Below are 91696 nucleotides of genomic sequence, written 5' to 3'. Positions count from 1 at the left end.
GCGGCCGCTCGACGGCCCCGCGCCGGGGCAGGCGCCCGGGGCCGTGCCGGCCGCGGGCGTCGCCCCCGACGAGGGGGCGCTCCGGGACGCGCTCGACGCGGCCCGCGCCGCCGTGGACGCGCTGCCCGCCGCCTCCGAGCGGGCACCGGGGACGACGCTCACGGCCGTCCTGCTCGTCGAGGGGCCGGCGCTGCTCGTCGCGCACGTGGGCGACTCGCGCGCCTACCGGCTGGCCGGCGGGTCGGACGCCGGGCCGGGCACCGGGCTCGAGCGCCTCACCACGGACCACACGCTCGTCGCCGAGCTCGTCCGGGCCGGGCTGCTCACGCCCGAGGAGGCGCGCCACGACCCCCGGCGGCACGTCGTGACCCGGGCCCTCGGGGCGGGGGAGCCGGCGGTGCGGCACGGGGACGACGTGCGGCGGGTGCCGGCGGCCGCCGGGGACCGGCTGCTCCTGTGCTCCGACGGCCTCACCGACGAGCTCGACGACGCGGCGCTCGCCGCCGTCCTGCGTGAGGAGGCCGACCCCCGGCGGGCCGCCGAGCGCCTCGTGGCCCTCGCGCTCGACGCGGGCGGGCGGGACAACGCGACGGCGCTGGTGGCGGACCTCGTCGCGAGCTCCAGGACCGCCCCCGCCGCCCCCGCCGCCGCCGCCGACCCGGCCCCCGGGTCCGGCGCCGGCCCGCTCGCCTAGGCCGCGGGACCCGACGCCGCCGCGGCGGCGGCCGCCCGCGAGCGCACCCGCCCCTGGCGCAGGCCGTCGACGACGAGGACGGCCAGCGCCGCCCACACGAGGCCGAAGCCCCACCAGCGCGCGGGTGGCATCGCCTCGTGCTGGACGAGCACGCCGACGAGGAGCTGCAGCACGGGGGCGAGGTACTGCAGGAGGCCCACCGCGGACAGCGGGAGCCGCCGGGCGGCACCGTTGAAGAGCAGCAGCGGCAGGGCCGTCACCACGCCCGCCGCGGCGAGCGCCAGGGCGTGCCCGGCCCCGTGGGCGGCGAACGTGCCCGTGCCCTGCACCCCGATCACGACGAGCCACGCCCCGGCCGCGGGGGCGAGCACGGCCGTCTCGACCGTGAGGCCGGCGACGGCCCCGACCCGTCCGCCCAGCCGCGACTTCAGCAGCCCGTACACCCCGAAGCTGCCCGCCAGCGCCAGCGCGACCCAGGGGACGGAGCCGAGCCCGACGCCGATGACGAGGACCGCGGCCGCGCCGAGGCCGAGGGCGGCCCACTGCACGGGACGCAGCCGCTCCCGCAGCACGACGACCGCCAGCCCCACGGTGACGAGCGGGTTGATGAAGTACCCGAGCGCGGCGTCCACGGTGTGCCCGGAGAGCACGCCGAACACGAAGACGAGCCAGTTCACGGCCAGCAGCACCGCCGCGAGGGCGAGGGTGGCCAGCGCGCGCCGGTCGCGGAGCAGGGCCAGGACCTCCCGGTGCGTGCGCGTGAGCAGCACGAGGAGGACGCAGAACAGCAGGGACCACACGATCCGGTGGGCGATGATCTCGACCGCCCCGGCGGGGCGCAGCAGCGGGAAGTAGAGCGGCATGGCGCCCCACAGCGCGTACGCGCCGAGGCCGGCGGCCAGGCCCGTGCGGTCGAGCGGGCCGGGGTCGACAGACCCGCGCGGAGCCCGGGGAGCGGCGTCCGCGCCGGCGGCCCCCGGCTGTCCGGATGCTGGAGGGGCGGGGAGGGCCGGGGGCGTCGCGGTGGGGCGGTCGGGCACGCCCGCGAGGCTACGCCCGCCGTGCCGACGGCGGGCGGCGGGGCGTCCCGCGCCGGCACCGCGCTGAGAGCGCGGTGCGCGTCGCCGCAGGTCGGGGTGCCGACCGTCCACGGACAGGGACGGTCCGCGACCGGCCGGGTGAGGCTTGCCTATACTCGTCGGCGGACCATCGCTGCCCGTGCCCCTCGTCTCGAAACGTGAGCACCCCGTGAGCACACCCACCCTGCGCGTCGCCGTCGTCGGCGCCGGACCGGCCGGCATCTACGCCGCCGACATCCTGGCGAAGACGGACCTCGACGTGAGCATCGACCTCTTCGAGCGCCTGCCGGCCCCGTTCGGCCTCGTGCGCTACGGGGTCGCGCCCGACCACCCGCGCATCAAGCAGATCATCGTCGCGCTGCACAACATCCTGCAGCGGGGCGACATCCGCCTGCTCGCGAACGTCGACTACGGGACGGACGTGAAGCTCGAGGAGCTGCGCCAGTTCTACGACGCCATCATCTTCTCCACGGGCTCCATCCGGGACGCGGCGCTGCCCGTGCCCGGCGTGGAGCTCGACGGCTCCTACGGCGCCGCGGACTTCGTCTCCTGGTACGACGGGCACCCCGACGTCCCGCGCACGTGGCCGCTCGACGACCGGGTCGTCGCGGTCATCGGCGCCGGCAACGTGGCGCTCGACGTCGCACGGGTGCTGGCCAAGCACGCGGACGACCTCCTCCCCACGGAGGTGCCGGCGAACGTCCACGCGGCGCTGAAGGCCTCGCCGATCACGGACGTCCACGTCTTCGCGCGCCGCGGCCCCGCCCAGGTGAAGTTCTCGCCGCTGGAGCTGCGCGAGCTCGGCCACGTGCCGGACGTCGACGTGGTCGTGTACCCCGAGGACTTCGACTTCGACGAGGGCTCGAACCTGGCCATCCGCTCGTCGAACCAGACGAAGCAGGTCGTCAAGACCCTCACGGACTGGACGCTGCGGGAGCCGGAGGAGCTGACGGCCAGCCGCCGCATCCACCTGCACTTCCTGCACGCGCCCGTGGAGGTGGTGGGCGAGGACGGCCGCGTCGTCGCCCTGCGCACGGAGCGCACGGAGCTCACCGGGGACGGCAACGTCCGCGGCACGGGGCAGCTGCACGACTGGCCCGTCGAGGCCGTGTACCGGGCCGTGGGCTACTTCGGCTCGCCGCTGCCCGACATCCCCTTCGACGACGTCGCCGGCGTCGTCCCGAACCAGGGGGGTCGCGTCGTCGACGGCTCGGGGGACCGGGTGCCGGGCATCTACGCGACGGGCTGGATCAAGCGTGGCCCGGTGGGCCTCATCGGCCACACGAAGTCCGACGCCACGGAGACGATCCGGAACCTGCGCGAGGACGTCGAGGCCGGCGGCCCGGCCGCCTACACCGCCGTCGAGCGCGAGCCCGAGGCCGTCACCGCCTTCCTGCGCGCCAAGGGCGTCGAGCCCATCGACTGGCACGGGTGGGAGCTGCTCGACGCCTACGAGCGGGCGCTGGGCGAGCCCGAGGGCCGCGAGCGCGTCAAGGTCGTCCCGCGCGAGGACATGGTGGACGTCTCCCTCGGCCGGAAGGGCTGAGGCCGGGGCGCAGCCTCCGGCAGGACCTGCACGACGCAGGACGACCCGGTGCCCCGCGGCCCCCCGTCCCGTCCGCCCCCGGCGGACGCGGTCGGGGAACGGCCGCGGGGCACCGTGCGTTCTGCACGTCGACGGACCGCCGAGGGACGGCGGCCGGACGACAGGAGACCGCCCGGCCATGGGTCACCGCCACTTCAACGGCCTCAAGACCGCCGCCCTGTTCGGCGCGCTGTGGGCCGTCCTCCTCGGCATCGGCTGGCTCGTCGGCGGGGGCACGGGACGGTACGCGCTGCTCTTCGGGGCGATCGGCGTGGTCATGACGGCCGTGTCCTACTGGCGGTCGGACACCATCGCGATCCGCGCGATGCGCGCCCGTCCGGTGAGCGAGCTCGAGCAGCCGGCGATGTACCGCATCGTGCGGGAGCTCTCGACCGCCGCCCGGCAGCCCATGCCGCGGCTCTACGTCTCGCCGACCTCCGCGCCGAACGCCTTCGCGACGGGCCGCAACCCGCAGAACGCGGCGGTCTGCTGCACGGACGGCATCCTGCAGATCCTCGACGAGCGCGAGCTGCGCGGGGTGCTCGGCCACGAGCTCATGCACGTCTACAACCGCGACATCCTCCTGTCCTCCGTCGCGGCCGCGATCGCCGGCGTCGTCACCTCGCTCGCCCAGTTCGCGATGTTCTTCGGCGGGGGCTCCGACCGGGAGCGGAACGGCAACCCCCTCGTCGGGCTCCTCCTGGCGCTCCTGGCGCCGCTGGCCGCCTCGCTCGTCCGGACGGCCATCAGCAGGACCCGCGAGTACGACGCCGACGAGGACGGCGCCCGGCTCACGGGCGACCCGCTGGCCCTGGCGTCCGCGCTGGCCAAGCTCGAGCGCGGCACGCACGCGCGCCCGCTGCCGCAGGACCGCGAGCTCGTCAACGTCTCGCACCTCATGATCGCCAGCCCCTTCCGCGGCGGCGGCATGGCGCGGATGTTCGCCACGCACCCGCCCATGGCGGACCGCATCGCGCGCCTGCAGGCGATGGCCGGCGGCACGGGCGGCCTCACCCGGTACTGACCCGCACCGACCTGCGCGGGGGCGGTCGGCCCCGGCCCCGGCCGGCCCCGGCAGGACCGGGCTAGCGGTAGTTGACGAACTGCAGCGCCGCGTCGACGTCGGCGCCCTTGAGCAGGGAGATCGCCACCTGCAGGTCGTCACGGCTCTTGCTGGTGACGCGCAGCTCGTCGCCCTGGATCTGCGCCTTGACCGTCTTGGGGCCCTCGTCGCGCAGGATCTTCGCGAGCTTCTTGGCGACCTCGCTGGACAGGCCCTCCTTCACCGTGGCGGTGAGGCGGTACTCCTTGCCCGACGGCTTGGGCTCGCGGTCGCCCACGTCGAGCGACTTCAGCGAGATGCCGCGCTTGATGAGCTTCGTCTCGAGGACGTCGAGCACGGCGAGCACCCGCTCGGAGGAGTTCGCGACGAGGAGGATCGACTCGCCGCTCCAGGCGACGGACGCGCCGACGCCCTTGAAGTCGTACCGCTGGGCGATCTCCTTCGACGCCTGGTTCAGGGCGTTGTCGACCTCCTGCCGGTCGACCTTGCTCACGACGTCGAACGACGAGTCCGCAGCCACGTCCGCCTCCTGCGCTCGGGGGCCGCGCCGCGGCCCGTGCTGTCCCCGCGGGCCCCTGCCCGCCTCCGGTGCCAGCCTGCCACGTCGGCGCGGCGTCGTCCGGCCCGTCCGGCCCGTCCGGCCCGTCCGGTCCGACGGGCCGCCACGGCACGGTCACGAGCACCCCGCGGCGTCCGGTAAGGTTTCTCCCGCTCACGGCGGGTTACCCGAGTGGCCAAAGGGGGCTGACTGTAAATCAGCTGGCAACGCCTACGGGGGTTCGAATCCCTCACCCGCCACCGTGCAGCTCGACGGCCCGGACCTCACGAGGTCCGGGCCGTCGGTCGTCGGGGGCCTGAGCCGTCGGTCCCCGGTGCCGCGGTCGTCGCCGGCTCCGGCGACCCGCCGCCGGAGCCGATTTCGCCGGGCCCCCCGGCCCGTGTATCTTGGTCGGCACTGCCCCGATAGCTCAGTCGGCAGAGCGTCTCCATGGTAAGGAGAAGGTCAAGGGTTCGATTCCCTTTCGGGGCTCTGTGCACGTCGTCGTCCGGTTCCGCCCCTCGGGGCGGTCCGCCGGCCTCGTGCTCGCGGCGGGGTAGCTCAGTTGGTGAGAGCGCACGACTCATAATCGTGAGGTCGCGGGTTCGAACCCCGCTCCCGCTACCACTCCCGGTCCCGGTGGTGCACGACATCACCGGGACCACTCCATGCAGCGCGTCGGCCGGCGCGCGGTGAGACCCAGTTGCAGGCGCCCGCGGGCGCGAGAGGTGGCAAGGCCATGGCCAGCAAGAGCCAGGACGTCCGTCCGAAGATCACGCTTGCGTGCACGGAGTGCAAGGAGCGGAACTACATCACGAAGAAGAACCGTCGGAACAACCCCGACCGGCTCGAGATGAAGAAGTTCTGCCCGCGCGAGAACAAGCACACGGTCCACCGCGAGACCCGCTGACCCCCTCGCGCCCCCGCCGCTGACGCCCCGCGAGGTCCCCGTGCCCGTCGACCTGTCCTACGCCGGCCGGGTGTACCCGCCCACGGCGCCGCTCGAGGTGGGGCGCGAGGCCCTGCGGGAGTTCGCCGAGGCCGTCGGCTCCACGCACCCCGCTCACACGGACCCGGCGGCGGCGCGGGCGCTCGGGCACCCGGACGTCGTGGCACCGCCCACCTGGGTGGTGCTCGTGGCGCAGCGGGCCGAGGCCCAGCTCGTCCAGGACCCGGCGGCGGGCATCGACTTCAGCCGCGTGGTCCACGCGGACGAGCGGTTCACGCACCACCGCCCGGTGCACGCCGGGGACCGTCTGGTCACCGTCCTGCACGTGGACTCCCTCACCCAGCGCGCCGGGCTGACGATGGTCGCCACGCGGTGCGAGATCGCCGACGAGGCCGGCGCCCCGGTCGCGACGGTCCGCTCCACGCTGGCCGTGCGGGGCGAGGCGTGAGCGCCGCCGGCGGTCGTCCCGCCCTCGCGGACCTGACGGTCGGCGACGAGGTGGCCCGCGGCACGCTCCGCGTCGACCGGGCCCGCCTCGTGCACTACGCGGCCGCGAGCGGCGACCGGAACCCCATCCACTGGAACGAGCGCGTCGCGCGCGAGGTCGGGCTGCCCGGCGTCATCGCGCACGGCATGTGGACGATGGGCGCCGCCGTCACGGTCGTCACGGACTGGCTGGGCGACCCGGGCGCCGTGCTCGACTACGGGGTGCGGTTCACGCGCCCCGTGCCCGTGCCGGACCCGGGCGAGGCCCTCGTCGACGTGGTCGCCACCGTCGGCGCCCTCGACGCGCAGGCCGGCACCGCACGGATCGACCTCGCGGTCACCGTCGAGGGCCAGCGCGTGCTCGGCAAGGCCCAGGCGGTCGTCCGCCTCCCCTGACGCCGGCCCGCCACGCCGCGCGCCCGCACGGCCGCCCGCACCTCTTCGACGAGATGCCGGTCCGGGTCGCACGTCCGGTCCGGTCAGCGCCCGGAAGGGGCATCTCGTCGCCTGTTGGACGAGATGCCTGTCCGGGTCGCACGTCCGGCCCGGTCAGCGCCCGGAAGGGGCATCTCATCGCCTCCCGACGAGATGCCGGTCTCGGTCGTCCGCGCGGGGCCGCGGGCGGTCGGGAGGGGCATCTCGTCGCGTCGCGCGACGGGCCGTCCTGGCCGCTCAGGACGGGGCGGGGCCCGTCGTCGTGCCCTCGCGGAACGAGACGGGCAGCACGAGGGGCTCGGGGGAGCCGCCGGCGAGCAGCTCGGCGGCCGCGAGGCCGACGGACTCGCCCTTGAGCCGCAGGGGCTGGTCGACCGAGGTGAGCACGTCCGGCGCCAGCCACGGCAGGTCCAGGCCGTCGATGCCGGCGACCGACACGTCGTGCCCGACGCGCAGCCCGAGCTCGCGGGCGGCGAGCACGACGCCGGAGGCCAGCAGGTCCGAGAGCGCGATGACGGCCGTGGGCCGGTCCGGCCCCGTGAGCAGCGCCCGCCCGGCCGCGGCGCCGTGCTCGACGAGGGACGCGGGCGTCTCCCACACGACCACGGGCTCGACGCCGCCCTCGCGGATGCCGGCCAGGCGCCGCTCCGTCACCAGCCAGCGGATGTCCGCCTGGCGCTCCGCGTCGGCGACGCCCTCGCGCCGGTCGCCGCCGAACGGCAGCGCCACGACGGCGATCCGCTCGTGGCCCAGGGCGCGCAGGCGGCGGGCGAGGTCGGCCATGCCGCCGCGATCGTCGACGCCGATGAGGGCCCCGTGCTCGGGCGGGTCGCCCTCGATGACCACGACGGGCACCCCGCGCCGGTCCAGCGTCACGCGCGAGGAGTCGTCGGCGCGCCCGCCGGAGAACAGCACGGCGACGTCCATCCCGGCCGACTCCAGCAGGGGGTCGGCCCGCGGCTCCCCGGCGTCGTCGACCGCGGGCACGAGCAGGACGCCGAGGCCGAGGGGGCCCAGGGTCTGCACGAGCCCGTCGAGCACCTGGATGGACACGGGGTCGCGGAAGGCGCGGCGCAGGGCGTCCCCGAGGACGACGCCGACGATGCCCGAGCGGCCGCTGCGCAGCTGGCGGCCCAGCGGGTTCGGGCCCACGTACGACAGCGCCGCCGCGGCGTCGAGGACCTTCTGGCGCGTCGTCGCGGTGATGGGGCCGGCCCCGGAGAAGGCGAGGGACGCGGTGGACACGGACACGCCGGCCGCCTGGGCGACGTCGGCGAGCGTCGGCCCGCGTGCGCCCATCGGGTCCTCCTCGTCGCGTCGGCGGCCGCCCGGTCCGGACGGCCCCGGCCGGCCCCCGGCCGGCCTGCGCGGGTCAGCCTAGGCGTGCCGGGCGCGCCCCCCGGCGCCGGACCCGCCCGCCGCCTGCGTGACGTGCGCCCGCCTACACCTCCTGCGCGCGCTCCAGCCGGGCGTAGCGCCCGCCCCGGGCGAGCAGCTCGTGGTGGCCGCCCACCTCGACGACGCGGCCGCCGTCCAGGACGACGATCCGGTCGGCGGAGCGGATCGTCGAGAGCCGGTGCGCCACGACGAGCGTCGTGCGCCCGCGCACGAGGCGGCCGAGCGCCTCCTGGACCGCGCGCTCGGACTCCGCGTCGAGGGCGGAGGTCGCCTCGTCGAGCAGGAGGATGCGCGGGTCGCGGACGAGGGCGCGGGCGATGGCGATGCGCTGGCGCTGGCCGCCCGACAGGCGCGCGCCCCGCTGACCCACGACGGTGTCCCACCCCTGCGGCAGCGCGTCGACGAGCTCGGCGGCGTTCGCGTCCTCCAGCGCGCCCGGATGCGCGCGTCGTCGACGTGCGGCAGGCCGTAGGCGACGTTGTCCCGCACGGAGCCCTCGAACAGCACGGACTCCTGCGGCACGACGGACACGTGCCGCCGGACGGTCCGCAGGTCGAGGCCGGCCGTGTCCTGCCCGTCGACGAGGACCCGCCCGCCGGTGGGGCGCAGGAAGCCCAGGACGAGGTTGAGCACCGTCGACTTGCCGGAGCCCGAGGGCCCGACGAACGCCACCGTCTCCCCGGGCCGGATGTCGAGGTCGACGTCGGTGAGCGCGTGCTCGTCGGCCTCGGGGTAGCGGAAGGACGCGCCCTCGAGCGTGACGCGCCCCCGCACCTGCACGACCGGCCGCCGGCCCTCGTTCACCTCGAGGTCGGGCTCCTGCAGGACCTCGGCGATCGACCGCACGGACTCCAGCCCGCGGGCCGCCACGGGCAGGAGCATGAGCAGGTTCGTCAGGGCGCCCGTGAGGAGCGCGAAGTACGACGAGAGCTGCACGACCTCGCCCGCCGTGATCGGGACGGCCCCCGTGAGGGCGGCGCCGGCCGCCAGGACCAGGCAGAGGATCCCCAGGAGCTGCAGGCTCACCCACGACAGGGAGGCGAAGCGCCCGTTGAGCATGTCGAGCACGAGGCCGGCCGACCGGACCCCTTCGGCCGAGGCCGCCACGCGCTCCGTCGCGGTGCGCTCGAGGCCGTGCGCCCGGGTGATGGGCATGAGCGTGGCCATCTCGCCCACCCGCGCGGAGAAGTCCTCCACCTCCCGGCGGAACTGCGCGTTCGTCGTGCGCGAGCGCCGCTGCAGGAAGTACCGCAGGAGGACGGCCAGCGGGATCGTCAGCGCGTAGACGGGCAGGAAGGCCGGCACCGCGAGCGCTGTCATGGCCACCGCCCCGAGGACCACCATCGTGGCGGACAGCAGGGGGTGGGTGACCTGCTGGAGCATGAGCTCGACGTTCTCCACGTCCCGGACGACCTTCGTCTGGACGATGGAGGCGCTCACGCGCTGGTGGAAGCCGATGGACAGGCTCTGCAGGCGGGCGGTGAGCCCGTTGCGCAGGTCGGCGCCGATGGTGCGCACGGCGCCCATGTAGCGCCTCGTGTACTGGACGTGGTTCGGGTAGTTCTGCAGCAGGGACACGACCGCGAGGGCGGCCCACAGACCCATCTCGCGCAGGGGCCCGCCGGCGACGACGACGTCGACGACCTTGCCGGTGATGACGGGGGTGAGCCAGACGGGCACCTCCTTCATCGCGAAGAAGCCGACGGCCGCGAGGACGCGGCGGCGGTGCTGGTCGAGGAGGAGCAGGACGGAGCGCAGCGGGTGGTCGCCGTCGACCGGCAGGCCGTCGTGCGCCGGGTGGGGAGGCACCGCTCCATGGTGGCACTCGGATCGATTCGAGGAAACCGCTCTCCCGCGTCCGCCGTCCGTATCCCGGTTGACCGTCCGGGCGGCCGGGCCCGACGATGGGAGCCGACCCTCGGATCGTTTCGACCCGGTGCCGCGCGCCGGGCGGCGGGTCTGCCTCCTCCGTCCCGAAGGGCCTTCCGCATGTCCTCCACCCCGCGGCCGTCCGCCGTGGCCGCCCCGCCGTCCCCCGCCCTGCGGCGTGCCTCCCTGGCGGTGTTCCTCGTGTTCGTGCTCAACGGCGCGAACTTCGCCACCTGGGCCTCCCGCCTGCCGGCCATCCGCGACGGCCTCGCCCTCGACGAGCGCGAGGTCGGGCTCCTGCTGCTCGTCGGCTCGTGCGGGTCGCTGCTGGCGCTGCCGCTGTCGGGGCTCGTCGTGGAGCGGCTCGGGGCCCGGCGGACGGTGCTGCTGTTCGCCGCGCTCAACGCCACGGGCCTCGCGGTCGGCGCGGTGGGCGTCGCGCTCGGGTCCGTGGCCCTCGTCGCGCCGGGCCTCGTGCTCTTCGGGATCGGCACGGGCGTGTGGGACGCGGCGATGAACCTCGAGGGCGCGGTCGTCGAGCGCCGCCTCGGCCGCACGGTGATGCCGCGCTACCACGCGGGCTTCTCCTTCGGGACGATGGGCGCCTCCGCGCTCGCGGCCGTGCTCGCCGGGTTCGCGGTGCCCGTCGTCTGGCACATCCCCGTCGTCGTGGCGCTGTCGACGCTCGTCGTCGCGGTCGTGGTCCGCTGGTTCCTGCCCGACGACGCCGCCGTCCGGGTCGTCGACCGTGTCGTCGACCGGGCCGGCGACGGCCCCGTCGCCGCCGTCCCCGGCACGGAGCCGGCGGTCGCCGCCCCGGCGCCGACGGCCACGCGGGGGGCCTCGGGTGCGCTCGCCGCCTGGCGGGAGCCCCGCACGCTCCTCATCGGGCTCGTCGTGCTCGCCGCCGCCCTCACCGAGGGCGCCGCGAACGACTGGGTGAGCCTGGCCGTCGTGGACGGCTTCGCGACGAGCGACGCGGTCGGCGCCGTGGCCTTCGGCGTCTTCGTCACCGCGATGACGGCGATGCGCCTGCTCGGCACGAGGCTGCTCGACCGCTACGGCCGCGTCGTCGTGCTGCGCGTCGCGTCCGTGCTGGCCATCGCCGGCCTGCTCGTCTTCGTGCTCGTCGAGCCGCTCTGGCTCGCGCTCGTCGGCGTCGCCGTGTGGGGCCTGGGCGCGGCGCTGGGCTTCCCCGTGGGCATGAGCGCCGCCTCCGACGACCCGGAGCGCGCCGCCATGCGCGTGTCCGTGGTGTCCACCATCGGCTACTCGGCCTTCCTCGCGGGGCCGCCGCTGCTCGGCCTGCTGGCGCACGTCGTGGGGTACCGGACCGCGCTGCTGGCGGTCCTGGTGCCGGTGGTCGCCGGGCTCCTCGTCGTGCGGGCCGCAGCCCCCCTGCGGCCGGCCGAGGCGTCGGGGACGGGTCCCGCCACGGCCCCCGGCCCGGGGGCTGAGGACCGTCCGGGCGAGCGGTCGCGCGCCGGGGCGGGCGACGTAGCCTGAGGCGCGTGGACCCCCGACCGACCCTGGACCTGCCCGGCCTCGTCGGCCGTCCCGCGCTCGCCGACCTGGCCGCAGCCGCCGACCTGGCCGGCGCGCCCGTCGTCGACCTGGGCCCGGCCGACGCGGACGCCTGCGCGCTCGTCCCGCCGCCCCCGCTGCCGGCCGCGCTGCGCCGCCGGACCGCCGGGGCCGAGGCGGGGCCGGTGCGGCTCGCCGACCTCACGACCCTGCGCGTCGGCGGTCCCGTGAGCCGGTACGTCGAGGCGACGACGGAGGCCGAGCTCGTCGAGGCCGTCCGGGCCGCGGACGCCGCGGGGGAGCCGCTGCTCGTCCTCGGCGGCGGCTCGAACCTCCTCGTCGCCGACGCGGGGTTCCCCGGGACCGTGGTGCGGGACGTGCGCTCGTCGGTCGAGGTGCCGGACGCCAGCGCCTGCGCGGGCGTGACGATCACCGTCGCGGCGGGGACGCCGTGGGACGACGTCGTGGCGTACGCGGTCGAGCAGGGGCTCGTCGGGGTGGAGGCGCTCTCCGGCATCCCCGGCTCCACGGGTGCCACCCCCGTGCAGAACGTGGGGGCGTACGGCCAGGAGGTGTCGCAGACCGTCGCGCAGGTGCGCGTCTGGGACCGGGGGCGGGGCCGCGTGCGCACCCTCCCGGTGGTGTCCCTGGCCTTCGGGTACCGGGACTCGCTCCTCAAGCGCTCGCTGCGGCCGGGGTTCACCGAGCCCGTGCGGCGCGGGGAGCCCGAGGCGCCGCCCGCCGTGCCGTGGGGCCCGACGCCGCGCTACGTCGTGCTCGACGTGACCTTCCAGCTCCGTGCCGGCAGCCTCGGCGCGCCCGTCGTCTACCCCGAGCTCGCGCGGGCGCTGGGCGTCGAGCCGGGGCAGCGGGCGCCCCTGGGCGACGTGCGGGCCGCGGTGCTCGGGCTGCGCGCCCGCAAGGGCATGGTGCTCGACGCCGCGGACCCCGACACCTGGAGCGCCGGGTCGTTCTTCACGAACCCCGTGCTCGACGCCGGTGCCGCCGCGTCCCTGCCGGCGGACGCCCCGCGGTTCCCCGTGGCGGGGGACCCGGGCGCCGTGAAGACGAGCGCCGCCTGGCTCATCGAGCGGTCGGGCTTCCACCGCGGCTACGGGTCCGGGGCGGCCTCGCTCTCGACGAAGCACACGCTCGCGCTGACGAACCGCGGGGCCGCGACGGCCGTCGACCTGCTCTCCCTGGCCCGCGAGGTGCGGGCGGGCGTGCGGGAGCGGTTCGGCCTCGTGCTGGAGCCGGAGCCCGTGCTCGTCGGCGTCAGCCTCTGACGGTCGGCTCCGCGTAGGCGCCGAGCAGCTCGCTGCGCACGAGGGCGAGGGCCTCCTCGTCGCCGAGGCCCGCCGCGCGCACCCTCTCGACGTACTGCCGCGCCGCTCGGCGCGCACCGTCGACGCTCACCGGGGCGCCCGCGGCGACGACCGTCCCCGCGCGGCGGCGGGTGACGACCACCCCGGCCGCCTCGAGCTCGCGGAAGGCGCGGGCGACGGTCCCGGGCGCGAGGCCGAGGTCCGTCGCCAGGGTGCGGATCGTCGGCAGGCGGTCGCCCGGCCGCAGGCGCCCCGCCGCCACGTGCGCCACGACCCCCTGCCGGATCTGCTCGTACGCCGGCACGGAGGAGGTGAGGTCGACCTCGAGCGCGGCGGTCACGGCCGGCCCGGGACGGGGACGGAGGGCGCGGGGGCGGCCACGGCGCCCGGCCCGGTGTGGGCCCGGACGGCCACGACGAGGACCGCCACCACGAGCGCCGCGGCGAGCAGCACGGCGGCGACCCCGGCGACGAGGAGGGCGGGCGCGGCCGTCGACGGCCCCACGACGGGCCCGGCGACGCCCCGCAGCGCCGACCCCGCGACGGCGAGCGTCCCCGCGAGGGCCAGGCCCAGCGCGAGCTGGGCGCCCCCGAGCACCCGGCGGGCGGAGAGGCGGCGCAGCCCGAGGTCGGTCGGCACGTCCGTCCCCGGCACGGCGGGGCGGCGCGCGACGAGGAGCAGCACGGCCTCGACGGCGGCGAGGACGAGGAGCGCGCCGACCGCGACCGGCACCGCGTAGGGCGCCCCGGGGAAGGGGCCCGAGCCCGCCGACCAGGTCGCGCCGTGGCGCTCCAGCGACCGCCCGTCGTCCGCGGCCACGAGGCTGCCGACGACCGCCACGACGACCGTGGCGGCCGCGAGCCCGCCCGTCCAGCGCCGCAGGCCCGCGGGCGCGACGTCGGCGACGCCCCTCGGCACCAGGACGGCCCGCCGCACCTCGCCGGCCGGGCGGGGCCAGGTGAGCTCGCCGACGGCGTGCACGGCCAGCAGGGCCAGCCCCGCCGCCGCGGGGGCGACCGCCAGGGCGACCCCCGGGGGCGCCGCCGCCGGCAGGACCGCGAGCAGCGGTGCGGCGAGCCACAGGACGGGGACCACCGCGGCCAGTGCGAGCCAGGCGAGGAGGGCGACGACGGCGCCGCGCCGCAGGGCGAGGGGCAGCGCCTCCGGACGGGCCGCCGCCGGGGGCTCCCCGTGCGCCGGTGCGGGCGCACCCGGGTGCGCCGCGGGCAGCTGCGGTCGCCCCGCCCGGACGGCGACGAGGAGCGCGGCGACCAGCGCCCCGAGGACGACGAGCACGACGAGGACCAGCGGCACGAGCAGGAGGGACGAAGCCATGGAGGCAATGTAGCAACACATTGATGCAAAAGGCAGGGCGTCCTCGACGCAGGGTCAGCGTCCTCCCGTGCCGTCGTCCGGGTCCGGCCCGGCGAGCCAGGCGTCGACGCCCGCCAGCAGCCGCCGGCGGACCGCCTCCGACGCCCGGGACGCCCGCACCGACCCGCGCGCGAGGTCGGCCAGCGCGGCGTCGTCGAGCCCCTGCGCCCGGGCGATCGCGTACTGGTCGACGAGCCGGGACCGGAAGAGCAGCGGGTCGTCGGCGCCGAGGGCCACCGTGGCGCCCGCCCCCAGCAGGGTCCGCAGCGGCACGTCCCCCTCGTCGGGGTAGACCCCGAGCGAGACGTTGGACGCGGGGCACACCTCGAGCGCCACGCCCTGCGCCACGACGTGCTCGAGCAGGTGGGGGTCCTCCGCGGTCCGCACGCCGTGCCCGAGGCGGTCGGGCGCCAGGTGCTCCAGGACGTCCTCCACGTGCGCCGGGCCGAGCAGCTCGCCGCCGTGCGGGACGGAGGCCAGCCCGGCCCGGCGCGCGAGGGCGAACGCGGGGGCGAAGTCGGCGGTGACGCCCCGGCGCTCGTCGTTGGACAGGCCGAAGCCGACGACCTCGCCGGGACCGTCGCCGGCGTGCCGGACGGCCAGGCGCGCCAGCGTGCGCGCGTCGAGCGGGTGCCGCGTGCGCGAGGCCGCCACGACGAGCCCCACGTCGACGCCGGTCGCCGCCGCCGCGCGGCGCGCCTCGTCGAGGACGATCTCGAGCGCGGGGGTGAGGCCGCCGACGAAGGGCGCGTACGAGGTGGGGTCGACCTGCAGCTCGAGCCGCCCCGACCCCTCGGCGGCGTCGTCCTCGACGGCCTCCCGCACGATCCGGCGCATCGCCCCCTCCGACCGCACGACGGCCCGGGCCGCGTCGTAGAGGCGCTGGAACCGGAACCAGCCGCGCGCGTCGGAGGGCACGCGCAGCGGCTCGTCGTCGACGAGCGCGTCGGGCAGCCGGACGCCGGCCTCGCGGGCGAGCTCGACGAGCGTGGGGATCCGCATCGAACCCGTGAAGTGCAGGTGCAGGTGCGCCTTCGGGAGCAGGGCCAGGTCGCGCACGGGCGCCAGTGTGCCAGGGGCCGGGTTCAGGCCCCCGGCAGGATGCCGCGCTCGATGGCCACGGTCACGGCGCGGGTGCGGTCGTCGACCCCGAGCTTGGCGAACGCCCGCAGCAGGTGCGTCTTCACCGTGGCCTCCGTGATGAACAGCGCACGCCCGACGGCGGCGTTCGACAGGCCGCGCGCGACGCCGGCGAGGACCTCGACCTCCCGCGGCGTGAGCCGGTCCGCGTCCCCGGTGCGCATCTGCTGCACGAGGCGCGCGGCCACGGACGGGGACAGCGCCGACTCCCCGCGGGCGGCCGCGCGGATGCCGGCGACGAGCTGCTCGCGCGGGGTGTCCTTGAGCAGGTAGCCCGTGGCGCCGGCCTCCACCGCGCGCAGGATGTCCGTGTCCGTCTCGTACGTCGTCAGCACCACGACGTGCGCGCCGGGCACCGCCGCGACGATGCGCGCCGTCGCGGTGGCGCCGTCCGTGCGCGGCATCCGCAGGTCCATGAGGACGACGTCGGGACGGAGGGACGTGGCCAGCGCCACGGCCTCGTCGCCGTCCGCGGCCTCCCCGACGACCCTCAGGTCGGGCTCGACGCCGAGCATGCCGGCCAGCCCGGACCGCACCACGGGGTGGTCGTCGGCGATGAGCACGGCGATGGTCACGGGCGCCCCTCCGGCTCCGGGCCGACGGGGGCGACGGGGCCGACGGGGCCGACGGGGCCGACGGGGGCGACGGGGCCCACGACCGGCAGCCGCAGCCGCACCCGCGTGCCCCCGCCCTCCGGCGCCTCGAGGGTCAGCGTGCCGCCGGTCGCCTCGGCGCGGGACCGCATCCCGCGCAGGCCCACGCCCTCGCGGGCCCCCGGCCGGAGGCCGCGGCCGTCGTCGGTCACCTCGAGCGCGGCGCCGTCCGGGCCCACGGCCAGGTGCACGCGGACCGTCGAGGCACCCGCGTGGCGCCGGACGTTGGCCAGCGCCTCCTGCGCGGTCCGCAGCAGCGCGACCTCCACCTCCCGGCCCAGCGGCACCGCCGGCGCGTCGGCCGGGGCGGGGGCGGCCTCGACCAGCACCCGCACCCCCGTCTCGTCGGCGACCCGGGCCGCGAGCCGGCGCAGCGCGTCCGCCAGGGAGCCGGTCTGCAGGTCGGCCGGCCCGAAGGCGGCCACGAGCGCCCGCGCCTCGGCGAGGTTCTCCCGCGCCACGGACTCGACCTGCACGAGGCGCCGCCGCACCTCGTCGTCCCGGCCCCGGTCGAGCTCCGCCCCCGCCGCCTGGCTGAGCATGACCACGCTGGTGAAGCCCTGCGCGAGCGTGTCGTGGATCTCCTGCGCCACCCGCGACCGCTCCGCCAGCACACCGGCGGCGTGGTGCTCCACGGCGAGCGCCGCCTGCGCCTGCTCGAGGCGGTCGATGAGCTCGGCGCGCTCCTCGCTCTGCTCCGCGATGGCGGTGATCCACAGCCCGACGACGATGCTGAAGGCCAGGCTGACGAGCATCTGGCCGCCGACCTCCGCGACGCTCGCGCTCCAGCCCCGGCCGCTCTGCGCGAGGCGGAGCCCCACGGACGCGGTGACGGCGGCGGTGAGGGCGACGCACCACGCGATCCCCGTGAGCCGGCGGCGCGCGAAGAACCAGATCTGCGAGTACGCGACGAACAGCAGCGTGAAGCCGACGTCGCCCGCCCAGGTCGCGAGGGACACGACGGCGAGCAGGACGACGAGGTAGGCGTCCGCTCCGCGGCCGTCGCCGGCGAGGGCTGCCCGGCGCCCCACGAGCACGTAGGCCGCCGCGAGGACCGTCAGCGCGACGAGCGCCGCCGCCGCTCCCGGGTCCCCGGGGGCGTCCGCCGCGAGCGGGACCGCGACGACCGCCAGCAGGGCGGCGAAGCCGAGGTCCCAGGCCCGCAGCGTGCGGCGCCAGAACTCGTGGCGGTCCACCGGCGCGGTCATGGGGCCGACCCTCCCACAGCCCTAGCCGTCGTCGTGGCGGCGCCACCGGAAGGTGCGCGCGGCGACGACGAGCCCCACGACGAGGTAGGCCACCAGCACCAGCGCCGTCGTGCCGTGCTGCCACGAGCCCGACGGCTCGACGGCGCGCGCGGCGTCGGGCAGGAACACCGACCGCATGCCCTGGGCGAGCCACTTGAGGGGGAAGAACGAGGCGACGGTCTGCATCCACCCCGGCAGGACGTGGAACATGAAGAACACGCCGGAGACGAACTGGAGCACGAGCACCACGGGCGTGACGACGGCCTGCGCGGAGCGGCCGGTGCGCGGCACGGAGGAGAACGCGACCCCGCACACGGCCCCGGCGGCGGTCCCCAGCGCCCAGACCCACGCGAAGGTGAGCCAGCGGCCGGCGTCGTCGGGCAGCGGCACGTCGTAGACGAGGGCCGCCACGGCCAGGAGCAGGGCGGTCTGCGCCAGGGACACCACGAGCACCTGGCCGACCTTGCCCAGGACGTACGACGACACGGGCAGCGGCGTGCCGCGCAGCCGCTTGAGGCCGCCCTCGTCGCGCTCCACGGCGATGCTCATCGCCAGGGACTGGAAGCTCGTGAGCACCACCCCCGTGGCGACCATGCCGGGCAGGAAGTACTGGCTGAAGGGCACCTCGTCGCCGGGCGGCCCGTACACCTCGCCGGGACCGCCGAAGACGGTGGCGAAGATCGCCAGCATGACGACGGGGTAGGCGAAGACGAAGACGACGGCGTCGCGCTCGCGGACGAACAGGCGCAGCTCGTGCTGGGTGCGCCAGAGGCCGAGGGCGAGCGGCGAGGGCAGCCGGGCGGCGCGGGCCGCGGTCGTCGGTGCGGGGCGCGTCGTGGGGGTCGTGGTGGTCATGACCGGGCCTCCGGCTCGGACGGGCCGGGGGCGGCGCCCCCGACGAGGGACAGGTAGACGTCCTCGAGGGTCGGGCGCAGGACCTGCAGGCCCGGCACCTCGTCGTGCCCGAGGTCGGCGAAGCGGGCGGCGAGCTCGGCCACCGTGCGCGTGGGGCTGTCGGTGACCGTCTCCCGGGGAGCCCCGTGCTCCGTCCAGCGGACGACGGCGCTGCGGGCGGCCCGGCCGCCGAGGTCGGCGGGGGCGCCCTCGGCGACGACCCGGCCGGCGGCCACGACCACGACCCGGTCCGCGAGGCGCTCGGCCTCCTGGAGGTAGTGCGTGGTGAGCAGGATCGTCGTGCCGGAGGCGCGCAGGTCGTCGACGAGGTCCCAGAACGCGTGCCGGGCCGACGGGTCGAACCCCGTCGTCGGCTCGTCGAGGAACAGCAGCTCGGGCCGGCCGACGACGCCGAGCGCGACGTCGAGGCGGCGGCGCTGGCCGCCCGACAGGGCCCGCACGCGCGTCCGGGCCTTCTCCTGCAGCCCGACCGCGGCGACGACCTCGCGGGGGTCGCGGGCGTCGGGGTAGTAGCGGGCGACCTGCGCGACCGTCTCGGCCACGGTGGCCTCGGCGAGGTCGTTCGCGGTCTGCAGGACCACGCCGATGCGGCTGCGCCAGGTGCGGCCGGCGGTCTGCGGGTCCTCGCCGAGGACGCGCACCTCGCCGGCGTCGCGGCGGCGGTAGCCCTCGAGGACCTCGACGGTGGTGGTCTTGCCCGCGCCGTTCGGGCCGAGGACGGCGACGCAGAGGCCGCGCTCGACGCGCAGGTCGAGGCCGTCCACCGCGCGCCGGTCGCCGTAGTGCTTGCGCAGGCCGCGGACGAGGACGGCGGCGTCGGCGTCGGGCGGCGGTGCCGTCCGGAGGGGTGCGGGTGCGGCGGTGCTCGCGGGGGCCGGCGGCTGCGGCCGGGGGGTCGTCGTGCTCATGCCCCGAGCCTGGCGGCGGCGCCCGGGCCGTCGCGACGTCCCCTCGTCCGGCCCCGTCGTCCACCGACCGGTGGACGACGGGGTCAGCCGGCTCCGCCCCGGAGGGGGACGGGCGTCAGCGCGCCTCGGCCAGCAGGCGCTGGACCCGGCCGACGCCCTCGACGAGGTCCTCGTCGCCCAGCGCGTAGGACAGGCGCAGGTAGCCGCTCGGGCCGAAGGCCTCGCCGGGCACGACGGCCACCTCGGCCTCGTCGAGGACGACCTCGGCCAGCTCCGCGGAGGTGCGCACGGTCCGGCCGCGGACGGTGCGACCCAGCACGCCGGCGACGGACGGGTAGGCGTAGAACGCGCCCTGCGGGACGGGGACCTCGACGCCGTCGATCTCCGACAGCATCGCCACCATCGTGCGGCGGCGCCGGTCGAACGCCTCGCGCATGGCGGCCACGGCGGTGAGGTCGCCCGTGAGGGCCTGCACCGCGGCCCGCTGCGCCACGTTGGACACGTTCGAGGTGAGGTGGCTCTGGAGGTTCGTCGCGGCCTTCACGACGTCCTGGGGCCCGACGAGCCACCCCACGCGCCAGCCCGTCATCGCGTAGGTCTTCGCCACGCCGTTGAGCACGACGGTGCGGTCCGCCAGGTCCGGCACGGCGCGCAGCACGGGGGTGAAGACCGCGTCGTCGTAGGTGAGGTGCTCGTAGATCTCGTCCGTGACGACCCAGATCCCGGCCTCCAGCGCCCAGCGGCCGATCGCCTCCGTGGCCGCCGGCGTCAGCACGGCGCCCGTGGGGTTCGACGGGGAGTTGAGCAGCAGCACCTTCGTGCGCGGGGTGCGGGCGGCCTCGAGCTGCTCGACCGTGACGACGTAGCCCTGCTCCGGGCCCGCGAAGACCTCGACGGGCACGCCGCCGGCCAGCCGGATCGCCTCGGGGTAGGTCGTCCACGCGGGGGTGGGCAGGAGCACCTCGTCGCCCGGGTCGAGCAGCGTGGCGAAGGCCTGGAACACCGCCTGCTTGCCGCCGTTCGTGACGAGCACCGTCGCGGGGTCCACGGCGTAGCCCGAGTCGCGCTGCGTCTTCGCGGCGACGGCCTCGCGGAGCACGGGCAGCCCGGCCGTGGGGGTGTAGCGGTGGTTGGCCGGGTCCTGGGCGGCCCGGACCGCGGCCTCGACGATCTCCGGCGGCGTCGGGAAGTCGGGCTCGCCCGCGCCGAAGCCGATGACGGGCCGGCCGGCGGCCTTGAGGGCCTTCGCCCGGGCGTCCACGGCGAGCGTGGCCGACTCGGCGATCGCGCCGACGCGCCGGGACACGCGGGGGAGGGGGGCGAGGGCGGGCGTGGGCTGGCTCACGGGGGCCATCCTGGCAGAGCGCTCCCGGCGTCGGTCCAGCCGGACCGCCGCGCGGTTCGACCCCCGGCGCGGCGTCGCGTAGAGTGTCGCCCCGGCGGTTGACGTCCGTGATGCTGAGCCCTGCCCGCGCAGGGTCGGCGCCTCGGAGCAGGCCGCCGTAGGGCAGTGGCGCAATTGGTAGCGCAGCGGTCTCCAAAACCGCAGGTTGCAGGTTCGAGTCCTGTCTGCCCTGCGCACAGGGCACCCCGTGGGGGTCGCCGGACGGTCGTACGGACGAGACACAGGGGTTCTGGCACGTGAGCGATACCGCAGCGGCGACGCCGGGCGCCGGGGAACCGGCTCCGACGCCGACCCGTTCGGAGCGCCCGGGGGCCCCGCGGCGCGGGATCGTCGCCCGCGTGGTGCTCTTCGTCCGCCAGGTCGTCGCCGAGCTGCGGAAGGTCGTCTGGCCGACCCGCACCGAGCTCCTGCGGTACACGGCCGTCGTGCTCGTGTTCGTCGCCGTGGTCATGGCGTTCGTGACGCTGGTGGACCTCGGCGTCGGCCGTCTGAGCTTCTGGGTCTTCGGGGGCTGACCGGTCCGGACCGGTCGTCCGCGCCACCCCGGACCGCCGGGCACCCCGCCGTGGTGCCGCACCGACGTCAGGGCGCCACGCGGCGCCCGGGAGAAAGAGGGTCACCGAACGTGTCGCAGCAGTCGCAGGAGCCCACGGGCGACCTCACGGATGACGTCGTCGACCCCGCCCGCAGCGAGCTCGAGGACGCGCTGACGTCCGTCGACGTCACGGACCTCGGGGGCGACCACCGCGTCGAGCACCCCGCTGACGACGCCGCCGACGACGTCGACGCCGTCGACGCGGCCGAGGCCGCCGACGAGGACGCCGGCAGCAGCGACGGGGACGACCTCCTCGCCGCGGTCGCCGCCTCGTCGGACGAGGACGACGACGAGCCCGCCGACGAGGACCCCGCCGACGAGGACCCCGCCGACGCGGAGCCGACGGACGAGGCCGCGCAGGACGAGGCCCCGCTGCCCGACGCGATCGACCCCGACGAGGACCCGGAGGGGGCGTTCCGCGAGAAGCTGCGCACCCTGCCCGGCGACTGGTACGTCATCCACTCCTACGCGGGGTACGAGAACCGCGTGAAGGCGAACCTGGAGAACCGGCGCCAGAGCCTCAACATGGAGGACTTCATCTACCAGGTGGAGGTCCCCATGGAGGAGGTCGTGGAGATCAAGAACGCGCAGCGCAAGCTCGTCAAGCGCGTGCGGATCCCGGGCTACGTCCTCGTGCGCATGGACCTCACCGACGAGTCGTGGGGCGCCGTGCGCCACACGCCGGGCGTGACGGGCTTCGTCGGGCACACCCACCAGCCCGTGCCGCTGACGCAGTCCGAGGTCTTCTCCATGCTGGCCCCGACGCTCGCGCCGAAGGCCAGCCCCGCGGCCCCGCAGAAGTCCGCGACCCCCATCGAGGTCGACTTCGTCGTGGGCGAGTCCGTGACGGTCACCGACGGCGGCCCCTTCGACACGCTCCCGGCGACGATCTCGGAGATCAACCCCGAGAACCAGAAGCTCAAGGTGCTCGTGTCCCTCTTCGGCCGGGAGACCCCGGTCGAGCTGTCCTTCGGCCAGGTCTCCAAGATCTGACCGACCGGCGCACCCGCGCCACCCGGGGCCCGCACCGCGGGCCCCCTGCAACCGGGTCATCGCCCACGGCGTCGGCCCACGAGTGAGAGAGCGAGGGCGTCATGCCCCCGAAGAAGAAGGTCACCGGCCTGATCAAGCTCCAGATCAAGGCCGGCGCGGCCACCCCCGCGCCGCCGATCGGCCCCGCGCTGGGCCAGCACGGCGTGAACATCATGGAGTTCTGCAAGGCGTACAACGCGGCGACCGAGGCCCAGCGCGGCAACGTCATCCCCGTCGAGATCACGGTGTACGAGGACCGCTCGTTCACCTTCGTCACGAAGACGCCGCCGGCGGCCGAGCTCATCAAGAAGGCCGCGGGCGTGGCCAAGGGCTCCGCGACGCCGCACACGGTCAAGGTCGCGACGCTGTCGGCCGACCAGGTCCGCGAGATCGCCACGACGAAGCTCGAGGACCTCAACGCCAACGACCTCGCCGCCGCCGAGAAGATCATCGCCGGCACCGCCCGATCCATGGGCATCAAGGTCGAGGCCTGACCCGTCGCACGACCGGCACCACCTGCACGACCCGCACGACCCCGTGGCGCACCCGCCGCGGGCCACCCGGTGGCAGGGCCCTGTGCGGCCCGAGGACCACGACTGCTGATCAGGAGAAGCAGATGCCCCAGCACAGCAAGGCGTACCGCGCCGCGCTCGAGAAGATCGAGGCCGGCCACGCGTACGCGCCCCTCGAGGCCATCCGTCTGGCCAAGGAGACGAGCACGTCCTCCTACGCCGCCACGGTCGAGGTGGCCTTCCGCCTCGGCGTCGACCCGCGCAAGGCGGACCAGATGGTCCGCGGCACGGTCAACCTGCCCCACGGCACGGGCAAGACCGCCCGCGTCATCGTGTTCGCCACGGGCGACCGGGCCGAGCAGGCCCGTGCCGCCGGTGCGGACGAGGTCGGCGGCGACGAGCTCATCGCCAAGGTCGCGGCCGGCTGGACCGACTTCGACTCGGCCGTCGCCACCCCCGACCTCATGGGCAAGGTCGGCCGTCTGGGCAAGGTGCTGGGCCCCCGCGGCCTCATGCCGAACCCCAAGACGGGCACCGTCACCATGGACGTGACGAAGGCCGTGACGGACATCAAGGGCGGCAAGATCGAGTTCCGCGTCGACAAGCACGCGAACCTGCACTTCATCATCGGCAAGACGTCGTTCTCCGACGTCGCGCTCGTGGAGAACTACGCGGCCGCCCTCGACGAGATCCTGCGTCTGAAGCCGGCCTCGTCGAAGGGTCGCTACGTCGCCAAGGCCACCGTCTCCACGACGAACGGCCCCGGCATCCTGCTGGACCAGAACCGCACGCGGAACCTCACGGAGGAGGAGGCGGCCTGAGCCGCACCCCTCCCGTGGGACCTGCAGGGCCCGGCACCTCGTGGTGCCGGGCCCTGCGCCGTCCCCGCTGCTCGTCGCACCGCCCCCGCCCCGGGGTGGGGAGGGGCGGCGATTTGGGCCTGCGCCCGCCGTGCCGTAGCCTGGACGACGCCCAAGACCGCCGGTCGTCGGCACACCTCCCTCCCGTCCCTGACGGGCGAGCGGTGCGCCGCCCGAAGTCCCGCAGCAGCGGGGGCCAGCGCAGGCGAGAGCTCCACCCCTCACGGCCCCGTGCCGTGGTGCGTGCCCGAGCCCCGCGCCTGCGCGGGGCTCCTGTCGTCTCCGGGGCACGGACGCGACCGGTGGCACCACCACCGGAAGGACTGCCATGGCGAAGCCGGACAAGGCCGCCGCGATCGCGGAGCTCACGGACCGCTTCCGTGAGTCGAACGCGGCCGTGCTGACCGAGTACCGCGGTCTCAGCGTGGCCCAGCTCAAGACGCTCCGGCGTTCCCTGAGCGGCGACGCGACCTACGCCGTGGTGAAGAACACGCTGACCGCCATCGCGGCGAAGGACGCCGGCGTCGCCGGTCTCGACGAGGCCCTCGCGGGTCCCTCGGCGATCGCCTTCGTGACCGGGGACCCCGTCTCCGTCGCCAAGGGTCTGCGTGACTTCGCCAGGGCGAACCCCGCGCTGGTCATCAAGGGGGGCGTCCTCGACGGCCGCGCCCTGACCGCCGCGGACGTCACCAAGCTCGCGGACCTCGAGTCCCGCGAGGTGCTGCTGGCGAAGGCCGCCGGCGCCATGAAGGCGTCGCTGAGCCAGGCCGTGTACCTCTTCGCCGCGCCGGCCTCGCAGGCCGCCCGCGTCGTCGAGGCGCTGCGCGCCCAGCAGGCCGGGGACACCGAGGAGAGCGCGGCCTGAGCCCTCGGGCCCACCGCCGACCCTCGGCCCCACCCCCGCGCTGCACCGCGCGGACCGCACCGCCCCTGACCACCCAGCCCCCACCGGTCGTCCGACCGGCGAGGACAGCCACGAAGGAGACGCCACCATGGCGAAGCTCAGCACCGCCGAGCTCATCGACGCGTTCAAGGACCTCACCCTCATCGAGCTCTCGGAGTTCGTGAAGGAGTTCGAGGAGACCTTCGGCGTGACCGCGGCCGCCCCGGTCGCCGTCGCCGCCCCGGCCGGTGCCGGCGGCGCCGCCGAGGTCGAGGCCGAGGAGGAGAAGGACTCGTTCGACGTCCTCCTCGACGCCATCGGCGACAAGAAGATCCAGGTCATCAAGGAGGTGCGCGCGCTCACGAGCCTCGGCCTCAAGGAGGCCAAGGACCTCGTCGACGCCGCCCCCAAGGCCGTCCTGGAGGGCGTGACCAAGGAGGCCGCCGAGAAGGCCAAGGCGCAGCTCGAGGGCGCCGGCGCCACCGTCACCCTCAAGTGACCCCCGCGCCGGCGCGCTGAGCGTGCCGGCGTCGCACGCCACGGAGGCCCGCACCCCCTCGGGGGTGCGGGCCTCTGCCGTGCCGGGCTGCGCCGTACCGGGCCCGCGCCGGGCGGCCGGCGGGGAGGGGGCCTTCAGCCCCCGTGGCCCCCGTGGCCGCCCCCGAGCAGGGGGACGAGCCCGTGCCCGCCGTGGGGGACCGCGGCGGCGCCGGCGGCGGTCGCCGCGAGCCCCGTCGTCGCCAGCGCCGCCGCCAGGACCGCGCCGAGCGCCAGGAGGAGCAGCCGGCCCGCGACCGCGCGCCCGGTGACCGGTGCGCCGCCGGCCGGGGCGGGCACGTGGACCGCCAGCCCCAGGCCGAGGCCCCCCGCGACGCCCAGGGCCAGCGCGCAGACCTCGGCGGTGCCCAGGGTCGCGGTGAGCAGGCCGCCCGCGGCGGAACCGGCGGCCGTGAGGACGAGGACCGCCGCGCCGACGCGCAGCGCCGGGCCCGGCCCGCGCAGGGCCAGCACGCCGGCCCCCAGGGCGAGCGCCGCCAGCGCCAGGAGCGCGGCACCGACCACGGGGTGGTGCGCCAGGTGCTCCGCGCCCACGCCCACCTGCACGAGCCCCCCGCCGATGCCCGCGAGGGCCCCCCAGCCGCGGGCGACGAACGCCGCGGGGCGCTCGGGCGGGAGGGCGGCGACGGCCGCCGGGGCGTGCCCGGCAGCCGCGAGCCGGGACGCGGGCGCGTCCGCCGCACCCCGCGGGGCCGGGCCGGGGGACGTCAGGGCGCCCCGGCCCGCCGCGCCGGCGGGCGCCGTGCCGTTCACGCCGTCCGGGTGCGCGGGGTCGTCGCCTTGTCCGCACCCAGGCCCACGGCCAGGAGGATGAGGGCGCTGCCCAGGTGCAGCACGTTGTCCGCGCCGTTGAGGGCGAGGATGTTCGCGGAGCTGTCGAGGATGAACAGGCCCACGACGCCCACGAGCAGGTAGACGGCGCCCACCGTGGTGTTCATGCCCTTGGCGGTGCTCACCTTCCGCGAGGCGGCGAGGAGCGCGGCTCCGATGAGCAGGTGGACGATGTTGTGCAGGCCGTTGACCTCGAAGCCGAGCAGCGAGCTGCCCTCCTGCCCGACGAAGGGCACGTCGCCGGTCACGGCGAAGCCGGCGAGGCCGACGAGCAGGTAGACGACGCCGAAGACCGCCCCGACGAGGCGGTTGGGGGACTGGGTCATGGTGAGATCCCTCCCGGGGCGGTGCCGCCCCTGGTCCAGGGCCGGGCGGTCGGCCCGGCGAGGTGACGGGCCGGTGCCCGTCCTCGGTCGTTCGGACCCCGCACCGTGCTGGACGGGTCGCTCACGGGAGCGGTGCGCGGGTCGTGCGGACCCGTGCACCTCCGACGATCCCCAGCCGCGCGCGGGTCCGCCACCGGAGCGGCGCCGCAGGGCGGTCACGATGTGGTCACGCCGTCCTCGCAGGTCACCGGTCTACGCCGCGGCGCCGGCCCCGGTGCGGCCGGCGGCGGGGCTGCGGCCGACGGGTGAACCCGGGGGTGGGACCGGGCCGCGCCGCTTCCCGCCCGGCCGCCGCGTGTGCCATCCTGTCCACGGCGACGAGGTGGTCGCCTGTGGAGGACCGGTGCCGCGCACGTGCGGGGTCGGTGCAGACTTCCACGAGACGTCCCCCCGGGGGCGCGCTGCTGCGCGCGGGGCTGGACGCGAGGGTGCTTCGCGCGTACGCTGTCGCTTTGCGCTGGCCTGTGTCCGCGACCCCGTATAACCCGAGCCCCTGACGCCGCACGTGCGCGAGCGTCCGGGGGCCCGCACGGCCGGGGGGTCGCGTCAAGCCGGGTCCGGCGCCGTGGCACACGATCCGCTGGGAAGGACCCCTCTTGGCTGCCTCGCGCACCCCTGCTGCACCCACCGCCGATGCGATCGCGAACCGCACCGCCTCGCGCCGCATCTCGTTCGCCAAGATCTACGAGCCCCTCGAGGTCCCCGACCTCCTCGGTCTGCAGACCGAGAGCTTCGACTGGCTGCTCGGCAACGAGCGCTGGCAGGCCCGCGTGGCCGCCGCCCTCGAGACCGGCCGCCAGGACGTCCCCGAGACCGCCGGTCTGGAGGAGATCTTCGAGGAGATCTCGCCGATCGAGGACTACGGGCAGACCATGTCGCTGTCCTTCCGCGAGCACCGCTTCGAGCCGGCGAAGTACACGGCCGACGAGTGCAAGGAGAAGGACTTCACCTTCGCCGCGCCCCTCTTCGTCACCGCCGAGTTCGTCAACTACACGACGGGCGAGATCAAGAGCCAGACCGTGTTCATGGGCGACTTCCCGCTCATGACGGAGCGCGGCACCTTCATCATCAACGGCACGGAGCGCGTCGTCGTCTCCCAGCTCGTCCGCTCCCCGGGCGTGTACTTCGAGCGCACCGCCGACAAGACGTCCGACAAGGACATCCTCTCGGCCAAGGTCATCCCCAGCCGCGGCGCCTGGCTCGAGTTCGAGATCGACAAGCGCGACAACGTGGGCGTGCGCGTCGACCGCAAGCGCAAGCAGAACGCCACGGTCCTGCTCAAGGCGCTCGGCATGTCGGTGGAGGAGATCCGCGCGGAGTTCGCGGACTTCCCGGCCGTGCTCGACACCCTCGACAAGGACCACGTCCTCACGCAGGACGAGGCCCTGCTCGACCTCTACCGCAAGATCCGTCCGGGCGACCCGCCCACGGTCGAGGCCGGCCGCGCGCTGCTCGAGAACTTCTACTTCAACCCCAAGCGCTACGACCTCGCGAAGGTCGGCCGCTACAAGGTGAACAAGAAGCTCGGCATCGACGTGCCGCTCGCGGACTCCGTCCTGTCCGTGGCCGACGTCGTCGCGACGATCAAGTACCTCGCCGCCCTGCACACCGAGGTCGACGCCCTGCCCGGGCAGCGCGCCGGCGAGGCCGTCGAGGTGCGCGTCGAGACCGACGACATCGACCACTTCGGCAACCGCCGCATCCGCGCCGTGGGCGAGCTCATCCAGAACCAGGTCCGCACGGGCCTGTCGCGGATGGAGCGCGTCGTGCGCGAGCGCATGACGACCCAGGACGTCGAGGCGATCACGCCGCAGACGCTCATCAACATCCGTCCCGTCGTGGCCTCCATCAAGGAGTTCTTCGGGACGAGCCAGCTGTCGCAGTTCATGGACCAGAACAACCCGCTCGCGGGCCTGACGCACAAGCGGCGTCTGTCGGCCCTCGGCCCGGGTGGTCTGTCGCGCGACCGCGCCGGCATGGAGGTCCGCGACGTCCACCCGTCGCACTACGGCCGCATGTGCCCCATCGAGACCCCCGAGGGCCCGAACATCGGCCTCATCGGGTCGCTGGCCACCTACGGGCGCATCAACCCCTTCGGGTTCGTCGAGACGCCGTACCGCCGGGTCGTCGACGGCATCGTCACCGACGAGGTCCACTACCTCACGGCCGACGACGAGGACCGCCACGTCATCGCCCAGGCCAACGTCCTGCTCAACGCGGACGGCACGTTCCAGGAGGACCGCGTCCTCGTCCGCATGAAGGGCGGCGAGCCCGACCTCGTGCCGGGCGCGACCGTGGACTACATGGACGTCTCGCCGCGCCAGATGGTGTCGGTCGCGACCGCCCTCATCCCGTTCCTCGAGCACGACGACGCGAACCGCGCCCTCATGGGCGCGAACATGCAGCGCCAGGCCGTGCCGCTGGTCCGCTCCGAGGCGCCGCTCGTCGGCACCGGCATGGAGCGCCGTGCGGCCGTCGACGCCGGCGACGTCATCGTCGCGACGAAGCCCGGCGTGGTGACGGAGGTCTCCGCGGACCTCATCACCGTCGCCAACGACGACGCGACGACGTCCACGTACCGCGTGGCGAAGTTCCGCCGCTCGAACCAGGGCACGAGCTACAACCAGCGCGTCCTCGTCGAGAACGGCGCCCGCGTCGAGGTCGGCTCCGTGCTGGCCGACGGCCCGGCGACGGACGAGGGCGAGCTCGCGCTCGGCCGCAACCTCCTCGTCGCGTTCATGTCGTGGGAGGGCCACAACTACGAGGACGCGATCATCCTCAGCCAGCGCCTCGTGCAGGACGACGTCCTCTCGTCGATCCACATCGAGGAGCACGAGGTCGACGCGCGCGACACGAAGCTCGGCCCCGAGGAGATCACGCGGGACATCCCGAACGTCTCCGAGGAGGTCCTCGCGGACCTCGACGAGCGGGGGATCATCCGCATCGGCGCCGAGGTCGCGGCGGGCGACGTGCTCGTCGGCAAGGTCACGCCCAAGGGCGAGACGGAGCTGACCCCGGAGGAGCGCCTGCTCCGCGCGATCTTCGGCGAGAAGGCGCGCGAGGTGCGCGACACCTCGCTCAAGGTGCCCCACGGCGAGTCCGGCACGGTCATCGAGGTGCGCACGTTCAGCCGCGAGGACGGCGACGAGCTGCCCGCCGGCGTGAACGAGCTGGTCCGGGTGTACATCGCCCAGCGCCGCAAGATCACGGACGGCGACAAGCTCGCCGGCCGCCACGGCAACAAGGGCGTCATCTCCAAGATCCTGCCCGTCGAGGACATGCCGTTCCTCGAGGACGGGACGCCGGTCGACGTCGTCCTCAACCCCATGGGCGTGCCCGGCCGCATGAACGTCGGCCAGGTCCTCGAGGTCCACCTCGGGTGGGTCGCGAAGCAGGGCTGGGACATCGAGCTGGCCGAGGGCGACGACCTGACGTGGCGCGACCAGGTGCCGCAGATCGCCGAGCGCTCCGAGCCCGGCACCCCGGTCGGCACCCCCGTCTTCGACGGCGTGCCCGAGGGCGTCCTCACGGGCCTGCTGTCCAGCACGCGCCCCAACCGGGACGGCGAGCGGATGGTCCAGGGCGACGGCAAGGCGCGGCTGTTCGACGGCCGCTCCGGCGAGCCGTTCCCGGACCCGGTGGCCGTGGGCTACATGTACATCCTCAAGCTCCACCACCTCGTCGACGACAAGATCCACGCCCGCTCGACCGGCCCGTACTCGATGATCACGCAGCAGCCGCTGGGTGGTAAGGCGCAGTTCGGCGGCCAGCGGTTCGGCGAGATGGAGGTCTGGGCCCTCGAGGCGTACGGCGCCGCCTACACGCTGCAGGAGCTCCTGACCATCAAGTCCGACGACGTGCCCGGCCGCGTCAAGGTCTACGAGGCGATCGTCAAGGGCGAGAACATCCCCGACTCGGGGATCCCGGAGTCCTTCAAGGTCCTCCTCAAGGAGATGCAGTCGCTCTGCCTGAACGTCGAGGTGCTGTCCGCGGACGGCGTCACGATCGACATGAAGGAGAACGACGACGAGGTCTACCGCGCGGCGGAGGAGCTCGGCATCGACCTGTCGCGCCGGCCGAACGCCAGCAGCGTCGAAGAGATCTGACGTCGAGCCGCCCGGCCCCACCGGGGCCGGGCGGCCCGCACCTTCCTCATTCTTTTCCCCCCGCTCGACGGACCGTGCCCGGCCCGTCGGCACCCGAAGGAAGTAGGACCCCCTTGCTCGACGTCAACGTCTTCGACCAGCTCCGCATCGGGCTGGCCACGGCCGACGACATCCGCTCCTGGTCCAAGGGCGAGGTCAAGAAGCCCGAGACCATCAACTACCGCACCCTGAAGCCGGAGAAGGACGGGCTCTTCTGCGAGAAGATCTTCGGCCCCACCCGGGACTGGGAGTGCTACTGCGGCAAGTACAAGCGCGTGCGCTTCAAGGGCATCATCTGCGAGCGCTGCGGCGTCGAGGTGACGCGCTCGAAGGTGCGCCGTGAGCGCATGGGCCACATCGAGCTCGCCGCGCCCGTCACGCACATCTGGTTCTTCAAGGGCGTGCCCTCGCGCCTGGGCTACCTGCTCGACCTCGCGCCGAAGGACCTCGAGAAGGTCATCTACTTCGCCGCGTACATGATCACGTCGGTCGACGAGGACGGCCGCCAGGCCGACCTCCCGAACCTCCAGAACGGCATCGACCTGGAGAAGAAGGAGATCGCCGACCGTCGCGACAACGACATCAACGCCCGCGCCGCGAAGCTCGAGGCCGACCTGGCCGAGCTCGAGGCCGAGGGTGCGAAGTCGGACGTCCGTCGCAAGGTGCGCGACTCCGCCGAGCGCGAGATGGCGCAGCTGCGCAAGCGTGCGGACAACGAGATCGAGCGCATCGACCAGGTGTGGGACCGGTTCAAGAACCTCAAGGTCGCGGACCTCGAGGGCGACGAGATGCTCTACCGGCAGCTCGTCGACCGGTTCGGCATCTACTTCGAGGGCAGCATGGGCGCCGCCGCCATCCAGAAGCGCCTCGAGGCGTTCGACCTGGAGGCCGAGGCCGACAACCTGCGCGAGATCATCCGCTCGGGCAAGGGCCAGCGGAAGACCCGTGCGCTCAAGCGCCTCAAGGTCGTCAACGCGTTCCTCACGACGAGCAACTCGCCCACGGGCATGGTCCTCGACGCGGTCCCGGTCATCCCGCCGGACCTGCGCCCCATGGTCCAGCTCGACGGCGGCCGCTTCGCCACGTCGGACCTCAACGACCTCTACCGCCGCGTCATCAACCGGAACAACCGCCTCAAGCGGCTCCTGGACCTCGGCGCGCCGGAGATCATCGTCAACAACGAGAAGCGGATGCTCCAGGAGGCCGTCGACTCGCTGTTCGACAACGGCCGCCGCGGCCGGCCCGTCACGGGCCCGGGCAACCGTCCGCTGAAGTCCATCTCCGACATGCTCAAGGGCAAGCAGGGCCGGTTCCGCCAGAACCTGCTCGGCAAGCGCGTCGACTACTCCGGCCGTTCGGTCATCGTCGTCGGCCCGCAGCTCAAGCTGCACCAGTGCGGCCTGCCCAAGCAGATGGCGCTCGAGCTCTTCAAGCCCTTCGTCATGAAGCGGCTCGTCGACCTCAACCACGCGCAGAACATCAAGTCGGCCAAGCGCATGGTCGAGCGCGCGCGCCCCGTCGTCTGGGACGTGCTCGAGGAGGTCATCACGGAGCACCCGGTCCTGCTGAACCGGGCGCCGACGCTGCACCGCCTCGGCATCCAGGCCTTCGAGCCGCAGCTCGTCGAGGGCAAGGCGATCCACCTGCACCCGCTCGTCTGCGGCGCGTTCAACGCCGACTTCGACGGCGACCAGATGGCCGTCCACCTGCCCCTGAGCGCGGAGGCGCAGGCCGAGGCCCGCATCCTCATGCTCTCGAGCAACAACATCCTCAAGCCGTCCGACGGCCGCCCCGTGACCATGCCCTCCCAGGACATGATCATCGGCCTGTTCCACCTCACGTCCGACAAGGACGACCCGGTGGGCGCCGGCCGCGCGTTCAGCTCCGTGGCCGAGGCGATCATGGCCTTCGACCAGGGCAGCCTGGACCTCAACGCGGTCGTGCGGATCCGCTTCGACGACCTCGTCCTCGCCGAGGGCGACGCGCCCGAGGGCTGGACCCCGGGCGAGCCGCTCCTGTACGAGACGACCCTCGGCCGGGCCCTGTTCAACGAGCTGCTGCCCGTGGACTACCCGTACGAGAACGGCGTCGTCGACAAGAAGCGCCTCTCGGCGATCATCAACGACCTGGCGGAGCGCTACCCCAAGGTGGACGTCGCCGCGTCGCTGGACGCCTTCAAGGAGGCCGGCTTCCGCTGGGCCACCCGCTCGGGCGTCACCATCGCGATCTCCGACGTCGCGGCCCCGGCCGAGAAGCAGGCGATCCTCGAGGAGCACGAGGCGCGGGCCGCCAAGGTCCAGAGCCAGTACGAGAAGGGCCTGATCACCGACGACGAGCGCCGCCAGGAGCTCATCGAGATCTGGAACCAGGCCACGGAGAAGGTCGCCAAGGCGATGCTGGAGAACTTCCCGGCGCGCAACACGGTGTACCGGATGGTCGGCTCGGGTGCCCGCGGCAACTGGATGCAGGTCCGCCAGATCGCCGGCATGCGCGGCCTCGTCGCCAACCCCAAGGGCGAGATCATCCCGCGGCCGATCAAGTCCAACTACCGCGAGGGCCTGTCGGTCCTCGAGTACTTCATCGCCACGCACGGTGCCCGCAAGGGTCTGGCGGACACCGCCCTGCGGACCGCCGACTCGGGCTACCTCACGCGTCGTCTCGTCGACGTCTCCCAGGACGTCATCGTCCGCGAGGACGACTGCGGGACGGAGCGCGGGCTCACGATGCCGATCGCGGTCGAGGGCCGCGACGGCGCGCTGCGCCTGCACGACAAGGTGGAGACCAGCGTCTTCTCGCGGAGCCTCGCGACGGACGTGGAGGTCGACGGCGAGGTCGTCGGGCACGCGGGGGAGGACGTCGGCGACGTCCTGCTCCAGCGCCTGCTCGAGGCCGGCGTCACGACCCTCAAGGTCCGCTCCGTGCTCACCTGCACCTCGCGCGTCGGCACCTGCGCGAAGTGCTACGGCCGCTCCCTGGCCACGGGCAAGCTCGTCGACATCGGCGAGGCCGTCGGCATCATCGCGGCCCAGTCCATCGGCGAGCCCGGCACCCAGCTGACGATGCGCACGTTCCACACCGGTGGTGTGGCGAGCGCGGAGGACATCACGCAGGGTCTGCCGCGCGTCCAGGAGCTCTTCGAGGCCCGCACCCCCAAGGGTGAGGCGCCCATCGCGGAGTTCTCCGGCCGCGTGACGATCGAGGAGGGGGACCGGTCCCGCCGGATCGTCCTCACCCCCGACGACGGCTCGGAGGAGATCGCCTACCCGATCACGAAGCGCTCGCGCCTCGTGGTCTCGGACGGCGACCACGTCCAGGTCGGCACCCAGCTCGTCGCGGGCGCCGTCGACCCGAAGAAGGTGCTGCGCATCCTCGGCCCGCGGGCCACGCAGAAGCACCTGGTCGACGAGGTGCAGGAGGTCTACCGCTCCCAGGGCGTGGACATCCACGACAAGCACATCGAGGTCATCGTGCGGCAGATGCTGCGCCGCGTGACGGTGCTCGACTCCGGCGACACCGACCTGCTGCCCGGCGAGCTCGCCGAGCGGGGCCGGTTCGAGGACGCGAACCGCAGGGCCGTGTCCGAGGGGGGCCAGCCGGCCTCCGGCCGCCCGGAGCTCATGGGCATCACGAAGGCCTCGCTCGCGACGGAGTCGTGGCTGTCGGCGGCCTCCTTCCAGGAGACGACGCGCGTCCTCACCGAGGCCGCGATGTCGGGCCGCTCCGACCCGCTGCTCGGCCTCAAGGAGAACGTCATCCTCGGCAAGCTCATCCCCGCGGGGACGGGCCTGGCGCGGTACAACGAGATCCGCGTGGAGCCGACGGAGTCCGCCAAGGCCGAGCTGTACCCGGCCTTCGGCTACGACGAGATCGACTTCCCGGCGCTGGGCTTCGGCTCCGGCGACGCGATCCCGCTCGAGGACATCGACTTCGGCAGCGACTACCGCTGACCGTCGCGAGCCCGCCGGTACCGGGGGCCCGTTGGACAGGGGTGCCCGGACGGGCGGCCCACGCCGCCTTTTGACCGCCTGAGCGGTGCCGGGTACCGTTGGACCTCGTGCCCGCGTCGTCGGGCCTCTGTGCTGTGCTCGTCGGCCGATGCCACGGGCACCGGGACGCCACCACGCCACCCTCCTCGCACCGCGGGGTCGAGCGCGCGGGACGGACCGGGGCGACACGCCCGGGCGCGGGGGTCGCTGCGGGACGCAAGACCTGCCGGAGCAGCCGTGACGAGCGGCGAGCCGGGACCGTGCCGGCCGTCCAGGGTGACGGGTCCGGTCGACCAGAGAAGATCCGACAGACGGAGACGTAGTGCCCACGATCCAGCAGCTGGTCCGCAAGGGCCGGCAGGCGAAGTCGAACAAGTCGAAGACGCCTGCCCTGAAGGGCTCCCCCCAGCGACGCGGTGTCTGCACCCGCGTCTACACCACGACCCCCAAGAAGCCGAACTCGGCCCTCCGCAAGGTGGCCCGCGTCCGTCTGTCGAGCCAGGTCGAGGTCACCGCGTACATCCCGGGCGTCGGCCACAACCTGCAGGAGCACTCCATCGTGCTCGTGCGCGGCGGCCGTGTGAAGGACCTCCCCGGCGTGCGCTACAAGATCGTCCGCGGCGCCCTCGACACCCAGGGCGTCAAGAACCGCAAGCAGGCGCGCAGCCGCTACGGCGCGAAGAAGGTGGGCTGATGCCTCGCAAGGGTCCGGCCCCGAAGCGGCCGCTGATCGTCGACCCCGTCTACGGGTCCCCGGTCGTCACGCAGCTCATCAACAAGGTCCTCCTCGACGGCAAGAAGACCGTCGCGGAGTCCATCGTCTACGGCGCCCTCGAGGGCGTCCGTGAGAAGACGCAGTCCGACCCGGTCGTCGTCCTCAAGCGCGCGCTCGACAACGTGCGCCCCGCGCTCGAGGTCCGCTCCCGCCGCGTCGGCGGCGCGACCTACCAGGTCCCCGTCGAGGTGCGCCCCGTGCGCGCGACGACGCTGGCGCTGCGCTGGCTGACGGACTTCTCCCGCGCCCGCCGCGAGAAGACGATGACCGAGCGTCTGATGAACGAGATCCTCGACGCGTCGAACGGCCTCGGTGCCGCGGTCAAGCGCCGCGAGGACATGCACAAGATGGCCGAGTCCAACCGGGCGTTCGCGCACTACCGCTGGTGACCCCCGCCGCCGTGCCGCGGCCGGCCCGCCCCCCTCGGGGTGCGGCGCCGGCGCGGCGCGGCGGACGGCCCACGGCCGGTCGTCGACCGGACGCGCGCCCCGACCGCCTCACCGGACCGCTCGTCGCGGCCTGGCAGGCCCGCTGACCGACTGCCAACCGACAAGGGGCAAACCACGTGGCACTGGACGTGCTGACGGACCTCACGAAGGTCCGCAACATCGGCATCATGGCGCACATCGATGCCGGCAAGACGACGACCACCGAGCGGATCCTGTTCTACACCGGGGTCAGCTACAAGATCGGCGAGGTCCACGACGGCGCCGCCACGATGGACTGGATGGAGCAGGAGCAGGAGCGCGGCATCACCATCACGTCCGCCGCGACGACCTGCTTCTGGAACGACAACCAGATCAACATCATCGACACCCCCGGCCACGTCGACTTCACGGTCGAGGTCGAGCGCTCCCTGCGCGTCCTCGACGGCGCCGTCGCCGTCTTCGACGGCAAGGAGGGCGTCGAGCCCCAGTCCGAGACGGTGTGGCGGCAGGCGGACAAGTACGACGTCCCCCGCATCTGCTTCGTCAACAAGATGGACAAGCTCGGCGCGGACTTCTACTTCACCGTCGACACGATCGTCAACCGCCTCAAGGCCAAGCCGCTGGTCATCCAGCTGCCGATCGGCTCCGAGGGCGGCTTCACGGGCGTCGTGGACCTCGTCGAGATGCGTGCCCTCGTGTGGCACGGCGAGACGAAGCTCGGCGAGAAGTACGACATCGAGGAGATCCCGGCGGACCTGGCCGAGCGCGCCGCGGAGTACCGCGCCGCCCTCGTCGAGGCCGTCGCGGAGGCGGACGACGAGCTGCTCGAGAAGTTCCTCGGCGGCGAGGAGCTGACGACGGCCGAGATCAAGGCCGGCATCCGCAAGCTGACGATCTCCTCGGAGGCCTACCCGGTCCTCTGCGGCTCCGCGTTCAAGAACAAGGGCGTCCAGCCCATGCTCGACGCGGTCATCGACTACCTGCCGTCGCCGCTCGACGTCCCCGCGGTCGAGGGCCACGACGTCAAGGACGAGGAGCTCGTCGTCATGCGTCACGCCGACGCGACGGAGCCGTTCTCGGCGCTGGCGTTCAAGATCGCGGCGCACCCGTTCTTCGGCAAGCTCACCTACGTCCGGGTCTACTCGGGCAAGGTCCCCTCCGGCGCCCAGGTCATCAACTCGACCAAGGGCAAGAAGGAGCGCATCGGGAAGCTCTTCCAGATGCACTCCAACAAGGAGAACCCGGTGGAGGAGGCCCAGGCGGGCCACATCTACGCGTTCATCGGCCTCAAGGACACGACGACGGGCGACACCCTGTGCGACCCGCAGTCGCAGGTGATCCTCGAGTCGATGACCTTCCCGGAGCCCGTCATCGACGTGGCGATCGAGCCCAAGACGAAGGGTGACCAGGAGAAGCTCTCCACGGCCATCCAGAAGCTCGCCGAGGAGGACCCGACCTTCCGGGTGCGCCTCGACGAGGAGACCGGCCAGACCGTCATCGGCGGCATGGGCGAGCTCCACCTCGACATCCTCGTCGACCGCATGCGGCGCGAGTTCAAGGTCGAGGCCAACGTCGGCAAGCCGCAGGTGGCCTACCGCGAGACCATCCGCCGCGCGGTGGAGAAGATCGACTACGTCCACAAGAAGCAGACGGGCGGCTCGGGCCAGTACGCCAAGGTCCAGATGTCGTTCGCGCCGCTGGACCCGGCCGAGGGCGAGCTCTACGAGTTCGAGAACAAGGTCACCGGCGGCCGCATCCCGCGCGAGTACATCCCGTCCGTCGACCAGGGCATCCAGTCCGCGATGCAGCTCGGCGTCCTCGCCGGGTTCCCGCTCGTGGGCGTCAAGGCCACCCTGCTCGACGGCGCGTACCACGACGTCGACTCCTCGGAGATGGCGTTCAAGATCGCGGGCTCCATGATCCTCAAGGAGGCCGTCCGCAAGGCCGACCCGGTGCTCCTCGAGCCCGTCATGGCCGTCGAGGTGCGCACGCCCGAGGACTACATGGGCGACGTCATCGGCGACCTGAACTCGCGCCGCGGGATGATCCAGTCCATGGAGGACGCCACCGGCGTCAAGGTGGTCCGCGCCCAGGTCCCGCTGTCGGAGATGTTCGGCTACGTCGGCGACCTCCGGTCGAAGACGCAGGGCCGCGCGGTCTACTCCATGCAGTTCGACAGCTACGCCGAGGTGCCGCGCAATGTCGCCGAGGAGATCATCAAGAAGACCCGGGGCGAGTAGTCCCGCCGGGTCCGCGCCGGCGGCGGCCTCTGGCCGCCGCCCGGTGCGGCCCCATCCAGCACGACCACCCGACCCGGAGGAGCGCACGCTCGTCGGCTACCGTTGTGGCCGACGTCGGGCAATCTCTACCAGTCCTGAGGAGGACACCCAGTGGGCAAGGCGAAGTTCGAGCGGACGAAGCCGCACGTCAACATCGGGACCATCGGTCACGTCGACCACGGCAAGACGACGCTGACCGCCGCGATCTCGAAGGTCCTGCACGACAAGTTCCCGGACCTGAACCCCTTCACGCCGTTCGACGAGATCGACAAGGCGCCGGAGGAGAAGCAGCGCGGTATCACGATCAACATCGCGCACGTCGAGTACCAGACCGAGAAGCGTCACTACGCGCACGTCGACGCCCCCGGCCACGCCGACTACATCAAGAACATGATCACGGGTGCGGCGCAGATGGACGGCGCCATCCTCGTGGTGGCGGCGACCGACGGCCCGATGGCCCAGACGCGTGAGCACGTCCTGCTCGCCCGCCAGGTCGGCGTGCCCTACCTGCTCGTGGCCCTGAACAAGTCCGACATGGTCGACGACGAGGAGATCCTCGAGCTCGTCGAGGTCGAGGTGCGCGAGCTCCTCTCCTCGCAGGGCTTCGCCGGCGACGACGTCCCCGTCGTGCGCGTGTCCGGCCTCAAGGCGCTCGAGGGCGACCCCACGTGGGTCAAGTCCGTCGAGGACCTGCTGGACGCCGTCGACGAGAACGTGCCGGACCCGGTGCGCGACATCGACAAGCCCTTCCTCATGCCGATCGAGGACGTCTTCACGATCACCGGTCGTGGCACCGTCGTCACCGGTCGCGTCGAGCGCGGCAAGCTCAAGGTGAACGAGGAGGTGGAGATCGTCGGCATCAAGGAGAAGGCGATCAAGACCACCGTCACCGGTGTCGAGATGTTCCGCAAGCTCCTCGACTACGCCGAGGCGGGCGAGAACGTCGGCCTCCTGCTCCGTGGCACGAAGCGCGAGGAGGTGGAGCGCGGCCAGGTCGTCGTCAAGCCGGGCTCGATCACCCCGCACACGGAGTTCGAGGGCCAGGTCTACATCCTCGCCAAGGACGAGGGCGGCCGTCACAACCCGTTCTACGGGAACTACCGCCCCCAGTTCTACTTCCGCACCACGGACGTCACCGGCGTCATCACGCTGCCCGAGGGCACCGAGATGGTCATGCCCGGCGACAACACCGAGATCACGGTGAACCTCATCCAGCCCATCGCCATGGAGGAGGGCCTCGGCTTCGCCATCCGCGAGGGCGGCCGCACCGTCGGCTCGGGCCGGGTCATCAAGATCCTCAAGTGACCAGCGCCCCTCGGGGCACCTGAGCACGCACCACCGGGCCCTCCCGCGTCCCCCGGGCCCATGCCCGTCCGGCGCCCACGCCCGTGCGCACGGGCGTCCGTGCCGCAGCGCCCCTCCCGCGGCCCCGCCCCCCGCTCGATGTCGTCCCCGGTCGAGAGCGGTCCTGCGCGCTCGGGCGCCGCCCGCCGCGTGCACCTGTCGCGCGCGGGGCACCGCTCTCGCAGAGAGACGGGTGGGTGTCGTGGACCGGGGTCCAGGGGCGTGCGCTCGCCCCGCCCTGCTCGACCGCGTACCTCCCGCAGCAGCCGTGGCGCCGAGCCGGCGGGCCGCGGGCGTCGCCACGCGCCGGGCGCTCAGCGACGGGCGAGGCCGGCGCCGATGAGGAGGGCGACGAGACGGGCGCCGTCCCAGGCGTCGTCCCAGGTCCACCGCACGACCTGGAGGCCGAGCCGACGCAGGCGGTCCTCCCGCAGCTTCTCGTGCCACAGGCGGTCGTGCGGGGCACGACGGTCCGCCACGTCGGCGCCGTACTTCGTGCGCCCGTCGAACTCCCCGACGAGCCGCAGGTGCGGCCACCAGAAGTCCACCCGGCCCACCAGCCCGGCCGGGTCCCGCACCTCGTGCTGCAGCACGGGTGCCGGCAGCCCGGCCTGGAGGATGCGTACGCGGCTCAGGCTCTCGCCGACGGACTCCGCTGCGGCGTCGGCCCAGAGCACGCTCTGGCGTGCGGCCCGCGCGCCACGCCCGCGACCGGCGCGCTCGAGCTCGGACCACAGCTCGTCGGTCGTCGTGAGCCCACGCCGGAGGGCCTCGTCGGCGGCGGCGGTCCCGTTCTCCACGCCGCGGGTCCGTGCGAGGTCGACGACGGTCCGTCCGGGGCGCGTCAGGCGGAGCCCGTGCGTCGCCACGGGGTCCCCGACGTCGGCGACGACGCGTCGGCGCACGCCGGCGGCGTCCCGCGTGGACTGCGCGGGGGGCACCAGGACCTCGACCCGGTCGTCCCTCCCGCCGAGGACGGGGAGCCGCCAGACGAGGGCGGCGCTGGTGTGCGACACGACGGCGCCGGGCAGGTCGGCGCAGACGGCCTGCGCCGACCAGACGGCGCGGGCGGACGCCGTCGCGGCCTCCCAGGTGCGCGCACCGACGTACCAGCCGCGTCGGACGCGCACGAGCTGCCCGGCGCGAGCAGCGGCGGCGAGCACGTCCCGGTGCCGTCGGTCCGGCCCGACCTGCGCCGGCACCAGCCCGGACCGCGCCAGCAGGGTGGTGTCCATCCCCCGATGGTGGAGGTCGGCCACGCGACGGCCGGCCGGGCCCTCGACGCGGGTGCCGGCAGCGCCGGCCGGCCGGGCTGGGGGCGGCTCGCGCGGTCGGCCCGGGCCTGCGCCGCGTGCCCCCGGGGATGCTCCGGGCGCGCGGGACGCGCACGCCGCGAGCAGCGCCGGCGCGCGCCGCACCGGTCTGGGCGAGGGAACGGGCGGGCGGGCGGGTGGTGCGGGGCGGGTGGGGACGGGCGAGGGGGCGCGGGGCGGGCGTGGCGCGGCCCGGGTCGCCTCGGGCGACCCGGGCCGTGGCCGGGGTGGGGCAGGGGGTGGTCAGTGGGTGACCGCGCGCTCCGCGCCGGCGCCCGTGAGGCTGCGGACCTCCATCTCCGCCGACTTCAGGGCGTTGTCCTCGTGGCTCGTCACCGTGCCGAGCCAGCCCAGGAAGAAGCCGAGCGGCACGGAGACCAGGGCGGGGTTGGAGAGCGGGAACCACGCGAGGTCGACGCCCGGGACCATCGACGTCTCGGTACCGGTGACGACCGGCGAGAAGACGATGAGCACGAGCGCGGAGCCGAGCCCGCCGTAGATGCTCCAGACGGAGCCGCGGGTGTTGAACCGGCGCCAGTACAGGGAGTAGAGGATCGAGGGCAGGTTGGCGCTGGCGGCGATGGCGAAGGCCAGCGAGACGAGGAACGCGACGTTCTGGCCGTTGGCCAGGACGCCCCCGAGGATGGAGACGAGGCCCACGACGACCGCGGTCACCCGGGCGACGCGCACCTCCTTCTCCGGGTCGGCCTGGCCGCGCTTGAGGACGCCGTTGTAGACGTCGTGCGCGAAGGACGCGGCGGCGGTGATGGTGAGCCCGGCGACGACCGCGAGGATCGTCGCGAAGGCCACCGCGGCGATGACGCCGAGCAGCAGCACGCCCCCGAGCTCGTACGCCAGGGCCGGCGCGGCGGAGTTGGCGCCGCCGGGGGCTGCGAGGATCTCCTCCGTCCCGACGAGGTACGCGGCGCCGAAGCCGAGGATGAGCGTGAAGAGGTAGAAGGCGCCGATGAGCCCGATGGCCCAGGTCACCGAGCGCCGGGCCTCGCGGGCGGTGGGCACCGTGTAGAAGCGCATGAGCACGTGCGGCAGGCCGGCCGCGCCGAGCACGAGCGCGATGGCCAGGGAGATGAACCCGAGCTTCGTCGTGCCCGAGGCGCCGTACTGGAGCATGGGCTCGAGGATCCGGTCGCCCTCGGGGTGGTCCGTGGCCGCGCGCGCGAGGAGCGTCGAGAGGTTGCCGCCGTTGAGGACGAGCACCCAGACCGTCATGGCGCCGGCCCCGACGATGAGCAGCACGGCCTTGATGATCTGCACCCAGGTGGTGCCCTTCATGCCTCCGACCAGGACGTAGACGATCATGAGGGCACCCACCACGGCGATCGTCAGCGACTGCCCCAGCCGGTCGTCGACGCCGAGCAGGAGGGCGACGAGCCCGCCGGCGCCGGCCATCTGCGCCAGCAGGTAGAAGAACGACACGGCCATCGTCGAGATGGCGGCGGCCGTGCGGACGGGGCGCTGCCGCATCCGGAAGCTCAGGACGTCGGCCATCGTGTACTTGCCGGTGTTGCGCAGGGGCTCGGCGACGAGGAGCAGCGCCACGAGCCAGGCGACGAGGAACCCGATGGAGTACAGGAGGCCGTCGTAGCCGTAGACGGCGACCGCGCCGGCGATGCCGAGGAAGGACGCGGCGGACAGGTAGTCGCCGGCGATGGCGATGCCGTTCTGGCGGCCGCTGAAGGAGCGGCCCCCGTGGTAGAAGTCGCCGGCCTGCCGCGGGCCGCGCGCCACCCGGACGACGATGACGAGGGTGACGACGACGAACGCGAGGAAGATCGCGATGTTGACGAACGGGTTGCCGACGTCCATCAGGCGCCCCCCTCCAGGTCGTGGCGGAGCCGCTCGGCGGCGGGGTCGAGCCGGCGGTTCGCGTGCCGGACGTAGAGGAACGTGATGAGGAACGTGGAGACGAACTGCGCCAGCCCGAGCAGGATCCCGAGGTTGAGGGCACCGACGACGGGGGTCGACATGAGGTCCACCGCGTAGGTGGACAGCAGCACGTACAGCAGGTACCAGGCCAGGAACGCCGCCGTCATGGGGAAGGCGAAGCGCCGGAAGCGCGCGCGGAGCTCGACGAACTCGGCCGAGTCGCGGGCCGCCGCGAACTCCTCGGCGGTCGGCACGCGGTGCGGCGAGCCGGAGGACAGGCCGGGCAGCGGCGAGCGGTCCGGAGGGAGGCTGTCGGTGGGGGAGTGGCCCGCGCCGTGCGGGCCGGTGCTGTGCGCGGAGGACATCGGCGGCTCCCTGCGTCGTGGAGCCGCGTCGTCGCGGCCCCGTCGCGGACGACGATGCAAGGGGCGGGGTCCGGCGTCAACCGCTGCGGCGGCGCGCCGCGACCTCCGCGTACGAGGACGGTGCCGCAGGTCGTCGGGTCGCGAACGTTTTCGGCGCGGGCCTCGGCGTCGGAGCGGTCGCTCGGCCCCGCGCCGGCGGCACGGCGCCCGTGGCAGCCTCGCGCGTGGGCGCGGCCATCGGCGCGGCGGCGGTCCGGCGTGCCGCCACGACGCGGCGCCCGCGCGCGTTACCGTCCGACGAGGGGGGCGGCCCGCCACCACGCCCGCCGGGGCCGGCGCAGCGCCGTGACCCGTCGCACGCGCGCCACCGTTTGGCTTCCGCGCCGCACTCTGGCAGACTGTCACAGTTGCCCGCGAGGGGTGGCGCGTTCGCGCGCGCCGCGACCGGCGGGCGAGCACACGTGAAGGGTCCGCAGTCCTCGGGGTCACCCGACGGGAGGGGCCCGATCGCAACCACCGACCCCGTGCCGGCCGCCCCTGGGTGGACGGCCCACGGTGCTGGGGTGCGTCGCCGAGGGCGACACGCCCGAGCGCGGGGGTCGGACGGCCCGGTTCGAGAGAGAGAAGCAGACGACGCCATGGCGGGACAGAAGATCCGCATCCGGCTCAAGTCCTACGACCACGAGGTCATCGACAGCTCGGCGCGCAAGATCGTCGACACGGTGACCCGCGCTGGTGCGTCGGTCGTGGGTCCGGTGCCGCTGCCGACGGAGAAGAACGTCTTCGTCGTCATCCGCTCGCCCCACAAGTACAAGGACAGCCGCGAGCACTTCGAGATGCGCACCCACAAGCGTCTCATCGACATCATCGATCCCACGCCCAAGGCCGTCGACTCGCTCATGCGTCTCGACCTGCCCGCGGACGTGAACATCGAGATCAAGCTCTGACGCTGGGAAGGAACTGATCCTCATGTCTACCCAGCAGAACGCGCGCCCCGTCACGGCGCTGCTCGGCACGAAGCTCGGCATGACGCAGGTGTGGGACGCCGAGGGGCGTCTCGTGCCCGTCACCGTCCTCGCCGTCGGCACGAACGTCGTGACGCAGGTCCGCTCCGCTGAGACGGACGGCTACGCCGCGGTCCAGCTGGCCTCCGGCCAGATCGACCCCCGCAAGGTCACCAAGCCGCTCAAGGGCCACTTCGAGAAGGCCGGGGTCACCCCCCGCCGGCACGTGGTCGAGATCCGCACCCCCGACGCCGGCGCCTACGCGCTCGGCCAGGAGATCACGGCGTCCGTCTTCACGGCGGGCTCCGCCGTCGACGTCGTCGGGACCACCAAGGGCAAGGGCACCGCCGGTGTCATGAAGCGTCACGGCTTCCACGGCGTCGGCGCCTCCCACGGTGCGCACCGCAACCACCGCAAGCCCGGCTCGATCGGCGGGGCCTCCACCCCGTCGCGCGTGTTCAAGGGCATGCGGATGGCCGGTCGGATGGGCGTCGCCCGTCAGACCACCCAGAACCTGACCGTGCACGCGGTCGACGCCGAGAAGGGTCTGGTGCTCGTCAAGGGCGCCGTCCCGGGCCCCAAGGGCGGCGTCGTGCTCGTGCGGAACGCTGTGAAGGGCGCGTGAGACGCATGAGCGACACGCTGACCGTCGACGTCGTCGACGCCGCGGGGGCGAAGGCCGGCCAGGCCGAGCTGCCCGGTGACGTCTTCGACGTGCAGACCAACGTCCCCCTGATCCACCAGGTCGTCGTGGCGCAGCTCGCCGCGGCCCGCCAGGGGACGCACGCGACCAAGACCCGCGGCGAGGTCCGCGGCGGTGGTCGCAAGCCGTACAAGCAGAAGGGCACCGGCCGCGCGCGCCAGGGCTCGACCCGCGCCCCGCAGTTCGCCGGCGGTGGCACGGTGCACGGCCCGCAGCCGCGCGACTACTCGCAGCGCACCCCGAAGAAGATGAAGGCCGCGGCGCTCCGCGGTGCTCTCTCGGACCGCGCCCGGGCCGGCCGCGTGCACGTCGTCTCCGGCTTCGGCATCGGCGAGGCCCCCTCGACGAAGGCCGCCGTGAAGGTGCTCGAGACGCTCTCGCCGCGCCGGCACGTGCTCGTCGTCGTCGAGCGGTCGGACGAGACGACCTGGAAGTCGCTGCGCAACGTCGAGCGGGTCCACCTGCTCGTCGCCGACCAGCTCAACACCTACGACGTGCTCGTCAGCGACGACGTCGTGTTCACGCAGGGCGCGCTCGACGCGTTCCTCGCGGGCACCTCGCGCGCCACGGCCGTCGACGCCGCCGAGGAGGCCGCAGAGTGAGCGCCACGCTGGGCAAGGACCCGCGCGACGTCCTGATCGCGCCGGTCGTGTCGGAGAAGAGCTACGCGCTGCTCGACGAGGGCAAGTACACGTTCCTCGTCGACCCGCGGGCCAACAAGACCGAGATCAAGATCGCCGTCGAGCAGGTCTTCGGCGTCAAGGTCGACTCGGTCAACACCGCCAACCGCCAGGGCAAGGCCCGGCGCACCCGGTTCGGCATCGGCCGTCGCAAGGACACGAAGCGGGCGATCGTCACCCTCCGCGAGGGGTCGATCGACATCTTCGGCGGTCCGGTCGGCTGAGCACGCAGAGCAGAGTGAGGACAGGTCCCCATGGGAATCCGTAAGTACAAGCCGACGACGCCGGGCCGCCGCGGTTCGTCCGTCGCCGACTTCGTCGAGATCACGCGCTCCGAGCCGGAGAAGTCGCTCGTCCGCCCGCTGAGCAAGTCCGGCGGCCGCAACTCGACCGGCCGGATCACCACCCGTCACAAGGGTGGTGGCCACAAGCGCGCCTACCGCGTCATCGACTTCCGTCGCCACGACAAGGACGGCGTGCCGGCCAAGGTCGCGCACATCGAGTACGACCCGAACCGCACGGCGCGCATCGCGCTCCTGCACTACGCCGACGGCGAGAAGCGCTACATCATCGCGCCGAACCGGCTGGGCCAGGGCGACACGGTCGAGGCCGGCGCCGGGGCGGACATCAAGCCCGGCAACAACCTGCCGCTGCGCAACATCCCCACCGGCACGGTCATCCACGCCATCGAGCTCCGCCCCGGCGGCGGCGCGAAGATCGCCCGCTCCGCGGGTGCCTCCGTGCAGCTCGTGGCGAAGGACGGGCCGTACGCGCAGCTGCGCATGCCGTCGGGCGAGATCCGCAACGTCGACGCGCGCTGCCGCGCGACCGTCGGCGAGGTCGGCAACGCCGAGCAGTCGAACATCAACTGGGGCAAGGCCGGCCGCATGCGCTGGAAGGGCAAGCGCCCGACCGTCCGTGGTGTCGCCATGAACCCGATCGACCACCCGCACGGTGGTGGTGAGGGCAAGACCTCCGGTGGTCGCCACCCGGTCAGCCCGTGGGGCCAGGCCGAGGGCCGGACCCGCCGTCCGAACAAGCCGAGCGACAAGCTCATCGTGCGCCGTCGGCGTACCGGCAAGAAGCGCTGAGGAGTCCGCAGATGCCACGCAGCCTGAAGAAGGGGCCGTTCGTCGACGGCCACCTCCAGAAGAAGGTCGACGTCCAGAACGCGGCCGGGTCGAAGAACGTCATCAAGACCTGGTCCCGTCGTTCGGTCATCACGCCCGACTTCCTCGGCCACACGTTCGCGGTGCACGACGGCCGCAAGCACACGCCGGTGTTCGTCACCGAGGCGATGGTCGGCCACAAGCTGGGCGAGTTCGCCCCCACGCGGACCTTCCGCGGCCACGAGAAGGACGACCGGAAGGGTCGTCGTCGCTGACCGATGGGTCAGCAGCGACACCTCCGGCACAACACAGAAGGCAGGACTGCAATGGAAGCCAAGGCGAAGGCGCGGTTCGTCCGCGTCACGCCCCAGAAGGCCCGGCGCGTCGTCGACCTCGTCCGTGGCAAGGGGGCCGGCGAGGCCGTGTCCACGCTGCGGTTCGCCCCGCAGACCGCGGGCCAGACCGTGCTGAAGGTCGTGGAGTCGGCGATCGCCAACGCCCGCCAGACGGCGGCGCGGGACAGCGTCCGGTTCGACGAGGGCGACCTCTACATCGCGGAGGCGTACGTCGACGAGGGCCCGACCCTCAAGCGGTTCCGTCCGCGCGCCCAGGGGCGTGCCGGCCGGATCCTCAAGCGCACGAGCCACATCACGGTCGTCGTCGCGTCGCGCCAGGAGGCGCGCGAGGCGGCCCGTGCGAAGGCCACCACCAAGGGAGGGGCCCGCTAGTGGGACAGAAGGTCAACCCGCTCGGGTACCGCCTGGGCATCACGACTGACCACCGCTCGCGCTGGTTCGCCGACTCGACGAAGCCGGGTCAGCGCTACCGCGACTACGTCCGCGAGGACGTCCAGATCCGCAAGCTCATGAGCACGGGCCTGGAGCGCGCCGGCATCGCCAAGGTGGAGATCGAGCGGACGCGCGACCGCGTCCGCGTCGACATCCACACCGCCCGCCCGGGCATCGTCATCGGGCGTCGTGGGGCCGAGGCCGACCGCATCCGCGGCGAGCTCGAGAAGCTCACGGGCAAGCAGGTCCAGCTGAACATCCTCGAGGTCAAGAACGCCGAGATCGAGGCCCAGCTGGTCGCCCAGGGCATCGCCGAGCAGCTCGCGAGCCGTGTGTCGTTCCGCCGCGCCATGCGCAAGGGCATCCAGTCCGCGCAGCGCGCCGGCGCCAAGGGCGTCCGCGTGCAGGTCTCCGGCCGCCTCGGCGGCGCGGAGATGAGCCGCACGGAGTTCTACCGCGAGGGCCGGGTGCCGCTGCACACGCTCCGCGCGAACATCGACTACGGCTTCTTCGAGGCCCGCACGACCTTCGGCCGCATCGGCGTGAAGGTCTGGGTCTACAAGGGCGACATGACCGAGCGCGAGTTCGCGGCGACGCAGGCCCAGGCGCCTCGTGCCCCCCGCGGCCCGCGCACGGGCGGCGACCGTCCCGACCGCGGCCCCCGTACGGGTGCCGCGCGTCGTCCGGAGCGCTCCGACGCCCCCGCGGAGGCCGTTGCCGCCGACGCCGCGCCCGCCGCGGCGCCGGCCGAGACCGGAACGGAGGCCTGAGCCGTGCTCATCCCGCGTCGACTCAAGCACCGCAAGCAGCACCACCCCGGGCGCTCCGGCGCCGCGACGGGTGGCACCGCGATCTCCTTCGGCGAGTACGGCATCCAGGCCCTCGAGCCCGCCTACGTCACGAACCGGCAGATCGAGGCCGCGCGTATCGCCATGACCCGCCACATCAAGCGTGGCGGGAAGGTCTGGATCAACATCTACCCGGACCGTCCTCTGACGAAGAAGCCCGCCGAGACCCGCATGGGTTCCGGCAAGGGCTCGCCGGAGTGGTGGATCGCGAACGTCAAGCCCGGCCGCGTGCTCTTCGAGCTGGCCGGCGTCCCGGAGGAGCTCGCCCGCGAGGCCATGCGCCGCGCGCAGCACAAGCTCCCGATGAAGACCCGATTCGTGGTCCGCGAGGGTGGTAACTGATGGCGATCGGAACCAAGGACCTGGCTCCCTCGGAGCTGGACGGGTTCGACGACGAGAAGCTGGTGGCCGAGCTCAAGAAGGCCAAGGAGGAGCTGTTCAACCTCCGCTTCCAGTCGGCGACCGGCCAGCTGGAGAGCCACGGCCGGCTCAAGGCCGTGCGTCGCGACATCGCGCGGATCTACACGATCCTGCGCGAGCGCGAGCTCGGCATCCGGACCGCTCCGACCGTGAGCGAGTGAGGCTGACATGACTGAGAACGAGACGGCCAGCGCGACCCCGGTCGCCGAGGCCCGCCCCTACCGCAAGACCCGCCGCGGCTACGTCGTGTCGGACAAGATGGACAAGACCGTCGTCGTCGAGGTCGAGGACCGGGTCAAGCACCCGCTCTACGGCAAGGTGATGCGGCGCACGTCCAAGGTCAAGGCCCACGACGAGGCCAGCACGGCCGGCGTCGGCGACCTGGTCCTCATCATGGAGACCCGGCCGCTGTCCGCCACGAAGCGCTGGCGCGTCGTCGAGGTCCTCGAGAAGGCCAAGTGACCCCTCCCCACCAGGGGAGGTGACCGCAGGCCGCCCGGTCGGGTACGATCGGGCGGTTTGCGCATCGCGCGAGCGACCAGTTGCCCACGGGCGCGGGCGGCAGCACGACGGGATCGACCCCGGGGGAGCACCCCGGTGGCCCGGCTGCCGCCCGCGCGACGTGTGCATCACGGCAACGACGTCCGACCAGGCTCAGGCTCACCGGGCGGGCACGTGTAGGCACGTGCCCCACGGTGACGTCGAGAACCCGTCGGACGACAGGAGCAGGCAATGATCCAGCAGGAGTCGCGACTGCGTGTCGCTGACAACACGGGTGCCAAGGAGATCCTCTGCATCCGTGTGCTCGGCGGCTCCGGCCGCCGGTACGCCGGCATCGGCGACGTCATCGTCGCCACGGTGAAGGACGCCATCCCGGGTGGCAACGTCAAGAAGGGCGACGTCGTCAAGGCGGTCGTCGTGCGCACCCGCAAGGAGCGCCGCCGCCCGGACGGCTCGTACATCAAGTTCGACGAGAACGCGGCCGTGATCCTCAAGAACGACGGGGAGCCCCGTGGCACGCGCATCTTCGGCCCCGTGGGCCGCGAGCTGCGCGACAAGAAGTTCATGAAGATCATCTCGCTGGCGCCGGAGGTGCTCTGACCATGGCGAAGATCAAGAAGGGCGACCTCGTCGTCGTCATCTCCGGCCGGGACAAGACCAAGCAGGGTCGTGTCCTCGAGGTCCTCCCCGAGACGCAGCGCGTCGTCGTCGAGGGCGTCCAGCGCGTGCAGAAGCACGTGAAGGCCGGCCAGACGTCCCGCGGGACGCGCACGGGCGGCATCGAGACCGTCGAGGCGCCGATCCACATCAGCAACGTGATGCTGGTCGACCCGGATACGAAGAAGGGCACCCGCGTCGGGTACCGCCAGGAGCAGGTCGAGCGCGACGGTCGCACCCGCACCGTCCGGGTCCGCGTGGCCAAGCGCTCCGGGAAGGACGTCTGATGTCGCAGACCACCGTCGAGGCCCCGGCCCTGCCGCGCCTCAAGACGCGCTACAACTTCGAGATCCGCACGGCTCTGCACGAGCAGTTCGGCCACGACAACATCAACCAGGTCGCGCGCCTGGTGAAGGTCGTCGTGAACATGGGCGTGGGCGAGGCCGCCAAGGACTCGAAGCTCATCGAGGGCGCCATCCGCGACCTCACCCAGATCACGGGCCAGAAGCCGCAGGTCACCAAGGCCCGCAAGTCCATCGCGCAGTTCAAGCTCCGCGAGGGCATGCCGATCGGCGCGCACGTCACCCTCCGCGGCGACCGCGCGTGGGAGTTCCTGGACCGCCTGCTGTCGGTCGCCCTGCCGCGCATCCGCGACTTCCGCGGGCTGTCGCCGCAGCAGTTCGACGGCCACGGCAACTACACCTTCGGCCTCGTGGAGCAGTCCGTGTTCCCCGAGATCGACCAGGACCGGATCGACCGCGTCCGCGGCATGGACATCACGGTCGTGACCACCGCGACGACGGACGACGAGGGCCGCGCGTTCCTCAAGCTCCTCGGCTTCCCGTTCAAGGAGAACTGAGCATGGCCAAGACCGCCCTGATCAACAAGGCCGCGGGCAAGCAGAAGTTCGCCGTCCGCGCGTACACCCGCTGCCAGCGCTGCGGCCGCCCGCACTCCGTGTACCGCAAGTTCGGCCTGTGCCGGATCTGCGTGCGCGAGATGGCGCACCGCGGCGAGCTGCCCGGCGTCACCAAGAGCTCCTGGTAACACCCCCACGAGCGTCGGTAGGTCCGGCGCCGGCACGCCACCGCCGCAGCCCCGTGCTGCGGGACGGCGGTGCCGGCCCGGATACCCCGACGAGAGAGGGCTGAGGCCCCCGCATGACCATGACCGACCCGATCGCCGACTTCCTGACGCGGATCCGGAACGCGAACTCCGCGCACCACGACACGGTGACGATCCCGTTCTCGAAGCTGAAGTCGCACATCGCCGAGATCCTCCAGGCCGAGGGCTACATCGCCGGCTGGAGCGTCGAGGACGCCACCGTCGGCAAGAACCTGACGGTGACCCTCAAGTACGGCCCCAACCGCGAGCGTGCGCTCGCCGGCGTCAAGCGCGTGTCCAAGCCGGGCCTGCGCGTGTACGCCAAGTCGACCAACCTGCCGAAGGTCCTCGGCGGCCTGGGCGTGGCGATCCTGTCCACGTCCTCGGGCCTCCTGACGGACAAGCAGGCCGCCAAGAAGGGCGTGGGTGGGGAAGTCCTCGCCTACGTCTGGTAAGCCCGAGACGGAAGGAGCAACGCCATGTCCCGAATCGGCAGGATCCCCGTCCCGGTGCCGGCCGGCGTGGAGGTCAGCATCGACGGCCCCCAGATCACGGTGAAGGGCCCCAAGGGCTCGCTCACGCACACGGTCCCCGCGCCCCTCGCGGTGGAGCGCAGCGACGAGGGCGCCCTCGTCGTCTCGCGTCCGGACGACGAGCGGCTCTCGAAGTCGCTGCACGGCCTGACGCGCACCCTCCTCGCGAACCTCGTCACCGGGGTCACGGAGGGATACACGAAGAGGCTCGAGATCGTCGGCACCGGTTACCGCGTGACGGCGAAGGGCACGGACCTCGAGTTCGCGCTGGGCTTCTCCCACCCGGTCGTCGTCCCGGCGCCCGAGGGCATCACGTTCGCGGTGGAGGCCCCCACCCGCTTCTCGGTGCAGGGCATCGACAAGCAGCAGGTGGGCGAGGTCGCCGCGAACATCCGCAAGATCCGCAAGCCCGAGCCCTACAAGGGCAAGGGCGTGCGCTACGCGGGCGAGAACGTCCGCCGCAAGGTCGGAAAGGCGGGGAAGTAGGCCATGGCCATCTCCATCAAGGGCAAGGGCAAGTCCATCTCCCGCCGCCGCCGGCACCTGCGGCTGCGCAAGAAGGTCGTGGGCACCGCGCTGCGTCCGCGCCTCGTGGTCACGCGGTCGGCCCGTCACATCACGGCCCAGGTCGTGGACGACGCCGTCGGCCGGACCGTCGTGTCCGCCTCGACGCTCGAGGTCGACCTGCGGGCCGGCGAGGGCGACAAGACTGCCAAGGCCCGCCGGGTCGGCGAGCTCGTCGCCGAGCGGGCGAAGGCCGCCGGCATCGACGCGGTCGTCTTCGACCGCGGCGGCAACAAGTACCACGGCCGCGTGGCCGCGGTGGCCGACGGCGCCCGCGAGGGCGGTCTGGCCCTGTGACCGGCGCGACGGACCCGTCCACGATCGTGAAGAAGAGGTTCATCTGATGGCTGCTCCTCAGCGCAGCAACACCGGCGCCGCGGGCGCCGGCGGCGGTGGCGGCGACCGCGACCGCCGTGACGGCGGCCGTGGTGGCCGTGACGGCGGCCGTGGCGGCCGCGACTCCGCCGAGAAGAGCGCGTTCCTCGAGCGCGTCGTCACCATCAACCGTGTCGCGAAGGTCGTCAAGGGCGGCCGCCGCTTCAGCTTCACCGCGCTCGTCGTGGTGGGCGACGGCGACGGCACGGTCGGGGTCGGCTACGGCAAGGCCAAGGAGGTGCCCGCGGCGATCGCCAAGGGTGTCGAGGAGGCGAAGAAGAACTTCTTCCGCGTCCCCCGCATCCAGGGCACCATCCCGCACCCCGTCCAGGGCGAGGCCGCCGCCGGCGTCGTCTTCCTGCGCCCCGCGTCCCCCGGTACCGGTGTGATCGCCGGTGGTCCGGTGCGCGCCGTGCTCGAGTGCGCCGGCATCCACGACGTGCTGAGCAAGTCCCTCGGCTCGTCGAACTCCATCAACATCGTCCACGCGACGGTGGAGGCCCTCCGTGGCCTCGAGGAGCCGGCTGCCGTCGCCGCGCGTCGTGGCCTCCCGCTCGAGGACGTCGTCCCGGCCCCGCTGCTGCGGGCCCAGGCCGCCGGCCTCGCCGCGAAGGCCGAGAAGGTGGGTGCGTGATGGCCCGTCTCAAGGTGACCCAGAAGAAGTCCGCCATCGGCGGCAAGCAGAACCAGCGCGACACGCTGCGCACCCTGGGCCTGAAGCGGATCGGCGACGTCGTCGTCAAGGAGGACCGCCCGGAGATCCGCGGGATGGTCAAGACGGTGACGCACCTCGTCGCGGTCGAGGAGGTCGACTGACCATGGCTGACGCAGAGAAGGCCGCGTCGACGGGGACCCCGTCGTCCGGCGGCACGCTGAAGGTCCACCACCTGCGTCCGGCGCCGGGGGCGAAGACCCCCAAGACGCGCGTCGGCCGCGGTGAGGCCTCCAAGGGCAAGACCGCGGGCCGCGGCACCAAGGGCTCCAAGGCCCGCTACCAGGTGTCCGCCGGCTTCGAGGGCGGGCAGATGCCGCTGCACATGCGGCTGCCCAAGCTCCGCGGCTTCAAGAACCCGTTCCGCACGGAGTACCAGGTCGTCAACCTCGACCGTCTCTCCGCCCTGTACCCGCAGGGTGGCGAGGTCACCGTCGCGGACCTCGTCGCGAAGGGTGCCGTCCGCAAGGGCGCGCCCGTCAAGGTGCTCGGCACCGGCGAGATCACCGTGGCGGTCTCCGTCACGGCGCACGGCTTCTCCGGCTCCGCGATCGAGAAGATCACGGCCGCGGGCGGCTCCGTCGCCCAGCCGCAGGACTGACACGACCCGACGGGGCCGGTGGGACGCTCGTCCCCCCGGCCCCGTCGTCCGTCCCGGGGAGTTCTTCGACTAGGGTTCCCTGTGCTCGCGCGCGTCGCGGGCTTGACCGCCGGCCACCCGGCTGCACGAGAGGCCGCCCGTCGGCGGCGCCAGGAGGACAGGTGCTCAGCGCATTCGCGAGGGCGTTCCGTACGCCCGACCTGCGGCGCAAGCTGCTCTTCACGATCGCCATGATGGTGGTGTTCCGGGTCGGCTCGTTCCTGCCGACGCCCGGTGTGTCGTACCCGAACGTGCAGGCCTGCATCGAGCAGGTCGGCAACGACAACAGCCTGCTCGGGCTCGTCAACCTGTTCAGCGGCGGTGCGCTGCTGCAGCTGTCGGTCTTCGCGCTCGGGATCACGCCCTACATCACCGCGAGCATCATCATCCAGCTGCTGCGCGTGGTCATCCCGCGCTTCGAGGCCCTCCACAAGGAGGGTCAGTCGGGCACCGCGAAGCTCACGCAGTACACGCGGTACCTGACGATCGCGCTGGCGGTCCTGCAGTCGACGACGGTCATCACGGTGGCGCGCAGCGGCCAGCTCTTCCCGGGCTGCTCCCTCGACGTCATCCCGGACCCGTCGTGGCCCGTGCTCGTCTCGATGGTCATCACCATGACCGCCGGCACCGGCCTCATCATGTGGCTGGGCGAGCTCATCACGGAGCGCGGCATCGGCAACGGCATGTCGCTGCTCATCTTCACGTCCATCGCGGCGACCTTCCCGACGGCCATGTGGTCCGTCGCGGGCGGCTCCGGCGGCATCGGCAAGTTCCTCGTCGTGCTCGCGGTCATCGTGCTCGTCATCGGGCTCGTGGTGTTCGTCGAGCAGTCGCAGCGCCGCATCCCGGTGCAGTACGCGAAGCGCATGGTCGGCCGGAAGACCTACGGCGGCTCCAGCACCTACATCCCAATCAAGCTCAACATGTCGGGCGTCATCCCCATCATCTTCGCGGCCTCGCTGCTGCAGCTGCCCACGCTGGCGGCGCAGTTCGGGGACCAGACGGCGGGCTGGGTCCAGTGGGTGTCCGTGAACCTCGCCCCGACGGACGCGGGGCTGCACATGCTCCTGTACGTCGCGCTCATCATCTTCTTCGCCTTCTTCTACACCGCGATCACGTTCAACCCGGACGAGGTCGCGGACAACATGAAGCGGTACGGCGGGTTCATCCCCGGCATCCGCGCGGGCCGCCCGACGGCCCAGTACCTCGACTACGTCATCACGCGGATCACGACGCCCGGCTCGCTGTACCTCGCGGCCGTCGCGCTGATCCCCACGCTCGTGTTCATCTGGCTCGGCATCGACAGCACCGCCATCCCGTTCGGCGGCTCGTCCGTGCTCATCATCGTCGGCGTCGGCCTCGAGACGGTGAAGCAGATCCAGTCGCAGCTCGAGCAGCGGCACTACGAAGGGTTCCTCCGGTGAGCGCTCGTCTCGTCCTCCTCGGCCCGCCCGGTGCGGGCAAGGGCACCCAGGCCGCCCGGCTCGCGGAGCGGCTCGGGGTCCCCGCCATCTCCACGGGCGACATCTTCCGCGCGAACATCCGGGGCGGCACCGAGCTCGGGCGGACCGCGCAGGCCTACACGGCCCGCGGCGAGCTCGTCCCCGACGAGGTCACCAACGCCATGGTCCGCGACCGGCTGGCGCAGGACGACGCCGCGGAGGGCTTCCTCCTCGACGGCTACCCGCGCAACGTCGCGCAGGTGGCCGAGCTCGACGCGGTCCTCGCCGCCGACGGGCGGGGCGTGGACCTCGCGGTGGAGCTCACCGCCGACCCCGAGGTCGTCGTGGCCCGCCTCCTGCACCGCGCGACGGTCGAGGGGCGCGAGGACGACACGGAGGACGTCGTGCGGCACCGCCTCACGGTGTACACGGAGCAGACGGCGCCGGTAGCGGCGCTCTACGCCGAGCGGGGCCTGCTCGCGCAGGTCGACGGCATCGGCGACGTCGACGAGGTCACGCAGCGCCTCCTCGACGCGATCGGGCAGCCCGCGCGCTGAGGCGCGGCGGACGGACGACAGGCCACGGCACCGGGCCGGCGGGGCACCCGCCGGCCCGTCGTCGTGCGGGGACAGACCGGGAGAGGCGGACGCGTGTTCGGACGCGAGCGGGTGGAGTACAAGGGTCCCGACGAGATGCGCACGATGCGCCGCGCGGGCGTCGTGGTCGCGGACGCGCTCGACGCGGTGGTGGCGGCCGCCGCGCCCGGGGTGACGACGGCCGGGCTCGACGCCGTCGCGGCGCGCGTCATCGCCGGGGCCGGCGCCACGCCGTCCTTCCTGGGCTACCTCGGCTATCCCGCCACCGTGTGCGTCTCCGTGAACGACGAGGTCGTGCACGGCATCCCGGGGGAGCGGGTGCTCGCCGACGGCGACGTGCTCTCCGTGGACTGCGGCGCGGTCGTCGACGGGTGGCACGGCGACAGCGCGCGGACGGTCGTCGTCGGCACCGGCGACGCGGGCGACGAGGAGCTCGTGCGCACGGGCGAGGCCGCGATGTGGGCCGGCATCGCCGCGCTCGCGCGCGGGCTGGCGGCGGGGGAGCGTCTCGACGTCGTCGGCGAGGCCGTCGAGACGGAGGTCGAGCGCGCGCAGGCGGCCGGGCTCAACGGCGGCCGCGCCTACGGCATCGTCGAGGAGTACGTCGGCCACGGCATCGGGTCGGCGATGCACCAGCCGCCGGACGTCCTCAACTACCGGGCGCGCGGACGGTCGATGCGGCTGCGCCCCGGGATGTGCCTGGCGGTCGAGCCCATGCTCGTGCGGGGGGAGCGGTTCACGCGGACCCTCGACGACGAGTGGACCGTCGTCACGGAGGACGGCTCCCGCGCGGTGCACTGGGAGCACACGGTGGCGCTGCACGAGGGCGGCGCCTGGGTGCTCACCGCCCGGGACGGCGGGGCGGAGCGCCTCGGCGCGCTGGGCGTCACGGTCGCCCCGCTGGCCTGACCACCCCGCGCGGCCGCGCGCGCGACGGCCTCGGGCGTTTCGTCCTGCGCGTGCGATGGCGTACAGTACTTCGTCGGGTGCGTGTGCCCTGCCGAGCGGCAGGCGCGTCGGCCGACCCCCTCTGCTCCTCGCCCCGGCGAGGTCCGACGGGTCGGCGGGGCATCCCCCACAGGACCGGCCACCGCCGGCGCAGCCGCGCCGGCCGGGGCGGACCCGTGCGGGTCGGAGTCGTCAGAGAGTTAGCGGAGGACATGGCGAAGAAGGACGGCGTCATCGAGATCGAGGGCAGCGTGGTCGAGGCCCTGCCGAACGCGATGTTCCGCGTGGAGCTGGCCAACGGTCACAAGGTGCTCGCCCACATCTCGGGCAAGATGCGACAGCACTACATCCGGATCCTCCCCGAGGACCGGGTCGTGGTCGAGCTGAGCCCGTACGACCTGTCCCGCGGTCGCATCGTCTACCGCTACAAGTAACCCACCTCGACACACGCCGTCGCCCCCGGACCGGGGGCACCACGGCGGCGAAGGGCATCGCCATGAAGGTCAAGCCGAGCGTCAAGAAGATCTGCGACAAGTGCAAGGTGATCCGCCGGCACGGTCGCGTGCAGGTCATCTGCGAGAACCTGCGCCACAAGCAGCGCCAGGGCTGACGCAGCACAGGCAGCACAGCACCACCGAGCAGCACGCACGACCCGGCCCCGGACCCCAGGTCCGTCGGCCGGACAGCGCACCGCCCCACGTGAGCGCCCCTGGCGCCCGCGTGAACCCCCGGTCGGAGGCCGGGGCCCGCAGCACGCGGGACGGCGGTGCGGGAGACCTCCGCGCAGTCCAGGAGCACACAGGCGCATGGCACGTCTCATCGGAGTCGACCTCCCCCGCGAGAAGCGGCTGGAGATCGCCCTCACCTACATCTTCGGCGTCGGGCGCACGCGTGCGGCCGAGACGCTGACGGCCACGGGCATCAGCCCCGACGTCCGGGTCAAGGACCTGGGCGAGGCCGAGCTGGTCGCCCTGCGCGACCACCTCGAGGGCTACAAGCTCGAGGGCGACCTGCGCCGCGAGGTCGCCGCCGACATCCGCCGCAAGGTGGAGATCGGCAACTACCAGGGTCTGCGTCACCGTCGCGGGCTCCCGGTGCGCGGCCAGCGCACCAAGACGAACGCGCGCACCCGCAAGGGCCCGAAGCGCACCGTCGCCGGCAAGAAGAAGGCCGGGCGCAAGTGACGCCCGCGGCGCGCTGACCCCCGGGTCCGCCGCCGCCGCCCGCGCCCCCTGCCGCGCAGCCCCTCGACCCGTAGACCCGAGAAGAAGAGAAGCCCATGCCTCCGAAGACCCGTTCCGCCGTGCGCAAGCCGCGCCGCAAGGAGAAGAAGAACGTCTCCCACGGCCAGGCGCACATCAAGAGCACGTTCAACAACACGATCATCTCGATCACGGACCCGTCCGGCGCGGTCATCGCGTCCGCGTCCTCCGGCCAGGTCGGCTTCAAGGGCTCGCGCAAGTCGACGCCCTTCGCCGCCCAGCTCGCCGCCGAGGCCGCCGCCCGCCGTGCGCAGGAGCACGGCATGCGCAAGGTCGACGTCTTCGTCAAGGGTCCCGGCTCCGGCCGCGAGACCGCGATCCGCTCCCTCCAGGCCACCGGCCTCGAGGTCGGCTCGATCCAGGACGTCACGCCCCAGGCGCACAACGGCTGCCGGCCGCCGAAGCGCCGCCGCGTCTGACGCACGCCACCGACGCCCGAGCCGCGGCGGTGCACCCCGGTGCACCGCCGCGGTCCCGTCGCGTCACCCCCGGGGCGGCCCGCACGCGGGCGCGTCCCTGATCGACACCGACCCGGTGGACCGAGACCGGGACGGACCGTGGTACTGCAGGCGTCATATGGCGGACGCCCGCTGAGAGGATCTCCACCGTGCTGATCGCACAGCGCCCCACCCTGACCGAAGAGGTCATCTCGGAGCACCGCTCGCGGTTCTCCATCGAGCCGCTGGAGCCGGGCTTCGGCTACACGCTCGGCAACTCGCTGCGCCGGACGCTCCTGTCGTCCATCCCCGGCGCGGCGGTCACGTCGATCCGGATCGACGGCGTGCTGCACGAGTTCTCCACCGTCCCCGGGGTCACCGAGGACGTCACCGAGATCATCCTCAACATCAAGAACCTCGTCGTCTCCTCGGAGAACGACGAGCCGGTCGTCATGTACCTGCGCAAGCAGGGCGCCGGCAAGGTCACCGCCGCGGACATCGTCCCGCCGGCGGGCGTCGTCGTGCACAACGACGACCTGCACCTCGCCACGCTGGGCGACAAGGGCAAGCTCGAGATCGAGCTCACGGTCGAGCGCGGCCGCGGCTACGTCTCCGCGAGCCAGAACAAGTCCTTCGACGCCGAGATCGGCCGCATCCCGGTCGACTCGATCTACTCGCCGGTCCTCAAGGTGACCTACAAGGTCGAGGCGACGCGTGTCGAGCAGCGCACGGACTTCGACAAGCTCGTCGTCGACGTCGAGACGAAGCCGGCGATCTCGCCGCGCGACGCCCTCGCCTCCGCCGGCAAGACGCTCGTCGAGCTGTTCGGGCTGGCGCGCGAGCTCAACGTCGAGGCCGAGGGCATCGAGATCGGCCCGTCGCCGACGGACGCGGCCCTGGCCGCCGACCTGGCGCTGCCGATCGAGGACCTGCAGCTGACGATCCGCTCGTACAACTGCCTCAAGCGCGAGGGCATCCACACGGTGGGCGAGCTCGTGGCCCGGTCCGAGGCGGACCTGCTGGACATCCGCAACTTCGGTGCGAAGTCCATCACCGAGGTCAAGGAGAAGCTCGGCGAGCTCGGTCTCTCGCTGAAGGACAGCCCGCTCGACTTCGACCCGGCCGCCGCCGGCGCGTACGACTACGACGCCGAGGTGGACTTCACCGAGGACGAGCAGTACTGACCCCCGGCGGCCCGCGGCCCCGGCGCTGAGCACCGCTCGGCGGCCCGGGGCCCGGCCGTGGCACGACCACCCGAACTCAAGGAGAGACCATGCCCACGCCCACCAAGGGTCCCCGCCTCGGTGGCGGCCCGGCGCACGAGCGGCTGATCCTCGCGAACCTCGCGACCCAGCTCTTCGCGCACCGCCGGATCACGACGACGGAGACGAAGGCCAAGCGCCTGCGCCCCCTCGCCGAGCGCCTCGTCACGTTCGCCAAGCGCGGCGACCTGCACGCCCGCCGTCGCGTCATGACGGTCGTGCGCGACAAGTCCGTCGTGCACGAGCTCTTCACCGAGATCGCGCCCGCGGTCGCCGAGCGCCAGGGCGGCTACACGCGCATCACCAAGATCGGTCCGCGCAAGGGCGACAACGCCCCCATGGCGGTCATCGAGCTCGTGCTCGAGCCGGTCTCGGCGAAGCAGGCCGTCGTCCGCGAGGCCACCCGTGCCGCCGCGAAGGCGGCCCCCGCCGCCGCGCCGGTCGCCGAGACGGCCCCGGCCGCCGACGTGACCGACGAGACGACGACGGACGCGACGACGACGGACGCGACGACGACGGACGCGGCGACGGACGAGACGACGACGGACGCGGCGACGACGACCGGCGCCACCGCGGTCGACGCGGACGCGACCGACGCCGGCACCGCCGACGAGGCCGGCACCGCCAAGGCCTGACCTCAGCACCGGGACGCCCGTCCCACCCCGGGGGCCCGGAGCGCCGCGTGCGCTCCGGGCCCCCGTGCGTCCAGAGCCCGCGGCCGGGCGCGCCCCCGCCCGCACCGGACGGGTGGTGACGCTGGGCCGTCCGGGCGGGAGCGGGGCGGCGGCGGTGGCCCCGGGCGCCCGCGCCGGGCTACGTTCGACGGATGTCCCAGCGTCGAGACGCCCGCCGGAACCGGGAGCGGCTGATCCGCGCCGCCGAGGAGGAGTTCCGCGAGCGGGGCACCGGTGTCCCGCTCGGCCGGGTCGCCGCCCGTGCGGGTGTCGGCCGCGGCACGCTCTACCGGAACTTCCCCGACCGGCCCGCGCTCGTGCGGGCGGTCTGGGAGCGGCGGCTGGCGGACATCGCCGCGCTCGTCGCGGCCGCGGGGCCCGCGGACCCCGGCCCGGACCCGGACCCCGGCCCGAGCCCCGACCCCGGCCCGAGCCCCGACCCCGGCCCCGGTGCCGCAGGGCCGGCGTCCGCGCCCGGGTCGGCACCGACCTGGGCCGACCACCTGGAGGTGGCCGTCGCGGCCCTGGTCGAGGACCAGCGCTCCATCCCGGGGATGCTCTCCGTGATCCGGTCGACGCGGGAGGGGCTGGAGGGGCTCGCGGCGGTGCGGCGCGCGACGCTCGAGGTCTTCGCCCTGCCGGTGGAGCGGGCGCAGGCCGACGGCTCGTTGCGCGCCGACGTCACCACCGCCGACCTGCTGCCGCTCTTCCTGCTCGTCGAGCAGCTCGTCGAGGGCTTCCCGCCCGGCACGGCGGCGGAGGTCGTCGACCGGGCACGGACGATCTACCTGCGGGGCATGCGGTCCTGAGCCATCCTGGGCCCGTGACCACCGCCGCCCTGCCCGTCGTGCTCGTCCACGGGCTGCGCTCGTCCGGGACCATGTGGCGCGTCCAGCGGGAGATGCTCGAGGGCCTGGGGGTCCCCGTGGCGGTGCCGGACCTGCCGGGCCACGGCCGGCGGATGGGCGAGGCCTTCCGGGTCGTCACGGCGGTGGAGGCGGTCGAGGACGCCGTCGCCGGCCTGGGCGGGCGGGCGCTCGTCGTCGGGCTGTCGCTCGGCGGCTACGTCGCGCTGGCCCACGCCGCGCGGCACCCGGGGTCGGTCGCCGGGGTCGTGGCGGCGGCGTGCAGCACGCGGCCGCTGCGGCCGCTCGTCGCCGGCTGGGGCCTGCTGGCCCGCGGCATCGCCCGGCTCCCCGACCGCGGCGAGGCGCTCAACCGGTGGGCGGTGGAGCGCGTGCTCCCGCCGGAGGCGGCCCACGACGCGGGTGCGGGCGGCTTCGCGCTCGACGTCGTCGGCGACGCCCTCGCCGAGGTGGGGAGCCTGCGCCCGGTCGAGGACCTGGCGGCCCTGCAGGTCCCGGTGTGGATCGTCAACGGCCGCTTCGACCACTTCCGCGGGGAGGAGCGGCGGTTCGTCCGCAGCACCGCGGACGCCCGCCTGCGGGTGGTGCGCCGCTCCACGCACCTCGTCAGCCTCGTCGCCCCCGTGGCGGTGAACCGCGTGGTCCTCGAGGCCCTGGAGGAGCTGGGCGGGCTGCCGCCGGTGCCGGGCGACGCCCCCGCGCGCACCGCGCGGGTGCTCGACGCCGTCGGCGTGCCCGGCGGGACGGGCTGAGGTGGCCCGGCGCCCGGGGGGTCAACCGACGAGGCTCCACGCGCGCACGCCCCCGACGATGCCGGCCTGGTTCGGCACGATGACGACGTCGTCGCCGAGCCGCTCGAGGACGACGGGCGTGATCTGACGGGCGTTGCCCCCGCCGAGGTAGAGCCGGTCCCACCAGAAGACGGGCCGCAGCCCCTCGACGACGCGGCGCACGCGCCGGCTCCACAGCCCGTTGCCCAGGCGCGTCCGCTCCGTCTGGCCCACGTAGGAGTCGTAGGTCGACGCGAACCGCAGGGGCGCGTGGGACAGCTCCAGGTGCGGCGCGAGGCGGCCGCCGTCGAACAGCGCCGACCCCAGCCCGGTCCCCAGCGTGAGGACGAGCTCCGTGCCCGTCCCGGACACCACCCCGGCGCCGTGCACCTCGGCGTCGTTGAGGACGAGCGCCGGCACGCCCAGGCGCTCCTCGACGGCGGCACGCACGTCGTGGCCCGCCCACCGCGTCACGAGGTCGGGGTCGACCGCGGTGCGCGGCCCGGAGCGGGTGACGTAGTGCGGCGTGGCGACGACCACCCCGTGCCGGATCATCCCCGGCATGCCGACGGTGACGCGGTCGGCGCGGGGCAGGCCCCCGGCGATCCCGGCGATCGTCTCGACGAGGCGCTCGGGCGGGAGCGGGTACGGCGTGGGGACGCGCACGGGCGTCGCGTGGAGCGTGCCGGCCGCGTCGAGCACGGAGGCCTTGATCCCGCCGCCGCCGCAGTCGACGGCCAGCGTGAACGGGTGGGAGGTGTCGGGCGTGGGCACCGGAGCACGGTAGCGGGGGCGACGTGGGCGCCGGTGCCCGCGGCCGGCGCCTCAGGCCGCCTCGCGCCCCCCGGGTGCGGCGTCCCGCGGGCGACGGTGGGGCAGCGCGGCCAGCACGGCCGGCAGGCGTGAGCCCTCCGGCAGCCCGTCGACGAGGGGCCCGTGCGTGAGGCGCTCGAGGGCGCCGTCGGGGGTGCGGTGGTACACGGCCGGGCTCACGGGCGCCGCCGTGGCCGCGGCGGCGGCGGAGAACGCGAGCATGAGGCGCATCGCGGCGGGCACCGCGGCGGCCTCCTCGAGGGCGTGGACGACGACGACGTGGCGGTTCGGCACGGCGACGAGGAGGCCGTGCGCGGGCCGCTCCCACCGCAGGGTCGCGGCGAGCACCTCGTCGAGCAGGAGCAGCCGTCCCGCCCCGAACACGTCCTCGCTCACGAGCACGTGCACGGCGTCGCCGTCCTCGGTGCGCAGGGTGCGGACGACCGGCAGCGGCAGCGCGCGCAGGGCCGCGAGGGCGCGGGGGCCGACCGCCGCCCAGCCGCCCAGCGGGGCCAGGTCCAGGGGGCCGAGCACCTCCGTGCCGGTGTCGAGGCACACCACGGCGCGCAGCCCGGGCGCGAGCGCCGGGCCGTAGCGGTCGGCGTCGGGCGTCCCGCCGTCGTCCCCGACGACCCGGGCCACGAGGCCCTCGCGGCCGTCCGGGCCCCCGGGCAGCGCGTCGGGCGTCGCCGGCAGCGCCGTGGCGGCCAGGCGCGCGAGGGAGGCCGCGTGCCGCCGGACCCGGGCGCCCCAGGACAGGCGCGGGGCGGCCACGAGGGCCGTGGCGAGGGCGGCGAGGCCGAACCGCGTGCCGTCGGCGGCCGTGACGTGCCCGCCGTCGGCGCGGGCCCCGGGGAGCCCCGCGCGCCCGAGCTCGGCGACCAGGCGCGCGCGCAGCCAGTCCGCGTCGGCGCCGTCGAGCACCGGCAGGTCCGGGTCGGCCGGGCCCGTGCCGCGGCGCAGCACGGGCGGGACGGGACGGACGGATCGGCGCACACCGGACACGGTAGGAGGGCCGGCACCGCCCGACGAGAGGACGGGGGCAGGTTCACCCGGCCGGCCGTCCCCCCGCGTCAGGCCCGGCCGCCGGCCGCCGCACCGCCCCGCACGGCGAGCGGGTCGCCCACCATGCCCGCGGCCAGCGTCATGCCGTCGGCCTCGTCGACGAGCAGGAAGGCCCCGCCGTGCCGCAGCTGGGCGTAGGGGTCGACGGCCACGGGCTCGGCCAGGCGCAGGGTGACCCGGCCGATGGCGTTGAGCTCGAGGGTGGCGGGGGAGGGCTCGCGCACGAGCGTCGTCACGTCGAGCCGCTCGTCGAGCGACCGGAGCACGCCGCGGACGGTGCGGGTGCCCGTGCGCACGAGCACCCGCCGGCGCGGCGCGGCCGGCGTGTCGCCGACCCAGCAGACCGTCCCGACGAGGTCCTGCGTGACGGTGGCGGGGGCGTCGGCCGCGGCGAGGAGGTCGCCGCGGCTGACGTCGATCTCGTCGGCCAGCCGCAGGGTCACCGACCGCGGGGCGAAGGCACGCTGCAGCGGCCCGTCGTAGGTGTCGATGCCGACGACGGTCGTCGTGCGCCCCGCCGGCTGGACCACGACGGTGTCGCCCACGGCGACGCCGCCGGACTCGACCCGGCCCGCGTAGCCCCGGTAGTCCGGGAACTCGGGGGTCTGCGGGCGGACGACGTGCTGCACGGGGAAGCGGAACGGCTCGAGGCGCGGGTCCCGCTCGACGGGCACGGCCTCGAGGTGCTCGAGCAGCGTCGGCCCGGCGTACCAGGGCATCGCGGCGGACCGCTCCACGACGTTGTCCCCGCGCAGGGCGGACAGCGGGATCGCGGTGACGTCGGGGAGCCCGAGCTCGGCGGCGAGGGCGTCGACCTGCGCCGCGTGCGCGCGGAACACGCCCTCGTCGTCCCCGACGAGGTCCATCTTGTTCACGGCGAGCACGACGTGCGGCACGCGCAGCAGGGCGGCGACGGACAGGTGCCGGCGGGTCTGCTCGAGGACGCCCTTGCGCGCGTCGAGCAGCACCACGGCGAGCTCGGCGGTCGAGGCGCCCGTGACCATGTTCCGCGTGTACTGCACGTGCCCGGGGGTGTCGGCGAGCACGAAGGCGCGGCGGTCCGTGGCGAAGTAGCGGTAGGCCACGTCGATGGTGATGCCCTGCTCGCGCTCGGCGCGCAGGCCGTCCGTGAGCAGCGCGAGGTCGGTCGCGGCCAGCCCGCGCTCGGCGCTCACGCGCTCGACGGCGGCGAGCTGGTCGGCCAGCACGGACCTCGTGTCGTGCAGCAGCCGCCCGACGAGGGTCGACTTGCCGTCGTCGACGGAGCCGGCGGTCGCCAGGCGCAGGAGGTCGCGCCCGCGCGCCACCGCGGCCTGGGCCGAGCGCGGCGCGCCGTGCGGCCCCGTCCGCGGGTGCGGGACGGCGGTGGTCGTCGGCATCAGAAGTACCCCTCGCGCTTGCGGTCCTCCATGGCCGCCTCCGAGAGGCGGTCGTCGGCGCGGGTCGCGCCGCGCTCGGTCAGCCGGCTGGCGGCGACCTCGGCGATGACGTCGGCGACGGTCGCGGCGCCGGACTCCACCGCTCCGGTGCAGGACATGTCGCCGACCGTCCGGTACCGCACCTGGCGCGTCTGCAGGCCCTCGCCGGGCCGCGGCCCGCCCCAGCCGCCCGGCGTCAGCCACATGCCGTCGCGGAGGAACACCTCGCGCTCGTGCGCGTAGTAGATCGCCGGCAGGTCGATGCCCTCGCGCTCGATGTAGAGCCAGACGTCCATCTCGGTCCAGTTGGACAGGGGGAAGACGCGCACGTGCTCGCCGGGCCGGTGCCGGCCGTTGTACAGGCCCCAGAGCTCGGGACGCTGGCGGCGGGGGTCCCACTGGCCGAACTCGTCGCGCAGGGAGAACACGCGCTCCTTGGCGCGGGCCTTCTCCTCGTCGCGCCGCCCGCCGCCGAAGACGGCGTCGAACCGCCCGGCCTCGATCGCCTCGAGGAGCGGGACGGTCTGCAGCGGGTTGCGCGTGCCGTCGGGGCGCTCGCGGACCGTCCCGGCGTCGATCGCGTCCTGGACGCTCGCGACGAGGAGCCGCAGGCCCAGCCGCTCGACCGTGGCGTCGCGGTGCGCGAGGACCTCGGGGAAGTTGTGCCCCGTGTCGACGTGCAGCAGCGGGAACGGCACGGGCGCGGGCCAGAACGCCTTCACCGCCAGGTGCAGCATGACGATCGAGTCCTTGCCGCCGCTGAAGAGCAGCACGGGGCGCTCGAGCTCGCCGACGACCTCGCGGAAGATGTGGACGGACTCGGACTCGAGGTCGTCGAGCTGGCCGAGGGCGACGCCCTCGAGGTCCTCGCGGCGGGCCGGACCCGACGTCGCGGCGTCCGGCGTCGGGGCGTCCTGGGCGGTGGGGGCGCTCACGTGTGCAGCCCGCACTCGACCTTGCCCGTGCCGGACCAGCGGCCCGAGCGGGCGTCCTCGCCGGGCGCGACGGGCCGCGTGCACGGCTCGCACCCGATGGAGGCGTAGCCGACCTCCCGGAGCAGGTTCATGAGGACCCCGTTCTCCGCCGCGAAGCGGTCCACGTCCGCGGACGTCCACGCCGCGACCGGGTTGAGCTTGACCTTGGACCGCCGGGCGTCCCACCCGACGAGGGGGATGTCCGTGCGGGTCGGCGCGTCCTCGCGCCGCATGCCCGTCACCCAGGCGCGGTAGGGCGCCAGGCCGCGCTGCAGGGGCTCCACCTTGCGCATCGCGCAGCAGGCGTCGGGGTCGCGGTCGTGCAGCCGGGCGCCGTACCGCTCGTCCTGCTCGGCGACGGACAGCAGCGGCAGCACCGTGCGGACGCGCACGGGCAGCGTCGCCTCGACCGCGTCGCGCGTGCCGATGGTCTCCGCGAAGTGGTAGCCCGTGTCGAGGAAGAGCACCTCGACGCCGGCCGCCACCTGCGACGCCAGGTGCACGAGCACCTCGTCGCCCATGGAGGACGCCACGACGAGGTCGTCGCCGAACGTCTCGTGGGCCCACCGCAGCGCATCGCCCGCGAGGGCCACGCGCGCCTCGTAGGTGTCCGGCGCCGCCGCCTCGGCCGCCGCGAAGCGCGCCTGCGCCCGGGCGGCCAGCGCGCGCAGCGCCCTGTCCGGCGCCGGGAGCGCGGTCGCACCCGCGGGCACCGCGTGCGTGCCCGCGAGCCCGTCCGCCGTCGCCGTGCGCGTCGTCGTGCTCGTGCCCGTGCTCGTGCTCGTGCCCGTCGTCCCCGCCGTCATGGCGCCACCTGTCCGATCAGCCGCACCCCGAACACGCGCAGGCACGAGCGGCACTCCCAGGTGCCGTGCTCGGGCCCCGCCGGGCGCAGGTCCTCGCCGCCGCAGAAGGGGCAGTGGTAGGGCACCGCCCGCTCCTCGCTCACCGCAGGGCCTCCTCGTCGGCCCGCTGCGCCCACCGGGCGAACGTCTCGTCGCCCTGCCGGCCCTCCGCGAAGCCCCGGGCGAGCCGCTCCACGTACTGCGGCAGCTCGTCGGCGACGACCTTGTGGCCGCGCAGCTTGCGCCCGAAGGCCGAGGCGCCGTCCAGCGTGCCGCCCAGGTGCACCTGGAAGCCCTCGACCTGGCGGCCCTCGTCGTCCGTGACGATCTGGCCCTTGAGCCCGATGTCGGCGGTCTGGATGCGGGCGCAGGAGTTGGGGCAGCCGTTGACGTTGAGGGTCAGCGGGTGCGCGAACGTCGGCAGGGCGGCCTCGAGCGAGGCGACCGCCGCCGCCGAGCGTGCCTTCGTCTCGACGATCGCGAGCTTGCAGTACTCGATGCCGGTGCAGGCGATGGTGCCGCGCCGGAACTCGGAGGGGTGCGCGGGCAGCCCCAGCGCGTCGAGGCCCGCCACGAGGGCGTCGGCCCGGTCCTCCGGCACGTCGAGCACGAGCAGCTTCTGCTCCACGGTGAGGCGGACGCGGTCGGAGCCGGCGGCCTCGACGAGGTCGGCGACGCGGGCGAGCAGGCCCCCCGAGACGCGGCCGACCGTCGGGCTGACGCCGACGTAGAACCGCCCGTCCTTCTGCCGGTGGACGCCGAGGTGGTCCCGGCGGCCCGGCGCCGCGACGGGCGCCGGCCCGTCGAGCAGCGGCCGGTGCAGGTACTCCGTCTCGAGCACGTCCCGGAAGCGCTCCGCGCCCCAGTCCGCGACGAGGTACTTCAGGCGCGCACGGTTGCGCAGCCGGCGGTAGCCGTAGTCGCGGAAGATGCCGATGACCCCCGCCCACACGTCGGGGACCTCCTCGATCGGGACCCAGGCGCCCAGGCGCTGCGCGAGGTGCGCCGAGGTCGACAGGCCACCGCCGACCCAGACGTCGAAGCCCGGGCCGTGCTCGGGGTGGACGACGCCGACGAAGGAGACGTCGTTGATCTCGTGCACGACGTCCAGGTGCGGGTTGCCGGAGACGGCGGTCTTGAACTTGCGGGGCAGGTTCGAGAAGGCCGGGTCGCCGATGTAGCGCTCCGTGATCGCGTCGATCGCGGGCGTGCCGTCGAGGATCTCGTCCGCCGCGACCCCGGCGACGGGGGAGCCGAGGACGACGCGCGGCGTGTCGCCGCAGGCCTCCGTGGTCGACAGGCCGACGGCCTCGAGCCGCTCCCAGATGGCGGGGACGTCCTCGATGCGGACCCAGTGCAGCTGGATGTTCTGGCGGTCGGTGATGTCGGCCGTGCCGCGGGCGTACCGCTCGGAGACGTCGGCGACCGCGCGCAGCTGCGCGAGCGAGAGGCGGCCGCCGTCGAGGCGGACCCGGAGCATGAAGTACTCGTCGTCGAGCTCGTGCGGCTCCAGGACGGCGGTGCGACCGCCGTCGATCCCGGGCTTGCGCTGGGTGTACAGCCCCCACCAGCGCATCCGGCCGCGCAGGTCGGCCGGGGCGATCGAGGCGAAGCCCTGCTTGGCGTAGACCTCCTCGATGCGCGCGCGCACGTTGAGGCCGTCGTCCTCGCGCTTGAACACCTCGTTGGGGTTGAGGGGCTCACGGCTGCCGAGGGCCCACTGGCCCTGGTCCTGCGTGCGCGTCGGGCGCGGGGTCGCCCGGACGGGCGAGCCGGTGTCGGCCGACATGGCGGAGACCTCCGTGGTGAGGGGAGGGGCCGGCCGCCGTCACGTCGCGGGTGCTGGCGGCCGGCACCCGGGGACGTGCGGGTGCGGTCAGAGGGCGCGGGCCGTCCGACAACAGGCGGGCGTGCCGCAGGCCGCGGAGGCCGTGCGCAGGAGGTCGACGTGACGGCGCGCGACGAGGCGCACGGCACGGTCGGTCGACATGGCGGCAGTCTCGCACGCGTGCCGGGTCCTCTGTCATCCCGTGTCCGTCCACCGGACGAGACGCCCTGCCCGCCATGCGGGACGGCCGGCGCCCCGTCCTCCCGGTGCCGCCCCCCGGCTACCGTCACCGGGTGACCGATCCGACGTCCCCCGCCGCCGCCACCGACGACGCCCGATCCGTCCGGCTGCGCCTGGACCTGTCGTACGACGGCACGGCGTTCGCCGGATGGGCGCGCCAGCCCGGGCACCGCACGGTCCAGGGCGTGCTCGAGGACGGGCTGGCCACGGTCCTGCGCACGGCCGCCCGCGCCGAGCCGGCGCCGCGGGTCGTCGTCGCGGGCCGGACCGACGCGGGCGTGCACGCGCGCGGGCAGGTCGCGCACGTCGACGTCACGCCGGCCGCGCTCGCCGGCGCCGTGGGCCGCAGCGGCCGGCCCCCGGCGGAGGCGCTGCGCTCGCGGCTGGACGGGGTGCTCCCCGCGGACCTCGTCGTGCGGTCGGTCGCGCCCGCTCCCGCCGGGTTCGACGCGCGCTTCGCGGCCCTGCGCCGGCGCTACGCCTACCGGGTCGGCGACGACCCCGCCCGCCGCGACCCGCTCGGGCGCGCGGCGGTCCTGTGGCACCCGCGCCCCCTGGACGTGGCGGCGATGGACGCCGCCGCCGGGACCCTGCTGGGCCTGCACGACTTCGCCGCCTTCTGCCGCCCGCGCGCCGGGGCGACGACGATCCGCACCCTGGAGCGCTTCGCCTGGGAGCGCCCGGCGACGGGCGCGGACGCCGGGCTCGTCGTCGCGCGGGTCGAGGCGGACGCCTTCTGCCACTCCATGGTGCGCGCGCTCGTCGGCGCGAGCCTGGCCGTCGGGGAGGGGCGCCGGCCGGTGGGCTGGCCGGCGCAGCTGCTCGCCTCGCGGAGCCGCGCGGGCGGCCCGGCGGTGGCGCCGCCCCACGGCCTCGTGCTCGAGGAGGTCACCTACCCCGCGGACGAGGACCTGGCCGCCCGGGCCGGGCGCACCCGGGCGCGCCGGGCCGCCGACGAGGCCGGGCACGGCGCCGCCCCCGGCGCCGCGGGGGCGCCGGGGGCGGCGGTCTGCTGCTAGGCCCGTGCCCGCGGGGGCGGCACCGGGCCCGGGAGCGCGTCAGGCGCGGGGGCCGGGCTCCGTCGTCGAGCCGTCGACCGTCGGCAGACCCTCGGTGAGGCCCGCGGGCCGCTCCGGGTCGTCGAGCTCGAGCTGCTCGTCGGGCTCCTGCCCGGCGGCCTCGAGCTCGGCGTCCAGCTCGTCGAGCTCGGCCAGGTTCTCGTCCACGGCGTCGTCCCCCGTGTCGTCGACGACGTGCACGGCGGCCTCCTCGGCGCTCGCCGCGCCGCCGTCGACGCCCTGGTCGACGGCGAACATGTCGGTGCCGCCGGCGTCCACGGCGCCGTCGTCCGCCTGCAGGCGGCCGGCGCGCAGGGGCTCGCGGTCGGGGGCCGGCGGCTCGTCGGACTCCCAGACCTCGGGCTCCTCCTGGACGATGCGCTGGTCGATCGTCTCGCGGTGCGCCTCCTCCCAGGCCGTCTCGCCGTAGTGCGCGGTGGCGGGCCGGGGGCGCTCCGGAGGGGTGTAGCCCTCGTCGAGGAGGTCGTCGACACCGCGGCCGACGAGGGTGTCCTCCGCGGGCAGCTGGTCGGTGTCGCCCTCGCTCCCGAGGGCGGCGTCGGTGGAGGTGGCAGGGGTGTCCTCGCTCATGCCCCGACCCTGGCACCGGCCCGCGCGGGTCGCCAGCGGGGCACGGGCCGGGACACGGGCCGGGACACGGGCCGGGGCACGGGCCGGGGCACGGGCGGGGCAAAGGCCTTGGGGCTGCCGCCCGCGCCCGTCAGACTCTGCTCCCATGGGGCACCTCGACATCAACGGCGTGGGCTTCACGCTGCCCGACGGCCGGCCGCTGCTGGACGCGGTGACCTTCCGCGTCGGGGAGGGGTCGCGCACGGCCCTCGTCGGCCCCAACGGCGCCGGCAAGTCGACCCTCCTGCGCATCGTCACCGGCGACGAGACCGGGCACACCGGCGCGGTCGCGCGGTCGGGCGGGCTCGGCGTCATGCGCCAGGACGTCGGCCGCATCGCCGACGACCGCTCCGTGCGCGACCTGCTCGCCTCCCTGGCGGCGCCGGCCGTCGCGGCCGCCGCCGCCGAGCTGTCCGCGGCGGAGCTGGCGATGATGGAGACGGACGACGAGCCGACGCAGCTGCGGTACGCGCAGGCGCTCGTCGACTGGGCGGACGTGGGCGGCTACGAGGCCGAGGCGCAGTGGGACCGCGTGACCGACGCGGTGCTCTCGATCGACTTCGAGCGCGCCCAGCACCGGGAGGTCCGCTCCCTGTCCGGCGGCGAGCAGAAGCGGCTCGTCCTGGAGGCGCTGCTGCGGGGCCCCGACGAGGTGCTCCTGCTCGACGAGCCCGACAACGCGCTCGACGTGCCGACGAAGCGCTGGCTCGAGGAGCGCCTCGTCGCCTCCGGCCGCACCGTCCTCTTCGTCAGCCACGACCGCGAGATGCTCGACCGCGTCGCGACGCACGTGGCCGAGCTCGAGCCGACGCCGGTGGGCTCGCGGGTGTGGGTGCACGGCGGCGGCTTCGCGTCGTGGGCGGTCGCGAAGGGGGAGCGGCGGGCGCGGCAGGAGGAGCTCCTGCGCCGGTGGGAGGAGGAGCACGCCCAGCTCCGTGAGCTCGTGCTCACCCTGCGCACGAAGGCGGCCTTCAACGACGGGCTGGCCTCCCGCTACTCCGCCGCCCAGACGCGGCTGCGCAAGTTCGAGGAGGCGGGGCCGCCCGCGGTGCTCGGTCACGCCCAGGACGTGCACGTGCGGCTGCGGGGCGGCCGGACGGCGAAGCGGGCGGTCGTGGCGGAGCGGCTCGGGCTCACGGGGCTCATGCAGCCCTTCGACCTCGAGGTGTGGTTCGGCGAGCGCGTGGCGGTGCTCGGCTCGAACGGCTCCGGCAAGTCGCACTTCCTGCGCCTGCTGGCCGCGGGCGGCACGGACCCGGAGCCCGAGCACCGGCCGGCGGAGGGGCCCGTCGTCGCGCCCGTCGCGCACACGGGGCGCGCCCGGCTGGGGTCCCGCGTGCGCCCGGGCTGGTTCGCGCAGAACCACGCGCACCCCGAGCTCGTCGGGCGCACGCTCCTGGAGGTGCTGCACCGGGGCGACGGCCACCCGGGCGGGCGGCCGGGCCTGCCGCAGGACGCGGCGAGCCGCGCGCTGGACCGCTACGAGCTCGTCGGCCAGGCGCAGCAGCGGTGGGAGACGCTCTCGGGCGGGCAGCAGGCGCGCTTCGGCATCCTGCTGCTCGAGCTGGCCGGCGCGACCCTCCTGCTCCTCGACGAGCCGACGGACAACCTCGACCTGCACTCCGCGGAGGCGCTCGAGGTGGGGCTGGCCGCCTTCGAGGGCACGGTCGTCGCCGTCACGCACGACCGGTGGTTCACCCGCGGCTTCGACCGGTTCCTCGTGTTCGGGGCGGACGGGCGCGTCGCCGAGACCCCGGAGCCCGTCTGGGACGTGGAGCGGGTGGCGCGGGCGCGCTGAGGGGAGGGGGTCGCCCGCGGGGACGGCCGACCGGGTGCGGTGACGCACCCCGCTTTGACCCCTGGTGCGCCGTGCCGGTACTCTGGCGTGTCGTCGTACGTCCCCTGTCGCGCGCCCTGCCTTCTCAGCACGGGTGCGCCACGGCAGGTCCGGTGCTCCCACTCGCCGGGCCGTCGGGATGCCACCGACAGCCCCGACCGGCGAGAGCCGCCCCGGACCACGTCCGGGACCGTTCGCGCCGGGAACCCATTGGCACCACAGAGACGAAGGCTCACGACCGTGCGCACGTACACCCCGAAGCCCGGCGAGGTCGAGCGGACCTGGCACGTCATCGACGCGACCGATGTCGTCCTCGGCCGGCTGGCCACCCACGTGGCCACGCTGCTGCGCGGGAAGCACAAGGCGACCTTCGCCCCCCACGTCGACGGCGGCGACTTCGTCATCGTCGTCAACGCGGAGAAGGTGGCCCTGACCGGCAACAAGCGCGACACCAAGCTCGCCTACCGCCACTCGGGCTACCCGGGTGGCCTGCGGGCCGTCGCCTACTCCGACCTGCTCGAGAAGCACCCCGAGCGCGCCATCGAGAAGGCCGTCCGCGGCATGCTCCCCAAGAGCTCCCTCGGCCGTGCGCAGCTCGGCAAGCTCAAGGTCTACGCCGGTCCCGTGCACCCGCACCAGGCCCAGCAGCCCCAGCCCTTCGAGATCACCCAGGTGACGCAGGGGGCCTGAGCCCACCTGCGAGCCACGACGACAGGACGCGAGGACCACCAGTGACGGTCGACATCGACCTCGAGGGCGAGGACACGCCCACCAGCTACACCTCCGAGACCGTGGCCCCCACGGGCCGTGGCCAGAGCATCACGGCCCCGGGCCAGGCGCTCGGCCGCCGCAAGGAGGCGGTGGCGCGCGTGCGCCTCGTCCCCGGCACCGGCCAGTGGACGATCAACGGCCGCACCCTCGAGGACTACTTCCCGAACAAGGTGCACCAGCAGATCGCGGGCTCGCCGCTCAAGGTCGTCGACGTCGAGGGCCGCTTCGACATCGTCGCCCGCGTGGCCGGCGGCGGCGTGAGCGGGCAGGCCGGCGCCGTGCGCCTCGGCATCGCCCGTGCGCTCAACGCGATCGACGCCGAGAACAACCGCCCCGCGCTCAAGAAGGCGGGCTTCCTGACCCGTGACGCGCGGGTCGTCGAGCGCAAGAAGGCGGGCCTGAAGAAGGCCCGCAAGGCGCCGCAGTACTCCAAGCGCTGATCGTCGGCGCCCGCGAGGGCGCCGCGCAGCGCACCACGGTGGCCCCGCCGGTCGGCGACGACCTGCGGGGCCACCGGCGTGTCCGCCCCGTGCGCCGGGGTCGGGCGCACGGGCCCGGGGGATGCTGGGCCGCCAGAGGACGGACGAGGGGGTACGGGGCGATGACGCGACTGTTCGGGACCGACGGGGTCCGGGGGCTGGCCAACCGGGACGTGACGGCGGAGCTCGCGCTCGACCTGTCCGTCGCCGCGGCGCACGTCCTGGGGTCCACGGGCGCGTTCGCGGGGCACCGGCCCCGCGCCGTGGTCGGACGGGACTCCCGCGCGTCCGGGGAGTTCCTCTCCGCCGCCGTGTGCGCGGGGCTGGCCTCGGCCGGGGTGGACGTCGACGACGTGGGCGTGCTGCCCACGCCCGCCGTGGCGCACCTCACCGCCGCGCTGGGCGTGGACCTCGGCGTGGTCCTGTCCGCCTCGCACAACCCCATGCCGGACAACGGCATCAAGTTCCTCGCCCGGGGCGGCCGCAAGCTCGACGACGAGCTCGAGGCGGCCATCGAGGCGCGCATGGGCGAGGCCTGGCAGCGGCCCACGGGCGCCGGCGTCGGGCGCATCCGCACCGACGGCGGGCGCGGGGGCGAGCGGTACGTCGAGCACCTCGTCGGGACGGTCGGGACGGACCTCACGGGCCTGCGCCTGGCGGTGGACTGCGCCAACGGGGCGGCGAGCGTCGTCGGGCCGGAGGCGCTGCGCGCCGCCGGCGCCGACGTCGTCGTCATCAACGCCTCGCCCGACGGCCGCAACATCAACGAGAAGTGCGGCTCCACGCACCCGGAGCAGCTCCAGGCCGCGGTCGTGGCGTCCGGGGCCGACCTCGGCGTCGCCTTCGACGGGGACGCCGACCGCTGCCTGGCCGTCGACCGGGACGGGCGCCTCGTCGACGGCGACCAGATCATGGGCGTCCTGGCGCTGGCGATGCGGGAGCGGGGCTCCCTCGTCGACGACGTGCTCGTCACCACCGTGATGAGCAACCTCGGGCTGCGCCTGGCGATGGCCGAGCACGGCGTGCGGACGGTGGAGACGGCGGTGGGCGACCGGTACGTGCTGGAGGCGATGCGCGAGGGCGGCTACGCGCTCGGCGGCGAGCAGTCCGGGCACATCATCATGGCCGAGCACGCCACCACGGGGGACGGGGTCCTCACGGCGCTGCAGCTGGCGGCCCGGGTCGCCGCGACGGGGACGCCCCTGGACGTGCTCGCGGGCGTGGTGCGGCGCCTGCCGCAGACGCTGGTCAACGTGTCCGGCGTCGACCGGGCGCGCACCGCGGACGGCGCCCTGCTCGACGCCGTCCGGGCGGCCGAGGACCGCCTGGGCGCCACGGGCCGGGTGCTGCTGCGGCCGTCCGGCACGGAGCCCCTCGTGCGCGTCATGGTCGAGGCCGCCACCCAGGACGAGGCGGACGACGTCGCCCGCGCGCTCGCGGACGTGGTGCGCGAGCGGCTCGCGCTGTGAGCGACGGCCGCGCCGGCCTGCTGCGGGACCTCGTCCTGCGGCTGCTCGACCGGGCCGACGAGCACGACGTGGTGCCGGTGGTCCAGGCCGGCAGCCCCGTCCTGCGCGCTGTGGCCGACCCCTACGACGGGTGGCTGCACGACGACGAGCTCGCCCGCCTCCTCGACGTGATGCGCGCGACGATGCACGCCGCGCCGGGCGTGGGCCTGGCCGGGCCGCAGGTCGGCCTGCCCGTGGCCATCGCCGTGCTGGCCGACCCCGGCTCGCCCGACCCGGAGGTGGCGGTGGTGCGGGAGCGCCCCGTGCTGCCGCCGCGCACCCTGGTCAACCCGCACTACGTGCCGCTCGACGAGACGCGCGTCGGCTTCTACGAGGGCTGCCTCAGCGTCGTCGGGTACCAGGCCGTGGTCGCGCGTCCCCGGCGCATCCGCCTCACCGGGCAGGACGAGACCGGCCGGGCGCTCGACGAGGAGGTCGTCGGCTGGCCCGCCCGCATCGTCCAGCACGAGACGGACCACCTGCGCGGCACGCTGTACCTCGACCGCGCGGAGCTGCGGTCGCTGTCGGCGACGGATGCCACGGGTGCCCGCTGGGGCACGCCGCCGCGGCCGACGGAGGCGGCGCGTCTGCTCGGCTTCCCGCTGGCCGGACTCGACGTCGAGGCCTGAGCGGGACGTCGGGGCCGAGAGCCCGGACGGACCGGCCCTCGGGGCCGTCCCGCGTCCCCCTGCAGGGGTACGCCCGCGGCCGAGGCGTCCCCCGTTGGTCGGGGTCGGGTGGGGGGTGGGATCAGGCCGAACCCTGATGTGGGCGCGATCGGCCGCGCAATAGCGTCGCGGTGGCGCACGCCGACGGCCACACTGGTCGTCGGGCGGCGCCCGTGGTGCCGTCGGGGTGCCGCGCGGGCAGGTGCGGCGCCGCCGGGCGCCGGCGAGGGGGACCGCCGTGGAGCAGTGGGTGCTGGACCTGCTGGGATCGGGGTGGGCGTACCTCGCCCTCTACGTGCTCGCGACCGTGGACGGGTTCTTCCCACCGGTCCCCAGCGAGTCCGCCGTCATCGCGCTCGCGGCCGCCGCCACCGCGGCGGGCGGCGCGGACCTGCGCCTCGTCGTCGCGGTCGCCGCCGCCGGCGCCTTCACCGGCGACCAGGTCGCCTACGCCGTCGGGCGCCGCGTCCCCGTGCGCGAGGTCTGGTTCCTGCGCGGACGGCGCGCCCGGGCGGTCGTCGACGGCGCCGAGCGCGCGCTGGCGGTCCGGGGCACCTCGCTCATCGTGGCGGCGCGGTACGTGCCGGTGGGGCGCGTGGCCGTCAACATGACCGCCGGTGCGGTCGGATTCCCCCGGCGGCGGTTCGTCGCCGTGAGCGCGCTCGCCTCCTGCCTGTGGGCGGTGTGGTCCGCCGCGATCGGCGCCGGCGCCGGAGCGTGGCTCCACGACCGGCCGGTGCTCGCGCTCGTCGTCGGGGTCGTCGGCGGGCTCGTCGTCGGGCTCGCGATCGACCTCGCGGTCCGCGCCGCCGCGCGCCGGCGCGAGCGGTCGCGCGGGTCCCGGGACCCCCGGCCGTCCCGTCGCCCGGTGGGCGACGAGGGCCGCGACCCCGCCGACGGCGTGGCGGCGCGTCCGGCGTCCCCCGTCGGCCGCGCGGTCGCCCCCGCCGCCCGCCCGGCGCCCGACCCCCGCACCGACGCCGCCCCCGGCCGGACGCGGACGGCGGACGTGCTGCTCGTCGCCGTCCGTTCGCCGGCGGTGCCGGCCGCGGTGCCCTCGACGACGGCGCCCGTCGTCGTCGTGCCCCCGGTCGTGGTGCCGTCCGGCCACGTGCCCCGCGCCGCGGCGGCCGGCCCCGCGGCGACCGGTGCCGCCCCCGGGTCCGGTGCCGTCGCCCCCGGGGCCGGGCGCGTCACCCTGCGGGCGGCGGGCGCCCTGCCTCCGGCGCCCGTACCGGTGCCCTGCCCCCCGCACCCCTGACGACGCCCTCGTCGGGCGGGGTGGCGGGGCGCCGTCGTGCCGCCCCGTCCCCGGCTCCGCGCACCGGCGCCGTGCTCGCCGGCCCGTGGCCTCCGAGGGTCACGGCCCGCTCACGATCCGGGTGCCGTCGGCAACGATCCGGTCTCGACGGGCTGTCACCCGTCCGTGTCTGCGTAGGGTCGAGGACGAGGTCGGCGCCGGTGCCCCTCCCGTCCTCCGCGCCCCGTCCGAGCACGTCGGACGGCAGGCCGGCCGGACGCGGGAGGGCACGTGCGACCCGGACGCCGTCCTGCCCCGCGTGCCCCCGGCCGCGGCGTGCGCCGGTCCCTCGCCGTCGTCGCGCTCGGGGTGGCGGTCGCCGGGACCGCCACCGGCTGCACGCCCGGCCCGGACGGCCGCGCCACGGCCGTGGCGCCGACCCCGGCGCAGGTGCGCACGGCGGCCGACTGCCGCGCCCCCGCCGTGCTCGCCGCGCTCGGGTGGGCGCCGACGGCCGGCGGCGCCGTCCCGGGGACGCGCGGCGCGGAGGCCACGGCCGACGTGGCGGGCCACGTGCCCGCGACGCCGGACGCCACGCCCGGCGCGGTGCCCGAGGGGTTCCGTCCGACCACGGTCGTGACGTGCGCGCGTGCCGGGCAGGCCCGCGACGCCGAGGGCGTGTGGACCACGGTCCGGGCCACGGAGCTCGAGGGCGACCTCGCCCCGCTCCTGGACGCCCTGTCCGCCGGTGCGACCCCCCCGCCGACCCAGGTCCGGCCCGGGGGGGAGGACGCGACCTCCGCGGGGTCGTCCGGGGGCTCGGCACGCGAGGCGCCGCCGGCGCCGGTGACGTCCTCGCCGGGGCCGGCCCCCGCGCCGGGAGCAGGACCGGCGGCGGACCCGTCGTCGGGGCCCGCACCGGGGGCGGGTTCGGCACCAGCCTCCGTGCCGGACCCCGCGGCTCCGGCGACGTCGGTGCCGGACCCCGCCGCGGCGAGCCCCGCGGAGACCGGTGCGGGCGAGGACGGCGGCTCCGGGGCGACCTCCGGGGACCCGGAGCCGTCGGCCTCGACGAGCACCTGCGCCGAGGGCGATCCGCCGCCCGTGATGTGGCTGGTGGACGCGCTCGGCCGCGCCGTGTGGGTCGCGGTCCCCGGTGACGGCTGCGTCCCGGCGCCGGGCGTGGCGGCGGCGCTCGCGGGGCTCGAACCCGTGCAGGCGACGGACTGGCCCGTGCAGCTGCTCGCGCCGACGCCGGTCCCGGACGCCGCCGCCTCCTGACGCCGAGCTCCTCGCCGCGGGTGCTCGATGCCGTCCTCGTGAGGCACGCCACGGCGGTGCCGGTCCTCGGCCTGCTCCTCGTCGACCGGACGAGACGCTCGGCCTCGTCGTCGCCTGCAGCCGTCAGAGCTTGCGCAGGCGGACGCTCGCCACGTGGTGGTCCGCGGCCTTCGTCAGCACGAGGGTGGCCCGGTCGCGGGTGGGCGCGATGTTCGCGCGCAGGTTGGGCGCGTTGATCGAGTCCCAGATCTGGCCGGCGCGGGCGGTCGCCTCGGCGTCGGTGAGCGCGGCGTAGCGGTGGAAGAACGACTCGGGCCGGGTGAACGCCGTGCGCCGCAGCGCCAGGAACCGCTCGACGTACCACTCGCGCACGTCGGCCTCGCGGGCGTCGACGTAGATGGAGAAGTCGAAGAAGTCGCTCACGGCGACGCCGGTCCCGTCGCGGCCGGGCCGGGCGGGCTGCAGGACGTTGAGCCCCTCGACGATGAGGACGTCCGGCCGGCGCACCACGTTCTGCGCGCCGGGCACGATGTCGTAGGTGAGGTGGTCGTAGACGGGCGCCGCCACCTCCGCGTCGCCCGCCTTCACCTGCGAGACGAAGCGCACGAGCGCGCGCCGGTCGTAGGACTCGGGGAACCCCTTGCGCTCCATGAGCCCGCGGCGCTCGAGCTCGGCGTTCGGGTGCAGGAAGCCGTCGGTGGTGACGAGCTCGACGCGCGAGGTGGCCGGCCAGCGGGCGACGAGCTCGCGCAGGAGGCGGGCGGTCGTCGACTTGCCCACGGCGACGGACCCGGCGACGCCGATGACGAACGGCGTGCGTCCCACCCGCTCGCGCAGGAACGTGCCGGTGGCCTCGTGCAGACCGCGCACGGCGGCGATGTGCAGGTCGAGCAGGCGCGAGAGGGGCCGGTAGACCGTGTCGACCTCCGCGAGGTCGATGGGGTCCCCGAGGGCGCGGAGCCGCTGCACGTCGACGTCGGTGAGCGGCAGCGGCGTCGAGGCCGACAGGCGCGCCCACGCCTCACGGTCGAGGTCGACGAACGGGCTGGACAGGGTCGGTGCGGTCAGCACCGCGTCAGTCTGCCGCACCCCCGCCGCCGCGCCCGTCGACGCGTCGTCGCCGGAGGGGGCAGGGTCCGCCGTCCGCCGTCGGCACAGGTCCCTCACGCGCGCGCACACCGCCCTCACGGGTGGCGGGGGACCGCGCCCCTAGACTCGCCCGCATGTGCGGCATCGTCGGATACGTCGGTCAGGGACACGCGGACGGTCGTCCGCGCGAGGTGGTGCTCGAGGGGCTGCGGCGCCTCGAGTACCGGGGCTACGACTCGGCGGGCATCGCCCAGGTCTCCCCGGACGGCACGCTGAGCACGGCGAAGAAGGCCGGGAAGCTCGCGAACCTCGTCGAGGAGATCGACCTCCACCCGCTGCCGGACGCGACGGCGGCGATCGGCCACACGCGGTGGGCGACCCACGGTGCCCCGACGGACCGCAACGCCCACCCCCACGTGGCGGGGCGGCTCGCGGTGATCCACAACGGCATCGTCGAGAACTTCGTGACCCTCAAGGCCGAGCTGGCCGCGCAGGGCGTGGAGTGCACGTCCGAGACGGACACGGAGGTGGCGGCGCACCTGCTCGCCCGCGCCTACGACGCCACGGGCGACCTGACCGCGGCCATGACGCAGGTCGCGCGGCGGCTCGAGGGCACCTTCACGCTGCTCGCGGTCCACGCGGACCACCCCCGCACGGTGGTGGGCGCCCGTCACGACTCGCCGCTCGTCGTCGGGATCGGTGAGGGCGAGAACTTCCTCGGCTCGGACGTCGCCGCGTTCATCTCCGCGACGCGCGAGGCGCTCGAGCTCGGCCAGGACCAGGTCGTCACCATCACCCCCGAGGGCGTCGTCGTCACGGACTTCCACGGCGCACCGGCCGAGGGCCGTCGCTACACGGTCGACTGGGACACGGCCGCCGCGGAGAAGGGCGGCTTCGCGTCCTTCATGGACAAGGAGATCCACGACCAGCCCCACGCGGTGGCGGACACGCTCCTCGGCCGCACCGACGTGCGCGGCCGCCTCGTCCTCGACGAGCTCCGCATCACGGAGGAGGTGCTGCGCGCGGTCGACAAGATCGTCGTCGTCGCCTGCGGCACCGCCGCCTACGCCGGCCACGTGGCGAAGTACGCCATCGAGCACTGGTGCCGCATCCCCGTCGAGGTCGAGCTCGCGCACGAGTTCCGCTACCGCGACCCGGTGGTGAACGCGCGCACGCTCGTCGTGGCCGTCTCCCAGTCCGGCGAGACGATGGACACGCTCATGGCCGTCCGTCACGCGAAGGAGCAGGGCGCCACGACGCTCGCCATCGTCAACACCCACGGCTCGACGATCCCGCGCGAGGCCGACGCCGTGCTCTACACGCACGCGGGGCCGGAGATCGCGGTCGCCTCGACGAAGGCCTTCCTCGCGCAGATCACGGCCACCTACCTGCTGGGCCTCTACCTCGCGCAGCTGCGCGGCACGATGTTCTCGGACGAGGTCGAGGGCAAGCTCGTCGAGCTGCGCGCCATGCCCGAGCGCATCCAGACCGTGCTCGACCGCTCCGACCGGGTCCGCGAGATCGCCCGGTGGATGGCGGACACCCCGTCCGTCCTGTTCCTGGGCCGCCACGTCGGGTTCCCCGTGGCGCTCGAGGGCGCGCTCAAGCTCAAGGAGCTCGCCTACATCCACGCCGAGGGCTTCGCCGCCGGCGAGCTCAAGCACGGGCCGATCGCGCTCGTCGAGCCGGGCCAGCCCGTCTTCGTCGTGGTGCCCTCACCGCGTGGCCGGCACTCGCTGCACGCGAAGGTCGTGTCGAACATCCAGGAGATCCGCGCCCGCGGCGCGCGCACGCTCGTCATCGCGGAGGACGGCGACGAGGCCGTGCGCCCCTTCGCCGACGAGGTCTTCTACGTGCCGCAGTGCCCGACCCTGCTGGCGCCCCTGCTCACGGTGGTGCCGCTGCAGGTGTTCGCCTGCGAGCTCGCGACCGCCAAGGGCCTCGACGTGGACCAGCCGCGGAACCTGGCGAAGTCCGTCACGGTCGAGTGAGCGGCACGGCGACGGCGTGATCGTCGGGGTCGGGATCGACGTCGTCGACGTCGCGCGGTTCCTCGAGACCCTCGACCGCGCCCCGGGGCTGCGGGACCGGCTGTTCACGCCCGACGAGCGGGACCTGCCGCCCGCCTCCCTCGCGGCGCGGTTCGCGGCGAAGGAGGCGATCGCCAAGTCCCTCGGCGCACCCGGCGGCATGCGGTGGCACGACGCCACGGTCCACCGGGTCCGGGGCGGCGCGCCCGTCGTCGAGGTGCGCGGGACCGTCGCGGCGGCGGCCGCCGCCGCGGGCGTCGACCGGTTCCACCTGTCGATCTCCCACGACGCCGGCATCGCCTCCGCGATGGTCGTCGCCGAGCGGGACGCCTGACGCGACGCCCTCGCCGGCGTCGCGTCAGGCTCGGCCTCAGCCCTTCAGCGCCGGCACGACCTCGCGCTCGAACAGCTCGATCCCGGACCGGTCGTAGGCCGCCTCGGCGAAGTACGTGATCGCGTAGGTCATCCCCAGGCCCTCGAGCTCGCGGAGCTTCTCGACGATCTGCTCCGGCGTCCCGACGAGGGGGCCCCGCCGGAACTCCTCGGCCACCTGCTCCACCTTCCCGGGCACCGTGGCGCGGTAGTGGTCCTCGACCCACGCCAGCCGGTCGGCGACCTCGGCCTCCGTGGCGCCGATGACCACGTTGTAGTTGGCCGACCGCACGATGGAGCCGAAGTCCCGGCCCAGGTCGTCGCAGTGGCCGCGCAGGACCTGCGACTTGTGCACGAAGCCCTCGGGGGTGCCGTCGAAGTTCGTGTACGCCGCGTGCTGCGCCGCGATGCGCAGGGTCTTGCGCTCGCCGCCGCCCGCGATCCACAGCGGCGGCCCGCCCGCCTGCAGCGGCAACGGCGCGAGCTGCGCGCCGTCCACCTGGTAGTACTTCCCGTCGAGGTGGGCGACGCCGTCGCGCCACAGCTGCTCGAAGACCTGGACGCCCTCGTCGAGCATCGCCAGGCGCTCCCCGGCGGTCGGGAAGCCGTAGCCGTAGGCACGCCACTCGTGCTCGTACCAGCCCGCGCCGATGCCCATCTCGACGCGGCCGCCGGAGATGACGTCGGCCGTCGCGGCGACCTTCGCCAGGTAGGCCGGGTTGCGGTACGCCATGCAGGTGCACATCTGGCCGAGGCGGACGCGGTCCGTCGCCGCGGCGAAGGCGTTCATGAGGCTCCACGCCTCGTGCACGGCCTCGCCGTTGGGCTCGGGCACGGCGTGGAAGTGGTCGTAGACCCAGATCGACTCCCAGGCGTCGCCGGAGTCGGCGTGCCGGGCCAGGTCTCGCATGACTGGCCAGTGGCGGGCGGTCTCGATGCCGGTGAGGTCCTGCCGCCAGCCCTGGGGGATGAAGAGTCCGAAGCGCATGCCTCGCACGCTAGCCGTCGCCGGCCCGCTCGGCCCCGGGACGACGCGCGCGGCCCGCCGGTCCAGGATGGGGGCGTGCTCGCCGCCTGGACCGCCGCCGACGTCCGTGCCGCCGAGGCGCCGCTGCTGGCCGCGGGGGTGCCGCTCATGCGCCGCGCGGCGCACGGGCTGCACCTCGAGGTCGTGCGCGTCCTGCGCGGACGTCGGCACACGGGCCCGGGCGGCCGCGCCGGGCGCACGGTGCCGCTGCGGGGCGCGCACGTGGCCGTGCTGGCCGGGGCGGGGAACAACGGCGGGGACGCGCTGCACGCGGCGGCGCTCCTCGCGGCGCGGGGCGTGCGCGTCACCGTCCTGCCGGCGGCGGCCCGGCTGCACGACGAGGGCCTCGCGGCGGCCCGCGCGGCGGGCGTGGGCGTCCTCGACGCAGACGAGGTGACGGCCGACCCCGCGGCGGCGGCGGCGCTCGCGGCCGGCGCGGACGTGGTGCTCGACGGGCTCGTCGGGATCGGCGCCGACGGGTCGGGGCTGCGGGGGACGGCGCAGCGGCTCGTCGCGGCGCTGCTCGAGGCGCTGGAAGGGCTGGAGGCGCCGGAGGCGATGCCCGGGGCCGCCGGGCGGGTGCGGCCCGTCGTCGTCGCCGTGGACGTGCCCTCCGGCATCGGCGTCGACGACGGGCGCCTCGCCGGGACGGTCCTGCCCGCCGACCGGACGGTGACGTTCGGCGTCCCGAAGGCCGGGCTGCTGCTGCCGCCGGCGTCGGGCGTCGTCGGCGCGCTGGTGACCGTCGACCTCGGCCTCGACCTGTCCGGCCGCCCCCCGGCGGTGCGGCGGCTCGAGGACGACGACGTGCGCGCGCTGTGGCCCGTGCCCGGACGGGCCGCGCAGAAGTACGCCCGCGGCGTCCTCGGCGTGGTGACGGGGACCACGCGCTACCCGGGGGCGGCGGTGCTGTCCGTGAGCGGCGCGGTCGGCGCGGGGGTCGGCATGGTGCGCTTCGTCGACGAGCGGCCGCCCTCCGCTCCCGACGCGGGGACCGCGACCCCAGCCGGCCCGCTCGCCGCCGCGGTGCTGGCGGCCCGGCCCGAGGTCGTCGTCGCCGCGCACGTCGGGGACGGGCGCGTGCAGGCCTGGGCCGCCGGCTCCGGGGTCGACCCCGCGGACCCCGCGCGCGCCGCGGCGGTCGCCGACGTGCTCCGGGCGGCCGCGGCCGGGGTCCCGGCCGTGCTCGACGCCGGTGCCCTCGAGCACGTCGGGCCGGGGACGGGGGCGCACGTCGTCCTCACCCCGCACGCCGGGGAGCTGGCCGCCCTGCTGGCCCGGCTCGGGGAGCGCACGGACGACGACCGGCCAGTGGACCGGGACGCCGTGGAGGCCGAGCCGTGGCGCTGGGCGGGGCGGGCCCACGCGCGGACGGGGGCGACGGTGCTGCTCAAGGGGGCGACGACCCTCGTCGTCGGACCGGGCGGGACGTGGTCCCAGGCGGACGCTCCCGCGTGGCTGGCCACGGCCGGCGCGGGCGACGTGCTCGCGGGCGTGCTCGGGACGCTCCTGGCGGCGCGCGCCGACGCGCTCGCGGACGACCCGTCCGCCGCGGCCCGGCTCGCCGCCGCCGCCGCGCTCGTCCACGGGCGCGCCGCCCACGCCGCCCGTCCGGGCGGGCCCGTCGCCGCGGCCGAGGTCGCGCACGCCGTGCCCGACGTCGTCGCCGCGCTCCTCGCCGGGCGCCCTGCGTCGTCCGGGGCGGCGCCGGTGGGAGACTGCGGGGCGTGAGCGACCCGACCGCCTACAGCCCCGTCCGCGCGGTGGTGGACCTCGACGCCCTCGCCGCCAACACCCGGGCCCTCGCCGCCCGGGCCCCCTCCGGCCAGCTCATGGCCGTCGTCAAGGCCGACGCCTACGGCCACGGCCTCGTGCCGGCGGCCCGGGCGGCGGTGGCCGGGGGTGCCACCTGGCTGGGCGTGGCCCAGGCCGGCGAGGCCCTCGCGCTGCGGGCCGCCGGCGTCACGGCCCCGCGGCTGCTCACGTGGCTGCACGCCCCGGGCGTCCCCATGGCCGACCTCCTCGAGGCCGACGTCGACGTCTCGGTGGCGGCGCCCTGGGCGCTCGACGCGGTCGTCGCGGCGGCGCGGGCGACCGGGCGCACGGCCCGGGTGCACCTCAAGGTCGACACGGGGCTGGGCCGCAACGGCCTGACCCCCGACGCCCTCGCCGCGCTGCTGCCGGCGGTCCTGCGGGCGGAGGCCGAGGGCGCCCTGCGCGCGGTCGGCCTCTGGTCGCACCTCGCCGCCGCCGACGAGCCGGGGAACCCGGTCACGGCGGAGCAGCTCGCCGTGCTCCGGGCGTCGGCGGACGCGGCGGAGCGGGCCGGTGCCCGGTTCGAGGTCCGGCACCTGGCGAACTCGGCCGGCCTGCTGCTGCACCCCGCGACGCACCTGGACCTCGTCCGGCCCGGGATCGCGCTCTACGGGCTGTCGCCCGCGCCCGGCACGGTCGACCCCGCGTGCGAGGGGCTGACGCCCGCGCTCACGCTCGAGGCGGACCTCGCCACCGTGAAGCGGCTGCCCGCCGGGCACGGGGTCTCCTACGGGCACCACTACGTCACCCCCCGGGACACCGTGGTCGGCGTCGTGCCGCTCGGGTACGCCGACGGGCTGCCGCGGCACGCCTCCGGCACGGCCGAGCGGCCCGGCGGGCCCCTGCTCGTCGGCGGGCGCCGGCTCGGCGTGGCCGGGCGCGTGTGCATGGACCAGGTCGTCGTCGACCTCGGCCCGGGTGCGACGGAGGTCGCCGGGGACCGCGTCGAGCTGTTCGGGACGGGCGCGGACGGCGGTCCCACCGCGGAGGACTGGGCGCGCGCCGCCGGCACGATCGGCTACGAGATCGTCACGCGCCTGGGCGCCCGGGTGCCGCGCGTGCACGTCGGCACCGCGGGCGTGCCGGCACCTGCGCCCGTGGCCGACGCCGACGCCGAGGCCGCAGCCCCGGCCGTGCCCGTCGCGGCGGGAGCGGCCCGGTGACCGGCCCGACGACCGGCCCGGCGACCGGCCCGACGACCGGCCCGACGACCGGCCCGGTGAGCGGCGCCGGGACGGGCGCGGCGACGCGCCGCGTCGTGCTGCCCGACGCCGAGGCCACGCGCGGGCTGGGGCGTGCGCTCGCCGCGGTGCTGCGCGCGGGGGACCTCGTCGTCCTGACCGGCGGCCTGGGCGCCGGCAAGACGACCCTGACCCAGGGGATCGGCGCCGGCCTCGGCGTCCGCGGCGCCGTGGTCTCGCCGACGTTCACCATCGCCCGGGTGCAGCCCGCGCTGCCCGGCCCGGACGGCCGCCGCGGGCCGTCGCTCGTCCACGTCGACGCGTACCGGATCGGCTCCCTCGACGAGATCGACGCCCTGGACCTGGACGCCTCGCTCAAGGAGTCGGTGACGGTCGTCGAGTGGGGGAGCGGCTGGGTCGAGGGGCTGGCGCAGGACCGGCTCGAGGTGGCGATCGAGCGGCCGCGCGGCGGTGCGGGCGCGGCACCGGCGGCGGACCGCGACCCCGACGACGAGGACGGTGCCGCCGGCGTCCGCACGGCGACGCTGCGCCCCGTCGGTGCGCGGTGGGCGGGCGTGCCGCTGCCCGGGGAGCCCGTCGACGAGGACGACGGCCGGAGGGGCGGCGTGGGCGACGACGGCGCGGACGGCGGCGCGGACGGCGCCGCTCCGGTGGCAGGCTGAGCCGGTGCCCCTCCTCGCCCTCGACACCTCCGCGGCCGTCGCCGTCGCCGTGACCGACGGCGCCGGCGTCGCCCTCGCCGCCGGCTCCGTCCCCGAGCAGCGCCACCACGCCGAGCGGCTCGCGCCCCTCGTCGCCGAGCTGCTCGCGGCCGCGGGCACGACGCCCGCCGCGCTGACGGCCGTCGTCGCCGGGACGGGCCCGGCGCCGTTCACCGGGCTGCGGGTCGGGCTCGTCACCGCCCGCGCGCTCGCGCTCGCCCTCGGCGTGCCGCTGCACGGGGTGCCCAGCACGGAGGCGCTCGCCCTCCGCGCGCTCGAGGCGGACCCGGCCGCGGACGTGGTCCTCGTCGTGACGGACGCCCGCCGGCGCGAGGTCTACAGCGCGCTCTACCGGCGGGCGGCGACGGACGACCCCGCCACGGCCGGCCTCGTCGAGGTCCGGGCCCCGGGGGTCGGGCCGGCCGAGGACCTCGTGGCCGACCTCGCCGACGGCGTGCGCGTCGTCGGGCGGGGCGCGCTGCTGCACCCCGCCCTCGCCGAGCGGCTCGGCGACCCGGCCGCGCTCGACACGGCCCTGCTCGACCCCGACCCCGCCGCCCTCGCCCGCCTGGCGGTGCGGCGTGCCGCCGCGGGGCTCGGGCAGCCGGGCGAGCCGCTCTACCTGCGCCGTCCCGACGCGGTCCCGGCGGCGTCCCGGAAGCGGGTGCTCGCGTGAGCGAGCAGGTGACCGTCCTGCGCCCCCTCGTGCCCGCGGACCTCGACCGGGTGATGGAGCTCGAGGCCGACCTCTTCGGCGCCACCGCGTGGTCGCGGACGTCCATGGCCGCCGAGCTCGTCACGGAGGGCCGCGAGTACCTGGCGGCGGTCGACCTCGACGGCGCGGCCGGTGGCCTCGTGGTCGGCTACGCCGGGCTCTGGTTCGACGGCGACGACGCGCAGGTCATGACCATCGCGACCGCCCGCACGCACCAGAACCGCGGCGTCGGCCGCCGGCTGCTCACGGCGCTCGTCGAGCGCTCCGCCGTGCTGGGGGCGCAGACGCTCCTCCTCGAGGTCCGCGTGGACAACCTGCCCGCGCAGCACCTGTACGCCTCGCTCGGCTTCGAGCGGCTCGGCGTGCGGCGCAACTACTACCCCGGCGGCATCGACGCGTACACGATGCGGCTGCGGCCCGTCCGCGCGGCCGACGTCCCGGCGGGCCGGTCGTGAGCCCCGGCGGCACGGGCGCGCGCACCCACGCCCGCGCCGATGCCGGCACCCACGCCCGCGCGGAGGTCCTCGTCACCCCCGGGGCGCTGGCCGCCGCCCTCGCCGGCGACGAGCCGCCGGTCCTCCTCGACGTCCGGTGGGTGCTCGGCCGGGACGACGGCCGCGAGCAGCACCTCGCCGGCCACCTGCCGGGCGCGGTCTTCGTCGACCTCCCGACGGAGCTGTCCGCCCCGCCGACGGCCGAGGGTGGCCGGCACCCGCTGCCCGACGTCGCCGCCCTCGAGGCGGCGGCGCGCCGGTGGGGCGTGCGCGCGGGGCGGGGCGTCGTGGCCTACGACGCGACCGGCGGCCTCGCGGCGGCCCGTGCCTGGTGGCTGCTGCGCTGGGCGGGCGTGCGCGACGTGCGCCTCCTCGACGGCGGGCTGGCGGCGTGGACGGCGGCGGGCCTGCCGCTGGAGGCGGGGGCCGTCGTGCCCGAGCCGGGCGACGTCGTGCTCTCCGGCGGCGGCCTGCCGACGGTCGACGCCGACGGCGCCGCGGCGTGGCCGACGCACGGCGTGCTGCTCGATGCCCGTGCCGGCGAGCGCTACCGCGGCGAGAGCGAGCCGGTCGACCCGCGCGCCGGGCACGTGCCAGGGGCCCTCAGCGCGCCCACGGCCGACCTGCTGGGGCCCGACGGCCGCTTCCGCCCGGAGGCGGAGCTGCGCGCCCGGCTCGGCCCGCACGCCGACGCCGGCCCCGTCGCGGTGTACTGCGGCTCGGGCGTGACCGCCGCGCACACGGTGGCGGCGCTGGCGACCCTCGGCGTCGAGGCGGCCCTGTACCCGGGCTCGTGGTCGCAGTGGTCCGCCGACGCGGCGCGGCCGGCCGCCACGGGCGCGAGGCCCGGGCGACCGGCCTGACGTCCGGGGCGGTCCGGCCTCAGACCGCGGCGGAGACCGTCCCCCAGCCCAGGCGCGGCGCGCGCGGCCGGTGGGTGCCCTCGCCGCGGGCGTGGCCGACGTTGAGCACGAGCAGGGTGCGCCAGCCGGACGCCGCGAAGAACTCGGCGTCGACCCCGGCGGCGTCCAGCCCGCCCATGGCGCCCGAGGCCAGGCCCGCAGCCCGCAGGCCGAGGATGAGGTAGCCGGCCTGCAGGAGGGTGTTCGTGCGTGCCATCGCCTCGCGCGCCTCGACGGCGGGCTCGAGCTCCTCCGCCTTGCCCGGGGCGTGCGGCAGGAGCGTCGGCAGGTGCCGGTGGAAGGCGGGGTCGGCGGCGACGACGAGCGTCAGCGGTGCGTCCAGGACCCGCTGCCGGTTGCCCTCGGCCATGTGGCGCGCGAGGCGCGCGCGGGCCTCGGGGCTGCGCACGACGAGCAGGCGCATCGGCGTCGTGTTGAGGGCCGTCGGGCCCCACTTCACGAGGTCGTGCACGGCCTCGAGCTGGGCGTCGGTGACGGGCTCGTCCGTGAAGTCGCTCACCGTGCGGGCGGAGCGGAACATCAGGTCCGCGACGTCGTCCGGCACCACGAGCGCGCCGTCGTCGAACGACAGGTCGAGGGTCGGGTCGAGGTCGGGGAGCGAGGAGGTCTCGGTCGTCATGGGCGGTTGAACGCTCAACGACCTCGCCAGGATTCCTGGGACGTCCCACGTGCTGGCGTGACGGCGGTCACCCCGGCGCGGCGACAGCGCGCGGGCCCGACCGCCGACGCTCCTATCCTGGGCGTCGTGCCCGAGACGCCCGCCGCGAGCCCCGCCCCCGACACCTCCGCCCCGCTGGTCCTCGGCATCGAGACCTCCTGCGACGAGACCGGGGTCGCCCTCGTCCGGGGGCGCCAGCTCCTCGTCGACGCGGTGGCCAGCTCCGTCGACGAGCACGCGCGGTTCGGCGGGATCATCCCGGAGATCGCCTCCCGCGCCCACCTCGAGGCGATGGTGCCGACGGTCGAGCGCGCCCTCGACGGCGCCGGCGTCGCGCTGTCCGACGTCGACGCGATCGCGGTCACGGCCGGGCCGGGCCTCGTCGGCCCCCTGACGGTCGGCACGTCCGCGGCGAAGGCCCTCGCGCTCGCCCTGGGCAAGCCCCTGTACGGCGTCAACCACGTCGTCGGGCACGCCGTCGTGGACGAGCTCGTGCACGGCGCCTTCCCCGAGCGCGTCCTGGCGCTCGTGGTCTCCGGCGGGCACTCGAGCCTGCTCCTCGTCGAGGACACGGTCCGGGTCACCGAGCTGGGCTCGACGCTCGACGACGCCGCGGGCGAGGCGTTCGACAAGGTCGGGCGGCTGCTCGGCCTGCCCTACCCGGGCGGTCCCCACATCGACCGGCTCGCGCGCGAGGGCGACCCGGGGGCGATCCGCTTCCCGCGCGGGCTCACGGCGCCGAAGGACCAGGCGGCCCACGCCCTCGACTTCTCCTTCTCCGGCCTCAAGACGGCCGTCGCCCGCTGGGTGGAGGCGCGCGAGGACGCCGGGCAGGCGATCCCCCTGCCCGACGTCGCCGCCTCCTTCGCCGCCGCGGTCGCCGACGTGCTCACGGCCAAGACGCTCGCGGCGTGCGAGCGCCTCGGTGTCGGCACGCTCGTCGTGGGCGGGGGCTTCTCGGCCAACAGCCAGCTCCGCGACCTCATGACCGAGCGGGCGGCCGCGGCCGGCGTGGAGCTGCGCATCCCGCCCATCCGGTTCTGCACGGACAACGGCGCGATGATCGCGGCGCTCGGGTCCGCCGTGGTCGCGCGCGACCTGCCGCCGTCCCGGCTCGACCTGGGCGTGGACTCGACGATGCCGCTCACGCAGGTCCTCGTCTGAGCCCTCCGCCGGAGGCGGGCCGGGACGGCGACGGCCTCAGGGCGTCGGGGAGCCGCCGTTCGCGTTGAGCGTCTCGCCGGAGACGTAGCTCGACTCGGGCGAGGCGAGGAACACGTACGCGGGCGCCATCTCGACGGGCTGCCCGGCGCGGCCCAGCGGGGTCTGCTTCCCGAACTCGGGCAGCTTCTCCGGCGGCTGCCCGCCGGCCGTCTGCAGGGGGGTCCACACCGGGCCCGGGGCCACGACGTTGACGCGGATGCCCTTCGGCGCGAGCTGGCCGGCCAGCGCCTTGCTCAGCGTGTTGATGGCGGCCTTCGTCGTCGCGTAGTCCACGAGGATCGGCGACGGGTCGTACGCCTGGATCGAGCTCGTCGTGATGATGCTCGAGCCCGGGGGCAGGTGCGGCACGGCCTCCTGGATCGTCCAGAACATGGCGTAGACGTTCGTGCGGAACGTCTCGTCGAACTGGGCGGAGCTGAGGTCGGCGATGTCCTCCACCGCCTGCTGCTTGCCGGCGACGAGGGCGAGGGTGTCCAGCCCGCCCAGCTCCTCCAGCGCCCGGTGCACGAGGCCGCGCGCGTACGTCTCGTCCGTCAGGTCGCCGGGCGCGAGCACGACGGTGCGGCCCTCGGCACGGACGATCGCGGCCACCTCCTCCGCGTCCGGCTGCTCCTCCGGCAGGTAGGACAGGACGAGGTCCGCGCCCTCCCGGGCGAAGGCGATCGCCACCGCGCGGCCGATGCCGGAGTCGCCGCCGGTGACCAGCGCCTTGCGGCCGACGAGCCGGCCGGTGCCGCGGTAGGAGTCGCGGCCGTCGTCGGCGCGGACGGCCAGGTCCTGCTCGAGGCCGGGGCCGTCCTGCTGCTGCTCGGGGTAGCCCTCCGTGCGGAAGCGGGTGGTGGGGTCGGTGAAGGTCAGCTGGTCGGTCATGCTCGCCATCGTCGCCCGGCCGTCCCCCGGGCGCGCGTCAGAGGGGGCGGCCGGCCCGCCGCTCGGCGACGAGGTGCTCGACCACGGGCCGCAGCTGCCCCGCGTGCCGCCGGGCCACGGCCCGCTGGCGCTGGTACGAGGCGCCCTTGCGCAGGACGACGCGCACGGCGTCGAGCTCCGCGGCGCACCCCAGCCGCTCCGCCACCGGCTCCAGCACGCGCAGCCACCGGGACACGGAGTCCGTGACGAGCTCCTCCGCG

98 protein-coding genes, 4 tRNA genes and 2 pseudogenes are annotated in these 91696 nt (G+C 75.0%); 73 read left to right on the top strand and 31 right to left on the bottom strand.

Features of this window, described 5'->3' with window-relative positions; genetic code table 11:
- The coding region (locus EJA20_RS04380) for a protein phosphatase 2C domain-containing protein (RefSeq protein ID WP_205687353.1) at positions 1-694 on the top strand (694 nt) is incomplete at its 5' end.
- On the opposite strand, the gene rarD is transcribed toward EJA20_RS04380, so the two are convergent.
- A complete protein-coding gene (rarD, locus tag EJA20_RS04375) occupies positions 691-1734 on the bottom strand; it encodes an EamA family transporter RarD (protein WP_240675016.1) in 1044 nt (347 codons plus the stop codon). The two genes, EJA20_RS04380 and rarD, sit on opposite strands and share 4 nt — an antisense overlap.
- A gap of 208 nt (positions 1735-1942) precedes the next feature.
- On the opposite strand from rarD, the gene EJA20_RS04370 reads away from it, so the two are divergent.
- Both EJA20_RS04370 and htpX read left to right on the top strand, forming a co-directional pair.
- Positions 1943-3319: an FAD-dependent oxidoreductase gene (locus tag EJA20_RS04370; RefSeq protein ID WP_129336944.1), complete on the top strand. Its 1377-nt coding sequence runs from the start codon at positions 1943-1945 to the stop codon at positions 3317-3319.
- Positions 3320-3497: 178 nt separating this feature from the next.
- The gene (htpX, locus tag EJA20_RS04365) at positions 3498-4382 is read left to right on the top strand and encodes a zinc metalloprotease HtpX (protein WP_129336943.1); all 885 of its coding nucleotides are present in this window, start codon (positions 3498-3500) and stop codon (positions 4380-4382) included.
- Positions 4383-4443: 61 nt separating this feature from the next.
- Here the strand turns inward: htpX and EJA20_RS04360 are convergent, their stop codons facing one another.
- Positions 4444-4941 (bottom strand): YajQ family cyclic di-GMP-binding protein, encoded by a 498-nt coding sequence (locus EJA20_RS04360; RefSeq protein WP_129336942.1) that lies wholly within the window; start codon positions 4939-4941, stop codon positions 4444-4446.
- Positions 4942-5137: 196 nt separating this feature from the next.
- Here EJA20_RS04360 and EJA20_RS04355 point away from each other — a divergent pair.
- The 6 genes from EJA20_RS04355 (at position 5138) to EJA20_RS04330 (ending at position 6790) form a co-directional block, all read left to right on the top strand.
- Positions 5138-5219: transfer RNA gene (locus EJA20_RS04355), tRNA-Tyr, on the top strand.
- A 159-nt stretch (positions 5220-5378) separates the two neighbouring features.
- Positions 5379-5451, top strand: a tRNA-Thr gene (locus tag EJA20_RS04350).
- 58 nt (positions 5452-5509) lie between these two features.
- A tRNA-Met gene (locus tag EJA20_RS04345) sits at positions 5510-5586 on the top strand.
- Between the two features lie 112 nt (positions 5587-5698).
- On the top strand, positions 5699-5869 hold the full coding sequence (gene rpmG / locus EJA20_RS04340; protein WP_090031858.1) for a 50S ribosomal protein L33: 171 nt from the start codon (positions 5699-5701) through the stop codon (positions 5867-5869).
- Between the two features lie 40 nt (positions 5870-5909).
- Complete coding sequence (locus EJA20_RS04335) at positions 5910-6356, top strand: FAS1-like dehydratase domain-containing protein (RefSeq protein WP_129336941.1); 447 nt, start codon at positions 5910-5912, stop codon at positions 6354-6356.
- On the top strand, positions 6353-6790 hold the full coding sequence (locus EJA20_RS04330; protein WP_129336940.1) for a MaoC/PaaZ C-terminal domain-containing protein: 438 nt from the start codon (positions 6353-6355) through the stop codon (positions 6788-6790). Before EJA20_RS04335 ends, EJA20_RS04330 begins: the two co-directional genes overlap by 4 nt.
- A gap of 276 nt (positions 6791-7066) precedes the next feature.
- On the opposite strand, the gene EJA20_RS04325 is transcribed toward EJA20_RS04330, so the two are convergent.
- Together EJA20_RS04325 and EJA20_RS04320 are read right to left on the bottom strand one after the other, a co-directional pair.
- The gene (locus tag EJA20_RS04325; RefSeq protein WP_129336939.1) at positions 7067-8128 is read right to left on the bottom strand and encodes a LacI family DNA-binding transcriptional regulator; all 1062 of its coding nucleotides are present in this window, start codon (positions 8126-8128) and stop codon (positions 7067-7069) included.
- Between the two features lie 142 nt (positions 8129-8270).
- Positions 8271-10036, bottom strand: a pseudogene (locus tag EJA20_RS04320) (ABC transporter ATP-binding protein).
- A 180-nt stretch (positions 10037-10216) separates the two neighbouring features.
- On the opposite strand from EJA20_RS04320, the gene EJA20_RS04315 reads away from it, so the two are divergent.
- Positions 10217-11602 carry an MFS transporter gene (locus EJA20_RS04315; RefSeq protein ID WP_129336938.1) on the top strand — a complete coding sequence of 462 codons (1386 nt, stop codon included), beginning with the start codon at positions 10217-10219 and terminating at the stop codon, positions 11600-11602.
- A gap of 167 nt (positions 11603-11769) precedes the next feature.
- Entirely contained in the window at positions 11770-12906 is a 1137-nt protein-coding gene (locus tag EJA20_RS04310) for a UDP-N-acetylmuramate dehydrogenase (RefSeq protein WP_240675024.1), read from the top strand.
- Here EJA20_RS04310 and EJA20_RS04305 read toward each other — a convergent pair.
- The 8 genes from EJA20_RS04305 to EJA20_RS04270 all read right to left on the bottom strand — a co-directional run bounded on the left by EJA20_RS04305 (position 12896) and on the right by EJA20_RS04270 (position 20527).
- Positions 12896-13285 carry a GntR family transcriptional regulator gene (locus tag EJA20_RS04305; protein ID WP_129336937.1) on the bottom strand — a complete coding sequence of 130 codons (390 nt, stop codon included), beginning with the start codon at positions 13283-13285 and terminating at the stop codon, positions 12896-12898. The genes EJA20_RS04310 and EJA20_RS04305 overlap by 11 nt on opposite strands.
- On the bottom strand, positions 13282-14280 hold the full coding sequence (locus tag EJA20_RS04300) for a hypothetical protein (protein ID WP_129336936.1): 999 nt from the start codon (positions 14278-14280) through the stop codon (positions 13282-13284). The genes EJA20_RS04305 and EJA20_RS04300 overlap by 4 nt, the downstream gene beginning before the upstream one ends.
- Before the next feature lie 54 nt (positions 14281-14334).
- Entirely contained in the window at positions 14335-15378 is a 1044-nt protein-coding gene (locus EJA20_RS04295) for an adenosine deaminase (protein ID WP_129336935.1), read from the bottom strand.
- 26 nt (positions 15379-15404) lie between these two features.
- On the bottom strand, positions 15405-16034 hold the full coding sequence (locus EJA20_RS04290) for a response regulator (RefSeq protein ID WP_129336934.1): 630 nt from the start codon (positions 16032-16034) through the stop codon (positions 15405-15407).
- Positions 16031-17320, bottom strand: coding sequence for a sensor histidine kinase (locus tag EJA20_RS19700; RefSeq protein ID WP_129336933.1), 1290 nt, complete (start codon positions 17318-17320; stop codon positions 16031-16033). The genes EJA20_RS04290 and EJA20_RS19700 overlap by 4 nt, the downstream gene beginning before the upstream one ends.
- Positions 17321-17341: 21 nt before the next feature.
- Entirely contained in the window at positions 17342-18214 is an 873-nt protein-coding gene (locus tag EJA20_RS04280; RefSeq protein ID WP_129336932.1) for an ABC transporter permease, read from the bottom strand.
- Positions 18211-19182, bottom strand: a complete 972-nt coding sequence (locus EJA20_RS04275) for an ABC transporter ATP-binding protein (RefSeq protein WP_129336931.1) — start codon at positions 19180-19182, stop codon at positions 18211-18213. The genes EJA20_RS04280 and EJA20_RS04275 overlap by 4 nt, the downstream gene beginning before the upstream one ends.
- A gap of 115 nt (positions 19183-19297) precedes the next feature.
- Positions 19298-20527: a pyridoxal phosphate-dependent aminotransferase gene (locus tag EJA20_RS04270; protein ID WP_164983820.1), complete on the bottom strand. Its 1230-nt coding sequence runs from the start codon at positions 20525-20527 to the stop codon at positions 19298-19300.
- Positions 20528-20686: 159 nt separating this feature from the next.
- Here EJA20_RS04270 and EJA20_RS04265 point away from each other — a divergent pair.
- The 7 genes from EJA20_RS04265 (at position 20687) to rplL (ending at position 24968) form a co-directional block, all read left to right on the top strand.
- Positions 20687-20759: transfer RNA gene (locus tag EJA20_RS04265), tRNA-Trp, on the top strand.
- A gap of 166 nt (positions 20760-20925) precedes the next feature.
- Positions 20926-21102 carry a preprotein translocase subunit SecE gene (gene secE, locus EJA20_RS04260; RefSeq protein WP_420836400.1) on the top strand — a complete coding sequence of 59 codons (177 nt, stop codon included), beginning with the start codon at positions 20926-20928 and terminating at the stop codon, positions 21100-21102.
- A 110-nt stretch (positions 21103-21212) separates the two neighbouring features.
- Positions 21213-22175 (top strand): transcription termination/antitermination protein NusG, encoded by a 963-nt coding sequence (nusG, locus tag EJA20_RS04255; protein ID WP_240675014.1) that lies wholly within the window; start codon positions 21213-21215, stop codon positions 22173-22175.
- Between the two features lie 101 nt (positions 22176-22276).
- On the top strand, positions 22277-22708 hold the full coding sequence (rplK, locus tag EJA20_RS04250) for a 50S ribosomal protein L11 (RefSeq protein WP_129336928.1): 432 nt from the start codon (positions 22277-22279) through the stop codon (positions 22706-22708).
- A gap of 122 nt (positions 22709-22830) precedes the next feature.
- Positions 22831-23547 carry a 50S ribosomal protein L1 gene (gene rplA, locus EJA20_RS04245; protein WP_129336927.1) on the top strand — a complete coding sequence of 239 codons (717 nt, stop codon included), beginning with the start codon at positions 22831-22833 and terminating at the stop codon, positions 23545-23547.
- A 367-nt stretch (positions 23548-23914) separates the two neighbouring features.
- The gene (rplJ, locus tag EJA20_RS04240; RefSeq protein WP_129336926.1) at positions 23915-24451 is read left to right on the top strand and encodes a 50S ribosomal protein L10; all 537 of its coding nucleotides are present in this window, start codon (positions 23915-23917) and stop codon (positions 24449-24451) included.
- 127 nt (positions 24452-24578) lie between these two features.
- Positions 24579-24968, top strand: coding sequence for a 50S ribosomal protein L7/L12 (gene rplL, locus EJA20_RS04235; RefSeq protein ID WP_129336925.1), 390 nt, complete (start codon positions 24579-24581; stop codon positions 24966-24968).
- A 134-nt stretch (positions 24969-25102) separates the two neighbouring features.
- Here rplL and EJA20_RS04230 read toward each other — a convergent pair whose 3' ends face one another.
- Positions 25103-25780, bottom strand: coding sequence for a hypothetical protein (locus EJA20_RS04230; RefSeq protein ID WP_129336924.1), 678 nt, complete (start codon positions 25778-25780; stop codon positions 25103-25105).
- Entirely contained in the window at positions 25777-26184 is a 408-nt protein-coding gene (locus tag EJA20_RS04225; RefSeq protein WP_129336923.1) for a DUF4383 domain-containing protein, read from the bottom strand. The genes EJA20_RS04230 and EJA20_RS04225 overlap by 4 nt, the downstream gene beginning before the upstream one ends.
- Before the next feature lie 656 nt (positions 26185-26840).
- Between EJA20_RS04225 and rpoB the strand changes: the two genes are divergently transcribed.
- The 6 genes from rpoB to tuf all read left to right on the top strand — a co-directional run bounded on the left by rpoB (position 26841) and on the right by tuf (position 39162).
- Positions 26841-30350, top strand: coding sequence for a DNA-directed RNA polymerase subunit beta (gene rpoB, locus EJA20_RS04220; RefSeq protein ID WP_129336922.1), 3510 nt, complete (start codon positions 26841-26843; stop codon positions 30348-30350).
- A gap of 113 nt (positions 30351-30463) precedes the next feature.
- Positions 30464-34336, top strand: coding sequence for a DNA-directed RNA polymerase subunit beta' (locus EJA20_RS04215; RefSeq protein WP_129336921.1), 3873 nt, complete (start codon positions 30464-30466; stop codon positions 34334-34336).
- Between the two features lie 361 nt (positions 34337-34697).
- Positions 34698-35069: a 30S ribosomal protein S12 gene (gene rpsL / locus EJA20_RS04210; RefSeq protein ID WP_028050107.1), complete on the top strand. Its 372-nt coding sequence runs from the start codon at positions 34698-34700 to the stop codon at positions 35067-35069.
- Entirely contained in the window at positions 35069-35539 is a 471-nt protein-coding gene (gene rpsG, locus EJA20_RS04205; protein ID WP_129336920.1) for a 30S ribosomal protein S7, read from the top strand. The genes rpsL and rpsG overlap by 1 nt, the downstream gene beginning before the upstream one ends.
- Before the next feature lie 176 nt (positions 35540-35715).
- Positions 35716-37818 carry an elongation factor G gene (fusA, locus tag EJA20_RS04200; RefSeq protein ID WP_129336919.1) on the top strand — a complete coding sequence of 701 codons (2103 nt, stop codon included), beginning with the start codon at positions 35716-35718 and terminating at the stop codon, positions 37816-37818.
- Between the two features lie 150 nt (positions 37819-37968).
- A complete protein-coding gene (tuf, locus tag EJA20_RS04195) occupies positions 37969-39162 on the top strand; it encodes an elongation factor Tu (protein ID WP_129336918.1) in 1194 nt (397 codons plus the stop codon).
- A 353-nt stretch (positions 39163-39515) separates the two neighbouring features.
- Here tuf and EJA20_RS04190 read toward each other — a convergent pair whose 3' ends face one another.
- The 3 genes from EJA20_RS04190 to EJA20_RS04180 form a co-directional block, all read right to left on the bottom strand.
- Positions 39516-40436 carry a hypothetical protein gene (locus EJA20_RS04190; RefSeq protein ID WP_129336917.1) on the bottom strand — a complete coding sequence of 307 codons (921 nt, stop codon included), beginning with the start codon at positions 40434-40436 and terminating at the stop codon, positions 39516-39518.
- A 321-nt stretch (positions 40437-40757) separates the two neighbouring features.
- Entirely contained in the window at positions 40758-42341 is a 1584-nt protein-coding gene (locus EJA20_RS04185) for a solute symporter family protein (RefSeq protein ID WP_129336916.1), read from the bottom strand.
- Positions 42341-42679: a DUF485 domain-containing protein gene (locus tag EJA20_RS04180; protein WP_420836401.1), complete on the bottom strand. Its 339-nt coding sequence runs from the start codon at positions 42677-42679 to the stop codon at positions 42341-42343. The genes EJA20_RS04185 and EJA20_RS04180 overlap by 1 nt, the downstream gene beginning before the upstream one ends.
- 725 nt (positions 42680-43404) lie before the next feature.
- Between EJA20_RS04180 and rpsJ the strand changes: the two genes are divergently transcribed.
- From rpsJ to EJA20_RS04020, 32 genes are all read left to right on the top strand, one after another.
- Positions 43405-43713, top strand: coding sequence for a 30S ribosomal protein S10 (gene rpsJ / locus EJA20_RS04175; RefSeq protein ID WP_129336914.1), 309 nt, complete (start codon positions 43405-43407; stop codon positions 43711-43713).
- Between the two features lie 22 nt (positions 43714-43735).
- The gene (gene rplC / locus EJA20_RS04170) at positions 43736-44395 is read left to right on the top strand and encodes a 50S ribosomal protein L3 (protein WP_129336913.1); all 660 of its coding nucleotides are present in this window, start codon (positions 43736-43738) and stop codon (positions 44393-44395) included.
- 5 nt (positions 44396-44400) lie between these two features.
- The gene (gene rplD, locus EJA20_RS04165; RefSeq protein ID WP_129336912.1) at positions 44401-45075 is read left to right on the top strand and encodes a 50S ribosomal protein L4; all 675 of its coding nucleotides are present in this window, start codon (positions 44401-44403) and stop codon (positions 45073-45075) included.
- Entirely contained in the window at positions 45072-45377 is a 306-nt protein-coding gene (gene rplW / locus EJA20_RS04160; protein ID WP_129336911.1) for a 50S ribosomal protein L23, read from the top strand. Before rplD ends, rplW begins: the two co-directional genes overlap by 4 nt.
- A gap of 30 nt (positions 45378-45407) precedes the next feature.
- Positions 45408-46244: a 50S ribosomal protein L2 gene (gene rplB, locus EJA20_RS04155; protein ID WP_129336910.1), complete on the top strand. Its 837-nt coding sequence runs from the start codon at positions 45408-45410 to the stop codon at positions 46242-46244.
- Positions 46245-46255: 11 nt separating this feature from the next.
- A complete protein-coding gene (gene rpsS, locus EJA20_RS04150) occupies positions 46256-46537 on the top strand; it encodes a 30S ribosomal protein S19 (protein ID WP_129336909.1) in 282 nt (93 codons plus the stop codon).
- Between the two features lie 51 nt (positions 46538-46588).
- Positions 46589-46990 carry a 50S ribosomal protein L22 gene (gene rplV, locus EJA20_RS04145; protein ID WP_129336908.1) on the top strand — a complete coding sequence of 134 codons (402 nt, stop codon included), beginning with the start codon at positions 46589-46591 and terminating at the stop codon, positions 46988-46990.
- Positions 46990-47820, top strand: coding sequence for a 30S ribosomal protein S3 (gene rpsC, locus EJA20_RS04140; RefSeq protein ID WP_129336907.1), 831 nt, complete (start codon positions 46990-46992; stop codon positions 47818-47820). Before rplV ends, rpsC begins: the two co-directional genes overlap by 1 nt.
- Before the next feature lie 3 nt (positions 47821-47823).
- Positions 47824-48240 (top strand): 50S ribosomal protein L16, encoded by a 417-nt coding sequence (gene rplP, locus EJA20_RS04135; RefSeq protein ID WP_129336906.1) that lies wholly within the window; start codon positions 47824-47826, stop codon positions 48238-48240.
- The gene (gene rpmC / locus EJA20_RS04130; RefSeq protein WP_129336905.1) at positions 48240-48479 is read left to right on the top strand and encodes a 50S ribosomal protein L29; all 240 of its coding nucleotides are present in this window, start codon (positions 48240-48242) and stop codon (positions 48477-48479) included. Before rplP ends, rpmC begins: the two co-directional genes overlap by 1 nt.
- A gap of 7 nt (positions 48480-48486) precedes the next feature.
- The gene (gene rpsQ / locus EJA20_RS04125) at positions 48487-48780 is read left to right on the top strand and encodes a 30S ribosomal protein S17 (RefSeq protein ID WP_129336904.1); all 294 of its coding nucleotides are present in this window, start codon (positions 48487-48489) and stop codon (positions 48778-48780) included.
- A gap of 270 nt (positions 48781-49050) precedes the next feature.
- Complete coding sequence (gene rplN / locus EJA20_RS04120; protein WP_013770175.1) at positions 49051-49419, top strand: 50S ribosomal protein L14; 369 nt, start codon at positions 49051-49053, stop codon at positions 49417-49419.
- A gap of 2 nt (positions 49420-49421) precedes the next feature.
- On the top strand, positions 49422-49763 hold the full coding sequence (gene rplX, locus EJA20_RS04115; protein WP_129336903.1) for a 50S ribosomal protein L24: 342 nt from the start codon (positions 49422-49424) through the stop codon (positions 49761-49763).
- Complete coding sequence (gene rplE, locus EJA20_RS04110) at positions 49763-50335, top strand: 50S ribosomal protein L5 (protein ID WP_129336902.1); 573 nt, start codon at positions 49763-49765, stop codon at positions 50333-50335. The genes rplX and rplE overlap by 1 nt, the downstream gene beginning before the upstream one ends.
- A gap of 2 nt (positions 50336-50337) precedes the next feature.
- Entirely contained in the window at positions 50338-50523 is a 186-nt protein-coding gene (locus EJA20_RS04105) for a type Z 30S ribosomal protein S14 (protein WP_129336901.1), read from the top strand.
- Positions 50524-50636: 113 nt separating this feature from the next.
- Positions 50637-51035: a 30S ribosomal protein S8 gene (gene rpsH, locus EJA20_RS04100; protein WP_129336900.1), complete on the top strand. Its 399-nt coding sequence runs from the start codon at positions 50637-50639 to the stop codon at positions 51033-51035.
- A 24-nt stretch (positions 51036-51059) separates the two neighbouring features.
- Positions 51060-51599, top strand: coding sequence for a 50S ribosomal protein L6 (gene rplF, locus EJA20_RS04095; protein ID WP_129336899.1), 540 nt, complete (start codon positions 51060-51062; stop codon positions 51597-51599).
- Positions 51600-51602: 3 nt separating this feature from the next.
- Positions 51603-51974, top strand: coding sequence for a 50S ribosomal protein L18 (gene rplR, locus EJA20_RS04090; protein WP_129336898.1), 372 nt, complete (start codon positions 51603-51605; stop codon positions 51972-51974).
- A 46-nt stretch (positions 51975-52020) separates the two neighbouring features.
- Entirely contained in the window at positions 52021-52686 is a 666-nt protein-coding gene (gene rpsE / locus EJA20_RS04085) for a 30S ribosomal protein S5 (RefSeq protein WP_129336897.1), read from the top strand.
- Complete coding sequence (gene rpmD / locus EJA20_RS04080) at positions 52686-52868, top strand: 50S ribosomal protein L30 (protein WP_129336950.1); 183 nt, start codon at positions 52686-52688, stop codon at positions 52866-52868. Before rpsE ends, rpmD begins: the two co-directional genes overlap by 1 nt.
- 2 nt (positions 52869-52870) lie before the next feature.
- Entirely contained in the window at positions 52871-53365 is a 495-nt protein-coding gene (gene rplO / locus EJA20_RS04075; RefSeq protein ID WP_129336896.1) for a 50S ribosomal protein L15, read from the top strand.
- 161 nt (positions 53366-53526) lie between these two features.
- Complete coding sequence (gene secY / locus EJA20_RS04070) at positions 53527-54828, top strand: preprotein translocase subunit SecY (RefSeq protein ID WP_129336895.1); 1302 nt, start codon at positions 53527-53529, stop codon at positions 54826-54828.
- Positions 54825-55403 (top strand): adenylate kinase, encoded by a 579-nt coding sequence (locus EJA20_RS04065; RefSeq protein ID WP_129336894.1) that lies wholly within the window; start codon positions 54825-54827, stop codon positions 55401-55403. Before secY ends, EJA20_RS04065 begins: the two co-directional genes overlap by 4 nt.
- 93 nt (positions 55404-55496) lie before the next feature.
- Positions 55497-56351, top strand: a complete 855-nt coding sequence (gene map, locus EJA20_RS04060; RefSeq protein ID WP_205687352.1) for a type I methionyl aminopeptidase — start codon at positions 55497-55499, stop codon at positions 56349-56351.
- 251 nt (positions 56352-56602) lie between these two features.
- Positions 56603-56824 (top strand): translation initiation factor IF-1, encoded by a 222-nt coding sequence (gene infA / locus EJA20_RS04055; RefSeq protein WP_012867920.1) that lies wholly within the window; start codon positions 56603-56605, stop codon positions 56822-56824.
- A gap of 62 nt (positions 56825-56886) precedes the next feature.
- On the top strand, positions 56887-57000 hold the full coding sequence (rpmJ, locus tag EJA20_RS04050; protein ID WP_013117849.1) for a 50S ribosomal protein L36: 114 nt from the start codon (positions 56887-56889) through the stop codon (positions 56998-57000).
- 196 nt (positions 57001-57196) lie between these two features.
- Positions 57197-57574 (top strand): 30S ribosomal protein S13, encoded by a 378-nt coding sequence (rpsM, locus tag EJA20_RS04045; RefSeq protein ID WP_129336893.1) that lies wholly within the window; start codon positions 57197-57199, stop codon positions 57572-57574.
- 95 nt (positions 57575-57669) lie between these two features.
- Entirely contained in the window at positions 57670-58071 is a 402-nt protein-coding gene (rpsK, locus tag EJA20_RS04040) for a 30S ribosomal protein S11 (protein WP_123370304.1), read from the top strand.
- Positions 58072-58259: 188 nt separating this feature from the next.
- Entirely contained in the window at positions 58260-59273 is a 1014-nt protein-coding gene (locus EJA20_RS04035; RefSeq protein WP_129336892.1) for a DNA-directed RNA polymerase subunit alpha, read from the top strand.
- A gap of 89 nt (positions 59274-59362) precedes the next feature.
- Positions 59363-59986, top strand: coding sequence for a 50S ribosomal protein L17 (gene rplQ, locus EJA20_RS04030; RefSeq protein ID WP_205687351.1), 624 nt, complete (start codon positions 59363-59365; stop codon positions 59984-59986).
- A gap of 191 nt (positions 59987-60177) precedes the next feature.
- Positions 60178-60834 (top strand): helix-turn-helix domain-containing protein, encoded by a 657-nt coding sequence (locus EJA20_RS19355; RefSeq protein ID WP_129336891.1) that lies wholly within the window; start codon positions 60178-60180, stop codon positions 60832-60834.
- A 14-nt stretch (positions 60835-60848) separates the two neighbouring features.
- Complete coding sequence (locus EJA20_RS04020; RefSeq protein ID WP_129336890.1) at positions 60849-61643, top strand: alpha/beta fold hydrolase; 795 nt, start codon at positions 60849-60851, stop codon at positions 61641-61643.
- A gap of 21 nt (positions 61644-61664) precedes the next feature.
- Here EJA20_RS04020 and EJA20_RS04015 read toward each other — a convergent pair whose 3' ends face one another.
- From EJA20_RS04015 to EJA20_RS19830, 8 genes are all read right to left on the bottom strand, one after another.
- Positions 61665-62435, bottom strand: coding sequence for an ROK family protein (locus EJA20_RS04015; protein WP_129336889.1), 771 nt, complete (start codon positions 62433-62435; stop codon positions 61665-61667).
- Between the two features lie 51 nt (positions 62436-62486).
- Positions 62487-63470 carry a hypothetical protein gene (locus EJA20_RS04010; RefSeq protein ID WP_129336888.1) on the bottom strand — a complete coding sequence of 328 codons (984 nt, stop codon included), beginning with the start codon at positions 63468-63470 and terminating at the stop codon, positions 62487-62489.
- 77 nt (positions 63471-63547) lie between these two features.
- Positions 63548-64918 carry a sulfate adenylyltransferase subunit 1 gene (locus EJA20_RS04005; RefSeq protein WP_129336887.1) on the bottom strand — a complete coding sequence of 457 codons (1371 nt, stop codon included), beginning with the start codon at positions 64916-64918 and terminating at the stop codon, positions 63548-63550.
- A complete protein-coding gene (cysD, locus tag EJA20_RS04000; RefSeq protein ID WP_129336886.1) occupies positions 64918-65892 on the bottom strand; it encodes a sulfate adenylyltransferase subunit CysD in 975 nt (324 codons plus the stop codon). Before cysD ends, EJA20_RS04005 begins: the two co-directional genes overlap by 1 nt.
- Positions 65889-66737, bottom strand: a complete 849-nt coding sequence (locus EJA20_RS03995) for a phosphoadenylyl-sulfate reductase (RefSeq protein WP_129336885.1) — start codon at positions 66735-66737, stop codon at positions 65889-65891. The genes cysD and EJA20_RS03995 overlap by 4 nt, the downstream gene beginning before the upstream one ends.
- Positions 66734-66880, bottom strand: coding sequence for a hypothetical protein (locus EJA20_RS18570; RefSeq protein ID WP_164983819.1), 147 nt, complete (start codon positions 66878-66880; stop codon positions 66734-66736). The genes EJA20_RS03995 and EJA20_RS18570 overlap by 4 nt, the downstream gene beginning before the upstream one ends.
- Entirely contained in the window at positions 66877-68565 is a 1689-nt protein-coding gene (locus tag EJA20_RS03990; RefSeq protein WP_129336884.1) for a nitrite/sulfite reductase, read from the bottom strand. The genes EJA20_RS18570 and EJA20_RS03990 overlap by 4 nt, the downstream gene beginning before the upstream one ends.
- A gap of 87 nt (positions 68566-68652) precedes the next feature.
- Positions 68653-68766 (bottom strand): putative leader peptide, encoded by a 114-nt coding sequence (locus EJA20_RS19830; RefSeq protein ID WP_338068797.1) that lies wholly within the window; start codon positions 68764-68766, stop codon positions 68653-68655.
- Positions 68767-68897: 131 nt separating this feature from the next.
- On the opposite strand from EJA20_RS19830, the gene truA reads away from it, so the two are divergent.
- On the top strand, positions 68898-69863 hold the full coding sequence (gene truA / locus EJA20_RS03985) for a tRNA pseudouridine(38-40) synthase TruA (RefSeq protein ID WP_240675012.1): 966 nt from the start codon (positions 68898-68900) through the stop codon (positions 69861-69863).
- 39 nt (positions 69864-69902) lie between these two features.
- Here the strand turns inward: truA and EJA20_RS03980 are convergent, their stop codons facing one another.
- Positions 69903-70493, bottom strand: coding sequence for a DUF5709 domain-containing protein (locus tag EJA20_RS03980; RefSeq protein WP_338068796.1), 591 nt, complete (start codon positions 70491-70493; stop codon positions 69903-69905).
- 145 nt (positions 70494-70638) lie between these two features.
- Here EJA20_RS03980 and EJA20_RS03975 point away from each other — a divergent pair, with 145 nt between their 5' ends.
- The 7 genes from EJA20_RS03975 to EJA20_RS03945 all read left to right on the top strand — a co-directional run bounded on the left by EJA20_RS03975 (position 70639) and on the right by EJA20_RS03945 (position 78316).
- Positions 70639-72330 carry an ABC-F family ATP-binding cassette domain-containing protein gene (locus tag EJA20_RS03975; RefSeq protein ID WP_129336882.1) on the top strand — a complete coding sequence of 564 codons (1692 nt, stop codon included), beginning with the start codon at positions 70639-70641 and terminating at the stop codon, positions 72328-72330.
- Between the two features lie 279 nt (positions 72331-72609).
- The gene (rplM, locus tag EJA20_RS03970) at positions 72610-73059 is read left to right on the top strand and encodes a 50S ribosomal protein L13 (protein WP_129336881.1); all 450 of its coding nucleotides are present in this window, start codon (positions 72610-72612) and stop codon (positions 73057-73059) included.
- A gap of 41 nt (positions 73060-73100) precedes the next feature.
- The gene (gene rpsI, locus EJA20_RS03965) at positions 73101-73580 is read left to right on the top strand and encodes a 30S ribosomal protein S9 (protein ID WP_129336880.1); all 480 of its coding nucleotides are present in this window, start codon (positions 73101-73103) and stop codon (positions 73578-73580) included.
- Positions 73581-73741: 161 nt separating this feature from the next.
- Positions 73742-75088 (top strand): phosphoglucosamine mutase, encoded by a 1347-nt coding sequence (gene glmM, locus EJA20_RS03960; RefSeq protein WP_129336879.1) that lies wholly within the window; start codon positions 73742-73744, stop codon positions 75086-75088.
- Positions 75085-75756, top strand: a complete 672-nt coding sequence (locus tag EJA20_RS03955) for a peptide deformylase (protein WP_205687350.1) — start codon at positions 75085-75087, stop codon at positions 75754-75756. The genes glmM and EJA20_RS03955 overlap by 4 nt, the downstream gene beginning before the upstream one ends.
- A gap of 277 nt (positions 75757-76033) precedes the next feature.
- On the top strand, positions 76034-77056 hold the full coding sequence (locus EJA20_RS19045) for a DedA family protein (RefSeq protein ID WP_205687349.1): 1023 nt from the start codon (positions 76034-76036) through the stop codon (positions 77054-77056).
- A 315-nt stretch (positions 77057-77371) separates the two neighbouring features.
- On the top strand, positions 77372-78316 hold the full coding sequence (locus tag EJA20_RS03945; protein ID WP_129336878.1) for a hypothetical protein: 945 nt from the start codon (positions 77372-77374) through the stop codon (positions 78314-78316).
- A 123-nt stretch (positions 78317-78439) separates the two neighbouring features.
- Here the strand turns inward: EJA20_RS03945 and coaA are convergent, their stop codons facing one another.
- Positions 78440-79387: a type I pantothenate kinase gene (gene coaA / locus EJA20_RS03940; protein WP_338068795.1), complete on the bottom strand. Its 948-nt coding sequence runs from the start codon at positions 79385-79387 to the stop codon at positions 78440-78442.
- A 152-nt stretch (positions 79388-79539) separates the two neighbouring features.
- Here coaA and glmS point away from each other — a divergent pair, with 152 nt between their 5' ends.
- Together glmS and EJA20_RS03930 are read left to right on the top strand one after the other, a co-directional pair.
- Positions 79540-81396 carry a glutamine--fructose-6-phosphate transaminase (isomerizing) gene (glmS, locus tag EJA20_RS03935; protein ID WP_129336876.1) on the top strand — a complete coding sequence of 619 codons (1857 nt, stop codon included), beginning with the start codon at positions 79540-79542 and terminating at the stop codon, positions 81394-81396.
- 16 nt (positions 81397-81412) lie between these two features.
- Entirely contained in the window at positions 81413-81769 is a 357-nt protein-coding gene (locus EJA20_RS03930) for a holo-ACP synthase (protein ID WP_129336875.1), read from the top strand.
- Between the two features lie 36 nt (positions 81770-81805).
- Here the strand turns inward: EJA20_RS03930 and EJA20_RS03925 are convergent, their stop codons facing one another.
- Entirely contained in the window at positions 81806-82795 is a 990-nt protein-coding gene (locus EJA20_RS03925) for an LLM class F420-dependent oxidoreductase (RefSeq protein ID WP_129336874.1), read from the bottom strand.
- 75 nt (positions 82796-82870) lie between these two features.
- Here EJA20_RS03925 and EJA20_RS03920 point away from each other — a divergent pair, with 75 nt between their 5' ends.
- From EJA20_RS03920 to EJA20_RS03895, 6 genes are read left to right on the top strand one after another with little or no spacing between them, the layout of a single operon-like run.
- Positions 82871-84565 carry a bifunctional ADP-dependent NAD(P)H-hydrate dehydratase/NAD(P)H-hydrate epimerase gene (locus EJA20_RS03920; RefSeq protein WP_129336873.1) on the top strand — a complete coding sequence of 565 codons (1695 nt, stop codon included), beginning with the start codon at positions 82871-82873 and terminating at the stop codon, positions 84563-84565.
- Positions 84562-85812 (top strand): alanine racemase, encoded by a 1251-nt coding sequence (alr, locus tag EJA20_RS03915; RefSeq protein WP_129336872.1) that lies wholly within the window; start codon positions 84562-84564, stop codon positions 85810-85812. The genes EJA20_RS03920 and alr overlap by 4 nt, the downstream gene beginning before the upstream one ends.
- A gap of 56 nt (positions 85813-85868) precedes the next feature.
- Complete coding sequence (tsaE, locus tag EJA20_RS03910; protein ID WP_129336871.1) at positions 85869-86513, top strand: tRNA (adenosine(37)-N6)-threonylcarbamoyltransferase complex ATPase subunit type 1 TsaE; 645 nt, start codon at positions 85869-85871, stop codon at positions 86511-86513.
- Positions 86514-86517: 4 nt separating this feature from the next.
- Complete coding sequence (tsaB, locus tag EJA20_RS03905) at positions 86518-87228, top strand: tRNA (adenosine(37)-N6)-threonylcarbamoyltransferase complex dimerization subunit type 1 TsaB (protein WP_129336870.1); 711 nt, start codon at positions 86518-86520, stop codon at positions 87226-87228.
- Positions 87225-87722, top strand: a complete 498-nt coding sequence (rimI, locus tag EJA20_RS03900) for a ribosomal protein S18-alanine N-acetyltransferase (RefSeq protein ID WP_240675010.1) — start codon at positions 87225-87227, stop codon at positions 87720-87722. The genes tsaB and rimI overlap by 4 nt, the downstream gene beginning before the upstream one ends.
- Positions 87719-88624 (top strand): sulfurtransferase, encoded by a 906-nt coding sequence (locus EJA20_RS03895; RefSeq protein WP_129336869.1) that lies wholly within the window; start codon positions 87719-87721, stop codon positions 88622-88624. The genes rimI and EJA20_RS03895 overlap by 4 nt, the downstream gene beginning before the upstream one ends.
- A 19-nt stretch (positions 88625-88643) precedes the next feature.
- On the opposite strand, the gene EJA20_RS03890 is transcribed toward EJA20_RS03895, so the two are convergent.
- On the bottom strand, positions 88644-89303 hold the full coding sequence (locus EJA20_RS03890) for a malonic semialdehyde reductase (RefSeq protein WP_129336868.1): 660 nt from the start codon (positions 89301-89303) through the stop codon (positions 88644-88646).
- A 126-nt stretch (positions 89304-89429) separates the two neighbouring features.
- Here EJA20_RS03890 and tsaD point away from each other — a divergent pair, with 126 nt between their 5' ends.
- The gene (gene tsaD / locus EJA20_RS03885; RefSeq protein WP_129336867.1) at positions 89430-90506 is read left to right on the top strand and encodes a tRNA (adenosine(37)-N6)-threonylcarbamoyltransferase complex transferase subunit TsaD; all 1077 of its coding nucleotides are present in this window, start codon (positions 89430-89432) and stop codon (positions 90504-90506) included.
- A 36-nt stretch (positions 90507-90542) separates the two neighbouring features.
- Here tsaD and EJA20_RS03880 read toward each other — a convergent pair whose 3' ends face one another.
- Positions 90543-91436 carry an SDR family oxidoreductase gene (locus EJA20_RS03880; protein ID WP_129336866.1) on the bottom strand — a complete coding sequence of 298 codons (894 nt, stop codon included), beginning with the start codon at positions 91434-91436 and terminating at the stop codon, positions 90543-90545.
- A 37-nt stretch (positions 91437-91473) separates the two neighbouring features.
- Positions 91474-91696 (bottom strand): annotated as a pseudogene (locus EJA20_RS03875) (glutamate--cysteine ligase); the annotation flags it as partial.

Source organism: Cellulomonas endophytica (assembly GCF_004123805.1).
In the GTDB taxonomy this organism is placed as follows: domain Bacteria; phylum Actinomycetota; class Actinomycetes; order Actinomycetales; family Cellulomonadaceae; genus Cellulomonas; species Cellulomonas endophytica.
Note: the sequence above shows the minus strand (reverse complement) of the source record. Positions and strands in the feature narration are given on the sequence as shown.

Coding starts and splice junctions, on each gene's coding strand:
- htpX (WP_129336943.1), top strand. CDS start 3,498: ATGGGTCACCGCCACTTCAACGGCCTCAAGACCGCCGCCCTGTTCGGC.
- rpmG (WP_090031858.1), top strand. CDS start 5,699: ATGGCCAGCAAGAGCCAGGACGTCCGTCCGAAGATCACGCTTGCGTGC.
- EJA20_RS04325 (WP_129336939.1), bottom strand. CDS start 8,128: ATGGGCGCACGCGGGCCGACGCTCGCCGACGTCGCCCAGGCGGCCGGC.
- EJA20_RS04315 (WP_129336938.1), top strand. CDS start 10,217: ATGTCCTCCACCCCGCGGCCGTCCGCCGTGGCCGCCCCGCCGTCCCCC.
- EJA20_RS04300 (WP_129336936.1), bottom strand. CDS start 14,280: ATGGCTTCGTCCCTCCTGCTCGTGCCGCTGGTCCTCGTCGTGCTCGTC.
- EJA20_RS19700 (WP_129336933.1), bottom strand. CDS start 17,320: ATGACCGCGCCGGTGGACCGCCACGAGTTCTGGCGCCGCACGCTGCGG.
- EJA20_RS04280 (WP_129336932.1), bottom strand. CDS start 18,214: ATGACCACCACGACCCCCACGACGCGCCCCGCACCGACGACCGCGGCC.
- EJA20_RS04275 (WP_129336931.1), bottom strand. CDS start 19,182: ATGAGCACGACGACCCCCCGGCCGCAGCCGCCGGCCCCCGCGAGCACC.
- rplK (WP_129336928.1), top strand. CDS start 22,277: ATGCCCCCGAAGAAGAAGGTCACCGGCCTGATCAAGCTCCAGATCAAG.
- rplA (WP_129336927.1), top strand. CDS start 22,831: ATGCCCCAGCACAGCAAGGCGTACCGCGCCGCGCTCGAGAAGATCGAG.
- rplJ (WP_129336926.1), top strand. CDS start 23,915: ATGGCGAAGCCGGACAAGGCCGCCGCGATCGCGGAGCTCACGGACCGC.
- rplL (WP_129336925.1), top strand. CDS start 24,579: ATGGCGAAGCTCAGCACCGCCGAGCTCATCGACGCGTTCAAGGACCTC.
- EJA20_RS04225 (WP_129336923.1), bottom strand. CDS start 26,184: ATGACCCAGTCCCCCAACCGCCTCGTCGGGGCGGTCTTCGGCGTCGTC.
- rpsG (WP_129336920.1), top strand. CDS start 35,069: ATGCCTCGCAAGGGTCCGGCCCCGAAGCGGCCGCTGATCGTCGACCCC.
- EJA20_RS04190 (WP_129336917.1), bottom strand. CDS start 40,436: ATGGACACCACCCTGCTGGCGCGGTCCGGGCTGGTGCCGGCGCAGGTC.
- EJA20_RS04185 (WP_129336916.1), bottom strand. CDS start 42,341: ATGGACGTCGGCAACCCGTTCGTCAACATCGCGATCTTCCTCGCGTTC.
- rpsJ (WP_129336914.1), top strand. CDS start 43,405: ATGGCGGGACAGAAGATCCGCATCCGGCTCAAGTCCTACGACCACGAG.
- rplC (WP_129336913.1), top strand. CDS start 43,736: ATGTCTACCCAGCAGAACGCGCGCCCCGTCACGGCGCTGCTCGGCACG.
- rplD (WP_129336912.1), top strand. CDS start 44,401: ATGAGCGACACGCTGACCGTCGACGTCGTCGACGCCGCGGGGGCGAAG.
- rplB (WP_129336910.1), top strand. CDS start 45,408: ATGGGAATCCGTAAGTACAAGCCGACGACGCCGGGCCGCCGCGGTTCG.
- rpsS (WP_129336909.1), top strand. CDS start 46,256: ATGCCACGCAGCCTGAAGAAGGGGCCGTTCGTCGACGGCCACCTCCAG.
- rplV (WP_129336908.1), top strand. CDS start 46,589: ATGGAAGCCAAGGCGAAGGCGCGGTTCGTCCGCGTCACGCCCCAGAAG.
- rpmC (WP_129336905.1), top strand. CDS start 48,240: ATGGCGATCGGAACCAAGGACCTGGCTCCCTCGGAGCTGGACGGGTTC.
- rpsQ (WP_129336904.1), top strand. CDS start 48,487: ATGACTGAGAACGAGACGGCCAGCGCGACCCCGGTCGCCGAGGCCCGC.
- rplN (WP_013770175.1), top strand. CDS start 49,051: ATGATCCAGCAGGAGTCGCGACTGCGTGTCGCTGACAACACGGGTGCC.
- rplX (WP_129336903.1), top strand. CDS start 49,422: ATGGCGAAGATCAAGAAGGGCGACCTCGTCGTCGTCATCTCCGGCCGG.
- rplE (WP_129336902.1), top strand. CDS start 49,763: ATGTCGCAGACCACCGTCGAGGCCCCGGCCCTGCCGCGCCTCAAGACG.
- EJA20_RS04105 (WP_129336901.1), top strand. CDS start 50,338: ATGGCCAAGACCGCCCTGATCAACAAGGCCGCGGGCAAGCAGAAGTTC.
- rpsH (WP_129336900.1), top strand. CDS start 50,637: ATGACCATGACCGACCCGATCGCCGACTTCCTGACGCGGATCCGGAAC.
- rplF (WP_129336899.1), top strand. CDS start 51,060: ATGTCCCGAATCGGCAGGATCCCCGTCCCGGTGCCGGCCGGCGTGGAG.
- rplR (WP_129336898.1), top strand. CDS start 51,603: ATGGCCATCTCCATCAAGGGCAAGGGCAAGTCCATCTCCCGCCGCCGC.
- rpsE (WP_129336897.1), top strand. CDS start 52,021: ATGGCTGCTCCTCAGCGCAGCAACACCGGCGCCGCGGGCGCCGGCGGC.
- rpmD (WP_129336950.1), top strand. CDS start 52,686: ATGGCCCGTCTCAAGGTGACCCAGAAGAAGTCCGCCATCGGCGGCAAG.
- rplO (WP_129336896.1), top strand. CDS start 52,871: ATGGCTGACGCAGAGAAGGCCGCGTCGACGGGGACCCCGTCGTCCGGC.
- infA (WP_012867920.1), top strand. CDS start 56,603: ATGGCGAAGAAGGACGGCGTCATCGAGATCGAGGGCAGCGTGGTCGAG.
- rpmJ (WP_013117849.1), top strand. CDS start 56,887: ATGAAGGTCAAGCCGAGCGTCAAGAAGATCTGCGACAAGTGCAAGGTG.
- rpsM (WP_129336893.1), top strand. CDS start 57,197: ATGGCACGTCTCATCGGAGTCGACCTCCCCCGCGAGAAGCGGCTGGAG.
- rpsK (WP_123370304.1), top strand. CDS start 57,670: ATGCCTCCGAAGACCCGTTCCGCCGTGCGCAAGCCGCGCCGCAAGGAG.
- rplQ (WP_205687351.1), top strand. CDS start 59,363: ATGCCCACGCCCACCAAGGGTCCCCGCCTCGGTGGCGGCCCGGCGCAC.
- EJA20_RS19355 (WP_129336891.1), top strand. CDS start 60,178: ATGTCCCAGCGTCGAGACGCCCGCCGGAACCGGGAGCGGCTGATCCGC.
- EJA20_RS04005 (WP_129336887.1), bottom strand. CDS start 64,918: ATGCCGACGACCACCGCCGTCCCGCACCCGCGGACGGGGCCGCACGGC.
- EJA20_RS03995 (WP_129336885.1), bottom strand. CDS start 66,737: ATGACGGCGGGGACGACGGGCACGAGCACGAGCACGGGCACGAGCACG.
- EJA20_RS03990 (WP_129336884.1), bottom strand. CDS start 68,565: ATGTCGGCCGACACCGGCTCGCCCGTCCGGGCGACCCCGCGCCCGACG.
- EJA20_RS19830 (WP_338068797.1), bottom strand. CDS start 68,766: ATGTCGACCGACCGTGCCGTGCGCCTCGTCGCGCGCCGTCACGTCGAC.
- EJA20_RS03980 (WP_338068796.1), bottom strand. CDS start 70,493: ATGAGCGAGGACACCCCTGCCACCTCCACCGACGCCGCCCTCGGGAGC.
- EJA20_RS03975 (WP_129336882.1), top strand. CDS start 70,639: ATGGGGCACCTCGACATCAACGGCGTGGGCTTCACGCTGCCCGACGGC.
- glmM (WP_129336879.1), top strand. CDS start 73,742: ATGACGCGACTGTTCGGGACCGACGGGGTCCGGGGGCTGGCCAACCGG.
- glmS (WP_129336876.1), top strand. CDS start 79,540: ATGTGCGGCATCGTCGGATACGTCGGTCAGGGACACGCGGACGGTCGT.
- EJA20_RS03925 (WP_129336874.1), bottom strand. CDS start 82,795: ATGCGCTTCGGACTCTTCATCCCCCAGGGCTGGCGGCAGGACCTCACC.
- EJA20_RS03890 (WP_129336868.1), bottom strand. CDS start 89,303: ATGACGACCGAGACCTCCTCGCTCCCCGACCTCGACCCGACCCTCGAC.
- EJA20_RS03880 (WP_129336866.1), bottom strand. CDS start 91,436: ATGACCGACCAGCTGACCTTCACCGACCCCACCACCCGCTTCCGCACG.